We start from the raw sequence: 115,343 nt of genomic DNA on the forward strand, positions 1-115,343 counted from the left end.
GGACAGATGTTAAACTTACGTAACAGCCATCTAGTTCCAAAGATTTCATGATAGGATTGGATGAATCGATAAGCCTCTAATCGATCTCCTTCGCAAAAAATGCCATAATCAGCTTGCTGATTTTCGTTTTTTAAAAACTCATTTTCCTTGCGTGCTTCAGCAAGTTCCTTTCGGAGTTTTAATATTTCCTGCATGGAATCGTATTCTTCTTTGGCTTGGCTATTATTTTGGCATTCTTTGCGAAACTGATTGACCCAGTTAGATACACTGGCAGTTGATACTCCGTATTCTTCTGAAAGGCTTTTGATGGTTCTTCCCTGCTCTAGATGAAGGCGGACAATTTGCTTTTTTGTTTCTGGTTCATAATTTTTTCTCATAATTGTATCCTCTCTTCCTTTATAAGATTATATCTTATTAGGTAGAGGTGTTACAACTTTAGTTTACCACAACATATTATCCTTCTTTCGTTTTAAGATTGTGTAGAGTTTAACTAGTACTGTAACCTTTTTTGCAGCTTATCATTTATTATTGTACTAGAATTTGAAATAGATGAAAAAAATTTATTTTATTGTAATATAAAGCTATATTTTCATTACAAGCTGTTTCAATACGGTAAGTTGCTTTACATTATCTGCCATTCTACCATATCTTTGGTTCCTGTTCAAGTAAAATGATTCATGCACAGCATTGAAAGGTGGCATTCCACACATATGAAATTTTTATCACGAATAATAAAAAACAGATAAATTACAACAGAAGGCATTTATGATAAAATCACACTTAAATCATATCATGCGATATCATATAGGAAAAATATGATATACTGGTGTTTCTTTTTTTCTAGCAGAAACGTCAGAAAAAAATTAATGATTTACAAGAAAGAACGATTGGATGAAGGAGCGTGATTGATAAATGTCAATTAATCTGGGTATGAGTTCTGTGGAGAACCGGGAAATGCGTCTGGGGACTATCATAGGATGGGATGGCAAAGCTTCAAGCCTTGTTGAAGAATCAAATTATGTAGAACGAAGTCAGACTAAACAAGGAAAAAAAACGGATGGCAGCTGTGGAACAAAAAGTTATTGTAAGCTGTGTGAGCTTAATTCACCTTTAAACCAGCAGACTATGTGTGCCAATGCGATTGTGGAATGCCAGATTGGGAATATAACGGACTGTATCCTTATACAGCATGCACCAATTGGATGTTCAGCAGATAATCCATGGTTTAACCTTGCATTTAACATGGGGCTGGAAAGAAGAAATAAACCAGCACAGAATCTTAAAATTTATAGTACCAATTTATTGGAAAGTGATATGGTCTTTGGGGCAAGCAATAAGCTTCGCCAGACATGTAAGGATGCTTTTGAACGTGAGCATCCAAGGGCTATTTTTATCTCTATGGCTTGTGCTACTGCAATTATTGGTGAGGACATTGATGATATTGCAGAACAGATGGAAGGGGAACTTGGTATTCCAGTAATTCCATTGCATTGTGAAGGCTTCCGATCGAAACACTGGAGCACTGGATTTGATATCTCGCAACATGGTGTACTTCGCCAGATTGTCAAGAAAAAGCCACAAAAGCAGAAAGATTTAATTAATATCATTGCCTTGTGGGGGACAGACTATTTTACACCACTTTTGAAGCCAATGGGACTGCGTGTAAACTATATGATTGATATGGCCAGCTATGATGAATTAGCACAGGCTAGTGAAGCTGTGGCAACCGCTACATTTTGTAATACATTGGGTTCTTATATGGCAACAGGACTTGAGGAACATTTTGGCGTGCCACAAGTAGATGCACCACAGCCATACGGATTTCGTGGAACGGATGAGTGGCTTCGTGCAATTGCCAGAATCGTTGGAAAAGAAGAAGAAACGGAACAATACATACAGGCGGAACATGCCCGTATACTTCCAAAAGTACAGGAACTTAGAGAAAAAATGAAAGGCATCCGTGGTTTTGTTATGACTGGATCTGCTTATGCACATGGACTGATTACTGTACTTAAGGAACTGGGGATTGAAGTGGAGGGTTCTATTATTTTCCATCACGATCCTGTGTATGATGGTGCAGGAGAGAATCAGAATACATTGAAGGAACTGGTTGATCATTATGGAGATGTAAAATATTATACCGTTAGCAAGACGGAAGCTTATCAGCTTACGAATCTTTTTAACCGTATCCAAAAGCCTGATTTTGTTATTATCCGTCATCAGGGATTAGCACCAGAAGCAGCCAAACTTGGTATTCCAGCATTAGCAATGGGAGATGAGCATATTCCAGTTGGTTATGATGGAATGGTTCGTACAGGAGAGATCCTTTTAAATATCATAGCAAGAAAGAAATTCAATAAGGTTCTGCAAAAACATGTGTCAGTACCTTATTCAGACTGGTGGGTTCGTCAGGAAGATCCATTTCTGCTTGCACATGATAAAGAAATACTGGATAAGATTGTTCCAGTCAAAACGGAATCATTTTTAGAAGAGGAGGACGAATATTAATGGCAAAATCAAAAGGAGGAACCATCGTTCATGCTCATTATGCTTGTGCAGTCGGTGCAGCATATACGGTTGCAGCAATTAAAGGAGGAGTGCCGATTGCAAATTGTGGACCAGGATGTATGTACAAGCAATTTTTCTTTATGAGCTTTGATAATGGATTTCAGGGAGTATCAGGTGCAGGAGGCGGTAATGTTCCAAGTGCAAATGTAGGGGAAAATGATATTGTCTTTGGAGGTACGAAAAAACTGGATGCGCTAGTGCAGTCTTCCCTTGCTGTATTAAAAGGAGATTTATACGTTGTCTTGACAGGCTGTTCAGGAGAACTGATTGGTGATGATGTTGGATCGGTTGTGCGAAAATACCAGAAAAGTGGCTATCCAGTTGTTTTTGCCGATACAGGCGCATACAATGGACCAAAAGAGAAAGGCCTTATTAACTTGTGGTTTGAAACTCCATACTTTAATATGAACTGGCGTGGTGATTATCTGGAGATTGTTAGAATTCTGAGAGGGGCGGGCTTTAAAGTAAATGTGCTTTTTGGACCAGAAAGCGGTGGGGCTAAGGAATGGAAAGAGATTCCCAAAGCACAGTTTAATCTGGTATTATCTACATGGAATGGATTAAAAATCGCAAAACATCTCGAGAAAAAATATGGCCAGCCTTATATTCATGTTCCAGTGATTCCGATTGGGGAAGAAGATACCACCGCATTTATCCGAAAACTTGTGGAATATGCAGGGATTGACAAGACACAGTCAGAGGAATTCATTAGCCAGGAATCCGGAATTTATTATTATTTCCTAGAACACTTTTCGGATTTTTTCTCAGAGTACTGGTATGGACTTCCAGCAAAGTTTGCCACAATTGGGAATAGTTCTGATAATATTGCGTTGACGAAGTTTCTTGCAGATCAGATAGGACTGATACCAGTAAAACAAATTATTACAGATAATCCACCGGAAAAGTACCGTGACCAGATACGAGAATTGTATCGTAATCTTTCGGAAGAGGTATCTGTGGAGGTAGAATTCCTTGAAGATGGATATCTTGTGGAACAATCTCTTAGCAAGGCGGATTTTGGCAGTGGAAAACCACTTGTGCTGGGAAGTACATGGGAAAGTGATGCTGCACGTGAACGGGATGCATTGCTGATAGAAGTCAGCGTCCCTGCCACAGAAACGTTAGTGGTGAATCGCAGTTACATTGGGTATCGAGGTGCTTTAACACTATTAGAACGAATTTATTCAGCGGCAGTTGGTGGAAAATAAGGTGGTGGATTGATGGAACATAATCAAGTGTACCGTTTTCGAGTTGCACTTGCAAGCAGTGATGGACAAACTATTGACTGCCATTTTGGCAATACAGAAAACTTTTATATTTATGAGATTGATCAGAATGAAACTTGGAAACAGATTGCAATTAGAGAAAACAGTAATCTAAAGAACGATACTTCTTCAACAGCAAATCAGGGGAAAACCTGTGGCGGGGGAGGCTGTAGTGGCCCTGGAGGAAAGTGTCATGGTTCTTTGGAAAATGTAAGCTTTCTTTCGGACTGCAGCTATCTGCTTGCTTCCAAGGTTGGAATGAAAAGTTCAAAACTTTTGTATCGAGAGGATATCGCTGTTCTAGAGGTAACCTTGCCGATTGAAGAAGCATTTCCAAAGTTAATTGCTTATGAAAAAAGAAGAAGTAAAAACTGGACGATAAAGAATAAGAAAATTGGATAATTAGCAAAAGGATTAAAAAGGAACAAAGACTTAAGCAGAGAATGGTCTTTGTTCCTTTTTGGCCTTTTTCTAGTACTGTCAGGAAGAACATTAAACGAAAAAATGAGAAAAACGGGTTTGGTGTTTTGTAATTATGTGTTGAAAAGCAGCAGGAATTTTGGTAGAATGTAAAAAGAAATTGTTGGAAGATACAATGGTTTACAAAACTGAATTATGAAGAATATTCCATTTTTGCTCCGCATAAGATTCTATATGGGTTTGAGGAGATTTTAGGGGGATAAAATGGTTTAGGAAACTGAAAAAAGGTTTTGCTCCGCAAACTGTGTTTTTAGCCCAGTAATAACAAGGGTTTCAGAAGACGGGGTTAAGTAATGCAAAGCCCCGTAAGGGGACGGAAACAAAAACAGAACGACATAAAAAGTCCTCACTTTGTTCGTTAAGTAATGCAAAGCCCCGTAAGGGGACGGAAACTAGAGACAACCTCCTTTCCTAATAATGTTTTTTTTAAGTTAAGTAATGCAAAGCCCCGTAAGGGGACGGAAACCATTGTATTCCTCTGCAGGTATTTCAGCTAAATAAGTTAAGTAATGCAAAGCCCCGTAAGGGGACGGAAACAATATTTTCTCCTATTGATTCAATACAACGTATTCTGTTAAGTAATGCAAAGCCCCGTAAGGGGACGGAAACTGAGGTAGCCACCCTCGAAAATAAAGCTATAAGTTTGTTAAGTAATGCAAAGCCCCGTAAGGGGACGGAAACCCATCCCTCTATTGAGGTAATACTAATTAACTATTTTAAGTTAAGTAATGCAAAGCCCCGTAAGGGGACGGAAACTCTTCCATGCCTTCATAGTAAGGCTTAACAGTATCGTTAAGTAATGCAAAGCCCCGTAAGGGGACGGAAACCATATCTGGACATGCTGGACAATGTTTGATTTCCAAGTTAAGTAATGCAAAGCCCCGTAAGGGGACGGAAACTTCTATATCCGTATGCCATATATACTACCTCTTTTCTTTAGTTAAGTAATGCAAAGCCCCGTAAGGGGACGGAAACCTTGTCTTCAATATATTCAATCCATGCGTCTCTCAGTTAAGTAATGCAAAGCCCCGTAAGGGGACGGAAACTCTTCTAAAATAAATACATTAATTTCTTCTCCTTTAAGTTAAGTAATGCAAAGCCCCGTAAGGGGACGGAAACTTAAAAGTACATCTTGGACTGGTGCAAGAATACTAGGTTAAGTAATGCAAAGCCCCGTAAGGGGACGGAAACAAGATTCGGATGGGGGTACGAAACAGCAGGATGAGTTAAGTAATGCAAAGCCCCGTAAGGGGACGGAAACTATGCACATCTTTTGCCAGCAGGGATAGAATATGTTAGGTTAAGTAATGCAAAGCCCCGTAAGGGGACGGAAACTCGTAATTGTTAGCATTAAAAATAGTTCGTTCTTTATGTTAAGTAATGCAAAGCCCCGTAAGGGGACGGAAATATACCAAATTGTTCAATGACATGTCCGCAATATTCAGCAGTTAATTAATACAGATCCCCGTAAGGGGATGGAAATGTGATAAAATGTTGAAGTAAAAGGCGGGGTTATGAAATGTGTCAGCCGTGGCGGCTATAATTGGAGAAAGTTGTAGAACAGTGGGATTTCACATTTATAACGATTGAGTAGAAGGTATATATGTAGGTAAGTTTAAACTGCATATTATCAAAGGATGCATCATGTTGGCTATAATCCACAATGTATTAATGGTTTCATCAGGATTATGAGTGTTACAGCAATATAGTTGTTGTTATGGTCATGATAGGCATCAATATTTGAAAAAGAGAATTGTTGTGAAACATGGTTATATATAAACTTTATTATGAAGAATATTCCGTTTTTTGCTATATGTAAAATTACATATAGGTTTAAAAATGTTTTAGAAAGCTGGAAATGGATTTTACTTCGTAAATCGTATTTTGATCTGGTAATAGCAAGGTTCTCAATAATATAGATCCCCGTAAGGGGACTGAAATGATTATTGTAGTTACTATTATTATAATAATCATTAATGCATTTTGTATGGCCTCGTAAGGGGACGGAAATGCGATAAAAAAATAAAAGTACTGTCACTGATAAAAATTTTTAGTGGCAGTACTTTTTTGCTTGACATATTCCTGAATTCAGAATATACTAACTGTATTAATATAAATAGTACACCTAGTACACATAGTACGGTGTGAAAGGAGAAGGCATGATTCATATTGATTATAAGGATTCACGTCCTTTATATGAACAGATTAGCAGCAAGCTAAGTGTTTTGATTTTGCATGGAGTGTTTGAACCAGACAGTCAGCTGCCATCCGTCCGGAATCTGGCGGTAGAACTTGCAATTAATCCCAATACCATACAGAAGGCATACGCAGACTTAGAACGGAAAGGATATATTTATTCTGTAAAAGGAAAAGGAAACTTTGTATCAGATACGTCGAAAATTCAGGAGGAAAAGAAGATGGAGTTAATCGAAAAGTTTAAAGCCCTTGTAAAAGAAGCCAGTGAGTTAGGCGTAGGCATTGAAGACATTAAGCAAGTATTGGAACAGTATTATCCAATAGCAAATAGTTAAAAGGGAAACAAAGTAATTTCAATAGGAGAGTGGAAAGATGATTAACATAAATGGAGTATCGAAAACATTTGATGATATATGTGCTATAAAGCATGTAACATTAAACATTCAAGAAGGCATGGTTTTCGGGCTGATTGGTACCAATGGAGCCGGAAAAAGTACACTTCTTAGGATGCTTAGTGGAGTATTTAAACCTGATGAAGGAACGATTTTAGTAGATGGTGAGCCAGTGTATGACAATGTGAAGGTAAAAAGTGAAATCTTTTATCTTTCAGACGAACAGTACTTTTTTCCAGAAGCAGCTCCAGCCACTATGGCAGAATATTACAATGGCATTTATCCAAAGTATGATTTAGAACGTTTTTATGCCTTATTAGAAAAGTTCAGACTAGACAGAAAACGCAAAATGAAAACATTTTCAAAGGGAATGAAAAGACAGGTTGCATTTTTGCTTGGAATCTGTGCCAATACAAAATATTTATTATGTGATGAAACCTTTGATGGACTGGATCCTTTAATGAGACAAGGAATGAAAAGCCTGTTTGCCAAAGAAGTGGCAGAACGTGATTTTACACCAGTTATTGCTTCGCATAACTTAAGGGAATTAGAAGATATCTGTGACAGCATTGGACTTTTGCATCAAGGTGGAGTGCTTCTTTCCGAAGATATCGTGGCACTGAAATTAGACCTTCATAAAGTGCAGTTTGTGTTGCCGGATGGAAAGACAGCGAAAGAAATATTAGAAGGATTCCAGATAGTTTCATGTGGAAGACAGGGAAAATTAGTGACCGCAACTGTCCGTGGAGATGAGGTAAGAATTGTAGAACGTATGAAGAAAGAAGCTTCGGTATTCTATGAAGTACTGCCTCTTAGTCTGGAAGAGATCTTTATAAGTGAAACGGAGGCTGTAGGTTATGACCTTAAAGACATCATATAAAAACCTGTATCGTTTAGAAGCTAAGAGAAATCTGTTTTTGACCTGTTTTAGCGGGTTTGCCATTTTCTTAGCATTGCCCTTTTATTTCATGCAGCAGATTGTTACATTTGGTTCTGATTATGGCGTGGCATTCCGGTATGCTAGCAAGGACCTGCTAGTTCAGCGTGTGGTAAGTTTAAGAAACCTTACTTATGGAAATCTGTTTTTTTTAGCGGTTCTCATTGGGCTGGCATTTTTAAATGGAATTGTACGGTATTCTTATCTTAGTGACAAATCAAAACAGGATTTCTATTTCGCAATGCCAGTGAAAAAGTCAGATTTCTTTTGGCTAGGATATAAGCAGGGGATTGGAAACATAGTATTGCCATTGTGCATTAATCTTGCGCTTATGTTCCTGCTGGCAGGAGCAAATGGCTGTCTTACGATAGGGTTTACTGTGGTATTGCTTTATGTATCTTTAGTAGGATATCTGACATACTGTGCTTGTTTCGCTGTGACATTGCTTGCTTGCGTCTTAACAGGAAGAATGGTTTTTCACATGTTAGGTACCTTGACTTTATTGGCATATGCACCAGTAGTCTATATCATATTAGAATATCTAGTAGATGGCAGAATGTACTATCTTAATACAATCATGAAATACATTTATCTGCTATCGCCTGTAAGTGCTGGGATATGGTTCTTTGGCCAGGCTGGAAATGCCAGCATGGGAGCAGTACCAGAAGATATTGCTTTGGTATATAAAGGGGGAAAAAGTGTCGTTGCTTTACTGGTAATTGCACTAGTGACATTGGCAGCAGCTAGAGTCCTGTATGGGAAAAGAAATGCAAGTGACACAGGAAAAACCATAGTGTTTAAACATGCGAAAAAAGTAATTAAGGGATTTCTGGCTGTGCTCTTTACATTAATAGGTGCTGTGATTGTATCCTCTATGTATGATATGAATTCTATGACGTATAAAATCACTGGTGCAGTATTCGGTTTTTTGCTGGGAAGCTATCTTGTAGATATCCTGCTGGAATTGAACTGGAAAGGAAATATACGAAACTGGAAAGAACAGATGGTTTATCTGGGAATTAGTGCAGCTGCATTTGTATCCGTAATCGGATTTCAAAATCATTATCGTTATAATGGGTTTGATAAGATTGGAGAGGAGTATACAAAAGAACAGGCCCAGAACGATAAGTGTGTAGTGATGAATGAGGATAAATGCTATGAAGCCAGCGAAACTTTTGAGGATTGTATCAGAGATATCAGGGTGTATAAAGAAGTAGCAGGAGTAGAAAGTTTAGATCGCTTTATAGAGGATATTGCGTTAGGAAAAGAGTCAAAAGTGCGTTTGGCGGATTATTGGGCAGCAGACTACAGTACTCTATCGGATTATCTGTATGAAGATGGAGAGATAAAGCGGTATGACAATTATAATCTATATGGAGTAGCTTGCAATTATAAATATATGGTACGTCTTACAGGAAAATTTGATCCAAAGGATACCAAGAGGGTGTACTATGTCCTGACTAGCAAAAAGGACTATTCTTTTGAAGATTTCAGGAAGTATGTAATAGACTGGAATGTGGATTATAATGAAGCAGATTGTGTGCTGGCTTATGATATAGAAGAAGGAAAGGGGGAAGACGAATGAATCTTAGGATGTCTTTAAAAAACTTATATCGAAGAGATTCCAGGCGAAATATCTGGTTAGCAGTAATAGGACTCCTTGAATATTTATTCGCATTGCCATTTTGTTTTTCTGGCAAGATTGTGAATTTTAAAGAGTGGTCTAAGATTCCCTTTAAAGAGGCAAGGGGAGACCTTCTGATTAGCCGTGATGGCGAGCTGATTTCGCTGTTTTATGATAATAAAATGTTATGTATTGTTCTTTGTGGCTTAGCTGTTTTAAATGGAATTATTCTGTTTTCCTATCTTTCTTCAAGAAAGAAACTGGATTTCTATTTTAGCCAGCCATTTCAGAAGAGAGAATTATTCTGGGTAAGTTATATACAAGGTGCAGTAAATGGAATAGTTCCTTATTTAATTAGCTTGCTGGCTGTATTAGTTATGGCTGGTGTAAATAACTGTTTTTCAGGAACACTGGTGCTGGTAGTGTTACAGACATTTTTGGTGAATGTGTTATTTTATCTTGCTGTTTATGCCTTCACGATTCTGGCGTGCTGTCTGACTGGAAAGTTTGTTTTCTCCATATTAGGTGCAGGAACTTTATTGATGTATTTTCCATGTTTATTAGAGTGTGTCAGAAATATTTTCAATGGGGAAGCAGTCTCGGCAGTTGATTTATGGGATAAGTATGTTATGATATCCCCAGTGGAAATTTACGGAAGGATATATAATTCACAAAAATATATCGTGTATAGCCATGAACGACTTAGTACTGCTCTATGCGATATGAGTGATATCCTTTACCTGATTGTATTGCTTGTAATAAGTACATTTGCCGCAAGGCTGCTTTATGCAAGGAGAAATAGCGAAGCAGCAGGAAAGACCATTGCATTTCCAATTGCCAAAGTTATCATAAAAGCATTACTGGTTATTTTTATTACATTGTTTGTAGCGACATCATTTGAATCTGTATTTAATGAAGATACGGTTTTCTTTAAGGGAATTGGTTTGGTTATCGGAGCTATGTCTGGTCTTTATATTGTGGATTCTTTAATTGAATTGAACTGGACAGCATGTTTCAAAAAAGGCTGGAATCAGTTTGCTTATGCAGCGGCTGCACTGGCAGTGGCAGGCTCTGTTTATGTTTACAGCTATTCTGTACGTTACAATGGTTTGGATTCTGTGCCAAAATACTACTCGGTGGAACAGGCAAAGAAGGATGGATGTGTCATATTAGATTCTGGAAAACTGGTGTATGGAGAAGACAAGTGGAAACAGTTTATGGAGGATGTGCACAGCAAGAAGGATTCCATGGTTCGGGTAATGGATGGCGGTTATGGGGAAAATGCTTTTGCTGATTATGTTTATAAAGATGGTTTCGTTCATGAATATACGAAATATAATTTATTTAGTTCAGGAAGAAGGCTGCCATATCTTTTAGCAGTGGATGGCTTAAATAGCATGGAGGAAGAAAAAACAGAGTATACGGCTTATGTACTTACGGATAAAGAAGATCTTACATTGGAAGATTATCGGAATTGGGAAATGGAAGGAAGCAAGTCGAATTTTGTAATCAGAGAATTATTTATAAAAGAAATGAAATAAAGCTATATTGTATGGCAAAAACCAAGAGGGCATGGCAGGCTCTCTTGGCTTTTTGCATTATTCAATGACTTGACATACAGATTCGTTGATAATATAATCCATTTATGAAGAATTATTTACGTATAATAAAATAAGGAACGAAAAGAAAAAAGACACCCAAGAAAAACTTGTTTTACAAAATATTCAAAAAGAGGGGGGATTATCAGAGTATTTGATAAACTATATTTTGTAAAAATTAAAGGAGAATGAAAATGTTTCATACTGAGCAAGATGTATTTAGAAGAAAGAACTGGCTCTTTTTACTGAGCTGGGGGATTGTCATTGCTACTTTAGAGCTGGCATTTATCGTAGAATATTTCACAGGCAAACAGGATCTGGCATATGTATCTGTTTTATCTCTAATCGCCATTATTCCGTACATACTAGCACATGTTTACTATAAAAAAACCGATGGACTTGGAAGGAAAATTGCAGATTTTGGAATTATTGCTTACTGTGTATTTGTGTGTGTGACTTTTATTCATGCATTTTCCATATCGAATGTACTGTTTTTTGTTCCATTTGTAATATGTTTACAGATTTATTCTAATCAGAAACTGAACTTAAGATTTACATCCATTGCATTTTTCGAAGTTATTGCTGTAATTGTTTACTGGTATACAATAAAAGGCTGGAATTCCAGTGTCTATGTGGCCGTTTATGAAACAGTCATAGCTGTATATGCACTGCTTATTCTGTTTTCAAACATTTCCAGTAAGATCATGAGCCAGACCAATGCGTGGAGACTGGGAAAGATAGAAGATCAGGCTGCCAACGCAGAACAGAAGACCAGTACCATTGTTGAGGCTTCTAATGAAGTAGCGCTGCAGATTCAGCAGATAAAAGAAAGCATTGATACCAATGCAGATTTAATTGATAAGATGAATTCCTCCATGGGAGAGGTAAAGCATGGAATGGAAGAAGTGTCTAATGCATTATCGGATCAGACACAGGCAGCCATTACCATTCAGAAAACAGTGGATCAGGTTGCTGGATTGGCAAGCGAGCTTGCGGTTAATTCTGAACAGTCTAAGGAAAATGTAGAATTAAGCAGCCAGAATATCGAACAGGTAAAAGCAATCACCCAGCAGGTTACGGGAGATTCCATTCTGGTAAATGAGCAGATGAAGGCTTTAGTTGACAAAGCCAATAAAGTACGTTCGGTAACAGACGTAATTCATGAAATTGCTTCCCAGACGAATCTTCTTGCCTTAAATGCTTCTATCGAAGCAGCACGTGCAGGAGAAGCAGGCAAGGGGTTTGCCGTAGTAGCAGACGAAATCCGTTCACTTGCAGATTCCACTAAGGATTCCATCGCCCAAATCGAACAGATCCTGACTGAGCTTGAGGAAAGCTCCAGGCAGGCAGATAACCGTCTGGCTTCTATGTTAAATGGAATGGAAGAGCAGAACACAAGAATCAATGATACCTATAACAGCTTAAATCAGGTCACATCCAGTCTGCTGGAGCTTATGAAAGATATGGCAAACATATCAGCTCAGATGAACGTGGTGCAGAAAGAAACGGCTTCCGTAGTAGAGTCTGTAAATGATATGTCCGGCATATCCAAAAATGTCTCCGCAACTGCAACGGAAGTATATGAGTTAAGCAATTCTGCAAAAGCAGAGTCGGAAAAGGTAAGTGAATCTGCTGGAATTATCACAGAAAGCATGGAAAACTTAACGAAATAGCCCGCAAATCTGTTAATTTTATGCTACATACGGTCTTCTGGTGCATTATTTTGTATAAAGGCTTGTAACTTGATAAATTTGGTGTTAAAATGTAACAGGTTGTTTATATCATATTTAAAGGAGGAGAATGATTGTGTCAGGACATTCTAAGTTCGCCAATATCAAACATAAAAAAGAGAAAAATGATAAAGCGAAAGGTAAAATCTTTACAATTATCGGTCGTGAAATTGCGGTTGCTGTAAAAGAAGGTGGACCAGACCCGCTTAATAATAGCCGTCTTCGTGATGTAATCGCCAAGGCAAAAGCGAATAATATGCCCAACGATACAATTGACCGTGGCATCAAAAAAGCTGCCGGTGACTTGGCTGGCGTTAATTACGAAACGGTTACTTATGAGGGATATGGACCTAATGGTATCGCTGTAATTGTAGTAGCATTAACAGATAATAAGAATAGAACAGCTTCCAATGTACGTAACGCATTTACCAAGGGAAATGGCAACGTTGGTACTCCAGGCTGTGTATCATATATGTTCGACAAAAAAGGCCAGATTATCATCGACAAAGAAGAATGCAGCATGGACGCAGATGACTTAATGATGATAGCACTGGATGCCGGAGCAGAAGATTTCAACGAAGAAGAAGACAGCTTCGAAGTTTTAACAGATCCAGATGCATTTAGTGCAGTTCGTGAAGGTCTTGAAAAAGAAGGGATCAAAATGGTTCAGGCTGAGGTTACAATGATCCCTCAGACATATGCTCAGTTGACAGATGAGAAAGATATTAAATTCTTCCAGAGAACATTGGATCTTCTTGATGAGGATGATGATGTACAGGAAGTATATCATAACTGGGACGAGCCGGATGAGGATGAAGAATAAGAATAAGGCTGATTTTCTGTGTGGCTTAATGGGATAAAGCAAGGTAACTCATATTTTAGAGGAAAACTGGCAAGAATATGAATAAGAACCTTTTTTCTTTCATAGAAAAGAGGTTCTTATTATTTTTAGGATAGTATTCTGTTTATCAATATAGTATAATGAAAAAATTTATGTTTTCAGAACATATGTTTAGGAAAAGCATGATAAGGATAGGAAAAGGAGTAGAAAAACGTATGAAGCTAGATATTATGGAGTCTATGAAAGTTAGGCATTCAGTACGGACATATCAGAAAAAAGATATTCCAGAAGAATTGTTACAGGAGATAAGAGCATTTTTAGATTCGTTACAGAATAAGGAACAGAGCAAAGTAAAGATTAAGCTTGTAAAGCAGGAATTAGGAGATAAAAGCGTAAAACTTGGCACTTACGGCGTAATTAAAGGTGCGTCTTATTTCTTTGCAGGCGTTTGTGAAAATATAAAAGAAGGATACCGGAATTTAGGATATGTTATGGAAAAGGCAGTTTTATTCTGTACTTCTCTTGGTCTTGGTACCTGCTGGATCGGAGGAACTTTTAATAAAGGTAACTTTGCCAAGGTAATAGAGCTGGCAGGAAACGAAGTTATTGGAAGTGTTAGTCCTCTTGGATGGGAAGCCGAGAAGAATTCCTGGTTAGGAAACATTATGTCCCAAAAGGGAAAACGAAAAGAATTTGAAGTGAATTCCATTTCTATATGGATGCTAAGCGTATGATGAATCAGATTGATATGGGAATTGCCATGTGCCATTTTGAAGAAGCAGCAAAAGCCAATGGAATCACAGGTCAGTTTGTACACAGGAATCCAGGTATCGAAACCCGTTGGGAATATATTATTTCCTGGAAAGAGAACCAGTAAGACAGGTAAATGCCGAATTAAATGAAATTCTAGGATTCTTTCAGGTGCAGGATAAACAAACGAAATGTCAACCTTGAATTGATTTATGGTTGACATTTCGTTTTTTATACGATACTATGTTTCTGGCAGGAAAAAGCATAGAAAGGAAGAGGAGTCTGGCCTTTGTTTTTGTATTGCTTTTTCTCAGCAGTACCAGGCTGCATTGCGCTTTGTATTTTAGCGGCAGTAGTGGCGAGAAGACTGCTTCCCGTTTTTCTGCAATGGGAAGAAGGAAAGCTTTATAGGGAAAGGAAAGAAAGATATGACAAAAGCAGAAAGTTTAAAACACGCCGTTTTAGAGGGAAAACTCCTGACAGAAGAAGAGGCATTACAGCTTGTGGAGGCTGATTTGGAAGAGTTATGCAAAGGGGCTGATGAAATTCGGAAGCATTTTTGTGGAGATGCCTTTGACATTTGTACCATTATAAATGGAAAAAGCGGAAAATGTTCGGAAAACTGTAAGTATTGTGCCCAGTCTGCTTACTACAAAACGGAAGTAGAAACCTATCCTCTTTTGCCAGCAGAGAAAGTGTTAGAACAGGCAAAATACAATGATGAGAAAGGAGTTCTTCGTTATTCCATCGTAACTTCAGGCCGATGCTTAAATGACCAGGAAGTGGAACGTGTGTGTGAAATGGTGAAGGAACTTAAAAAGGAAACGAATATTGCAATCTGTGGTTCTTTTGGACTTCTAAGCAAGGAACAGTTTTCCAAGCTAAAGGAAGCAGGGGTTACAAGAGTACATAATAATTTAGAATCATCCAGAGCATTTTTCAAAGAAATATGTACGACCCATACTTATGATGACAAGCTAAAAGCAATACAGGCAGCAAAGAGAGCAGGGCTAAATGTATGCAGTGGTGGCATTATGGGGCTTGGGGAAACGATGGAAGACCGAATCAGCATGGTGACTGATATCCGGGAAATGGGGATCCGTTCCATTCCAGTAAATATGCTGAATCCTGTTCCAGGAACTCCATATGAAAACAATCCTCGCCTGACCAATGAAGAAATGAGAAGAATCGTCGCAATTTTCCGTTATCTTGTTCCAGATGCCTCCATCCGTTTGGCGGGAGGAAGAGGCCTGCTGCCAGATAAGGGAAGAGCCTGTTTCTGTTCAGGAGCAAATGCCGCAATTTCAGGAGATATGCTTACGACGCAAGGAATCACCATAGAGAAAGATATGGCAATGTTAAAGGAATTAGGATATACGGCGGTGCTTTGGAATGAGTAAGGATGTAACTGGAACGGGAAGTAATGTTGGGAAAACCTGCGTGACAGGGCTTCTGGTAAAATGGAAAGAATTAAGCTTTTCGTTTGATAAAACCAGTGATATTTACCAGAGCAACAGCATTTCCAAGATTATCGGAAACAGCAATTTCATAAAAACAGGTATTACGGCCTTCTTTTATACATCTGGAACGGGCGATGATCTTGTCACCTTTGGCAACTCCCAAGAAACTGATATGGCTGTCAACCGATACGGTAATGTCTTTATGAAAATTGGATGCCACAGCAAATGTAAAGTCAGCTAAAGTAAAGATTGCTCCGCCCATTAAAGTGCCTACTGCATTGAGATGGTCTTCGGTAATTGCCATGGAACAGACAGTTTGTTCCTCTGTAATGGAATCAATGGCAGCACCGCAGGTTTTGACAGCAAAGCGGTCATTGGCAAAAATAGCGTTTGCTTCATGAATTAAGTTAGTCATAGTTCCTCCTTCTTTGTATATGCAATTTTTCTTTTATTATAAACAATATGACGTAGAATGCAAGTATTCGTACATGTTCGTTAGAAAATCTTGTAATTCGTCCTTTAACGTGCTAAAATATCTGTAATATACTTCATTGATTTAAAGGAATAACGTTTTGTTATCTTTGATAAAATGAAACAAATAGGAGGAACCCGTTTATGAACAAGAATGAGATACCTTACAAAATCTATTTAAAAGAAGAAGAAATGCCAAAGCAGTGGTACAATGTCAGGGCAGATATGAAAAACAAACCTGCAAAATTATTAAATCCTGCAACTTTACAGCCAGTTACAGAAGAAGAGTTAAGTAACATATTCTGTAAAGAACTTGTAAAACAAGAATTAGATGAAACAAATCCATACATAGATATTCCAGAACAGATTCGTGAATTTTATAAAATGTACCGTCCATCTCCATTGGTCCGTGCGTATTGCCTGGAGAAAAAGCTAGGTACACCAGCGAAGATTTATTATAAATTTGAAGGAAATAATACAAGTGGAAGCCACAAATTAAATTCTGCCATTGCACAGGCCTATTATGCAAAAGAGCAGGGCTTAAAAGGGGTAACTACTGAGACAGGTGCGGGCCAGTGGGGAACTGCTTTATCTATGGCCTGTTCTTATTTTGATCTGGACTGCCAGGTATATATGGTAAAATGTTCTTATGAACAGAAACCATTCCGCCGTGAAGTCATGAGAACATATGGTGCTAACGTAACACCATCTCCTTCTGAATCAACAGAAGTCGGCAAGAAGATTTTAGCAGAGCATCCAGGGACTACTGGAAGTCTTGGATGTGCTATTTCCGAGGCAGTTGAAGCTGCAACAACACAGGAAGGTTACCGTTATGTACTAGGAAGCGTATTAAGCCAGGTTCTTCTTCACCAGTCTGTAATTGGTTTGGAAGCATTGGCAGCACTTGATAAATATGGTCAAAAAGCAGATATCATCATTGGCTGTGCAGGTGGCGGTTCCAACTTAGGCGGATTGATTTCTCCATTTATGGGGCAGCAGTTAAGAGGAGAAGCAGAGTATAAATTTATTGCCGTAGAGCCAGCCTCCTGCCCAAGTTTAACAAGAGGGGTTTATGCATATGACTTCTGTGATACTGGCAAAGTCTGCCCGCTTCAGAAAATGTATACACTAGGAAGTGGATTTATTCCTTCTCCTAACCATGCTGGCGGGTTAAGATACCACGGCATGAGTGCAACTTTGTCACAGCTTTACGCTGATGGCTTAATGGAAGCACGTAGTGTAGAACAGACAGCTGTATTTGAAGCGGCGGAACAGTTTGCAAGAGTGGAAGGAATTTTGCCAGCTCCTGAAAGCAGCCATGCAATTCGAGTTGCGATTGATGAAGCGTTAAAATGCAAAGAAACTGGAGAAGAAAAAACAATTGTGTTTGGCTTAACAGGAACAGGATACTTTGATATGTTTGCTTATGAAAAATTTCACGATGGCAAAATGTCTGATTATATTCCAACAGATGAGGAATTACAGGCAAGCTTTGCGAAATTACCTAAGGTGGATTTATAAGCAATAAATGTGACGGCATAAGATAATGAATCATAAGATATTGTGCAGTTAATCAGATTAGCGTTCAATTGCATGCTGGTGCAAATCAGTTGGAATTGAACGCTAAACATTTAAAATAAGAAATTAATCAGGCGACAGTGGATTTTTTTGGTACGTCATTACTGGCTCAGGAATTTTGATTGGTTATGAAAGAAATGGAGGGAATATGAAAAATTTTAAGAAAAAGCAATAGGTTTATTATGTGTTTTTTTTTGTTTTCTTTTCAGAAGCTGCTGTTAATTTTTCCGCATGTCAAAGCAAGGGTTCTGAGGTGCCAGCAGTTACGAAAGATATAAAAGAATCCTTAACAGAGAACGATAAGCCTTTTGAAAGACTATCAAGTGACGATGTGGCAAGCATAAGTATTTATGAAGCCAGTCTAAAGTCTGATATTATCCTTTTGGAAGATGAGGCTTTGCAAATGATTTCTTTGCTCAATAAGCTGGAGGTATGTGGCAAAGCAGAAGAGGAAGAAAGAATAGGGCAGATGGTACAGATTAAGATAGAAAAATCAGAAGGCTCATCTGTTATAGTCAAATGCTTTTATCCATATGTTATGATTGATAATATCTGCTATGAAGCTGAATATGAACCATTGGAAAATATTAATAAGTTTGTAAATAATATTATAAAACGGTAACTTATTAGATAGATTTTGAAATTTTCATCTAGACATTATTCTGGTAAAAAAAGTATTTTGCCAAATAAGCTTATCTCATAGATCGCATTTTCAAAGGAGCCTCATATGATATATTGAGGTGAGTGAAATTGATGAAATATGTAATAGGCGTGCTCATACCGTTTTTCGGAACATCATTGGGAGCCGCTTGTGTATTCTTTATGAAAAAACAAATTAAGCCGAGAGTCCAGCAGACTGTACTTGGCATTGCTTCAGGTGTAATGATTGCTGCCTCTATCTGGTCGCTTTTAATGCCATGTATTGATATGTCAGGACATTTAGGAAAGCTAGCGTTTTTGCCAGCTGCAATTGGATTTACACTGGGTATGGCTTTTTTAATTCTAATAGACAAAATAGTTCCATACTTCTGTTTGATGCCCGAATGCGAAGACTGCGAACAGCGTCAGGATTTCCTAAAGCCAAAGAAGACTAAGCAGACAGTATTTAGTAAGACGAAAATGCTTCTGTTAGCGGTTACCATTCACAACGTGCCAGAAGGTATGGCAGTTGGAGTTGTATTTGCAGGTGTGTTAAACAATAGTTCACAAGTAACTTTTGCAGGTGCTATGGCACTTGCCATTGGTATAGCCATTCAGAACTTTCCAGAAGGAGCTATTATCTCCATGCCATTGAAAGCAGATGGAAGCAGTAAAAAACAGGCATTTATTTATGGCATGCTTTCTGGCATTGTAGAGCCTATTGCAGCATTTATTACCATTTTACTAGCTGAGATCGTGACACCAGTGCTGCCTTATTTTTTGTCTTTTGCAGCTGGAGCAATGCTGTATGTGGTGATTGAAGAATTAGTACCAGAGGCAAAACAGGATGATAAAACAAAACTGGGTACTATTGGATTTACTATCGGATTCTTGGTCATGATGATTCTGGATGTTACATTAGGATAATGGGATTGTCAGAAATATGTGGCATACCGTTCCTTGAGGATGTTTACGGTTAGGGAGCGAAGATATGCATATGAAAAAAGAAATCCTGATAAAAAAGAAAATCCTGTTTATATGTAATCCTCCTTATAGAATTTCGTATAATGCCATAATTTCATCTTTCTAGAAAATATGGTATAATACAAGAGTAAAATTTTAATAAGGAGGTTTTTTTCATGAAAACAATGAAAAACAGACTGAGATACCTGCTTATGGTTCTTCCAATCTTTCTCCTGGTCGGATTTGTCACAGTATTTGCAGACAATGTACAAGCTGCAAGCAATTCGATGAAATTTGACTTTGGTAACGGTGGAACAGTCAGCGGCTATACTCAGGTTAAAGCAGAAACCGCTTACAATTCACGTGTCGGATATGGTTTTAACACCCCATCCCAGATGAAAAATGTAAGTGCTTCCGGAAGTGGCATGTTAAGTGATGCAGTTCAGTTTATGGCATCTGGCATGACAAGTAACAACACCTTTAATGTAGACTTAGCCAATGGCCTATATCAAGTAAGAGTTTACTTGGGAAACACTATGAGAACTAGTGTGGCAGCAGAAGGTGTCTATCAGATTATGAACATGACAGGCAATAATGCAACTGCAGCTTTTATACTTCCTGTCACAGACGGACAGTTAAACATTCTTGCAACAGCTGGAAAAGATGGATATGCATTTACCATGAGTGCATTAGAGATTACCAGATTATCGGATAATCCAGCAATGCCTCCAACAATCTGGCTTTGTGGAGATTCTACGGTATGTGATTACTATCCGTTAGCAACCAGTTCACAATGTGGATGGGGACAGCTTCTTGGCAGCTATGTAGATTCTTCCTTTTATGTAAAGAACTTAGCTACAAGCGGCCAGTATGCCAAAGGTTTCGTAAACAGCGGCCAGTTTGCTTCTGTACTTAAGTATTTAAAGAAGGGTGATTACTATGTGATTTCCATTGGTATCAACGATGGTAATTATTCCAACGAAACGGAGTACTATGAGACCGTAACAAGCATGGTAAAACAGGCAAAAGCGAAAGGTGCTACCGTCGTATTAGTAAAACAGCAGGGACGTGCTACGGATGTATCACAGCATCCAAACTTGACAGGACGCTGGTTTGGTGGATCTCTTGACAGAATCGGCAATGAGCAGAATGTAAAAGTAGTTGATTTATTTAACTTAGCATTTACATACTACAAATCAATCGGACAGGCTGCAACAACCAATCTGTTCTTAACAGACGGTTTACATCCAAATCGTGAAGGTGCTAAGATTCTTGCCAGACTGGTTGCAGATGATGTGAAATTCTCCACTTCACAGGGTGCTACACAGCCTTCTATAGCACCATCCCAAGGAACTGGTGCCACAGGCATAATTACAGATGGTTCCTTAAATGGCAAAGAATTTATGCTTCGCAATGTAAATAGTGGACTTTATATGGACATTAATGGTGCAAAAGCTGCCAATGGAACGAATGTACAGCAATGGGGTGCCAATGGAGTAGAGGCTCATAAAACCTGGAGAGCAGTTCATCAGGGAAATGGATATTATCAGCTATATTCCAAGATAGCAGACGGAAACACGTATCTTCTTGATGTGGACTGTGCCCGTACAGCCAATGGAACAAATATCCAGATTTATCAGAATACCTATCATGATGCACAGCTTTTCCGTTTCAAGAAAAATGCAGACGGAAGTTATGTGATCCTTACAAAAGTATCCAACGACAGCAGCTGTGTGGAAGTAAAATCAGCATTGACATCCTCTGGTGCTAATGTACAGGAATGGGAAGTCAACGGACATAACTGCCAGAGCTGGTACATGGAAGAAATCGGGGGAAATCCTTCTCCATCTCCAAGCCCAGTAATGGTACCTTCCGCTGTTCCAGTTCCTTCACAGGCACCAGCACAGACCCAAGTTCCAAGTGCAGCACCAAGCAAAGCTCCAGCTGCTGGAAACAGTTCTGTGTCTGTGAAAGCAGATGTCAACAGCTGGAATGGAGGCTATACAGCTAACATAAATATTGAAAATAAAGGAAGCCAGAATGTTACAGGCTGGACTTTGAAACTGAAAAAAGCAGATTTCCAGATTGGTGGAAGCTGGAACGTAACCATTAAGGAATCTGGAGATTATTACGTACTAACAAGTGTTGACTGGAACGGTACAATCAATGCCAATGGAACTATTTCCTTTGGATTTAGCTGTAATGGAACATTTAATCCAGACTTCTACTATGAGTTTGCTTATAACGGAGGAAGTACATCCAGTGATGGACAGGCACAAGAACCTGTTTCTACACCAGTTCCTTCACAGACACCAGTACAGACACCAGTTCCAAGTGAAGCACCAAAGCACAATCCAACCATTTACATTGCAGGTGACTCTACGGTACAGACATACCGTGAAAGCTACTATCCACAACAAGGCTGGGGAGCTTATCTTGGTGATTTCCTTCGCTCAGGCGTTACCATAGCAAATCATGCTATTGCAGGCCGAAGTTCCAAAAACTTTGTAACACAAGGCCGCTTGGATGCTATTTTAAATACGATTCAAAAAGGGGATTATCTTCTTATCCAGTTTGCTATCAACGATGCAAACTATAATAATGAAGACCGTTATGCACCAGTAAGCGACGGAACTTATCAGAGATATATTAAGATGTATGTAGAAGGAGCTTTAAATAAAGGGGCAACTCCTATTTTAGTAACGACTACATTAAGCTTAGGCAGTTACTCTAATGGAAGATTTGTAAATAGTTACAATGACTATTGTAACGCTATGAAGCAGATAGCAGCACAGTATAAGATCCCATGTATTGATTTAAATACTTTAATGGTAAATCATTTGAATCAGATCGGATACAACAGCGCTTACAATTATTACATGATTTCTTCATCAGATGCTTCTACTGACAAAACACACTTTACAGAAACAGGTGCAAAAGCAGTAGCTTCCTTAGTGGCAAATGGAATTAAGGGACTGAATATTGAGTTGTCTGGTTATGTGAAATAATAGGTAATAAAGAGTTAGGGGATGTCTCACTAGCATATGAACTAGTGTGGCATCTCTTTTTCTCTGGCTTGAATTCACAGTAAAGGTATGTTTGCTGATTATAGGGATAAATATAGCAGCTGTTACAATTAAGTCCTTTGCACTAAAAAAGTGACATAATGAAAAGGGGATAAGCAGAAACACTTTGTTTTGCATCTTATCATGTCCTTTTTATGCTATCATATGTCCGAATCCACAAGGAAACTCTTCATTTTCCAAAGCTATAATTTACCTATGAATAAATTTTAAAAGAGGTGCTTATTATGAAGAAAATGAAGAAAGGACTTTCTGTACTGCTAAGCTTTGTGATGATTATCACATCCTTATGTTTTACGACTGTCAAAGCAGCAGAAACAAACAGTTCCTTAACAGAAATAAGTCTGTTAAGCCAAAGCGTAACCGCTTCGGATGAGGAAGCAAGAGGAACAGGAGATGGATATGATGGCCTTATTACAACTGTTCGTGACGTAGATGTGGATTATCTGAAAATTGCATATACCATTGATAATCCATCCAGATTACAGAGCTGGACGTGGCTGTTTAATTTTATGCCATTTACAAGCTCATGGGCAGGCTGGGAATGTAACGCAGTCACATTATCGGATTCTGCATTAGAAAATGGTGAGTACATAGCCTACATCCCTATGAAGGCCATTAAAGATTCCTGTGCAGAGGGGGATGTGGCAGGTGTAAATTTAAATTATTGTGAAGTAGAAGGGGTTAAACTTCAATTGACAGGTTTCTGGGCATGCACAGGAAAACTTGCGACAGAACCAGAAGCAACAGGAAAGAAAGACATTGCTTCTGGTCAGGAAACGGTTCAGAAAGATATTCCGGATACTGCCTCTAATCAATTTATGTTAGCTTTCAATAATGGATGGAATTTAGGAAACACATTTGACAGTTTTGATACGAACCTGAATGTGGAAGACTTAAAAGAAAATACATGGGGCAACCCAAATGTAACAAAAGAACTTCTCCATGCCATCAGACAAGAAGGTTTTGACAGCATCCGAATCCCAATGACTACTTACCGTCGTGCTTCTAAAGTCAATGGAAGATACGTTATTGACGAATCCTGGTTAGCACGTTATAAAGAAGTGGTTGACTGGGCGGTAGAGGAAGGTTTCTATGTTATGATCAACATGCATCACGATTCCTCATGGCTGCGCAGCTGGAATGGAAATAAGAGTGCAGAGGAATTTATCCGTTTCACACAAAGCTGGGAACAGATTGCAGATTATTTTAAAGAGGAACCAGCACAAGTATGTTTTGAAACAATCAACGAACCGCAATTTGATTACCCAACAGCTCATAATACCATTTACGATATGCTAGATGCTGTGAATTTGGCATCTTATAACATCATCCGTAAATCAGGTGGAAAAAATGCAACAAGAATGATTGTGTTGCCAACTTATAATACCAACCAGAATCCAGAATCCTTAGATGATTTATATAACCTGATCAAAGGATTACAAGATGAAAATGTAATTGCAACCATTCACTATTACAGCGAATGGTGCTTCAGTGGAAACCTTGGTACAACAGGTTTTGACGATCCAGTCAATGGTGGAGAAACTACTTCCAGAGATGCTATTTATTCTACATTTAAAACGGTTTACGATAAATTCATTGCCAATGGCATTGGGATTATCGTAGGGGAATATGGACTGCTTGGAACAAATGAAGTAGGAGAATATGTAAAATATTTAGAATGCGTCAATGCAGTTGGACATACTTATGGCATGAGTATGGTATTCTGGGATGCAGGAAACTATATTAATAGAAGAGATAAGAACTATGCATGGAATGAGCCACGTTTAGGAGAAATGGTCGACGCAAGCATGACAGGACGTTCCTCCACAGCAGCATGTTTAGATGAACTTTATTTCCAAGGAGAACTATCGGAAGATGTTACGATTCCTCTCATTATAAATGGACCAGAATTCAAAGGAATCAAAGGATTAACAGAAGGCAGTGATTATACTTATAACAAAGAAAAAGCTGTGATTACCGTAAAAGCTTCTTATGTAAATCGTAAGTTAAAAGCATTTGGTTCTAATGAATTTGGTACGTTTGATGAATTACTGATTCAGTTTACAAGTGGAGCTGTATGGCATGAATATTTATGCAAAAATGCGGAAGCATCAGCGGGAAAAGCAACAGGAAATACAAATGGAGTAACCATTCCATTTACTTATAATGGAGCAAAAGTCAGAAGAATTTCTGCATATCAGAGAAATGGCTGTGTAGGACCTACACATTCATGGTGCAAATACCTTACATTCAATGGAGATTTCACACCGGATTATGCAGGAAACAAACTGGTTTTATCTTCTTCATTCTTAAAAGATTCTTCTGTCTTAGATGGGCCTATCCTAGTAAATGTGGAAATGTGGAATGGCCAGACAGTAAAGGTATGGATGAATAAGAAAGGTACTAGTATTGAGGTAGATAGCCAGTATGCTGAGAATACATCCGCTGAAATTAAGAAACCAGAAAAAATGGTTGTTTATGTAGGAGAAAAACAGATTCCTTCTCAGTATTTAGGACTTCCAGAAGGTGGTTCCATCTATGGAACATGGATTACAGATTCTAGTGTTATCAAAATGGACGGATGGCCAGCCGCTATGACATTCAGCTCTACACCAACTGATTTTACAGCAGGCGGAATTCTTGTATACTTCTATGATATTCAAGAATATGTAAATGGCATGTTTGCTGTGAAAGCTATGCCAAAAGTAGAAGGGGTAACGTTAAAAGCTGGCGAGAAAAAAGCAGTTACAGTAAAAGATGTTGCAAAGGATGCTGTTATCACGTATGCAGTAGAAGATCCTTTTGTTGCGACTGTAGAAAATGGTGTCATTAAAGCGAAAAATGCTGGAAAGACGTCTGTTATTGTAACCGTAAGCCAGTATGGCAGAACGGATGATTTTACAGCTTCGGTTCATGTGGAAGATTCTCTGATACCAAGTGCAGAACCAGCAGAAAGTGAAGCACCAGCTTCAAGTATGGAACCAGCAGAAAGTGAAGCACCGACTTCAAGTGTGGAACCAGTAGTAAGTGAAGTGCCAGTTTCAAGTACGGAACCAGCAGTAAGTGAAACACCAGTTTCAAGTGCGGAACCAGTAGTAAGTGAAACGCCATTCCCAAGCCAAGTTCCTGTTGCAAAAGAAAAACCAGATGTGATTGTGCAGACAGAGATTTCTAGTCAGGTAAGACAGAATTACACAATCAGTAGTGGCACTATAAAAGAGTTCGACTTGTCAAAACTTGTACTTCGTTACTATTTTATTAAAGACAGCCAGAAAGAACAAAATATATGGATTGATAATGCAGCAGTTTCCTGTAATTGTTCACCATACTATATTGGATATACTTCAAATGTAAAATGCAATGTGACCGAGGAGTATGTAGAGTTTGCATTTACAAAGGCACAATTGCTGTATGGTGGAACATTTAACATCCAGACCAGGATGAATTATTCTGACTGGTCTCCATATATCAATTTCCAGTCAGCAGGTTTGGAAGTGTATTATGATGGAACTTTAGTGGAACAAAAAAATTAGAATTAATATAGAAAAAACATAAGGAATTGTATCAAAATGTTAGGGGATGTCTCACTAGAATATGAACTAGTGTGGCATCTCTTTTTTGGGGATTGCAAAATGTCTAAGCACTAATGATGCAATTCATTCTAGATAATGTATTATCAATGTAGATGAAAAAACTTGATATCAGGATATAAATACTATATAATAAAACATTGAGTAAACACAAAATGTAAAATAAATAAGCAAAAGAGAAGATTATGTTTAAAAAACGAATAAAAGAAAAAATGGCAGCTGTGTTTGGACATTTATATTATTTTTAGATACATAGTGAACCGACTTTTAAGGCTCCGTATGGTCATAACGGAAGTTTTTCAACATTTTAATCTAGATATTTTGACATGCATTTATTATTAAAAAAATTACCTGTATTTAACAAGGCATGTAGTATAGTTAATACATTTTATTTCAATTTTGGAGGCTGGTATGAAAGTTTTATTGAATCGAATAGGAAATATTCTTTTTTTTATAAGTACAATATTTACAATAATAACAGTGCTTACAGCTAAAGATATAATTTTAAATCATAATTACACGGTAAATATATGCTTATTGACTATAGGAATAAATTTAATTGCTGTTATAATAAAGTCTTTAGCTTTAAAAAAGTAATGCAGTGAAAAGTATATAAGTATAGAAACAGAATTAAGGGTAAACAGGATATTCCAGTTAAAGCTAATATAAGAGGGCATATTAGAGAAGCTCTCTTTTTGTTTTGTAGAAATTTAGTCATATATCAATTTCCAGTCAGCAGGTTTAGAAGTGTATTATGATGGAACTTTAGTGGAACAAAAAAATTAGAATTAATATAGAAAAAACATAAGAAATTATATCAAAATTACCGTTAATATGAACAATTTGAATCGTCATATTAACGGTAATTTTTTACTATCTTTAAGAATAATGTAAGATGTATTATAATATATATACAAGGAATAGAACTGCAAGATAAGTTTTTAAGACCTAAAAGTCTTTTTCAGAAAGGATGATGACCTATGACACAGGAGGCACTATTAAGATTAAGACAAGGAAATGCTGAATTGAGATTATTGCAGAAGAAATTCCGAGAGGCAGTGTACGAAAGTAAGAAAAGTAGAAATAGTGAAGTACTAAAGAAGCTAGCAGGCTGACAATCGGCATTGACTCAATAGGAATAAAAAAAAGAAGTACCGCTTTAGTGATTTAATAAAATGCTAAAGTGGTACTTCTTCTTTTCTCTTTCCTTTAAACAGATATTCTTCTCTTTCCAAAAGGATTTCATAAATGCTTTTAACCGTTTTTGGTACAAAAAAGGAGCTGGGCACTAAGTAAAATTAGTGCGACAGCCGCTTTTTCATATTTTTTGCCAGACTTTAAGAGTAAAAATTATACATGCAATTCTTTTTTGCAAGGTGGAATGGATCTTGGGTGCAGCATTCGGCCATAGAAAAAAGAAAGGTAATAGCACAAGAGAGACAGCAAATTCAGATTGTGCTTTCTTATGGTTTGTATCATACTTATTATACAAAGAAATATACTGGGAAACCTTAAGATTAAGGACGAGGTATAGCACAAAAGAGACATAGGAGGTGCCAACATGAGTGAAACCATGTATCAGATGAAATTGGAGTTTTTTACAAAAGATGAGACATTTCCCTTTTACATACAGTATGGATACCATAAAGACAATATGTATCTTCATGTACATGAAAGCTATTCGGAATTAGTGATTGTATTGGGAGGGAGTGCGAAGCATATGGTCAATCAGGAAGAATTTTATATTTCAGAAGGAGATGTATTTATCATTGGTGCAGATACCTATCACGGATACAAAGAAGCAAATGATTTCCGCATCTGCAATATTATGTTCCGCCACGAGTATTTCTTTGCAAATGATTTTGATATGAAGGAATTATCAGGATTTCAAGGGCTTTTTGTTATTGAACCAATTTTAAGCCAGTGCAGATCTTTTCATAATATGCTCAAACTTAACAGGGATGAATTTGATAAAGTGAAAAAGATAATAGATGCAATGGTAAAGGAATATAAAGAAAAGAAAGCTGGCTATAAGATGTATTTAACAGGGATGTTTTACCAGATTTCGGTGTTATTATCTCGACTGTATTCCGTATCAGGCGAGTATAAGGGAAGTGAAGTTTTTGGAATGGCAAAATCCATAGCCTATATAGAAAGCCATTTTACAGAACCTTTGACCGTAGCTTTGCTGTCTGAAATAGCAGGGTTTTCTCCTAGACATTATACGAGAAGATTTTTAGAGATTACCAATAGCACTCCAATTCAATATATTAATGAAATACGGCTTAAAAAGGCGGTAGTTTATCTGGAATCTTCAAAAACACCTGTAGCAGTAATTGCAGCAAAATGCGGTTTCGCTGACAGTAATTATTTTTCCAGACAGTTTAAGAAATATTATGGGGCAAGTCCGACAGAATACCGAAAGGAATTACCACATTTTATATAAATTTTTTATTTTACCGCAAACTAAGGTAGTGCTATAATGGCTGGCTGTTAAAAACATTAGCTGGTGCGGTGTTATGATACGTAAGTGTTGTAATGCCTTGTTTTCAATATAAAAAATGCATTTATTGCGAATGATCTTGACTTATATTTATGCAAGGTGTTTAATATTGTTGCGTGAATGTAAAAATGCTGTAATATTTTCTAAATTAAAAAGGAATAATAATGGAATTACATTTAGAGTGAAAAATTCGAACGCATAAATTTATCATGAAGGGAGGAGTAATGTGAATGAACATTTAAATTTTGTTGGAGACGAGTCGACAGATGCAAAATGTGGTGCATGCATTATATGTATTGGGTGTTTTGGATGTTTAAGCTGTATGGCATGTATTGTCCCTGTTGCTGGACAAGTAGCAACAGCAGCAAGTGCAACAGGAGTAGCTGCATCAGCTACTGGTTTAGCAGCAACAGTAGCATCAAGTTGATATTGATTTTGTATTAAGGAGTGTCTATGAAAGAAATGAATTACATAGGACAGGAAGAAGAACAAGCAGCATGTGCAGGATGTTTATCATGTCTAACATGTGTTGGCTGTGTTAAGTGTTGTATTTGTGTTATTCCTGTTTTGGGGCAAAGTGCAATAGCTGCATCCGCAGCTGAGACAATTGCAGTAGCAACAACTGTTGGTTTGGGTGTTATATCAAAGAAATAAAAGTATGAGAATGTTTGCAGGCAAATGTGGAGAATTGAAATTAGTTCCACATTTGCTTACAAGTCTGCAAGAGAAGAAAAGGAGAACGGATGAGAGGTTTTCGTTTTGAAACAGAGAACGGATGTAAATATCTGTATGATGATGAAACAGGTTATATTTTGCCACTAATTAATGATGATATTACGGAAGAATATGAAGAAAAATATAAGGAGCTAAAAAGAGTTTGTTCATTCCAACCCAAAGAAGATGTAACTATTGAAAATGTAAAAAGACATTTGCATGACGAAGCAAATGGGTTTAGACAATTAATTCTTGAAGTGGCTTCTGGTTGTAATTTAAGATGTAAATATTGTATATATAGTGAGCACTATCCTGCATATAAAACATATACAAATCAATTCATGAAAGAAGAGACAGCGTTAAAAGCAATTGATTATTATCTTAGCAATTTTCAAAAGAGTCATAAAATTAATCCTACAAGGATACCGAATATCGGATTTTATGGTGGAGAGCCTTTATTAAATTTTGATGTAATGAAAGCAGTGGTAAATTACACCGAAAAAAAATGTAAAAATATTCTGTTTCATGTAACAACAAACGGGTTATTGCTTAATGAGCAAGTGCAAGACTTTCTTGTTGAGAATGATTTTAGTGTTACAGTAAGTTTAGATGGAAATAAAGAAAATCATGATAGGAATAGAGTTACTCCAGATGGGCAAGGTAGTTTTGAACAAGTGTTTGGCAATATTCAAAAATTTAGAAAAAGATATCCAGATTATAGCAAACTAGGAATTAGCCTTTGTTATGATATAAAGAGTAATTTTAAAGATATTGAAGAATTTATGAATAAAGAAAAAATATTTGTTACTAAAATGTCTTTAATAGATACACACAATACCACATATTATAAACAATTTACGAATAAGGATTATGAACAATTTATGAAACAAAAAGCCTTATATGAGGATAATTTTAAAAAGGCTAGTATGGAACATAGTATTGATAAGTCATCGTTTTTGTTTACTTATTTGGGAATTGATTATTCCGAATTTGCATTTCATTCTGTCTATAATGAAAAGAGACCAAGTATCATTCCAAATTCAGGAAGCTGTGTCCCAGGTGAAAAATTATATGTAAGTATAGATGGGCGAATACATATGTGTGAAAAAATTAATTCTGATTTTTTTATTGGAGATGTGGATAACGGTTTAAATTATGAAAAAATAGTTGAAATTATAAAAGAGTATAATGAGGTATTTAAGACTAGGTGCGATTATTGTAATGTTAGTAGATTCTGTAACATATGTTTTGCACAATGCTGTGAAGAGAATGCGTTTAATAAACCAGTTGGTGAGTGTAAGGAGTTTGAGAGAAGCATTATAGAAAAGATGACAAAATATGTTTCATTGTTAGAAGAGAATCCTGGTTTGTTTGATGACGTAACGTTAGATTATTATAATAATTTATATGAGAAAGTAGGTGGATGTTTTGAACTATAAATATTTTCAGCTGAATAATGAATGTTATCTTGTTATTGGAAAAAAGAGGGCAACTATTCATAATTTACTTAAAAGGGAAATTATCTGGTTAGATGAGGAACAGACAAAGCTTGCCTTAATGTTTGAAAATGGTGAAAAAGTTGATTGTAATAATAGCTTTATCGAAAGCCTATGTCAAGCAGGATGGGGATTTTCATCAGAAAAAAAGTATTATATTGACAAGATAAGAACTAAAAATTTATTTACACAGAATATGTTTTATAAAGAACGTCCAATTATCTATTCCTGTACACTGCATTTGACAAACGAATGCAATTTGAATTGTAATAAATGTGGAAATATATACTGTCCATCGTGTATTAAATATGAGGATAACTCTTTACCACAAATCGATCAGTTAAAGGTTTTAATTACAGAATTAAAGGATTATGGTTTACATGAGGTTGTTTTGGCTGGTGGTGAAGTTGCATTATACCAGCAGTTAGAGGAACTTATAGAGTATTGTGTTGGAAATAAACTAAGGGTTACTGTTAATACCAATGGCTTAATTAAAGTAAAAGCAGATGGGAAAATCCAAATTATACTAAATATATTTTCTCATGAACAACTAGAACTAGTTCAAAAAAATTATAAGGAAACGGATAATGTATTTGTGATACTTCATGATATGAAAAAAGAAACGGAATTTCTTAATCCTACATGGAGAGCAGTAGAAAAAGACACTTCTCTTCCAGAAATGAAAACTGCTACTATGAGAAAACTAGGAGTTTTAGAATTTAACACGACTAAATTTTGGAATACATGTTTATGTAATAGAATTCATATTATGAATAACTTGGATGTAGTAACTTGTCTAGGGAAAACAGAATTAATAGGAAATTTAAAGTCTGATAGTTTGTCGAGTATTGTTTTAAAACTTTATGAAAATCAATGGAAAGATACAAAAGCAGCAGATGACAATAATGGATGCAGTTTATGTGAATTTAGATATTCCTGTACACCATGTATCCTGACAAAGAAAAAAGAACCTTGCAATCTGGTATAGAAAAGGGGAGGCAATCTATGAACATAGAAATGAAATCTGTAAAAAAGAGTTTTCAAAGCAATTGTGTACTGAATGGTATTAATCTTAAAATCAGTCCAAGTGACATTATGCTCATTGTGGGCAAGAATGGTGCTGGTAAAACAACTATTTTACGCTTGCTTTTGGGCTTATATACACCAGATGAAGGAAGCATAACAATTGATGGAATTGATTCAAAAACTAGACAGTATCAGAAGTTAAAAAAGAATATGGGATTTCTTAATGATAACATAGGATTGTTTCGTGATTTGACCGTATGGGAGAATGTTGAGTTTTTTCATCGAATTTATTTTCCGGAGGCAAAGAAAAATATAAGAAACCAAATGATTTCTGATGTATTGAAAAGAGTGGAATTATATAATCATAGAGATGAAAAAATTGATTTTTTTTCAAGGGGGATGCGTCAACGTCTGGCGATTGCAAGGGCAATTGTAAATCAGCCCAACTTACTTATATTAGATGAACCAAATCGAGGTTTAGATGTAGAGGGTAAAGAAATGCTTAAAGAAATTGTTCAGGAGTATCATAAAAAAGGAGCAACAGTTTTAGTTAATTCTCATGATTTAAACGATATTCAGGAGTACGTCACACATCTTTCTTTTTTAAGCAAAGGGAAAATTGTTTATGCAGGTTCCTACTGTGATTTAATCAAAAATCAACAAAACAAGCAATATAGAATTCGTGTGGAAAATCCAGAGTTAGTTTTAAAACAAATTGCTTCATTAGATTATGTATTAAATGCTGAATTAACAGAAGGTTCGTTAATAGTAAGTTTAAATACTGATATTTCAAATCTAAGTAAGTGGTTTGCGCTAAACAGCATTGAAGTGTATGAACTGATTCAAATGAATCAAGATCTTGTAGCATTATACAAGCAGTATATTCAATAAACGGAGGAATATATGAAAGTATTAAAGACAATTTATTGGAGGGAAATGCGAACAGGAAGAAAATCATTGGGACGCATAGCAGGGTATATCGTTGTACTTGTTGCGGCTTTATATAATTTTAAAATGCACCAAACGTTGTTTCAAGAACTAATGTATGTTGCATATGGAATTTATTTAGTTATTTTTTTTAAGTCTTCTAATGTGTACAGCAACATACATTCCTTGCTTTCGTTGCCTATTACTGTGAGAGAGCTTTGTATCAGCAGGATAATATGCAATGCTATTAGGCTTTTTATTTGGGAAACTGTAAATTTTATTTTACTTTCTATCACTTATGGAACATTATGGAATGAAACAGTATCATATAAACTTTTATGTGATTTTATGGTATATCATATTGCGATTATTCAGATAATATTTGTCAGTGAATGTCTGCTTGTGATGTTTGGTAAAAAGAGTAAGTATCCTGTTTTTATCATGGTAAGTGTTTTGCTTTTGTTCGTACAGATGTTTTTATATAGTGGAAACGGGATTCTAAATTTAGGTATGCAATTAGCTATATTTAGTATAGCTTTCTGTTTGTATAGGCGATTGTTGGGATTAGAAAACGAAAAAATATTTGTGAGGTGGAATTAGATGGATGCATTGTTGTGGAAAAAGTTTAAGGAGATTAAGAATCAGAGAATAAGAACAGCCGTCATTCTTGCGTTTCCGTTTTTGATTAGTATTATTCTTATCATAAATCCAGTACATGGAGTGGGACTTTCTGCTTCTTTGCCATTATTTAATTTGATGATATGCTGGCTTCTTATGTTTAACATTGAAGATTTTGTATTTGCTGAAGTTGTGTTTGGAACAGGAATAAATATTTGGAAAATGTGGTGTTTTGATATGTTGTATAGTATCATTACCGCTGCGTTTTATACAGGAATAGAAATCTTATTGCTTTCAGTTTTGGGGGCAGGGAATTACAGAATAGATATTGTAAAATTATTTGTTTCTTTTTGCTGTGGCTGTGGTCTTATCTGTTTTGCCACATGTTATATTTGTGATTATAGCAAGTTGAAGAATTATATAAGCTCTATTGGCGGTATTTTTAATTTCTTATTACTGGGGTATATCTGTGTGACTTATGGGCAGGCAGTTTGGCTAATTAAATACCTTAATCCTTTATTTGCAGTATCTATTATTTTAGCTGTGTTTTCAATTGTTATTGTTTATAAGTTTAGTAGGATTGAGAAGTTTGTTAATAATATTAGAAAACTTAGTGATGGGTATGAAAATAAAAATTTTATTGATGAGTAAGTAGGATTACTGGATTTTTGGAGGTATATTTATGATTTTGCCAAAAAAAATAGTGGTAAAATTAATTGAAAAGTATGAAGAATATGATATTGAGTTATGCTTGAATGACAGCTATGTTGCTAAGAAGAAAGCTTTATTAGCGAAGTTTGTAATTACACATCATGATCTGTTCTGTTTTGTTGAGAATACTAAGAGTATAAAGTTTACATATTTTTTATACGACAGATGGTTAGTAAGTTTTGCGATTAGAAATGCCTTTGGACCTGATATAGAAAATAAAGTAATTCATGATATTAAATTTAAAGACATGTGTTATATAAAGTTCAGAAAGTTTTCATCTGAAACAGTAAACACTGTAGCTAGTATTATTAGGGAAGCCAAGCAAAAGCAGTTGATTTTGGATTTGCGAAACAATATAGGAGGGAATCTTCAATCTTGCTTAGAACTGCTTAATATGATGGTGCCAGAAGGAGAAGTTCTGAGAATACAAACTAAAAATGATTTTAAATATTTTTATGCGAATGGGAAAGCTAAGAAGTTTGAAAAAATATATGTTTTGATTAATGAAAATACGGCTAGCTGTAGTGAAATCACAAGCGTGGTTTTATATAAGAAACTAGATAACGTAGTATTAATTGGACATAAGAAGAGTCATAAATTATATACGCAGCATGTCATTACCAATAAACTATTGGGATATAGTTTTTCAATAGCAGATGGTATATGGTATGTAGATAATGAAGATGCATCATGTTTGAGTAAATACCTGTTGGCAAAGAATGAAAATTGGACAGAACTGAATGATTATTTAAAGTTTATTCTTTTATTTCGGGAAGACAAGATGCATTTTTCTGAATGATGGTAATATTTTTATTAGAAAGTAAGCTGGATTTTGCATGAAAAGAATCATGCAGAACCCTTTAGTGTTTTAAGTCAGATATTAGATTAAAATACGGAGAACAAATATAAATCAAGGAATGCTATTGGTAAGTTTTGGTACAAGCAATCAAGAAATGCATGAAAGAACCTGTTTTGTGGTTCAAAAAGAAGTTGAAAAGGAATTTTCTGATTACAAAGTGTATTATGTATTTACAAGTGGCAAGATTATCGGTAAAATAGAAAAGCGAGAAGGTATCCACGTACATAATCTTATAGAGGGTATGGAGACGATTCTTGCAGAGGGCATAACCAGTCTGACTGTTCAGCCGACGTATGTCACTTACGGACAGGAATATAAAAAATACAAAAGCTTTATTGCGAACACATTAGGAAGGTGGAGAGGCAGATGTTAGAGAAATTACAATCAAATGTAAAACCATTAGATAAGTTGGCGATGAAAGTCTCTAAGGAGCACTGGGATCATATTGGAAAACCAATTGAAGGACTTGGCAAATTAGAGGATCTTATAATACAGATTGCAGGAATTCAGGGAACCGAACAGGTAAATATCGAGAAAAAAGCAGTTGTTGTTATGTGTAGTGACAATGGCGTAGTAGAAGAAGGGGTTACCCAGACAGATCAGGAAGTGACGGCTCTTGTAACAGAGAATTTTGGAAAAGGAATCGCTTCTGTCAATGTTATGGCGAAAGCATCTGGTGCTTATGTATTTCCAGTGGACATTGGCGTTGCCCGTGATATAAATCAAGAAGGCGTTTTGAATAAAAAAATTGCTTATGGTACAAAGAATATGGCGAAAGGTCCAGCTATGACCAAAGAACAGGCTATTCGTGCAATTCAGACTGGATTTGAACTGGTACAGATGTTAAAAGAAGAAGGCTTTTCCATAATTGGAACAGGAGAAATGGGAATCGGCAATACTTCAACTTCCAGTGCTATAATAAGTGTATTACTAGATGTTCCAGTAGAAACCGTAACGGGTCCGGGAGCAGGATTGTCCAAAGATGGTGTCAGGCATAAAATTGATGTAATCAAAGAAGCCATTGCTTTGAATCAGCCAAAGAAAGAAGAACCGCTAGATGTATTATGCAAGGTAGGCGGCTTAGATATAGCTGGATTAACAGGTGTTTTCCTAGGTGGTGCAATCGCACAGATTCCAATCGTAATGGATGGTGTGATTTCACTGGCTGCTGCATTATTAGCAAGAGCAATTGATGAAAATGCAATTTCTTATATGATTCCATCCCATCTTGGAAAAGAGCCAGCCATGCAGCTTGCTATGAAAGAACTGGGACTAGATCCGATTATTCACGGTAATTTAGCACTGGGTGAAGGAACAGGAACTACATTACTATTCCCAATGCTTGATCTGGCTATGAGCGTATATAACCAGAATAAAACATTTTCGGATATTCACGTAGAAGAATATCATAGATTTGATCAGGATACCGAGGAAGAAAAGAAAGAGGAAGTATCATGTTAGTAAATCGAATGCTTGTAATAGGAACTGCATTTTTTTTGGACTTATTATTAGGAGATCCATACTGGTTTCCGCATCCTATCCGGTTTATAGGAAGTCTAATTGGAAAGCTGGATTCTTATTTGTACCATCAGTTCAGGAAAAACAACGAGTCCTTGCTGCGAGGCGGAGTAATTCTGGCAGTTCTTGTGGTTTTGGTTTCCACAGGAATTCCATTGCTTATTGTTTGGCTAGGCTATCGGCTTTCAACGGTAGCAGGTGTGCTTGCAGAAGGTTTTTTATGTTATACATTACTTGCTACAAAATCTTTAAAGGACGAAAGCATGAAAGTGTATGAAGCATTTCGAAAGCGGGATGTGGAAGGGGCGCGTTACGCTGTTTCCAGAATTGTAGGAAGAGACACAGAGCCGCTGTCAGAAAGCGGAATCATGAAAGCTGCTATTGAAACAGTGGCAGAAAATACATCCGATGGCAGTATTGCTCCAATGCTTTATCTGGCAATAGGTGGTGCCCCTCTAGGATTTTTCTACAAAGCAGTAAATACTATGGATTCCATGATTGGATATAAAAACGACAAATACCTTTATTTCGGCCGGTGTGCCGCAAAGCTAGATGATATTGTAAACTACATTCCAGCGAGAATTTCTGCATATTTTATGATTGCAGCAAGTTTTTTCTTAAAGATGAATTGGAGAAAAGCATTATTTATCTACCGAAGAGACTGTAAAAATCATGCAAGTCCTAATTCCGCACAGACAGAATCTGTATGTGCAGGAGCACTAGGCATTGAACTTGCTGGAAATGCATGGTACTTTGGCAAGCTGGTAGAAAAACCTACCATTGGTGATTCTATAAAGCCAGTGGAAGCAGAAGATATTAAGAGAGCCAATCGGCTTTTATATGGGACAGCCTGGATAAGTTTTTTACTAATTGAGTTACTGGCAGGAATCCTTTGGCTATTGGCCAGATAAGGAATAAAAAAGATAGAAGGGATACAGTACGTCATTATGAAACGATTTGAACATGGGGGAAGGATATATGATAAGAAGATTTCTCTGGATTTTTCTTCCAATGTAAATCCCTATGGGATGCCTCAAGGGGTTAAGGATGCGATTATACATGGGATAAATCAGTATCACCTTTATCCAGATGATGATGTGGCTAAGCTAAAGAAAGCTTTAGCGGCAGCAGAAGGGATACAAGAAGAAATGCTAATATTTGGAAATGGTGCATCGGATTTAATTTACCGTCTGTGCCAGAGCATCCGTCCGGAAAAATCAATTGTGTTAGCCCCCACTTTTTCAGAATATGAAAAAGCATTGAGATCGTCAGGCAGTGAAGTGGAATATCTGGAACTAAAGAAGGAGAATCAGTTCGCATTTTCTTATGATCTGATGGGGAAGCTGACAGAAGAATATGATATGTTTTTTTTGTGTAATCCCAATAATCCAGTAGGAAATATTATAGAGCCAGAAACCTTAGAGGCTATTATAGAGACTTGTTTTAAGAACCAGATTTTTCTGGTTTTAGATGAGTGCTTTTTGGATTTTCTTAAAGAGGAAGCCGTATACAGTGGAAAGCAGTTTCTGCAGAAACAGCAATACGGAGAAGGCATTTTCCTATTAAAGGCATTTACAAAGCTGTATGGAATGGCAGGAATGCGTTTAGGGTATGGGATATGTAGGAATTGGAAAGTTTTAGAACAGATGGAATGGGCAGGGCCAGCCTGGAATGTATCTGCACCAGCACAAGTAGCAGGACTGGCGGCTTTAAAAGAGACGGTATATGTAAAGAAAACAAGAGAAACCATAGAAATAGAACGAAAGTATCTGGAAGGACAGCTAAGGAAGTTAGGATTTACGGTTTATCCATCTAAGGTCAATTATCTGCTGTTTCAGGCTCCTGCGGGATTAGAAACATATTGTTTAGAAAAAGAGATTCTTATTAGGTCCTGTGAAAACTACATAGGACTTACAAGCCAGCATTATCGTATTGCAGTACGTTTACGAGAAGAAAATAATGTGTTAATCAAATGTTTTCAGGAGTTTTGTAAAGAAGGCTAGGAATTTGGATTAGTGGAAAATATTAAGGAGCGGTTACATTGTATTGTATCAGTATTAGTTTTAAAACAGCACCGTTGGAAGTACGGGAGAAATTTGCATTTTCAAGGGAAGAAGCTATTGAATTTGCTAAACTTGCGGTAAAAAAACAGGAGATCAGGGAATGTATGGTATTATCTACTTGTAATAGGAATGAAGTATATTTTGTGGGAACCAGACATGCCATAGAAGAGATGGAGGAGCTTTTATCTCAATATAAAAAGGTATCCCGTTCGCAAGTGATTAAATATTATTATATATTTGCCAAGGAAGCGGCTGTCCGGCATGCTTTTGCAGTAGCAAGCGGAATGGATTCCATGGTATTAGGAGAAGATGAAATTCTTGGACAGGTAAAAGATGCGTATCAGTTAGCCTTAGGGAACCAGACGACGGATTTTGTATTGAACACCGTGTTCCAGAATGCCATGAATTGTGCCAAGAAAATAAAGACGGACACCAATCTGTCAAAGACACCAGTTTCTATTGGAACCTTAGTTGCAAACGAGATTTTTCATTTTCCAAAAGAAGAAAAGAATGTGTTCATTGTTGGTTTAACAGGCAAAATGGGGACGATTATAATGAAAAATGTGTACGGCAGACATGGAGTAACCGTTTTTGGAAGTACCAGAACGGTTACGGACCATTATCAGAAAGAATATCCCAATGTACGAGTAGTGGGATATGGGGAACGGTATCCGTATCTAGAAGAAGCAGATATTGTAATCAGTGCTACTACAAGTCCTCATTATACGATTACAAAAGAAGAATTAGAAAAGCACTTGACTAGCCATAAGAAACGCTTATATATTGATTTGGCTGTTCCAAGTGACATAGATAAATCTATTGAAGAACTTGGTAATATTACATTATATAACATAGATTATTTTGAATATCTGTCTAAGCATAATAACCAGAAAAAAGAAAGAGAAATTGAACTTGGGAAAGAAATTATGGAACAGGAATTAGATGAGACTTTAAAGAGTATTGAATTTCATGGTTTTTTACCAGAAATGAAGCGGGTGAAGGCATTATTTAAAGAACAGCATTTCGAAAGCCTTATGTATCAGCTTCGAGATCAGGAAAACTATGAATCTTTAAGTGTTGTGCTGGATGCGTTTCGACGTTTGGGAGTATAAAGACAGAGAGAAGAAAGGCAGGAGAGCGTATGGCATACTTTCCATTTTTTATAGATATTCAAGACAAGCACTGTCTTGTAGCTGGCGGAGGGGCTGTGGCTTATCGTAAAGTACGTGTGCTGCTTTCTTTTGAGGTATATATAACGGTAGTAGCTCCTGTGATCTGCAAAGAATTAAAGGATTTAGCGAAAACAGAGGATAGGCTGATTCTATTAGAGCGGGAATTTCAGGCCACCGACATCAGCCAGTCTTTCTTTGTGATTGCGGCTACCAGTAACAGTACGGTTAATGAGACCATTAGCACTTTATGTAAGCAGGCAAATACCTTTGTAAATGTAGCAGATAGCAAAGAAAAAAGTAATTTTCTGTTTCCTTCTATTATAAAACGTGGTGATGTGGTTGTGGGAACGTCTACATCGGGAAACAGTCCAGATGTTGCAAAATGGGTTCGGACCCAGTTAGAAGAAGCCCTTCCAGACTATGTGGCAGAACTGACAGAGAATCTGGGCAAATACCGAAGCATAATTAAGGAACGTGTGGAATCTGAAACAGCACGAAAAAAAGCGTTTAAAGAGTTATTATGCTTAGGAAGGAAAGCGGAAGGCAAAGTAGAGGATGCCATGTTTGAACAAGTTCTAAAGGATTTGGAGGACTGGAATGAAAATTAGAATTGGAACAAGAAAAAGTAATCTTGCTATGGCACAGACCTATCTTGTAAGAGATGCCATATTAGCTGTAGAACCAGCTGCACAGATTGAACTTGTAGCACTTTCTACCAAAGGAGATAAGATTTTAGACAAACCGCTTCTTTCTTTTGGTGGAAAGGGTGTATTTGTAGAAGAATTCGAATCGAAGATAAAAAATGGTGAAATAGATATTGCAGTTCACAGTGCCAAAGACATGCCGATGGAACTGCTAGATGGATTAACTATTTTGGCAGTACTGAAGCGAGAAGATCCAAGAGATGTGCTTGTAACAAGAAAAGGGACATCTTGGGACAGAGACAGGCACTTTGTGATTGGAACCAGCAGCTTGCGCCGCAAAATGCAGATTGCAAGATTTGGTGATGTGGAGTGTAGAGAACTTCGTGGAAATGTCAACACAAGACTTAGAAAATTAGAGGAAGGACAGTATGACGGGATTATTCTTGCTATGGCTGGCTTAAAACGATTAGGGTTAGACAAAGACCCTGAATTTTCATTAACTCCATTTTCCTGCGAGGAATTTATCCCAGCAGGAGGCCAAGGGATTATTGCCATCGAAGGCCGTAAATCTTCAGAACTTAATGGACTTTTTCAAAAGCTAGAGGATAAATCTGCCCGATATGAGCTTTTGTTTGAACGAAAGGTACTGCAGTGTCTAAATGCTGGATGCCATGAGCCAATCGGTGTATTTTCCAAAGTGGAAGGAGACGAAATTACTGGTTATCTAATGAAAGAGAATAAAATACAAAAAGTGAAAGGGCCAAAGGATTCTTATGAGGACTTAGCACAGACTCTTTCCAAGAAAGGAACAGTATGAAAAAAGCAGGTTTGGTAACATTAGTGGGAGCAGGTCCAGGGGACGAAATGTTAATTACCAGAAAGGGGTTTCGTGCGTTAGAAGACTGTGAAGTTCTTATATATGACAGCCTGTCTTCGGATGCATTTTTGAAATATATTCCAGAAACATGTGAGAAAATCTATGTAGGCAAGCGGTGTGGACAGCACTCTATGAAACAGGAAGAAATCAATGCACTTCTTGTAGAAAAAGGATTAGAAGGGAAAAACGTCGTACGTCTGAAAGGGGGAGATCCCTTTGTATTCGGACGTGGCGGAGAAGAAGTCCTTGCATTGCAGGAACAAGGAATCCCTTATGAGGTGATACCAGGAGTAACCTCTGCCATTGCAGCACCAGCTTATGCAGGAATTCCTGTAACTCATAGAGGAGTCAGCAGAAGCTTTCATGTCATCACAGGACATACGGCATCTCTGGATAATCCTCTTGCTGATAATCTGGAAATTTTGGCAAAACTAAAGGGAACTCTGATTTTCCTGATGGGGCTTAATCATTTGCCAGAGATAGTAGATGGGCTTAGGAAAAATGGAAAGCCTGAAGAATCACCAGTGGCATTAATTGAAAATGGAACTTTGCCAAATCAAAGGACGGTAAAAGGGACTTTAAAAAATATTGTGGAATTGGCAGAGAAAGAAAACGTAGTATCCCCAGCCATCATTTTAGTAGGGGAAGTGGCGGCTTTGTCTATGAAAAGCACAAAGGAGAAGCTTCCTTTAGATGGAGCAATGATTGGGGTTACGGGAACTGCAAAAATGGCTGGCAAGCTTTCTAAGCGATTGGAAATGGAAGGAGCTTCTGTATTGCAGTATCCATATTTACGGCTTGAATCAAGAGCCGATTTGCTAGATAAACCACTGGAGCAGTTACAAACCTATCAATGGGTTGTGTTTACCAGCAGTAATGCAGTACGTCTATTCTTTGGACATTTACAGGTACGAAGAATAGACATCAGGCAGCTGTCTCATTTAAAATTTGCTGTTATAGGATCTGGAACAGGTGAAGAATTACAGCGTTTTGGCATTTTTCCCGACTTTCTGCCTTCTGAATACACTACGAAAGTACTGGGGACAGAATTAGTGAAGGTAGTAGGAACTAAAGAGCGCATGTTAATTCCGAGAGCAAAAAGAGGTTCCAAGGAACTGACGCAGATTCTTTATAGTCACAACATGCTGTTTGACGAAGTGCCGTTCTATGATGTAGTACCGGATCAGGGAGAGCTTCAAAATTTTGCTGACCATATGAAGGAGTGTGAGTTTGTAACATTTGAAAGTTCATCAGGCGTGGATGGATTCTTTGGCCTGGACAGCAAGGAGAATGCAAAGGAACGGCTTTCCAAGGTGATGCCTGTCTGTATTGGTGAAGGAACAGCGGACACCTTATCCAAATGGGGAGCTGGCAAAATGCTTGTAGGGAACGACAATACCATAGAAGGAATGGTTTCTGTCCTGAAAGCTTATTTCAGTGGCAAGGAACACGAAAGCTAGGAAAAGAGGTTTGTATATGTATAGAGGAAGAAGATTACGAGTAAATGAAGGAATCCGCAGTTTAGTACGTGAAACACATATTCAAGTAGAAAATCTGGTTTATCCTGTTTTTATAATAGAAGGAACCAATATAAAGGCTCCGGTAGATTCCATGCCAGGTATTTATCAGTATTCCATTGACCGTTTAGATGAAGAACTGGATCGGATTCATGAAAGCGGTGTGTCCAGTATTCTGGTTTTTGGCATACCAGCACATAAGGATGAAGCAGGAAGCCAGGCGTATGCAGAAGATGGAATTACCCAGAAGGCAATCCGTTATATCAAATCCCGTTATCCAGAAATGATTATTATCGCAGATGTATGTCTTTGTGAATATACATCTCACGGACATTGCGGGCTGATTCATGAGGGAGAAATCTTAAATGATGAAACCCTTCCGCTTCTATGTAAAATGTCTGTCAGCTTGTGCAACGCAGGAGCGGACATAATAGCACCATCTGACATGATGGACGGAAGAATTGAAGCTATCCGTAAAGCCCTTGATGAAAATGGAATGATAAACGTGCCTATTATGTCATACAGTGCAAAATATGCATCGGGTTTTTATTCCCCATTCCGTGACGCAGCACATTCTGCACCATGTTTTGGGGACAGGCGTTCTTATCAGATGGATTATGCCAATGGGAAAGAAGCACTTCGTGAAATAGAACATGACATTGAAGAGGGAGCCGACATCGTTATGGTAAAGCCGGCTCTTGCCTATCTGGATGTTATAAAAGAAGTTTCTGGCAGATTTGATTACCCTGTTGCAGCTTATAATGTAAGTGGAGAATATGCCATGGTGAAAGCAGCAGCACAAAATGGCTGGATTGATGAAAAACGTATTGTAATGGAAAACTTAATTGGAATGAAGCGTGCAGGTGCATCTGTTCTTATTACGTATCATGCACTTGATGTCGCAAATTGGTTAAAGGAATAGGAGAAGAGTATGGGAAAGCGTTCAGAAGATTTGTTTGAAAAAGCATCTAAGAAAATACCAGGAGGGGTAAATAGTCCCGTTCGAGCCTTTCGTGCAGTTGGGAGAACCCCTTTATTTATAGAAAAAGCCAAAGGTTCTAAAATTTATGACGTAGATGGAAAGGAATATATTGACTATGTGTTAAGCTGGGGACCAGGGATTCTTGGCCATGCCCATGAAGGTGTTATTGAAGCTGTTAAAAGAGCTTGTGATAATGGCCTTACTTATGGAGCACCAACAGAAAAAGAAGTTGTATTAGCTAATTTGATTACAGACAGTATGCCATCTATGGAAATGGTCCGTCTGGTCAGTTCTGGCACAGAAGCTGTCATGAGTGCTATCCGTACAGCCAGAGGATATACAAAACGGGACAAAATAGTAAAATTCAAAGGCTGTTACCACGGGCATGCAGATGGCCTGTTAGTAAAAGCAGGTTCTGCTGCCCTTACCTGTGCAGTGCCAGACAGTGCAGGAGTGCCAGCATCCTATACAGAACATACTTTAATTGCTTCATACAATGAGGAAGAATCTGTAAAAGAACTGTTCCAGAAATATGGGGAACAGATTGCTGCAGTTATTGTAGAACCAGTTGCAGCTAACATGGGAGTTGTACTTCCAAAAGACGGTTTTTTACGATTTCTTAGAAACATTACAAAGGACTATGGCTCTTTGCTTATCTTTGATGAAGTAATTACAGGGTATCGTCTAAGTTATGGTGGTGCACAAGAATATTATGGGATTCAGGCAGATATTACGACTCTTGGTAAAATCGTTGGTGGTGGCATGCCAATAGGTGCTTACGGTGGAAAACGAAAGATAATGGAAATGGTGTCTCCTTGTGGTCCGGTATATCAGGCGGGAACTTTATCAGGAAATCCTATTGCTACAACAGCAGGGATTATGACATTGTCGTATTTAAAAGAAGATCAGAATATTTATAACCGATTAGAAGATATGGGAGCTTTTATTGCGGATGCCATTCGAAGTGCAGGAAAAGAACAGGTTAAAGTAAACCAGATAGGTTCTTTGTTATGTACCTTCTTCACGGATAAAGAAGTAGTGGATTATGACAGTGCAGCTTCATCGGATACTAGGCGTTATGCAGATTACTTTGGATACTTGCTGGATCACGGAATCTATACAGCACCAGCACAATTTGAAGCAATGTTCGTCTCAGATGCACATACAAAACAAGATATTGAGACAACTTGTCAGATTATAAAGAATTACTTTGAAAAAACAATTGATTAGGAAACATCAGTATTGACAAGGGGGGTGCTTCATTTTAAAATATAAGTAAAAGCTTTTTACCGTCATTTTAAAAGGGAGGCACATTATTCTGACTGGGAAAACACAAATTTGCAGATTTTGTGAAAAAACACTTTCTTTTTTGGGGGAATGTGTTATAATGGATTCATTCGCTCTACATAAAGAGGAGACATGATATGCAAAGAACAGAAACATTAGTAAAAGAGATGATCACCTATTATTCCGGTGATCCGAAGAGAATACAGCATTTTATAAAAGTGCATAGTTTTGCTAAAACCATTGGATTATTAGAAAAATTAGATAAACATACATTATACACATTAGAGACAGCTGCGTTAGTACACGATATAGGAATAAAATTATGTGAGCAAAAGCACGGGGACTGCAGCGGGAAGCTGCAGGAGCTGGAAGGACCAGCAGCTGCAAGGGAATTACTAGAAGATTTGGGATATGATGAAGAGGTAATGGACCGTGTGTGTTTTTTAGTTGCACACCATCATACCTACGACAAAGTAGACAATATGGATTATCAGATTTTAATAGAAGCAGATTTTTTAGTAAATATGTATGAAGAAAAAACAGATAAAAAAGCGATCGAACATGCATTCCAGAAAATCTTTAAGACACCATCCGGAAGATTTCTGTGTAAGCAGATGTTTGAATTATAATGAAAAGGTATATTGATAAAGCAGATGCTATTAGGTTAGAAACCACATAGCATCTTTTTTTGCCTTAATGGAAAAGGAGTAAGAAAATGAGAAAAATAGGAATTGTAGAAGATGATGAGAAATTAAGCAATGAACTTGCACTTTTTCTCAATAATAATGGATTATGTGCAGTAAGCCTTCCAGAAACTGCGTTTTCAGCGGAAGACATACTGGGAAAACAGTTCGATATGGTTCTTTTGGATATTGGACTTCCTAATACAGATGGCCTTTATCTTTGCAAGGAACTGCGGAAACGGTCAGAAATACCAATTATTATGATAACAAGCAGGAACACGGATATGGCAGAACTTATGAGCATGAACTGTGGAGCGGATGATTTTGTATCTAAGCCATTTCATTTACAGATTCTTTTAGCAAGAATAGAAGCTGTACTAAAAAGAGTTTACAAGGGAGGGGAAAATGTGAGCATTTTTTCTTTGGGAAGTTTTCACTTTGATGTGGCAAAGGGAATCATTTTTACGGACACAGAAAGTGCGGAATTATCGAAAAATGAATTGAAAATTCTTCATTGTCTTGCAAAACATAAGGATACTATTGTTTCCAGAGAAGAAATCATTGCGTACCTCTGGGACAGTGAAATGTTTGTAGACGACAATACCCTGACGGTTAATATGACCAGGCTTCGTGGAAAACTGGATTCTATTGGCGTAACAGGAGTGATAGAAACCAAGAGAGGATTAGGGTATATTTTAAAATGCAGTTTTTAACTTATATTAAAGAAAAAACAGTATTGCTGATTGTTGCATTATTCTGGTTAGGAACCATCAATATGTTTCTAATGACTATTTACAAGACCTTCTGGCTGGGTGCCTATATTGACGTAACAGCGTGTGGCCTTTTGCTTTTGGCAGGTGGGATTGATTATTATAAGAGAAAAACATATTTTGCAGATTTAGAAAATCTATTGGAGCAATTAGATAAGAAATATCTGGTATCTGAAATGATGCCAAAGGGACAGAATCAGGAGCAGAAGAAATTTTATCAGATTGCCAAGGACATGGGAAAATCTATGGCAGAGCATGTTAATTCTTACAAATATGCCAATATGGAATACAAAGAGTACATAGAAATGTGGATACACGAAGTAAAAATTCCGATTGCTACAGGAAAACTGGTTTTAGCCAACCATAAAAATGAATTTGCGGCTAGTATAGAAGAAGAATTTCAAAAAATAGAGGATTTTACAGAACAGGCACTGTTTTACGCCAGAAGTAATTATGTAGAAAAAGATTATTTAATTTCAAATGTAAACTTACAGGAAGTTGTGCATCAGGTACTGGTTCATCAGAAAAGAAATCTGATCCTGAACCATGTTACGGTTAATCTTCATGATCTGGACAATACCGTTCTTAGTGATGGAAAGTGGCTTGGCTTTATTATAGGCCAGCTTGTAGCCAATTCGCTGAAATACTGCAAAAATAAGCATTTGTCGTTAGACATATATTCTGTGAATACTGGCGACTTGCTAGAACTTCATATAAAAGACAATGGCATAGGAATTCTATCTAGTGAACTTCCTATGGTATTTGAAAAAGGGTTTACAGGGACGAATGGACGAAAAAACCAGAAGTCTACAGGAATTGGTCTTTATTTGTGTAAAAAGCTATGCCAGCGGCTGAAACACAGTATTGCAGTAAAGAGTGACGGTATTCAGGGATGTGAAGTGGTGATAGGCTTTTCCAAAACAAGTTTTTACGATACGCTTTCCTGACCTTTCAAAATTGAAAGGTTCCTGTAAGGGAATTCAATGGCAGTATTTTGCGGGTTACGGTATGATAGGTGCATAAGAAAGGAGTCAGGAAACATGAGTATTGTATTAAAAGTAGAGAATGTAGAAAAGTATTATGGAAATAAGGGAAACTTGACAAAGGCAGTAGATGGTATCAGTTTTCAGGTTATGGATGGAGAATTTGTTGGGATTATGGGGGCTAGCGGAAGTGGGAAAACTACACTGTTAAATTGTATCTCTACATTGGATTCTGTTACTAGCGGAAATATTTTTATAAAGGGACAGAATATTACAAATTTTAAAGGAAAAGGGCTTGCAAAATTCCGAAGAGATGAATTAGGATTTGTTTTTCAGGATTTTAATCTTTTAGATACTATGACAGTATTTGAAAATATTGCACTGGCGCTTTCTATTCAAGGAGTTCCTGCAAAGAAAATGGAAAGCCTGGTACTGGAATCAGCAAGAAAGCTCGGAATAGAAGATATTCTTTCAAAATATCCATATCAGATTTCAGGAGGACAAAAACAGCGTGCTTCATGTGCCAGGGCAATTATTACAGATCCGAAACTGATTCTGGCAGATGAACCTACTGGTGCATTAGATTCTAAATCAGCGAAAATGCTGTTAGACAGCATGTGCAAATTAAATTTAGAGCAGGAATCTACTATTTTGATGGTTACTCACGATGCATTTACAGCCAGTTATGCCAATCGGATTATATTTATTAAAGATGGGCGCATTTTCAATGAAATTCGAAAAGGAGATAGTACTAGGAAAGAATTCTTTAATCAGATCATTGACGTGGTATCTTTACTAGGAGGTGAGATGAACGATGTTATCTAGAATTTCCTTTAAAAATATCCGCAAATCTTATAAAGATTACACTATATATTTTATAACACTGATTTTGGGTGTGGCAATTTTTTACCTGTTTAATTCCATTGATTCCCAGCAGGCGATGTTTGTAATGTCAAAACGTTCTGAAGAGATTATCAAACTGCTGGTAACTTTGTTATCTGGAGTTTCCGTTGGAGTTTCTGTAATTCTTGGTTTTTTGATTATCTATGCCAATGGGTTCCTGGTCAGGAAACGTAAGAAAGAGTTTGGCATTTATATGACACTGGGAATGAGTAAGCAGAATATCTCTAAAATCCTGTTAGGCGAAACATTGATTATCGGAAGCATTTCCTTGATTGCTGGTTTGATTGCCGGAATATTTGCATCTCAGTTTATGTCCATTCTGATTGGAAAGCTGTTTGAAGCAGATATGAAACAGTTCCAGTTTGTCTTTTCAAAAGAGGCAGCCATTAAGACGATTGTGTATTTCGGAATTATGTTTGCATGCGTTATTGCATTTAATATTTTTGCAATTGGCAGATTTAAATTAGTAGATCTGTTAAATGCAAGCAAAAAGAACCAGGTTGTTCGTGTGAAAAATCCTGTTACCTGCGTACTTGTATTTGTTATTGGAGCAGGTATATTAAGCTATTGTTATTATCATGTTACATGTGGCTTAAAGTTTTTAACGGGACCTGTGATTCTTTTGGTAATTGCATTAGGAAGCATTTCAACTTATTTGGTGTTCTGGTCCTTATCTGGATTTTTCTTAATGGTGTTGCAAAAAAGCAGAAAAATTTATTATCGTGGCTTGAATGCATTTATTTTAAGGCAGATTCATAATAAGATTAACACAATGGTATTGGCAATGACCATTATCTGTCTGCTTCTTTTTGTATCAATCTGTGCGATTTCTTCTGGAATTTCTCTAAGAGAAAGCATTAATCAGGAGATAAGGGATGCTGCACCAGCAGACATTTCCATTGATTCGCTAAATGATGCGAAAGGGTATAAAGAAATCGAAAAAAGGATTTCCAGTGCAGGTTTCCCAATAGAAGAACTGAAAGAGTGGGTGGAAATCCCATGCTATCGTACAGATGAACTCAAGCAGTATGAGGATATATTGGGAAAGGAAGTTGCTTCTAAGTTAAAAAAGGATTTTCCAGTTGTAGGTAAGCAGGATGTGAAAGAGAATATCTACCTGCTTAGTGATTATAACAAATTGGCTAAGCTTTATGGAAATGAGACATTTTCTTTAGAAGAAGATGAGTATATTGCTGTCTGTACCTTGGAAACACTGAAAAATTATCAGAATCTAGCGTTGAAAAGCGGGCAGACTATACAAATAAATGGCAAGACGTTTCATTCCAGATACTCTAATTGCCAAAAGGGAATATTAACCATGGGAAGTGCCAATGCAACAATAGATACCATTATCCTTCCAGATAGTGCATGGAAAGAAAATGGCAGACTTCAGAAAACAGCTTCCATTTTTGCAGGTAATTATAAGGCAAATAAAAAAGAACAGATGGAAAAAATAGAAAACAGCATCAGAAATTTTATTGATAATAAACAGTTTGACAAACAGTTTCCAGACCTTTCGTGGGAGACAAAGACAGCAATTCATGAATCAGCAACTGGGATTGCAGTTATTGTAACTTTTATCGGGTTGTATATTGGCATTGTTTTCCTGATTACTAGTGCTGCTCTTCTGGCATTAAAGGAATTATCAGAAGCCGCAGACAATAAAGAACGGTATATGCTGCTATGCAAACTAGGAACGGATGAAAAAATGGTTCATAAGGCATTGTTCTGGCAGATAGCAATCTTTTTCTTTTTGCCGATTTCCCTTGCCATAATTCATTCTATATTCGGAATCGGATTTGTAAATCGTGTGGTTGTTATGCTGAAAAACGTAAGCTTATTAAAACCGATATTCATTTCTTCTTCGGTATTTGGTGTAATTTATATCTTGTATTTTCTTTTTACATTTATAAGCAGTAAAAGAATTTTAGAAGATTAGAAATATATTAAAAAACTTAATTAATAAAAAATTTAGAAAATTGTTTGCTTAATCTCTTTTTTTGAGTTATAATGCGTATGGCTTTATGTAAAGACGATAAGAAAAGAGGTAAAATTATGGAGTACAATTATCTTATTTCCTTGGCAATTATTCTGCTAAGCACAAAGGTGTTAGGATTGGCAACCAAAAGAGTAAAGTTACCGCAAGTTGTTGGTGCTTTGCTGGCTGGCTTGCTGTTAGGACCTGCTTTCTTTGGGGTAATAACTTCAACAGATTTTTTAAGTGAAGTATCAGAGATTGGTGTTATTGTGCTGATGTTCGTTGCAGGTCTGGAGACAGACATTGTAGAACTGAAGAAAACGGGAAAGGCTTCTTTTGTGATAGCACTTTTAGGTGTATTGATTCCTTTAGGTGGAGGCTACTTTTTAGCAAGTATCTTTAACGAAGGAGATGCCTCTTTAGGAACAAGCATTTTCTTGCAGAACATGTTCATTGGCATAATCATGACAGCCACATCTGTTAGCATTACAGTAGAAACTTTAAAGGAATTAGGCAAATTATCTACGAAAGCGGGTAATGCAATCCTTGGTGCTGCTCTTATTGACGATATATTAGGTATTGTTGCTTTAACTATTATTACAAGTGCAGCAAGTTCATCCGTAAATATCGGGATCGTTCTTTTAAAGATTGTTGCCTTCTTTATTGTAGGCAGTGCAGCCAGTGCAGCATTCCATTTTGGATTTAAAAAGTGGGTAGCCAGTGCGGATACGGATTTGCGAAGGTTTGTAGTAATCAGTTTTGCATTCTGCCTGCTGATGTCTTACTGTGCAGAAGAGTTTTTCGGCGTAGCAGATATAACGGGTGCATTTATTGCAGGTGTAGCGATTTCAGGCAACTTGAGAATTCACTACATAACATCAAGATTTGAAACATTATCTTACATGTTATTGTCACCTGTATTCTTTGCAAGCATTGGTTTGAAAGTGGAACTGCCAAAGATGACAGAAAAAATCATCATTTTCGCTGTGCTTCTTGTAATTGTTGCGTTATTAACAAAAGTAATTGGCTGTGGGCTGGGTGCTAAGGTATGTGGCTTTACAAATGAAGAGTCCATACAGATCGGTACAGGAATGATATCCCGTGGTGAAGTTGCTCTTATCGTTGCCAATAAAGGGATTGCAACAGGCCTAATGAGTTCAGCTTTATTTGGACCTGTGGTTATCATGGTTATTGTAACCACTATTGTAACACCTATTTTATTAAAACTGGTTTTTAAGGATAAAGCAGTTGAAGTTTCTTCAGAACCTTCAGACTTGTTAAAAAGCTACAGTGAATCCAGCAAAATAGATGAAATGGAACAAAAAGGCTTATAATCCTATTGCTTTATTCCGGCTGCTATGATAGCATAAGGTGTGGCTTTAAGAGAAAACCAAGTATTATGAATAAAGAGAGGTAACTTAAATGGCAGAAGACAGGAACTTAGAAGAATCTCGTGACATTATTACACTTACTTTAGAAGATGATTCTGAGGTTGAATGTGTTGTTCTTTCTATTTTTCCAGTAGAAGAAAAAGAATATATTGCATTAATGCCAGCAGAGGAATTAGAAAAAGAGGAAGAAAACAGTGAAGTTCTTCTTTACCGTTTTAGCGAACCAGCAGAAGGAGAAGTAGAACTTGACAATATTGAAACAGACGAAGAGTATGAAATCGTTGCAGAGGCTTTTTCTCAAATCCTTGATGAAATGGAAGCGGATACGGAATTTGAAGACTTTGAAGCAGGAGAATAATCCGGTCTTAACTGAATTGATAGAAAAAACTGTTTATCCATGAGATAAGCAGTTTTTTTTCTTTCTTTAATTTTGTACTTAAGATTTTACACAAATCAGCCGATAAATCATAAAATAGGTTTTTTTTGACGAGGGAGGAATTGGATGAAAAAAAAGTGTACATATTTTAGTCATAGAATTCTAATAGGTATTCTTTTTTTTATGGTAGTGTTTATGTTTGTGCCAAATTTTGAAAGTGAGTCGCTGGCTGAATCTGGAGGAATGTTTGAGATTCAGGTAATAGATGAGGTGACACATTTAACTACTACAATTACAGGAACTACTTTTGTGATGCGCTCTAAGACACAGGTACTTCAGCTGTCTAGCAGCGATCATTCGGATTTTGAGTCAGTAACATGGAGTGTGGCTAGTGATTCAACCGATACAGCTAAAAAAACAGCTACAGTATCGCCTTTGGCTACCAAGGGTTTATGTCAGGTAAATGCATTAAAACCTGGTCTGGCAACAATTGCCGCAGAAGTAAAATATAAGGATGATTCGGGAAATCTGCGTAGCAGAACGGTAACTTGCCTGATTGACATTAAGTTTGCGATTCTGGAGGATGCCAGTCTTGGATTCCGTACGGTTATTCCTACAGATGAGAGAGATTCTCTTGTTATGAAAGGATTCGACAGTAAGGTTACATTGTCTTTAAACTATGGAGATTCCAGTGATTCTAACTGTACCTGGACTTCTGAAGATCAGGATGTGGTTACAGTAGAAAATGGTGTGGTTACAGTTGTAGGGGCTGGAAGGACAACCATCAATGCTTCCTATCTGCCGTCAGATTCTACAACAGTGCTTAAGGATTCTATTACGGTTTATGTAGTGCCTACTGTAAAAGACAGTTCGGATACAGTAAAAAACAACATATATGTACATAGCGAAACGGAAGCGGACAGACTGATTACAGATACTGCTTACCGTTTAAATGGCGGATCTATTAAGGATAAAATGGAATGGGTTATATCTACTGGTATAGGTGGTTCTACTACTATAATAGAAGATTCTTTAGGATATGTAACATCTGATCTGATAGATCTTCGTCCATCTACTCCAAACCAGTTTTTAAAGACAATAGCAAAAGCTGGAAGATACAGTATCAAGTTCTTCCCTAAGGGAGTATATGAAGATTACTGTAAGGCTGGCCTGACCATTGACGATATTGGAGAAGGATTGTATTCCGCAGTAACCTTATACGTTTATGGGGAATTTGCTGATAAGGTGCTGTATGTAAACAAAGGTGATGATTTTGATGTTGCACAGGCTTTCAATGTAACACCAGATGTATTCCATTCCATGTTTTCGTCAACGTTAGAAAGCGGAGTCAGTGTAGTCAGCTACGTTGATTCTGAAGTAAGAGGAACAGCATTAGAAATTGGAGATGCTATTATAAAGGTAAAAATAGATGAAGGCACATTAGTAGATGAACTGTTAGAGGGAACACAGCCGGCAGATGGATATTATACAGTAAAAATACATGTTTCAGACGGAATTACTTTAGACAGATCAGCAGTTACTCTTGCATTGGGGGCAAAACTGCAGCTGCGTGAAACCAGTGGTGCCTCTGACGGTGAGTTTACATGGGAATCAGATAATCCAAGTTATGTTTCCGTAGATAAAAATGGATTAATTAGAGGATTGCAGGTAACGGGAGATGATAAAGATGTTAAGATCACTTTGACGCAGGTAACTTCCTCTGGTTATATTCGGCATGCAGTGTGCCAGGTACGTGTAGTAAGTACCGTAACAAATATTAAGTTAAATTATGAAAAGGTAAATGTTGAAGTTGACAAGACGTTGACTGTATTAGCTACATTTACACCAAATGTCAGTACTGCACCTATAACATGGATTACCAATGAAGAGGAAATCGTAAGTCTTTCCGTTTCCAATGATAATAAGAGTGTTGTTGTAACTGGTTTAAAACCAGGTACAGCGGTTATATCGGCAGTCAATACGGATAACTTTGTAACAGCAAGCGTTACAGTAACAGTAGTAGCTCCAATTAAGACTATAAAGATAGAGCCGACACAGTTAAAAGTAAAAGTGAATGCGGATGTTGTAAAATTAAAAGCAACGTATACACCAGCTGATGCAACTAGCAATGATTTAGTATGGTCTTCTTCTAATACAGCTGTTGCAAAGGTAGATGAAAATGGTGTTGTAACTTTAGTTTCAGCAGGTGCTGCCATTATTTCCGTAAGGCCAGCATATAATCCATATTTGACTATGGCACAGTGCGATTTGACGGTACTTCAAGCTGCTACAGGATTTTCGCTTGATACAAAACAGCTCACATTGGAAGCAGGACAGAGCCAGAAAGTTACATATAAGATGGAACCAAAGGATGCAACCACTTCTGTTATTTGGAAAACGATGAATTCAGCAATTGCGACTGTATCCGCAGATGGTAAAATTACAGCTGTTGCTCCTGGCAAAACATACATTGTTGCATCTACGGAAAATGGTTTTTCAGAGACCTGTGAGGTTGTGGTCACAAAAGCAGCATCCAGTGTAACACTAGATGTTTACAATTTGAAAATAGCAGTAGGTGATACGTATCAGGTAATAGCAACACCTAATCCTAAAAATAGTACCGAAAAGACATTTACATGGAAATCAAAAGATAATTCTATTGCAACTGTAAATGCATCTGGAAAGGTAACTGGTGTTAAGCCGGGTGAGACGGTTATTACAGTGAAAACCAAATCTGGTGCCGTAGAATACCTATATGTTACCGTTTATAATCAGATAACCTCTATGAAACTGAACTATGCCAAGAAGACACTTGTAAAAGGAAAGAAATTTACATTAAAGGCAATATTTACACCTTCAAATGCAACGAATAAGAAGGTGAAGTGGTCCAGTTCCAATACAAAAGTTGCTTCTGTTACCAGTAAGGGTGTTGTATCTGGATTAAGAGGTGGTGCTGCTGTTATAACTGCCGTAGCAGAAGATGGTGGACATACAGCCTCCTGCCTGGTTACGGTAAAGCAGTCAGTTACCAGCATTACCCTTAATAAATCAAGCTATACTCTGGGAATTGGAAAAACCATAGCATTAAAAGCAAAAGTGAAATCCAATTATTCTTCCAACCAGAAATTAAAATGGACTTCGACAAATGTCCGTATTGCTACCGTAAGTTCCAAAGGAGTTGTAAAGGGGAAGAAAAAAGGAACGGTAACGATTAAATGTAAGGCAACAGATGGCAGTGGGGAATATGCGGCCTGCCGGATTCATGTTGTAAGACAGGTTACAAAGATTACTTTAAACAAGTCTACAATTAAAATGCTAGTAGGAAGAACAACAAAAATCAAAGCTAAGGTTTCGCCATCTAGCGCATCTTATAAGTCTGTAAAATGGAGTTCCAGTAACCCTGATATTGCACAGATTGATTCAAATGGTAACCTTACCGCTTTAAGTGCAGGCAATTGCAAAATATATGCTAAGGCAAAAGATAATAGTGGCAAAAAAGCAGTCTGTTATGTATATGTATCAAAGGCTGTTCCTTCTACTGCAGTTACAATTTCAGAAAAAGACATGGTATTGGTTAAAGGTACTTCATCCATGTTAGCTTATAGTATTACACCTAACAACACAACAGACAGAGTTTATTTTTCAAGTGATAATAAACGTGTTGCAACGGTTTCTTCTTTAGGCAGGGTATCTGCCAGAAAGCCTGGAGCGGCGACTATAACAATCCGGACCAGCAGTGGCAAAGTAGGCATGGTAAATGTAACAGTAGTTGGACTAAACCGTACAAGTATTACAATGGGACAATACGAAAGAATCGAGTTATGGGTAGAAGAAAAGAATACAGGAGTTCGATGGTATTCAGAAAATGCGTCTATTGCTTCTGTAGAAAATGGCAGTGTCGTTTCCAGAATGAAAGGGAAAACCCGAATCGTTGCCATTATTGATGGCATTCGCTTATACTGCAATGTTACAGTAAGATAGAAGTAAATATAATGCTTATTAAGCATCATTCTTAAAAAGGAGCTGTGCACTGATTATTTAGTGCGACAGCTCCTGTCTGAAAATTCTTTTAAATCTCAGTAGTTTCTACAGAATCAAATTCTGACTGTATTTCACTAGAAGGCTCTTTGTCTAAAAGACTTACGATTACAATTAACAGACTAGCAAAAATAAATGCTGGAAGTAAAGAGTATACTTCTAAAATACCGCCTAATTTGCAAATGTAAAGGGACCAGGCGACAGATAATGTACCTCCACCAAGCATGCCAGCAACCGCACCTTTTAAAGTTGTCCTCTTCCAGAACAATGCAAATAAAATAAGTGGACCAAATGCAGATCCAAATCCTGACCATGCTAAGGAAACCAGATTAAAGATAGAACTATCTGGGTTAAGGGCAATAATCATAGCAACAATTGCTACGATAAATGTAGTAGTCTTAGTTACAAGCAGAATCTGTCTGTCTGTTGCTTCTTTCTGAAATATTTTTTTATAAAGATTGTTTCCAACTGATGAAGATACTAAAAGCAGCTGTGAATCAGCAGTACTCATAGTAGCAGCTAAAATACCAGAAAGAACAATGCCTGCAATAAATTTAGGTAAGAAAGCGTTGGTTAGGCGGATAAAGATTGTTTCAGCAGCAGAACTAGTAGTTAATGTTTCAATACCACCGATACCTTTTGCTGTAATAGCAGCCCCTACATATCCGATACATACAGCTACAGCAAGAGAAATGATTACCCAAGTCATAGCAATTGTTCTGGACTTCTTAATTTCTTTTGAACTTTTAATTGCCATAAAACGAAGTAAAATGTGTGGAACTCCGAAGTAGCCAAGTCCCCAGGCAAGGCCAGAAATCATATTGATAACGCCGTAGGAAGCAGCTTTTCCAGCTGCGGGGTCATAAGTACTGAATAAACTCATGTATCCATCTACACTTTTGGCATATGAAAGTACTTCGCCGATACCGCCAGCTTTTACAATGCCAATGATCAGAACGATTATGATAGCAAATGACATTAACAAACCTTGAATCAGATCGGTAGTACTAGCGGCCATAAATCCACCAGCAGATGTATATAATACAATTATAAAACCGCAGATGATCATGGTTGGAACGTATTTGAAATCAAAGATACTGGCAAAAAGCTTACCACATGCAGAAAAACCAGATGCAGTGTAAACAGTAAAGAAAATAATGATTAAGATGGATGAAATAATCATTAAAATATTGTTTTTATCACGAAAACGGTTACTGAAAAAATCAGGCAATGTGATAGAATTGTTACTTACCTCTGTATATTTACGCAGACGTTTTGCTACGAATTTCCAGTTTAGGTATGTACCTATTGCCAAACCGATTGCGGTCCATCCGGCTTCACCAAATCCTGTTAAATAAGCAAGACCTGGAAGTCCCATTAATAGCCAGCTGCTCATATCAGACGCTTCTGCACTCATGGCAGTTACCCAGGCACCTAATTTACGGCCGCCAATAAAATAATCGTCGGATGTTTTATTACGTTTTCCATAGTAGAAACCAACTGCTAATACAATAAGCATATAAGCAGCCATTGCAAGTAAAACTAACAAAAAATCTCCTCCATTTCTATATTCTGTTTCCAAGTTACATGACGCAAAAAACAGCACATTTCATGGAAACTGCTGTGCGACTCGCTATATTCTATCATTAATCAGTAAAAAAGTAAATATTTAAAAAAAGGGTTGAATGTATGTTCGGTTTATGATAATCTGAATAAGAACATATGTTTTGTTGGGAGGTTATAATTTGCTTGTTAATCTACATGTAAAGAATTTGGCAATTATTGATGAGATTGAGATAGATTTTAGAAAACATCTGAACATACTAACTGGTGAGACAGGTGCTGGAAAGTCCATTATTATCGGTTCCATTAACATAGCGCTAGGAGGCAAAGTTCCTCAGGATATGATACGAAAAGGAGCCGATTACGGTTTGGTAGAACTTGTATTTCAAGTGTCCGGATCAGCCATAGAAGAGTTTATGAACAGGCATGATCTTGAGATGGAAGATGGACAGATTATTTTATCCCGTAAGATTATGCGTGGAAGAAGTGTCTGTAAAATCAACGGTGAAACGGTTCCTGTATCCGTTATCAGGGAATTAAGCGGTTATTTAATTGACATTCATGGACAGCAGGAACATCAGTCCCTGCTTTATAAGGCAAAACATTTATCCATATTGGATCATTATGCAAAGCAGGAACTTCTGCCATATAAAAGCAAGACTGGAAAACTTTATTCTTCTTACCAGGCATTAAAAGAAGAACTGAATTCCAGCGGTACCTCAGAAGAAGAAAGGCTTCGGGAGATGTCTTTTTTAGAATATGAAATGAATGAGATTGAAGCTGCAGCTTTGAAAGAAGGGGAAGAAGAAGAGCTGGAAGAACAGTACCGTAAGATGGTAAATATGGGAGATATCATGGAAGGCCTGTCTAGTGTATATGGACTTACTTCTTCGTCTCAGGAATCAGTTTCTTCCTTATTAGGACGTGCTGCCCGCATACTTTCAAAAATACAGGATATGGATTCCGGTGTTGAAAACTTTGCACAACAGATAGAAACGATTGATAATTTTGTAAATGATTTGAATCTGGAATTATTTCATTCAATGAATAATTTAAATTATGATGAAGAAGAATGCAAAAGAATCGAAGAACGCCTTGATACTATAAGAAGAATGAAAGCCAAGTATGGGAATTCTTATGAAAAAATTCTGGAATATTATGAAAAAGCTCAATTAAAACTGCAAAAGTACCAGAAATTTGAAGAATATCAAGCAGAACTTCTTTTAAAACTAAAGCATGTAGAAGAAGAGTTGGAAGAATGCTGCAAGTCAATTTCCAGCATTCGAAAAGCATATGCAGGAAAACTGGAAAAAGATATATATGAAGCACTGGTGGAACTGAATTTCTTAGATGTACGTTTTCAGATTAATTTTAAGAAGATGGAACATTATAGCAGTAATGGTTTTGATGACGTGGAATTCTATATATCTACTAATCCAGGTGAGGATCTGAAACCTCTTGGAAAAGCAGCTTCCGGTGGAGAGTTATCTCGGGTTATGTTAGCGGTTAAGTCCGTTTTGGCAGATAATGATATGGTTGAAACATTAATTTTTGATGAGATTGATGTGGGTGTAAGTGGCCGGACAGCACAGAAAGTTTCTGAACGGCTATCCTATATTTCCAGAAAGCATCAAGTAATATGTATTACACATTTACCTCAGATTGCAGCTATGGCTGATTCCCATTACATTATTGAAAAAATGGTGAAAGGGACTGTGACCGTAACCAATATCAGATGTTTGGATGAAGAAGATTCTGTTAAGGAATTAGCTAGAATTTTAGGTGGAGCTGCTATTACAGATAAAGTAATGGAAAGTGCCAGGGAGATGAAAGATCTGGCGTCAAAGTCCAAAAACTACTAGTTTGAAATAAAAAGATAGACACATACTAAAAGCGGATATACAAAAGGTATATTCGCTTTTTGCTTTATAATTTAAGTGATATATCCAGTTACTGCGTTACACATTTTATAACCGAATTTGATAGCATCTAAGAATGACGTGAAAATGGGGTGTGCCGTATGAAAAGACGAATGATTTATAGAAGAACATTGGTTGTAATCCTGCTATTTGTCATAGGTGGAATCGGATTTTTATCATATAGAACCATTGATAAGCAAATACCAGATAGTATAAGAATGATTGTAAACGAAGAACAAAAATTAGATTTTTCTTTGCCAGTAAAGGGACAGATAGTAGCAAAGACCGTGGGAGCTTTATCTGTAAATGATAAAAAACTTGAAAAGTCAGAAATTAGGATTGATTTTGCAAAGCCATTTACGTTATATTCCAAGGAACCAGGGAGTTACAAAGTAAAATTAAAGCTCTTTGGCCTAATGGCTTACAAGAATATACAAATTGATGTAATGGAAGAAAAATACCTTTATCCATGCGGTTCTTCTGTGGGGATAAAAATAAACACGGACGGAATTCTGGTTTTGGGAACGGGTATTATTAGAGGAAAAGATGGCCTGAACTATGAACCTGCATTAAATATACTGAAATCTGGCGATTATATTGTATCATTTAATGGAGAAAATGTAGAAAATAAAAAAAAATTAATGGAAATGATTGAAAAATGCAATGGAAATGATATACAATTAGAAGTGTTGAGAAACAATGAACGGATGAAAGTTATTATCAAGCCCGTGCTAGGGTCTGATGGTAGGTATAAGATAGGTGCCTGGATTAGAGATGACACACAAGGAATTGGAACTTTAACGTATGTAGATGAAGATGGTTCTTTTGGAGCATTAGGACATGGAATTACAGATGTAGATACAGGACTTCTTATGAACGTAAAGAAGGGAGGATTATATCGAGCCGATATTGTTCAAATCAACAAGGGGGAAAAAGGCACACCAGGAGAAGTAGTTGGAATCATACGAAAAGGAAATGGCGACCACTACGGATCTATAGATAAAAATACAAGACAAGGTATATTTGGCCATATTGATGAATCCGCCTTTAGTACAAAGCTTATGAAAAAATATCCAATAGGTTTAAAGCAAGACATAAAGACAGGGAAAGCAACAATATTGTGCCAGGTATCAGATCGGATTGAAGAGTACGATATTGAAATTGAAAAAGTTGAATTAAATACAGAAAATAACAGCAAGGGTATGGTTTTGCATATAACGGACAAAAAACTGCTGTCATTAACCAACGGCATAGTACAAGGAATGAGTGGAAGTCCGATTATCCAGAATGGCAAAATTATTGGTGCTGTAACACATGTTTTTGTACAGGATTCGACAAGAGGGTACGGAATATTTGTTGAAAATATGATGAGGTTTTCAGATAATAAACATAAATGACGAAAATTGCGAAAGAAACTAGTTGATTATATGGAAATAAATGTATATAATACTCATATGGTAAAAATTAACAATATTATTAAGACGTTATATCGGGACTGAACAAAGCAAATATAGTAAAAAGAAGTATAGATTGACTAAACACAGACAAAAATGTATAATTTTACTATACGAGTTTTGGCAAAAGGGGCCGATGAGTTAAATAATTAAGGAGGATTTGAAAGAATGGCTAAAATTAAAGTTGCTGTTGTAGACGACAACGAATCAACAGTAGGTACACTTGTTGAATGTTTAAGGAAAGATGACGAAATCGAAGTTGTAGGAATGGCTTATGATGGTTTACAAGCACTTACGCTAATAAAGGAAAAAGAACCGGATATTATGTTACTTGATTTGATTATGCCAAAACTTGATGGACTAGGAGTATTAGAAAGAGCCCACAATTCAAGCGAATTTAAGAAAGTGCCACGTTTTGTAGTGGTTAGTGCAGTTAGTACCGATCACATTACGGAAAGTGCATTTGAACTCGGAGCAAGTTATTATATCTTGAAACCTTTTGACGAATCAACAATCTTATCTAGAATTAAACAGACAAAACAGGTTTCGACACCTCATCTGGTGGTTCAAAAACGCTCACCTATTTTAGAAAGCAAACCAGTTTCATTAGAGCATAACTTGGAATCAGATGTTACCAATATCATTCATGAAATTGGAGTTCCAGCACACATAAAGGGCTATCAGTATTTGCGAGATGCGATTATGATGTCTGTAAATGATGGGGAAATGCTGAATTCTATTACAAAATTATTATATCCATCTATTGCAAAACAGCATAAGACAACTCCAAGCAGAGTAGAACGTGCAATTCGCCATGCCATAGAAGTTGCGTGGAGCCGTGGAAAAATGGATACGATAGATGAATTATTCGGATATACAGTTTCCAATGGAAAAGGAAAACCTACCAATTCTGAATTTGTTGCTTTAATTGCTGATAAAATTCGTTTAGAATATAAAATGCGTACATAAATTTTGTTAAACTTTAGGGCATAAATGAAATATAATACTTTCATGTTTGGATAAAATCATGTATAATTATGAAAACAAGAGTTTGGGAGGTTTCTTATGAAGAAAGTATTGTTCGTAGCTTCTGAAGTAGTACCGTTTATTAAAACAGGTGGATTAGCAGATGTAGTTGGTTCATTACCGAAGTACATAAATAAAGATAAATTTGACGTAAGAGTAATGCTGCCAAAATATATGGCTATTCCAGAAGAATATAAAGAAAAAATGAAGTTTAGGACCAGTTTCTACATTGATCTTGCCTGGCGAAAGCAGTATGTCGGTGTAATGGAGACGGTGTATGATGGCGTAACATTTTACTTTATTGATAATGAATATTACTTTGCGGGACCAACGCCTTATGGTAATATTTATGAGGATATTGAGAAGTTCGCATTTTTCTGCAAAGCTTCTTTATCCAGTCTGCCATCTTTGGATTTTCGGCCGGATATTATCCATTGCCATGACTGGCAGACAGGCCTGCTGCCAATTTATATAAAAGATGTATTTATGCAGAATCCGTTTTATCATGGAATCAAAACCATTATGACCATACATAATCTGAAATTCCAGGGAATCTGGGATATGAAAAAAGTAAAAGACATAACTGGACTTAGTTCGTATTATTTTGCTCCAGATAAGCTTGAAGCATATGGGGATGCGAATTACTTAAAAGGCGGACTTGTCTATGCTGACAAAATTACTACCGTCAGTGAGACTTATGCAGAAGAAATAAAAACCCCTTTTTATGGAGAGAATCTTGACGGACTGATTAATGCAAGAAGCAATTCCCTTGTTGGAATTTTAAATGGCCTGGATTATGAGGAATACGATCCGGCTACGGATAAACTTATTATCAAAAATTACAATAAAGCAAATTTCCGTAGGGAAAAGAGTAAAAATAAGGTAGCACTGCAGGCGGAACTGGGACTAAAAAAGGACGAAAAAGTCTTTATGATAGGAATTGTATCACGGCTGACTTCCCAAAAAGGGTTTGATTTAATTGATTATATGATTGAACAGATCTGTCAGGAAGATACACAGTTAGTTGTGCTTGGAACAGGTGAAGAAAAATATGAGCATTTATTTCGCCACTACGAATGGAAGTATAGTGACAGGGTTTCTGCCAATATTTATTATTCCAATGAACGTTCCCATAGGATTTATGCAGCCTGCGATGCTTTTCTGATGCCATCTTTATTTGAGCCTTGTGGACTTAGCCAGCTGATGAGCCTTAGATACGGAACAGTGCCGATTGTCCGAGAGACAGGCGGCTTGAAGGATACCGTTATTCCGTATAATGAGTATGAAGGAACTGGTACAGGATTTTCATTCTGCAACTATAATGCACATGAAATGATGAACACGATTAATTATGCAAAAAATGTCTATTATCACCATAAAAGAGAATGGAACAGACTTGTGGATCGTGGCATGAGCTGTGATTTCTCATGGAATAGTTCAGCTAAGAAATATGAAGAATTATATAATTCTTTATAAATTTCTTATAAGAAAAGATAGAAAAAAGTAAAAAGTAAGGAGCAGAAAAACGAACAAAGTATTAAAATTTGCTGCAGCAGGACTTGCAGCTGCAGCATTTGCAACAGGAAGTACGAGCGTTAGTGCCGCAGTTTCAAATAACATTGAATTGTACTATTCTTATGGTGCACCATCTAGTGATAATCAGCTGATTTGTTATGGAGGGTATACATCTGCAGGGAAAGATTCAATGGTATTGAGGGTGCCAATATTTGACGTGAATTTTATTGGACCACAAGTAACTATTATAACAGCACCAGCATTAAATATGAGCAGTTTTAACCAAGCGATACCAACGTATCGTACTGTTCAATACCGAAATGGTGCTAGGACTAGAAGTGGTATATATTATGATGCGACTTCAAAAGTCAGCAATTATAGCGGACAGAGAAGCATTCGGATATATGGTGTTATAAGAGAAGCCAATGGCTGATAGGAAGCTTTTGGACATAGGAGTTGTTCTTTGAATGGCAGCTCCTATTTGTATTTTGGTATCATAATGGAAATAACGAGGGATAAGAAAATGCAGAAAAAAACAGCATTTATAATTGCAGTAGGTATTGCAATTTCATTAACTGGCTGCGTAAGTACGCCAGAAAATTTAAAAGAACAAAAAAATTCAAGCCAGCAGGCAGAAAAGAAAGACGGAATCCAGCTGGACAGTTTAAAAAATGTATTGGATTGTGCAAAGGATATTCAAGGGCAAACGTATGAAAATCTGTATTTTGCAGATAATTTTCAGGTAAACCAGCCAGAACAGATTGGAAAAATAGAATTTAGCCAGAGGAAAGATTTTGATAAAGATGGGATGCAAATATTAAAGGAGTTTGTGAAGGAGATAGATCCCAAGATCAAAGTAGACACCAATCTTGTCAAACCAGGACTGCAGTACATAGATGAAAAAGGGCAAGAATCTTTTTCGTTGGGGAATGATGGGTTTTTATATTATGCCTATGAGGAAGGAGATAGCTGGATATCGGTAAAAAATGGAGATACCGAAGAGTATGAATTAGTGGAGCAGGTATGTGTCGAATATGAATATGATAATAAGTCTTTTCAATGGAAGGACAAAGAAGTTTCCTTGACTGATATTGTTGAAACGGCACAGAAGAGCGCAGATGAATTTACGAAAAAATACGATAGTATGTCATGGAGGCCAAGCATTCTGTTGGTTTATGAAAACAAGCAGGGAGAATACTATTTTGAGGTCCGATTCACAAAATCTTACCAGGGTGCTGATCTGTTTTATGAAGATTACAGAAAAGCACTTGATTATGTAAAAGCACCTTATGTATCTGTAATGCAGCCATACATGGTATTTAATTCGTCAAAAGAAATGCTGGCAGTAGATAATTATCCAGGAATCCTTGATTACAATAAAACCATAGAAGAATATGATAACATCATTACATTACAGTGTGCATCAGAATTATTGTCAGATAAGCTGTCCTCTTATAAAGCATACAATGTTTATCATGTGAATCTGGAATACCGCTTAGTACAGACAGATGGTGAAAAAGTTGAAAAAGATGGTTATTATTGCAATTGGCGAGCAGGAAATATATATGAGACAAGTCCATGCTGGACATTTTATTTAAGTAACGATATGGATCGCATGACATTTGCAATGGTTGACTGTGTAACTGGGGAAGTAGAATTTGTAAGTGGAGAGTAAACTCATGAAAACAATACATTCGTTAAAAATTGATTTAAACAAAACAATATGGAATTTAGGCTTCTTCTTATCCGTCTTATTAACAATAGCATTGCAATTTACAAATCAGATTTATGTAGATGGTGAAAGCGGAAAAACATATTGTGTCTTAGAAGCATTAATGAAGCTTAGCAGGAGCCAGATAGAAAGTGATGTGAATTTATCTTCGCTGATGGTATTGCAAGCTGGAGTAGCAGGGTATTTTATTATGTTTATTCCAATTATAGCAGCATTTCCATTTATTCCAAACTTCTGTGCAGAAAGAAATAGCGGCTTAATTCGCTTTACGATACAGAGGACAGGAAAGTTCAGATATTACTGTGTAAAATTTCTATCAGCAGTATTGGGAGGAGGGTTATCTGTTTTACTTGGTTACATAGTGTTTGCTGTTCTCATGCTGATTTTGTTTCCAGACATAAGAACCTATAATCTTAGCAAAGAAGAACTGTCTGTATTGACGGATTTTTATATAACGAAAAGATTGTTTCTGATAGCATCAGGAATTTTTTTATATGGATCTGTTTCCGCAATTCCCGCTTTTTTAATGTCATCCTTTGTAAAAAACAGATATATTATTACTTGTGTACCATTTATGATTACGTATTTATATAGTACAGGTCTGACAAAATTAATATATGAAGGGATGGAAAAAGGAAAGCAGACACTGGTTGATTTAGGAAATACATTAAAACCAGAACAGATTACCACGTTGTATTACGGAGATTCCATTTCCCGAAATGCAATATATGTAAATATGGCTTTTGTGGCAGTGTCATTTTTCATTTTTGTATGGATTATGAATGGAAGGAGTGATATGGGTGAGTAATATTAAGCTAAGCAGAATCCGATTAACAGCTAAAACGGAATATATAAAATGGATCTGTAATCCAAGAATTATTCTGCTGGCAGTTGTCGTTGTTTTTTTACATAATTTTATTATTCAGCCACTTCAGGAACATGCGGGCAAAATGGGAGAACCACTAAACTCTCTTGAACCATTTATTGCAACGGTAAACTCCGAGATTCTGGTAATAATCGTTCCTGCAGTGTTTTTGGCATTGTTCTCTGATTTTCCGAAAATGGATGGCAGTACATTATTTTTTGTACATAGAATAGGAAAGATAAACTGGATTTTAGGACAGATTCTTTTTGTAGCATATGGAATTATGACTTATGTAGGAATTCTGTTTCTAGGTTCTTTTTTACCTGTTATGACATCAACATTCTGGGCTGACAAGTGGTCAAATGTAGTAACACAATATGCACAGAGATTTCCAGACGAGTCACAGAGTTTTGCCTGTCTGTTAATAAAGAATAACATATATAATCAGGTATCACCAGATATGGCAGTAATACATGGTTATCTTCTTATGATTTTATATCTTGCCGTGTTAGCTAGTATCATGCTGCTGTTCCAATGCCTGGATAAAAAAATATATGGCATGCTCTGTGCAGCAAGCGTTATTGCTTTTGGAGGAACGACATCATTGGTAGGAGCAAAAGCTATGTGGTTTTTTCCAATGGCACATGCATCTTTGTGGAATCATTTTACAAGCTATTTCCGTAAACCTGTAGTGGCTTTATGGAAGTCTTATTTGTATTTTGGAAGTCTTGTGATTCTGCTGATTATTGCCTCTTTGAAGAGTATTAAGAACCGGAATTTTGATAGCATTCAGGAAATGGATTAAGGAGTTGGAAAATGGAAAATATAATAGAAATTCGTGATGTTTCCTTGCAGATAAAAAAAGAACAGATATTGAAGCATGTAAGTATGGATTTGGAAGAAGGAAAGATACATGGGCTTGTTGGACGAAATGGTTCTGGAAAGACTATGCTTATGAAATGTATCTGTGGCTTTATCAAAATAACAGAGGGCGAAATTAAAGTTGAAAACAAAATAGTGGGCAAAGATATCGATTTTCCTCAGAATATTGGATTTATTATCGAGACTCCAGGGTTTATTCCTTATTACAGTGGATATAAAAACTTACGCCTGCTTGCTGGATTGCGTAATAAAATTGGAAAACAAGAAGTAAAGGATGCTATGACGGCGGTAGGACTCGACTATAAACTGAAACGTTCGGTAAAAAAATATAGTCTGGGTATGAGACAGCGGCTGGGAATTGCACAGGCTATTATGGAAAAACCTTCTATTTTAATTTTAGACGAACCTTTTAATGGCCTGGATAAAGAAGGTGTAGAGGAAATGCGAAAGTATCTTATTAAATTGAAGGAAGATAATACAACGGTTTTGATTTGTTCTCATTCTACAGAAGATATTCATGTACTTTGTGATACGGTGGCTGAAATGGAGAAAGGAGTACTCAAAAAAATTCGTTAAATTTACCAAGAGCATCGGAAAGGATAGAGAATGTATTGTTTAGTTATTGCATAATTCTGCTAGTTTCGTTAAAACTAATTCAATGAAAAATAGTAGTACAAGGATATGTTTTTGGGAGGTAGAAATGTCTGTCGAAGTTTTGGGAGTGATATTTCAATTTGCTGGCGGCTTAGGAATGTTTTTGTATGGCATGAACATAATGGGAGACGGTTTGCAAAAGGCAGCTGGCAACAAGATGCATAACTTTTTAGGAAAAATTACAAGCAACCGTTTTCTAGGACTTTTAGCCGGAGCTCTGATTACGGCAATTATACAAAGCAGCTCAGCAACAACTGTAATGGTAGTTGGATTTGTAAATGCTGGCCTTCTGGATCTGGGACAGGCGGCTGGCGTGATAATGGGTGCCAATATTGGAACTACCATTACAAGCTGGATTGTATCCATGAATGAATGGGAATGGGCAGCCGTTTTAAAACCTTCATTCTTTGCTCCACTATTAATTGCAATTGGAGCATTTTTTATTATGCTCAATAAGAGCCAAAAGAGAAAAGAAGCCGGGCAGATTTTAAGCGGTTTTGGTATTCTGTTTATCGGCTTGGAGTTTATGACTTCTTCTATTGAACCATATAGTGCCTCGCCTGTATTTTCTGCCGCATTTCGCATTTTAGGAAGAAATCCAGTATTTGGAATTCTGACAGGCCTTGTAGTTACCGCTTTCATTCAAAGTTCCTCTGCGTCAGTTGGAATCCTGCAGGCGCTAGCTGCCAATGGAGTAGTCGGCTGGAATAGTGCAGTTTATATTACATTAGGCCAGAATATGGGAACTTGCGTAACAGCCTTAATATCAAGTACAGGAGCTAACCGGACAGCAAAAAGAGCAGCAGTGATGCATTTTCTTTTTAATTTAATGGGAGCAATTATATTCGGAGTGCTGATGTCTTTCTTGTTTCTATGGAGGCCGGTTTTGGCAGAAGCTAAAGTATCAAGTGTTGATATTTCGGTTTTCCATACTATTTTTAACATTGCCAATACGTTAATACTGTTTCCGTTTGGTAATCTATTGGTAAAATTATCAGGCGTAATTGTGAAGGATCATGCACATAATGTTATAGATGACGAATTAGAATCAATGAAAAGGCATTTGGACGAACGAATTTTAGAAACTCCATCATTTGCACTGGACAATGCCATTAAACAAGTGGTTCATATGGGCGAAATTACGATGGAAAACGTCAAGCGTTCGGTAAAAGCACTTCTGGAAAAAGACGGACAGCTGGTCAAAGAAGTCATGGAACAAGAAAAATTAATCGACCAGATGGAAAAGATCCTGACGGAATATTTAGTCAAGATCAGCAATTTGTCATTATCTGAAAAACAGCAGCTGATTGTCAATCATATGTTTTATACTATCATTAATTTTGAACGTGTTGGGGACCATGCCGAGAATATTGGTGAGCTGGCCAGCATTACGATTGACAGGAAATTACAGTTTACAGAAGAAGCCTATATGGAAATGGAAAATATGTGCAAGGCTGCAATTGAGTCCTTTGAAAATTCTCTGCTTTCACGTTCGACAGAAGATCAGGAATATATCCGAAAAGTAGTAAAGTGTGAAGAACTGGTGGATAATCTGGAAGAAGAGTATCGAGAGCACCATATTGCAAGGCTTTCGAAGAATGTCTGCAATTCAGAAACTGGTGTAGTATTTGTTGATTTACTGGTAAATTTGGAAAGAATCTCAGATCATTCCATGAATATTGCCAACTTTCTACTAGATGAATTGGATTAATTTATCAAACAAATTTGAAAAAATATTATTTTCCTCTTGATATTTGAGGATATATTAGTTAAAATAGGTTTGGGTTTTGTGAAAAAGAAAACAAACTCTATTAGGCCAGAATTAATCACTGTACAAAAGTCAAAGGACAAGTTGCAGTAATTATAAAATTTTTTTTCATAGGAGGAATATTTATCATGGCAGTTAAAGTAGCAATTAATGGTTTTGGACGTATTGGACGTCTTGCATTCAGACAAATGTTTGGAGCTGAAGGATATGAGGTAGTAGCAATCAATGACTTAACAAGTCCTGCTATGTTAGCTCACTTATTAAAATATGATTCATCTCAAGGCAGATATGACAAAGAAGTTGAAGCAAAAGAAGATTCTATCGTTGTTGACGGAAAAGAAATCAAAATCTATGCGAAAGCTAACGCTGAAGAACTTCCTTGGGGAGAAATCGGAGTAGACGTAGTACTTGAGTGTACAGGATTCTATACATCTAAAGCAAAATCTGAAGCTCACATCAAAGCTGGTGCAAAGAAAGTTGTTATTTCAGCTCCTGCAGGAAATGATCTTCCTACAATCGTATACAGTGTTAACGAAAAAACACTTAAAAAAGAAGATACCGTTATTTCTGCAGCTTCTTGTACAACAAACTGTTTAGCACCTATGGCTGATACATTAAACAAATTAGCTAAAATCAAAAAAGGCTATATGACAACAATCCACGCTTACACAGGTGATCAGATGACTCTTGACGGACCTCAGAGAAAAGGCGATTTAAGAAGAGCCCGTGCAGCTGCTGTTAATATCGTTCCTAACTCTACAGGTGCTGCTAAAGCTATCGGATTAGTTATCCCAGAATTAAACGGTGTATTAGATGGCTGTGCACAGCGTGTTCCTACCCCAACAGGTTCCTTAACCCAGTTAATCGCAATCTGTGACGGTACAGTAACAGAAGCTGACGTAAACGCAGCAATGAAAGCTGCTGTATCTGATTCTTTCGGATACACAGAAGATGAAATCGTTTCTTCTGATATCGTAGGCATCAGATTTGGTTCTTTATTCGATGCAACACAGACAAAATGCATGGATATGGGCGATGGTACAACAATGGTTAAAGTTGTTTCCTGGTATGACAATGAAAACTCATATACAAGCCAGATGGTTAGAACAATCAAATACTTCGCTGAATTAGCATAATTAATTTCAGATAAATTATTTGATTATCATGGACTAGCATTCATGATAAATAATGACCTATCAGGGTCCGGTCGTTTGGGCCGGACCTTTTTTAATTAAACCAGTCAATGTCTGACAGCTGCACATATTTAATGAAATGTGTTAAAGGCAATGACAGGTTCCTTATCTCTTAATCCCCAGTTTCCTTAGCAGGGCAATTCATTCTGCTAAGAAGATCGTGAAAATACGGATCAGTTATGCAAATTGAAAGGAGTCTGACTCATGTTAAATAAAAAATCAGTAGATGATATTAATGTAAAAGGAAAAAGAGTTTTGGTTCGCTGCGACTTTAACGTACCAATTATTGATGGCAAAATTACAGATGAAAACCGTTTAGTAGCGGCTCTTCCAACAATTAAAAAATTAATTGCTGATGGCGGCAAAGTTGTTCTTTGCTCTCACTTAGGCAAACCAAAGGGAGAACCAAAGCCGGAATTATCTTTAGCTCCAGTAGCAGTAAGATTAGCTGAATTATTAGGACAGGAAGTAAAATTTGCAGCTGACGCTAATGTAGTTGGTGAAAATGCAAAAGCTGCAGTAGCAGCAATGAATGATGGAGACGTTGTTTTATTAGAAAATACTCGTTATAGAGCAGAAGAAACCAAGAATGGTGAAGAATTCAGCAAAGAATTAGCTTCTTTATGTGATGTTTTCGTAAATGATGCATTTGGTACAGCTCACAGGGCACACTGTTCTAATGTAGGTGTAACGCAATATGTTGATACAGCAGTTGTTGGTTATCTTATGCAAAAAGAAATCGATTTCTTAGGAAATGCGGTAAACAATCCAGAAAGACCTTTCGTAGCAATCCTTGGTGGTTCCAAAGTTTCTTCTAAAATTTCCGTTATCAACAACTTACTGGAAAAAGTTGATACTTTAATCATTGGTGGTGGAATGGCTTATACATTTATGGCTGCTGATGGTAAAAAAGTTGGTAATTCTTTATTAGAAGAAGACTATATTGACTATGCTAAAGATATGGTGAAAAAAGCTGAGGAAAAAGGCGTTAAATTATTAATTCCTCAGGATAATGTTTGTGCAGATGACTTCTCTAATGATGCGAACATCAAAATTGTGGCTAAGGACCAAGACATTGAAGATGGATGGGAAGGTCTTGATATCGGACCAAAATCCTGTGAAGTATTCTGTGAAGCATTAAAAGGTGCGAAAACAGTTGTTTGGAACGGACCTATGGGCTGTTTTGAAATGCCTAAATTCGCGGAAGGTACAATTGCAGTAGCAAAAGCTTTAGCTGATTTAGATGGTGCTACAACTATCATTGGTGGTGGTGATTCCGCTTCAGCTGTAAACAACTTAGGTTTCGGTGATAAAATGACTCATATCTCTACAGGTGGTGGAGCAAGCTTGGAATTCTTAGAAGGTAAAGAATTACCAGGTGTTGCTGCAGCTAACGATAAATAATCGTACTGTAAGAAATGAATTTTAAATCGAGTAAAAGGGAGAGTACTATTATGCGTAAAAAAATTATCGCTGGTAACTGGAAGATGAATAAAACTCCTAGTGAAACAGTTAAATTAATCGAAGAATTAAAACCATTAGTAAAAAATGAAGAAGTTGACGTAGTGTTCTGCGTGCCAGCTATTTCTTTAACAACAGCTATTGAAGCTGCTAAAGGTTCCAACATCGAAATTGGTGCTGAAAACATGTTTTATGAAGAAAGCGGTGCTTACACAGGTGAAATCGCTCCTAACATGCTAACAGATATCGGTGTAAAATACGTTATCATCGGTCACTCTGAGAGAAGAGAATACTTCGCAGAAACAGATGAAACAGTCAACAAAAAAGTATTAAAAGCTTTTGAACATGGCATTACTCCAATTATCTGCTGTGGTGAATCCTTAACCCAAAGAGAACAGGGAATTACAATTGACTGGATTCGTCAGCAGATCAAAGTGGCATTCTTAAATGTAACAAGCGAACAGGCTAAAACAGCAGTTATCGCTTACGAACCAATCTGGGCTATCGGTACAGGCAAAGTTGCTACCACAGAACAGGCTCAAGAAGTTTGTGCAGCAATTCGTGCCTGCATTGGTGAAATCTATGATGAAGCTACAGCAGCAGCAATCCGTATTCAGTACGGTGGCAGTGTATCCGCAGCAAGTGCACCAGAATTATTTGCTCAGGCAGATATCGATGGAGGATTAGTTGGCGGTGCTTCTCTGAAACCAGACTTTGGTAAGATTGTAAACTACAATAAATAGCAAGACAGCATCTCACAAGAGATAGCATTCGTAAAAAACAGGCGGGCACAAGTCCGTCTGTTTCACTAAATATTTAATTTATAAGGAGTACAACAATGAGTAAAAAACCTACTGTTTTGATGATTTTAGATGGTTATGGATTAAATGATACTGCAAAAGCTAATGCAGTAAAAGAAGCCAATACTCCAGTTATGGATAAATTAATGGCAGAATATCCATTTGTAAAAGGATATGCAAGTGGTTTAGCTGTTGGTCTTCCAGATGGCCAGATGGGTAATTCTGAAGTTGGACATTTAAATATGGGTGCCGGAAGAATTATCTATCAGGAATTAACACGTATTACAAAAGAAATTGAAGATGGAGTTTTCTTTGAAAATGAAGCTTTATTAAAAGCAGTTGAAAACTGCAGAAACAATAATTCGGATCTGCATTTATTTGGTTTATTATCCAATGGCGGTGTACACAGCCATAACACACACATGTATGGCTTATTAGAATTAGCTAAGAAAAATGGCATTAAAAATGTGTACTTGCACGCATTTTTAGATGGCCGTGATACCGATCCGAAGTCTGGTTTAGGTTTTGTAGAAGAAGCAGAAGCAAAAATGCAGGAAATTGGTGTCGGGGAAATCGCAACAGTTATGGGACGTTACTATGTAATGGACCGTGATAACCGTTGGGAACGTGTTGAAAAAGCATATAAAGCAATTGTAGAAGGGGAAGGTGTAAGTGCTTCTAATGCAGCAGAAGCTGTAAAACAGTCTTATGACAAAGGTGAAAATGACGAATTTGTTTTACCGACAGTTGTTAAAAAAGATGGTAAACCGGTTGCAACTGTAAAAGAAAAGGATTCTGTTATCTTCTATAACTTCCGTCCTGATAGAGCAAGAGAAATTACTAGGACTTTCTGTGATGATGGTTTTACTGGTTTTGAACGTAAAAATGGAAGAATCAAAACAACATTTGTTGCTTTTACAGAGTATGACGTAACGATTCCAAATAAAATAGTTGCTTTTCATAAAACAGAAATTAACAACACATTGGGAGAATACCTTTCTAAGAATGGCAAAACACAGTTAAGAACAGCTGAAACTGAAAAGTATGCACATGTTACATTCTTCTTTAACGGTGGCAAGGAAGAACCATACGAAGGTGAAGACAGACTGCTTGTTAATTCACCAAAAGTTGCAACTTATGATTTACAGCCAGAAATGAGTGCATTTCAGGTTGCAGAAGGTTTAGTAAATGCTATTAAATCTGATAAATATGATGTCATTATTGTAAATTTCGCTAACCCGGATATGGTTGGACATACTGGTGTAGAAAAGGCTGCAGTTGCTGCAATCGAAGCAGTTGATAAATGCGTTGGCATGGCAGTTGCTGCAATTAAAGAAACAGATGGACAGTTATTTATCTGTGCAGATCATGGAAATGCAGAACAGCTGATTGATTATGAAACAGGAGCTCCATTTACAGCTCATACAATTAATCCAGTTCCATTTATTCTTGTGAATTATGATGAAGCTTATACCTTAAGGGAAGGTGGCTGCTTGGCGGATATCGCTCCAACACTTCTTGAAATGATGGGAATGGAACAGCCTGCAGAAATGACTGGCAAGTCTCTTCTTATTAAGAAATAGGCTTGAAAAGACTAGCATTTTATGCTAATATGATTATATGTGTATTCGGACAATCGAATAAAATGCACGTATTGGAGGTGTAAGTATGTCTTGGCTACGAACTACAGTTATGATTCTTTATATTTTAGTTTGTATTGCACTTACAGTTGTTGTATTAATGCAGGAAGGTAAACAGGCTGGTTTATCAGGAAGCATTAGTGGTGCTGCTGAAAGCTACTGGGGAAAGAATAAAGGACGTTCTATGGAAGGTGCTTTAGAAAAAGGTACAAGAGTTTTAGCAATTGTATTTATTGTCGTATCTGCATTATTATGCATGCGCTGGTAGTAAAATAGATGCTTACAGGAAAGCTGTCACAGGATTGGGGCAGCTTTTTTTTGATCTCTTAAAAATTCTATTATACTATAAGATAGAAATATATGTAGTAATATGTTATGATAAAATAGCATTTCATTACATATGCAAACCATTGTAATAATAAGGAGGAATTTAAATGAAGAATTTTAGAACCAAGGCCATAGCTGTTATACTGATGTTTGCTATGGTATTTGCAGGGACAGGTTTTCAGCCTTCCAAAGTGAAAGCAGAGGCGAACGATTCCATTAATCTTCAGATTCTTGCAACAAGTGATTTACATGGCCGTTTCGTGCCATACGATTATGCAATTAATACAAAAGATACCTCAGGAAGTTTAGCACAGGTAGCAACAGCAGTATATAACAATAGAAATCAAAACACTATTTTACTGGATTGTGGAGATATCATTCAGGATAATTCTGCAGATCTGTTTTTTAACGAGAGCATTCATCCAATGATTGCAGGAATGAATCATTTACAGTATGATGCGATTACTTTGGGAAATCATGAATTCAATTATGGAATGGATATTTTGAAAAAAGTAATGAAACAGTCCAAAGCACCAGTATTGGGAGGAAATGTATATAATCCAGATGGCTCAGGCATAGCACAAAAATATACCATCCTTGAAAGAAGTGGCGTGAAAATAGCAGTAATTGGTATGGTTACTCCGAATATTACTAGATGGGATGCAGCCAATCTGAAAGGCTACAAAGTAACAGATCCAGTAGAAGAAACGAAAAAAGTCATTGAACAGATTAAAGATAAAGCAGATGTCATTGTGGCAGCGGTACATATGGGAGAGAAAAGCGAATACGGTGTCAAGAATTCAGGAACCATTGATTTAGCCAATGCCTGTCCTGAAATTGATGTCATTTTGGCTTCCCATGAGCATAAAGCGGTAGATGGTGTCTATTATAACAATGTTTTAACAGTAGAAAATCAATATGGCGGACAAACTCTAGCAAAGGTTAATCTGGAGCTTAAAAAAGGAGAAGACGGTAAATATAAAGTTACAAACCGTACGTCAAAATTAATTGTGACAAAAGATTATCCAGCAGATTCTCAAATGGAACTAATTCTGGACAAATATCATCAAATGGCAAAAGAGGATGCCAATATTGTAATTGGCAAATTAGTAGGAGGAGATTTGGTTCCTGCCAATGAAATCAGTGACATTTGCCAGGCACAGTTACAGGAAACTTCCATGATTAACCTGATTAATAAAGTGCAGAGATATTATACTGGTGCAGAGGTATCTGGGGCTGCTTGTTTTAATGCATCTGCCAACATGAAAGAAGGAGATATCAAAAAATGTGACACTGCACTGATATATAAATATGCCAATACCCTTTATAAATTAGAGATGACTGGTGCACAGCTTAAGAAATACATGGAATGGTGTGCTGCTTTTTATAATACATATCAAGATGGTGATTTGACCATTTCCTTTAATCCTGACATTCGTCTTTACAACAACGATATGTTCTCAGGTGTGAATTATACAATTAATGTAGCGAAAGAACCAGGAAACAGGATTGAAAACCTGACACATGAAAATGGAAAACCGGTAAAGGATGACGAGAAAATCATTGTAGCGGTAAACAATTACCGTGCCAATTCACATTTATTAACATATGGCTCTGTATTTAAAAAAGGAGAGTCTTTGCCAAAGTTACTGGAATCTGATGTACACAGTGAAATAGGTGGTGTCCGTGAATTAATTGGAGCTTATATAAAAGACGTGAAGAAGGGCGTAATTAGGCCAGAACTGTCGGGAAACTGGAAAATTACAGGGAATAACTGGAATGAAGAGTTCCATCAGAAAGCCGTAGAATTAGCAGCAGAAGGAAAACTAACCATACCCCGCTCAGAAGATGGAAGAGATTATAACATAAAAGCCGTAACAAAAGCCGATATTGCTCCTTTTGTAACGATTAAAAAACCCGCAAAGGTTACTAAAGTAAAAGCAAAAAGCAAGAAGGCAAAAACGGCAACAATATCGTATCAAGGTGTGAAATATGCTAAGAACTATGAAATCCGTTATACAGCAGATAAGAAGTTTAAAAAGGGTGTGAAATGTGTTAAAACAGAAAAGACTTCTTATACCATAAAGAAATTAAAGAGTAAAACAAAGTATTATGTAAAAGTACGGGCAGTGAAGTATGACTTAAACGATAAGGTTTTGACTGGAAGCTGCAGCAGTATGGTGTCAGTGAAAGTAAAGTAGAATAATGCGAAGGAAAGAGTCTGTAAAATCACAGGCTCTTTTATGATTCCGTACATATTTTGGGGCATTTTCACATGTAATTTTATCCATGTTTGTTTTTTTTAGTAAATGTGGTATACTATACAGTATCATATGGTACGAAATGGAGAATATAAATGTTGGAAAAAATTGTTTTAGAAGAAAAGAAGAATTTAGTGTATGAGTTTATGCTAGATAAAGAGTATAAGCCAGTTAAATTCAAAGAAATGGTGAATATCTTGCAAGTACCAAAGAAAGAAAAAGAGGATTTACGTGAAGTATTAGAATCGTTAATAGCAGACGGAAAGATTGTAATAGACGTGAAAGGCAAATTCAAAGTTGCCAATGAAAACCTGAAAACAGGTACCTTTATCGGTACACAAAGAGGGTTCGGTTTTGTACGTGCAGAAGGAGAAGACGAAGATATCTTTATACCTGAAAATGCAATGAAAGGTGCTTTGCACAATGACATTGTACAAGTAGAGGTTCTGGATATTAAGACTGGAAAGAGACGAGAAGGACGAATTGTAAACATTGTAGAGCGTGGAACTGCTACGGTTGTTGGTACATTTGCTAAAAGCAGAAATTTTGGCTTTGTCATTGCAGATAATCAAAGATTTGGAAAGGATATCTACATTCCAAAATCACAGACAAAAGGTGCAGTGAGTGGACATAAGGTTGTAGTGGAATTAACAAGCTTTGGAGGCAAAGATAAGAAACCAGAAGGAAAGATTATCGAAATCTTAGGACATATTAATGATCCTGGAGTCGATATCCGTTCTATTGTAAAAGCCTATGGCTTGGCAGAGGCATTTCCAAAGGAAGTCATGGACGAAGTGGAGAAGATTCCTTCTGAAGTGGACAGTGCAGACTGGGCAGGAAGAATGGATATTCGTGACTGGCAGATGGTAACCATCGACGGAGAAGATGCCAAGGACTTAGATGATGCCATTACCCTTCGCAAAGAAGGCGGCATTTATAAATTAGGTGTGCATATTGCGGACGTTACCAATTATGTAAAAGAAGGTTCGCCTCTTGATAAAGAAGCTTTGAGCCGTGGAACCAGTGTATATCTGGTTGACCGTGTGATACCGATGCTTCCACACGCCTTATCCAATGGCATCTGCTCGTTAAATGCAGGAGTGGACCGTCTTGCGTTAAGCTGTTTTATGGATATTGATGCCAAAGGAAATGTAGTCAGCCATAAAATTGCAGAGACAGTCGTAAAGGTTTCCCGCCGTATGTCTTACACTAGTGTGAAGAAAATCTTGGAGGATCACGATCCGGAGGAAATGAAAGAATACGAAGAACTTGTGCCAATGTTTGAATTAATGGAAGAACTGGCACAGATTTTACGGGAAAAACGTAGAAAACGTGGTTCCATTGACTTTGATTTCCCTGAAAGCAAGATTACTTTAAATGAAAAAGGGAAACCGGTTGAAGTAAAACCATATGAAAGAAACACGGCCACTAAAATTATCGAAGATTTTATGTTAATTGCCAATGAAACCATTGCCGAGGATTATTTCTGGCAGGAACTCCCTTTTGTATACCGTTCCCATGAAAATCCTGACCCGGAGAAAATTATGAAATTAGGTATTTTCATCAATAACTTTGGATATTCCATTAAAATCGGCCAGGATGAAATCCATCCAAAAGAACTGCAGAAGTTAATGGAAAAGATTGAGGGGACTCCAGAAGAACCATTGATCAGCAGATTGACCTTGCGTTCTATGAAACAGGCAAAATATACCGTAACAGGGGATGGACACTTTGGTCTGGCAGCAAAATATTACTGTCACTTTACTTCCCCAATCCGCCGCTATCCGGATTTACAGATTCACCGTATTATCAAAGAGAATCTAAGAACTGGAATCAGTGAAAAACGAATCAGGCATTATGACCGCATTTTGCCAGATGTAGCAATGCGTTCTAGCATGATGGAGCGGAAAGCAGATGAAGCGGAACGGGAAGTAGACAAAATGAAAAAGGCAGAATATATGGCACAGTTTATCGGAGAGACCTTCGAAGGTGTCATTTCTGGAATGAATACCTGGGGAATGTATGTGGAACTTCCTAATACTGTAGAAGGAATGGTTCATGTTACAGCCTTGAAGGGTGACTATTATTTCTATGACGAAGAGCGTTATGTTATGGTCGGTGAGCATACCAGTAAGACATACAAGCTAGGCGAAAAGGTAGAAGTAGTCTGCACTTCAGTTGATAAGCTGTTAAAGACCATTGATTTTGAACTGGCAGAGGAGGAAGGGGAAGACACACTGGAAAAAAGACCTGCTAAGGCAGGCAAACGGAAAAGAAAGGCAGCTGCTCCAAAAGAAGAAGCAGTTGAGGATGAAGTAACAGGAGAATAAGTATGGCAGAAAGATCAAAAAAGTTAATTGCAAATAATAAAAAAGCCCGTCACGATTATTTTGTTGAGGAGACTTATGAAGCAGGCATGGCGTTACATGGAACGGAAGTGAAGTCCCTCCGGCTAGGAAAATGCAGTATCAAGGAATCCTTTATTAAAATCGAAAAAGGCGAAGTTTTCATATATAACATGCATATCAGTCCTTATGAGAAAGGAAATATTTTTAATAAAGATCCATTGCGTGTAAAAAAGCTTCTTTTACACAAGTACGAGATTAACAAAATCTCAGGAAAGATTCAGCAGCAAGGGTACACTTTAGTGCCTTTAAATGTGTATCTTTCTGGGAGTCTCGTAAAAATTGAAGTGGGACTTTGCCGCGGTAAGAAATTGTATGACAAGCGGCAGGATATTGCAAAACGTGACCAGAGAAGAGAAGCGGAAAAGAACTTTAAGGTGAAAAATTTATATTAATCCATGAAGGAGCAGGCAGTTAAGTGAAAGACTGTCTGTTCTTGCAAAAATAGTATTGACAAATGGAGCATCTTGCGATATCATATAACACATACTTCGGCTTCGCGTTATTACCTTGCTATAACCATTCGGGGTAGTAAAGGTTTCGACAGGGGTCTTGAAGTTGGAGAAGCTATCCGCATGCAATGCGTCAAATTGCAAATTAAAAATAAACGCTGAAGAAAATTTAGCTTACGCAGCCTAATGGCTGCTGTCTGACTTAGAGCACCTACACTTTAAACTCAGGCATCGACTTTGTAGGAAACGACATTGGGAAAGCTTTGACCTGATGGGCGTATCATGAAGCTACTGAAGCTTAAAGGGTGTTAGTTCCCGTTAAGCAGAGGGAATGCCAAAGAACTGACTATGATAGTAGAAGTACAATGAATGGGCTTTTGGACACGGGTTCGACTCCCGTCTACTCCACTTCATCAAGACAAATCCGAACACGATTCGGGATGTCTTGAAAGTTTATAATTCGGTCATTGTTTGCAGAATAGTTGTAAGCAATGACCATTTTTCACATACAACAGCTTTACTCCGTTTTTCTTTAACTTTGATTTATTAATTGCTATCTTCCTTGCCCGATATATGCCTATCACAGTAATATTCAATAATTTATGCAACCAGCTCCTCTATTTTTCTTGTATTTTTGTGATAAGGATTTCTTGTAATGCTTGGGAAAAATTGATGTCTCTTGCAATAGCTTCTTCGTTTAGCCATTGTGGTATACTCAAAGTTTTTTTAACTGCCTTGCTGTTAGTACGTTTTTTATATGCAAGCATATCAAATTCGATTACAACTAAAAAGCCATCTTCAATATTTATAGTATCAACAGAACTTGGTCCTGGAATTATCTGCTGTTCTTTCATTCTTGATGTGATTGCAAGACCTAATGCGTCCACAGCCATTTCATATGCCTGCTCCATATTATCGCCCTCTGTAAGACATTCTGGAAAATCAGGAAAACTAACCCAGAAGCCACCTTCTTCCGCTTTGTGGAAAATAGCTGGATAGAATAATTTATTCATGTCATACCTCCATGTGGCAGGACTTATTTTAACCCTGCCTGTTTTAATATTGCCTGTTCCAAACCTCGTTTTAAAGATTTGGAATGATAAGGAATAATGGTTTGAACATTTGTAATGGTATTTTTCAGTTTTACATGGGAACCGTTTTGGCTTACTACTTCAAAACCATTTGATTTGAGATATTTAATCATCTCTTTTGGTGTCATTGGCATATGTATGTTACTCCTTTCCTTACCATACTGATATTATAATACGTAAAAATACGTGTGTCAATTTGAAATGCGTATTTTTTACGTGTTGCACAAGATGATCAACAAAATTATTCAAAAGAGTATTTGTATAAATAATATAATTAATATGTATAAATAGCACAAAAAAATAATAATATGTATTTAAAACCATTTGTATCAAGAATATGATAAAGAAACAGGATTTCAGAAAAAAATTTAGTGGTAAAAATGAAGCTCAAGGTAACGAAAAAAAGGATTTAGAAAAAAGGACTAAACAATAACCTGAAAAAACGCGTATGCCATTCTGGCATACGCGGTTATATTAAGTTTATTATCATTGCTTAATGCTTTTAACATTATATGTAGTAATACAAGACAGTTCATAGATTCTTTTTAAGGCTTCTCTTTGCCCTACCTGGTTTAGTGAATGATAGTATCTTAATAAATTCTCTTCTTCAGTTCCGCATTCTGGATTCTCCACAAATGGAATATTTTGAGAGGCAGCTGCTGTCTGTCTCTCCATTGGAACATCATGTCCCATTAGCCATCCCTCATTAACATTTAGCACTTGAGCGAGCAAATAAATATTAGTCTGCTTTGGCTGGTACTTTCCAGATAAATAGGAACTTAAGGAACCCTTATTAATTCCAGTTACACGAATAATGTCAACCTGGCGCATTTTGCGCAAGTCCATGGCCATCCTTATACGTTCTGCTATTTTATCCATTGTATACTCCTTTCAAAGTTTCTTTTCCTAATTCTACCATAATAGAGGATAAATGGCAATAATATATTTTTTCTCTTTCTGCATATGAAGCAAAATTCGTGCAAAATACTAAAATTTGGTATACAATTAATAAGAAGTTGGTACAATTTATTAAAATGCAATAGGATATAAAGTGCATTTTTTTGAATGAACGGTTTGCATTTGATTAGAAGAGGATAAAAATCTCAGCCTTCTCTTGTGTTAGAACCTGCAGAAAAGGAACAGGAAGAGTACCAGCAGCTTCACATTTTTAACACATTTCATTTGTAAAATAAGAAGCAATAGAAGGTAGGATCAGGAGGGATACATCATGGAAAATTTAAAAGTTTTAGTAGTAGATGATGAAAGCCGTATGAGAAAATTAGTGAAAGATTTTTTAGTCCGTGAAAAATTTGATGTAATAGAAGCCGAAGATGGGGAGCAGGCGTTAGACATTTATTTTAAGGTAAAAAATATCGCATTAGTGATTTTGGATGTGATGATGCCAAAGTTAGATGGCTGGCAGGTTTGTAAAGAGATCCGTCAGTATTCCAATGTGCCAATTATTATGCTGACGGCAAAGGGAGAAGAAAGAGATGAATTGATGGGATTCGATTTAGGAGTGGACGAGTACATTTCCAAGCCATTTAGTCCAAAAATCCTTGTTGCCAGAGTGAATGCCATTGTCCGAAGAATCAATGGAAAAGAAGAGGAAAAGTGTGAGATTGGCGGCATTGTATTGGATAAAACAGCTCATGAGGTAGTCATTGATGGAAAAACGGTAGAACTTAGTTTTAAAGAGTTTGAACTGCTTTCTTACTTTGTAGAAAACAAGGGAGTAGCATTATCCAGAGAGCGCATTTTAAATAATGTCTGGAATTATGATTATTTTGGAGATGCCAGAACCATTGACACCCATGTAAAGAAACTGCGAAGCAAAATGGGGGGAAAGGGAGAGTACATTAAGACTATATGGGGAATGGGTTATAAATTCGAGGTGGATACACCATGAAAAAACGAATAAAAGAAGTTAAGAACTCAGTCCGTCTTAAACTGACACTTATGCTGGCCGGTTTTGTTCTTCTCATTGTATTTCTGCTTTGGCTTATGAATCTGACGTTTTATCCTCTTTACTATAAAAGAGATTTGACCAATAAGTTTTATGATTCCTATAATAAAGTGAAAGAGTATTATGCTCATACGTATACAGGATTTAATGGCAATTATATTTTACAGAATGACTACGAACAGGAAGTGATGAGTGCATTAGCAGAAAATAAGCAGATGAACATTTATGTATTTGGTGTTAGTTATTATGGAGACAAGATGTATCCAGTTATGTTCTATCCAAATGACGCAACGCATGGAAGCAGGCAGCTTGTAGCGGAACGGTTTGGTGAAATCTATGGAACTGAGAAAAATAAAAATTATAAGGTTATCGTTTCCGAGGATAATTGTTTAATTTTTCAGAAACGGGATGGACACACCAATTCGGATTATCTGGAGCTAATGGCACCGCTGGATAAGCAAAATGGAATTTTTATTTTTACGAGATCTAATTTGGAGAGCATGTCTCAAAATATTCGGAATACCAATAAATTTCTGGCATTGATTGGCATTATTACAGGGATAGCGGGTGTTATTCTGATGTATTTCTTTAGCAGAAAGTTCACCACGCCGATTCTTCGGCTGGCAGATATTTCTAAGAGAATGTCAGAACTTGATTTTACTGCAAAGTACGATGTGAAAAGCCAAGATGAAATTGGTGAACTTGGGACAAGTATTAATGCACTATCCGATCAGTTAGAGCATACCATATCAGAGTTAAAGACTGCCAATAATGAACTTCGTATGGACAATGAACGGAAAACGCAGATAGATGACATGAGAAAAGAATTTTTATCCAATGTGTCTCATGAATTGAAAACACCGATTGCTTTAATTCAGGGGTATGCAGAGGGATTAAAGGAAAACATTACGGATGATCAGGAGAGCAGGGATTTTTATTGTGAAGTCATTATGGATGAAGCCCAGAAGATGAATAAAATGGTGAAGAAACTGCTTACCTTGAATCAGATTGAGTTTGGCAATAATGTATTGCAGATAGAACGGTTTGATATTAGCCAGATGATGGCTTCTGTCTTAAATTCCACTCATATTCTGTTTGAACAGAAAAAAGTGCAGCTTCAATACGACTATCAGGAGCCAGTCTATGTATGGTCGGATGAATATATGGTAGAAGAAGTATTTACAAACTTTATAAGCAATGCGCTAAATCATGTTGCTGGGGAAAAAGTGATTCGGGTCCATTTAGAAGAACGAGGAGATAACCTTCGTGTATCAGTCTTTAATACAGGAAATCCAATTCCAGAAGCAGAACTTGAAAAAATCTGGATTAAGTTTTATAAAGTGGATAAGGCACGTACAAGAGAATACGGCGGGAATGGAATCGGCCTTTCTATTGTCAGTGCCATTATGAAAGCATTGAACCAGAATTATGGTGTGTATAATACGGAAAATGGGGTATGCTTCTGGTTTGATGTGGATAAGAAAAACAGATAATTAGAAATTAATGAGTAAAGTTTACTAATTGGGATTGTTTTATAGGGAAAAGAGTGTTACTATATTTATGATTAAGTATCACATGATGGAGGTTTTAGATGAATAAAAGAAAATTTTGTATTTTTCTTGCCTTTTCATTTCTGCTTACAGGTTGTTCAAGCGTAACTATGACCCAGACAGAGAATAGTGAAGTTGCAGAATATATCGCATATAGTCTGCTGAAATATCATAAAAGTCCTGATGTGTTCGTTATGGAGGATACGGAAAAGAAAACGGAAGAAAACGAGGAGAAGGAAAATCAGCCAGTTTCATCCGCAGCACCAGTCACGCAAATTCAGAATACAGCCACCAGTCAGCCAGGCCCTGAAACAGATGCAGGCAATGCTGATTCATTAGAAGAAAAGACGGTTACAGCAGGGGAAGTGTTCGGAAGCAAGGATTTCCAAATTAGTGTAAAAAATAAAGGAATGTATGAAAGCTATCCTAAAAATGGCGTAAGTACATATTTTTCTTTGTCAGCTAGTGCAGGAAAGAAATTACTGGTACTTGAATTGAAGGCAAAAAATACAGGAAATTCTGACCAGATATTTAAGACTGGTGAAAAAAACGTAACGTATACGTTAGATGGAGATAATTCTAATGAAGCACTGGTTACTATTCTTGAACATGACATTCACTTTGTAAAAGAGACTGTAAAACCTGGAAAAAGCAAAAGATACCTGCTTTTCTTTGAAGTAGGAAAGAAATTTGATGTATCAAAAGCAGATTTGAATATAGACAATGCAGGAAAAAGTGTTACATTGCATGTAAAATAGGGATAAAAAAAGGAACATGAGCAGTTCATGTTCTTTTTTTCTAGGCGATGCAAAAAAACGGTAAGAAATTATAACTGCTTGGGAGGAAGGAATGTTAGCACATATTGTAAAAGATGGCGAGAATAAAAAATATCAGACCGTTGCACAACATACAAGATATCATAAAGGAAAAGCATCCCAAAAAATATTGGCAGAAATAATTTCTTATGCTATTGCTTCTCACCATGGAGTATTTGATATGGTGGAAGAGTTATTCCAAAAAGCATATGAGGAATTCTGTTCTTTCGTGAAGAAAATAAATACTTTCGATAAAATTCATAATAAGTTCTATTTTGGATGTCTGCAAAGATTTCTTTTATCCATTTTAATGGATTCGGATTGGAGTGATACCAGCCTATTTTTTAATGGTACGGAATTAATTAGAAAAACAGGTGTTTTGGATAGTGAACTGATTCAGGAGAATTATCAGAGGTATATGGAAAGGCTATTAGATTTCATATAAAATCATTTAAATATTTTTACTAAATTAATATTATAATTTTTCAATATAAATAGTAAGAAATAGAGAAATTTATAAAAAGTGGTTGTTGTATCAGGAGAATAAAGTTATAATTAAATATACTTAAATGTTCAATGCATATTCAATGCATATTTATCAAATTACTTCTATGGAGTTTCACTTATTAATACACTTCATAAACATACTCATGAATTATAGGCAAAACAGTTAAAAAATTTACTTTAAAGAAAAATGTGTTGGGTGAATTTACACAATGATAAAATGGTGATAAATGCATATTACATATTAATTGAAATGACATACTCTGTAAAAGCATATTTAAAGGATTTTGTATGAATAAATAAGTTTGAGAAATACTAAATATTGTTATGATATGGGAGATGTTGTTATGGTATACGAATTAAGTACAGATTTGTACCGAAAAGGTGTAAGTATTAAAGAATATAATTGTTTACAGATTCCGAGTGCGGCAGCAGTTGGCTGTTATGATTATGATAACTTTTTCAAGTTTTTATTTTTGACTACTGTTTATAATAACTGGGGAAAAGATGACTGTTTAGTAGATATTGAACCAGATGATATTAGAATTGAAGAAATTGCCGCAGTATTAAAACTGTTAGGATTTAGACTTCATAGTTATGCACCAGAAGATAAAGAGAATTTTTTGAATACTGTAAAAAATTCTATTATTAATGGCACACCTGTGTTGCTGCTTGTAAAATATAATGCAATGTTTTTTAATTTATACTATATGAGTGAATTAGGAGACAAATGGCATTTTTTGCTTATTGATAAGTGGAACTCACATACGCACACATTTACTGTTAGAGATAATAGTTTTTTAAGAGGAATTCAAGCCGAAGGGAATGACATCATGTTTCCAATTACATTAACAGAGGATATGGTATGGGAGCTTCATGAAAAGACGGATTATGGGAATATGAAGGAAGAGCCAGTAAGGTATTTATATACGGTAGAGAGAATCGAAGGAAAAGCCTTATCTGCTTCTAAGGATTTGTTTGATTACATGGATAAGGAATTTCGGGAAAAACAAAATCATTTTGCAATTTATATGAGTAATCTTAACACAATGAAGAATACAATTGCATACAATTATGAAAATGCTTGCCGAAGATACATTGGACATGTAAAGGCCTTGTGCAGATTTGCAAGTGAATGGCTTGAAATTGGAATGGAAGAAAAAGAGTTCAATTTGAATGAGTATATTAGCATGCGTAAGAAAAAATTGAATTCGATATATAAAAAGTTTGTAGCTTGTAATAATGTGAGTGAGAAAGAACTTAAGGAAATTGCTGAAACAATTATCAAGGATGATAATGAGTTAATGAAATATCTGAGACGGTTAGCACATGACAAATTCAAAGAACGGGAAGAAAAGATAGAGTGGAGGCATCTGGATATTAAGCCGTATTATAATAACAGGGCAATAGAAAGTGCTATGTGTGATGATACTTTGGCAAATATATCAAATACAGGAATTTATTTTGTAATAAATAAAGCTGCAATAGACGAAGCATTTATGAGAAAAGGAATGAAAAACATTGATATGGGTATTTTAAACGAAAGAAATATGGATAATATATCTTGCCAAAGACAAAAAATACACATTGAAAAAGGGAGCTATAAGCAGTTAAAACTTTATGCCTGTTCCGAATATGGAAATTATAAAGATAAGATAGAGTTTTATTTGGAAAATGAAAAAAAAGGAGAAACAAGTATTAATGTTTCAGATTTTTATATGGCTGCTGTATTTGGTGAAAAGATGTTTTGCAAAGGGCTGACATTTCAGAAAATTAATGGTGCTTCAATTCAATTGAACTTCACATCTAGAATTTTTGAATACACATTGAAAATGCCAAACTGCAAGATTGACACAATTGTCCTCCCTAATAAAAAAAATATACATATTTTCAATGCATTTATTAAATAGAGAAAAAGCAAGTATGTATTGAAAAAACATTCCAATTAAAGTATAATGTAAACATGCAATTTACATATAATTTTACTTAAGAATTTCGACACATATTTTTACTTAATTTTACTTGTTAATATAGTTAGCAAATTGTACTCAGCAAAGACTAGACAATAGCTAAATATAGACAGTTGATGACTAGTTTATACTAGAGATATTACTGACGATGTAGACTTTTTTAGCACTAGTATTTCACATTTGATTACCGATTTACTACTGATATTATGTTGACAAAAGAAAAAAAGTAAAATAAAAGGGAGAAATTACAATGTTCAAAAGAAGACCAATTATGGAAATTATGGAGTCAACAGAGCCAAGAGACGTGATCTTTATTCAGCCTCATTTATTAACAAGAGAACTTAAGGATGAGCAGAATCAGATCGTAGTACAGTTTTGGGAGACCATGCATAAGCATGCAGTCCTGTTAGGGGATATTCCTTCAGAACCTAATCATGGTATTTTCTTTATTGCTGCAACTTTATTAAAAGCTGGTTACAATGTAGATGCATTAGATTTTCATGCATACGACCGTTATTTACGTTATAAGGAAAACCGAAAAATTGAACTGGAGGATATTGAAGCAGCAATTAAGACAAAAAATGCACGAGTATTTGCAATTTCCTCAAAAACAGTAGCTATCAACAGAGGATTTGAAATTGCAAAACTTGTTCGTAAGCATCATCCGGAAGCAAAGATTGTATTTGGAGGTTTACATCCAACCCTATATGGTAAAGAGATGTTAGAAGAACATCCAGAATTAATTGATTTTATCAGTGTTGGTGAGGGAGAACAGACTACTTTAGAGTTAATGGAATATCTCGATGGAAAAAGAGATATTCATACAGTAAAAAATCTTGTTTATAAAGATGAGAATGGAAAAACAGTTCAAAATCAAAGAAGACATGTTACAGAAGTTGATTTAGATAATCTTCCTTTCCCGGCATACGAATTGATCTGTCAGGAATCTAGTCCTATTGTGCCTCGAGTATTGTCTGCAAGGGGATGCCCACATGGATGTGCATTCTGTACAATCACTCATTACTATGATAAAAAATTTAAATTGCGTTCTCCTGAATCTGTTGTTGACGAAGTACAATATATGGTCGACAACTTTGGTATTGAGTTTTACTGTTTAGGTGATTTGACATATCAGATAAGCAGAGATAATGCACATAAAATTTGTAACTTATTAATTGAACGAGGATTGAGCCACATTAAATGGTGGTGTCAGACAACCGTTGGCCGATTGAATGAAGAGGATTTACAGCTTATGAAAAAGGCAGGATGTATTCAAGTAGCATTTGGTGTAGAAGCTGATGACCAGAATATTTTGAATAATATGGATAAGCCTATTAATGCCACTAAAACGGAAAAACAGTGCCGCTTAGTTAAGAATGCTGGTATGACTGTTCAGACTTATTGGCTAATTGGTCTTGGTGGCGACACGAAAGATACTGTAGAACGTAGAATTGCAGCAATTAAACACTTTATTGAAACAGGATTAACAGATTCTATACACATTTCCGTACCAGTTCCATTCCCAGGAACGCCTATGTGGTACGAACCTGAAAAATTTGGCTATACAATTAATCATAAAAACTTTAGTGATTACTGGATGAATTGTGATGAGCTTGGTTATGGCAAACCAGTTGTAAATACCGAAAAGCTTACGGCAGATCACTTATATATGTATTGGCAGCTTGCTTTATCGACAGCTACAGCAAGTTTTGAGAAAGTAGAAAAAGAGGAAAACAATCAGTTTAGCCATTTCCAGCCTAAAGGATTGTTTGTTCCAGCTAGCGATAAGGAGATTCCAGCATTTTAATCCGGACATTTGAGATTATCTTACATGGTTTTTTGCTGTCGATTGGATTAATTGTTCCTGTAGGGCCACAGAATTTATTTATTCTACTCCATAGCATGACTCATGGTAAGAAGTTAGAAAATATGCTTATAGTTTGTTCGGCAACATTATCAGACTGTATGTTAATTCTGCTCGGTATTGGTGGTTTGTCTTATTTTGTAGGGGAAAATGGTATAGTAACTGCAATTTTGTATGGTATTTCTACCGTGTTTTTAGTTTGTTGTGGATGGAATTTATGGTTTCGTGATGTTAGCCATGTTATGAATGCGAAAGAAAAGACAGAGATAAGTTTGCGAAAACGTTGTATTTTTGTGTTCCTTATATCATTATTTAATCCACAGGCAATTTTTGATACTGTAATGGTAATAGGAGTTACATCATTGTCCTATAAACTATATGGTGAAAAAGTGCTATTTACATTAGTATGTATGTTGACATCTTTATTTTTCTTTTCAATGCTTGTCATTATTGGGAAAATAATTAATAAGAATTTAACCGCAGATAAATATAAAATTATTGACAGATTTTCTGCAGTCTTGATGTGGGGATTTGGAATTAATACTTTAGTCAAATGCATGAATAATATTTTAGCTTTGCTAGGGTAGTATTACATAGTTTTATAAAGGATGGGCATACAATGAAATATAGTATAATAGATGCTTTTGAACAAAATGTTAGAAATATAGGGAATAGAGAGGCAATTGTATATTGTGAAAAAAGAATTACATATGGACAGCTAGATAAGATGGTAAATGATATAGCAGCAAGGCTTTTAAGGCGTAATGCTAAAAAGGGGGATTTTATTGGTGTTTATCTTGAAAAATCACCAGATCTTATTGCTGCTGCATTGGCGATACTCAAGATAGGGGCTGTATATGTTCCAATAGCACATGAATATCCGAAAGAAAGGTTAGAGTATATTATTCATGATGCAGGATTATCGTGTATTCTTATTGACGAAAAAGATAATGATTATCAATGCGAAAAAGAATTAATTACAGTAAATAATAAGGAATACTCTGAAGACGTAAAATTGCCAAGAGTGGAGCAATGTAAGATTAGCAAGGATGATTTGGCTTATGTGATATATACTTCAGGTACAACAGGAACTCCAAAAGGAGTGATGATACATCATGAAGGCTTTGCTAATCGAATTAAATGGCAAATGGATTATTTTGATGTGCAATATGAAGACAAGGTACTGATGAAAGCACCAATTGGATTTGATATTTCGCTTTGGGAGATGTTTCTGCCTATATATTCTGGAGCAACATGTGTTATTGCAAAGGAAAATGGTTATAAAGATATTTCCTATCTAATCAGTCTTATTGAAAGTGAGAAAATCACAATTGCTCAATTTGTACCATCAATCTTAAGATTTATAATTGAAATTTCTAAAGAACCTAACTGTTCTTTAAAGAATTTTTTGAAAAAGTTAGTAAGTAGCGGAGAGGAATTAAATAAGGAATTAGTACAGGAGTGTCTACAGGTACTGCCTAAGACAAATTTGTATAATTTTTATGGACCTACTGAAACATCTATATGTGTTTCTGCATGCTTGCTAAATGAAATAAAAGATTTCACTTATATTCCATTGGGAGATGCGATCCGTAATATGAACTTGTTTCTTCTTGATGAGGACATGCAGAAAATTACAGAAGATGGGGTAAAAGGAGAAATATACATTACTGGAATAGGGGTAGGTAAGGGATATATAAATAAGCCTGAGCAGACCCGTAAAGCTTTTTTACCAAGTATAGAAGATAAGAATAAAAAAATGTACAAAACAGGAGACATCGGATTCTATTACAAGGGTAATATTATTTATGTTGGCAGAAATGATCAGACAATTAAGCTGCAAGGAAACCGTATCGATCTAGGCGAGATTGAAGCAAAAATATATGAGCAGTCTTTTGTAGAGCAGACTGTTGTAAAATGCATTCAAAAAGATAATGGTGCGAAAGTACTTGTCGCATTTCTAAAGCTGAATAGTGATGACAAAGAAAAATATGTTCAAGAAATAAAAACTTCGCTAAAGAGAACCTTGCCTAAATATATGATACCCCAGTTTTTCGTAACAGATTGTAGTTTTGAACTTACTGCAAATGGAAAGATAGATAAGACAAAACTAACGATGCAATTTGATGATGCAAGTCTCGCTGATGACAGACAGCAGTTTGAGACAAAAGAAATAATTCGACAGGCGTTCAGTAACGTAAGTCATTTGAGTATGTCAGATGAAGATGATTTCTTCGAGATGGGTGGTTCATCATTAGAAGCAATTCAGATTCTAATGATTATCAATCGTGAAATTCAGCTGAATCTACCATTTGGCGATGTTGTAGACGACTTCTCAATTAAGGGGATTGCTAGTATTATTGGTAGTCGAAAGGTTCCATAATTTTGCACGAATGCATGAATCTAATGCAAATGATAGCGATGTAAGAGTTCCTATAAATAAGGGAGGATGTACATCATTGATAAATTTAGAGTTAGAAGTTTATGAGAGAGATTCTGCTATCCAGGAAGTTGGAGAGCATTTTCAAAAAGAACTGATTTACTATCTGGCAAATAAGAGTGATCCACTCAAGTTTTTTATTACATTTGTTGTGGTAGACTTTAGAAATGACAAGATGATTTATATCAATTCTAATACGGAGAAAAACCAGAAAATAATGAATCAGCAGGAAGATTTAGAAAGGTACAGATTAACAAAATGTCCACACAGTACAGTTCTTTCGATTCCAGAGAGGAGTTTCTTAACCTTTAATGAAGACGAAAAGTTTTTTACATATGTAGATTATGTGGATAAGAAAATGACTGTGTATAAGATGGAGGATCTAGTGCAGCTGGAAAACGCCTGTTTTGAAAAAATAAGTCATACCTTTTATAAAGATTATTATGATGAGAAGTATTTTTTCCTTTCGGTAGTAGACAGTAAGAACTGCTTGCACATTTATCGTATTTCTATTGATTTAAGTGAAATTGAAGAAGTCGATTCCTTCGAGGGAAAGCCGATACCACCTCATGTTTTAAAGAATTATAAAAACTTCTTTTTTTTAAGTGATGAATTTCGTTACTCACATTTTAAATTGGCGAAAAAAGATAAAGTAGTCACGCAAGATGAGTTAAGCCGAATGTATTTTAAATTATCATTGCAGTTAGGTATGAAGTATAAGGAACTATCCTTTAGCCAGGAACGACATATGTTATACCAGAAAATGCGTGAAAAATTTGATGTAAAGTGCATTAATGGCAGGATTTTAATGATTAATAGAGATACAAAAGAGCAGAAATATTATAATACAACAGGAGGAAGTCCGGCACATTTTGAAGTTTATGACCAGGGTGACGAAGAATTTGTATATACTTCGGCACACAACTTCTTTGGGGTAAAGGATGGAGTTATATATTTTGAACCAGCAGTTATTGATAAATACAGAATAGAGAATAATGGTTTGACCCATGTTGGAGCATTTAGCCATGAAATGGGATACCGCTATACCTCGCATAAGTTGTTTTCTGTAAATGGGAAAACTTATCTTTGTACATTTGGTCAGCCAAACCGCCTGATGTTTGTAGATGCAGATAATATGGAGTTGTTCTACTACGATGATATAGGCGAGAGTTTGCTGGATGGCCAGGAGGATTTAAGTTTGTTTATTAATTCATTAACCAGTGAACATGATATTGTGTCCATCGAAGTATCACAGGATAGTAAAATCATTGTTTTCACAGATATGAACTATTTATATTTCTATGATTTTCTAAATAGAAAAATTGTCAGGAAAATAACACATGGTTTTGAACTAGATGGCAAACAGCTCTTTACAGATGATATTACTATTCGAACGACTCATATGGATTTCATGAGTTATCAAGGTGAGTGATAGGTTATGTGATGTGGAGGTAAATGATGAAAAATCAGATGTTTATCAATAAAGATATAAAAATATACATTGACCACAAAGAGGACAAAATGGTTCATATTATTATACGAAACCAGAAATCATCAAAAAGTGTTTCGGAGTTAGCGGAAATGATGTATCAAGAAGTACGGAACATCATTAGCAGGCAGGAACTTGTAATTTTTCATGAGAGAGTTTTTGCTAGTAATGCCTGTTATGAAGAAATCGAAAAAGCCCGTAGCAGTATTTTAGGCTTGAATATGGACGATGCTTGCTTTAGCTGCTTAGATGGTTCGCCGCAATGGGGACAGGGCATATCCGGAATCAATATTTGTGCTGTCAAGAAAAGTGCGGGAACTATGAAAGATGTGATTGTAAATGAAAAAGTCCGTGGTCATATCTGGGAGACATCTGCTGCAGATTACTTTATACTTCATTCTGCACATGGGAAAGCTTCAGATGGATACTTCGATCAAGCTTACCAGATGTTTGGAGAGTCTATAGAAGTCCTTGAGAAATATGGATTCTGTCTGAAACAGGTAATTCGTACATGGATTTATCTAGATAAGATATTAACGCAGTATGATGAGTTTAATAAGGCTAGAACAAAAGTTTTTTTAGAACAGCATTTATGGGATGAAGCAAGTCAAGATGAGGCAGAAGATATATATATGCCAGCAAGTACTGGAATCGGGTGTGGTAATCCATATGGATATGCAGGCGTAACAGATGTATTAGCAATTAAAGTGAAAAACGGAGAACAAGTAACAATACAGTGTGAGACTGGTGATAAGCAGCGTTCTGCTTATCGATATGGTTCTGCATTTTCACGTGCGATGCTTGTGAAAAACGAAGATGAGGAATTTGTATATCTGTCAGGTACAGCTTCAATTGATGAATCTGGTGCGACGGTTTATTTAGATGATATTAAGGCACAGATTGAGAAGACAAATCAGGTTATTATGGCAATTCTTGAAAAATATGATATGGATATGGATTCATTATGTGAAGGAACCGTATTTATTAAGAAACCAGAATTTATAGAAGAGTATAACCAGTTTATTGAAAAAATGAAATATGATCTTCCAGTCAATGTGACAGTAACCGATGTCTGCAGAGATAATCTCCTATTTGAGATGGATGCGACATTTAGAAAGAAGCGAACGAAAGCTTGATGAAAATAAGCAGAATGTAAGAGGAGAATATAATGAAATTAAAAAAGTGTGTTAAGATTTTTTGTCTATTTTTCAAGTACTCATTTATGAACGCAGTTGAGTATAAGGCAAATTTTATTTTAGGTGGGTTATTTGAATTCTTATGGGTAATTATGAATGTGCTCTTTTTTGGAATTATATATTCAAATACCTCCACCATTTCCGGATGGACGCAGAATGATGCCATGTTACTCGTTTTTGTATGTGGATTCATAGATGCGGTACATTCCTGCTTTAGTGCAAGTGGATTCATATCAATTCCAGATCTGATTCGGACAGGTGACTTGGATTTTATATTTTTAAAGCCTATAAATAAACGATTCTACATGACATTTCGTTTAACTAATGTAGGCGAACTGTTTAATATCCTATTTAACTTATCCATGATTATTTTTTATCTTGTTAGGATTGGAATTGCCAACGAACCGATTAGAGTTGTATTCTTTTTTGTAGCAGTAGGAATAGGTTTGCTTATTGTTAATTCATTTTACTTCATTTTATCCATGCTGGCATTTTGGGTAATTAATGTTAATTCAATTATTGGCTATTCACAGGAGCTGTTTACAATTGGTAATAAGCCGATTACGATATATCCAAAGGCAGTGCAAAAGATATTTACTTTTATTATACCATTAGGTATTGCGTTTAGCTATCCTGTATTGTTTTATGCGGGGAAATATACGGCAATTAGGCTCATTATTGCTCTGATTATTGCATTTTTGTTTTTTGGAGTTTCACATATTTTATACAGAAGAGGATTAAAAAGATATTCAAGTGCTAGTAGCTAAAAGATGGAAAAGGAGAAGTGAAATGGAAATTATACATGTGAAGGACTTGTCAAAAACATACGACTTTTATAAAAAAGAGGAGGGAGTTAGAGGCTCATTAAAGAATCTGATGCATAAGACAATATTACATAAAGATGCCGTAAAGCATATTAATTTTACAATAAATAAAGGTGATATGGTTGGATTTATTGGACTTAACGGTGCTGGAAAAACGACTACGTTAAAAATGCTATCAGGAATTCTTAAGCCAACCAGTGGAGAAATAAATATATTAGGATTTTATCCTTTTGAAAAACAATATGCATTCTTAAAAAAAATCGGAATTGTAATGGGAAATAAAACACAGCTCTGGTGGGATATACCTGCAATTGATTCTTTTGCTTTAAACAAAGAATTATTTGAAGTTCCAGATGCCCAATATAAGGAGACATTGCATGAACTAGTTGAGATGATGAATGTAGAGCATTTGCTGCATACACAGGTAAGACGTTTATCTTTAGGGGAAAGAATGAAGATGGAACTGATTTTGTCCTTAATTCATTCACCTGAGGTCATTTTCCTAGATGAGCCCACTATTGGTCTTGACGTAGTATCCCAATATAATATTCGAGAGGTATTAAAGAAATACAATGAACGACACAATACCACAGTAATTCTTACAAGCCATAATCTGGATGATATCGAAACAGTATGTCAAAGGCTTATGCTTATTAACCAAGGGGAGTTAGTATTTAATGGTTCATTAGATAATTTCATTGAAAAGCAGTCTTTATATAAGATTGTAAGAGTGAAATGCAAGAAAGATAAACAGGCAATAAAAGAGCGGATTAAAGAGTATTCTGCTGAAATTATTGATGAAACACATGATGAAATTAAAATTCAAGTGGAAAAGGATGTTTCACTGAAATTGTCAAGTACGTTAATGAATGATTATATAGAACAAATTCGAGACATAAGCATTGAAAGTACAGATATGCAAGAGCTTGTTCGCAAATTTTATTCCTAGATTGGAGATTGAGTATGTTTCGTAAATATAGAAAGATTATGACCGTAAGTCTGCAGAATTTTATGGAGTATAAGTTTCATTTTATTACTTCAATTATATGTTCTTTTATTCCATTTGGGGTTAATTCATTAATCTGGCTGGCAATTGGAAATTATTCAAAAGCGGGATATGGATATTCAATCCGTGAAATGATTTCTTATTATTTTATTATCATGATTGTAACAACCATTATTAAGTGTGAAATTACCTGGCAGATATGCGATGAAATTAAAAATGGCGGTCTTAGTAAATATTTAATGAAGCCATGTTCCTATTTAAGCTATCATTTCTTCTGCGACTTGCCTAAGAGACTGGCATTTATTGTGTGTGGATTTTTCCCAGTACTAGTTCTTTATTTATGTATTCAAGACTGGTTAGCAATTTCATTATCTGTGCAGACAGCAGTACTTTTTGTATTGAGCATGTTTATTGGATACGTAATTAACTTTTTTATTTATTATATTTTAGGAATTCTATCATTTTATTTCTCAGAAGTAAACGGTATTGTAGGAGCTTATACAGTTGTTGTTAGTATTTTATCAGGTAAGGTATTTTCTTTATCATTACTTCCAAGAGGTATAAGAGAGCTGCTGATGGTGACACCTTTTCAGTATGTTGGATATGTTCCAGTAACAGTTATGCAGAACAGGTATTCTAATACGGAACAGTTACAGGTGTTAGGAATAGGAATTGCTTGGATATTGGTGTTATATGGAATCAGTAAGTTAATCTGGCATAATGGCCTGAATAAGTACTCAGCTTATGGTGGTTGATCCATATGAGGAGGGCGATATGGAAGCATATATATCAGACATTGAATTTGCGGTTGGAGATCGTCGGGAACTAGAAGACTTAGCAGAACATATTCCTGAGAAAAGAATATCTCTATTTCGTAAATTTGGCTTAAAGTATTATTATGAGTATAGCGGATCAGTTTATGATATCGCATTAGAAGCAGCTAAGAAAACAGTAAAAGGAAATGAGAAAGACATTGGAACGTTAGTATTTTCAACAGGAAGTTTTCATAGTCCGCCATCACCGTATAATCGAGTAGATGGTATTAAAGATTTAAATCAGCTGCTAAAAGGATTAGGGATAGATGCTTATCCATATGGAGTCTATCTTTCCGATTGTGCTAATATTATTAGTGCAATCCGAATTGGAAAAAATTTTTTAATGGAAGAGCAGTTTGAAAACAGTCTTAGACAAAAGAACAACCATGTATGTATTATAACTTCAGATGTTACAGGAGTGGACGAAAGCAGAATAGTTCCTCCTGGTACATCAATTAAAAGTGATAGTGCATCAAGCTGCATTATCTCTTCCAAACCAAGAAAAAATAGTTTTAAGATTGGAGATATACACCAGTATCATAATAAAGAGATGCTGGGAAATACTGCACTATCCTATGAGGATTATATTATACAGGTTAGTAAATGTATTGATTTTATACGAAAGAAAAATCTAGATGAGAAAAATCAAACATTTCAACATATTCTAACAAATAATTACAGCAATAGTTACATCAAAACGTTTTCGTTATCGTTACTTGCTAATGAGGACATCTTTTATAAAGAGCAAATTCCAAATTTTGCTCATTGCTTTTCAAGTGATCTACTAATTAATCTCAATCAATTATGCATAACCAGACAACTTAATCATGGCGATTGTATTTTAGCTATTGCATCTGGACCTAGTTCAATAAGTTCAATATGCCTGGAATACATAGAGCAAATTTAGAAGCATATATGTTGTATATGGTTATTAAAGTACAGTTTTTTAGAAGGAGTAGTTAAAATGGAAAATAAAATTCAAAAAATTTATGAAGAAGATAAAAAAGTGTTACATCCCCTGCAACATGTGTCCTCACATGGTAATCCACTTATTGTAGAAAGAGGAGAAGGTGTATATCTTTATTCAGTAGAAGGTAAAAAGATTTTAGATGCATTTGCTGGTATGTGGAATGTCAATATCGGTTATGGAAATAAAGAGGTTGCACAGGCAGCATATGATCAAATGTGCAAAATTGCTTATGGCTCTAACTTCTCAGGTTCTTCTACATTGCCACAGATTGAGTTAGCACAAAAACTTGAAGGATATGCATATCCAAATTTAAGAACCACATTTTTCACTTGTGGTGGTTCCGAATCAAATGATTCTGCATTTAAGACAGCTCAATATTATTGGAAAAGAAAAGGGAAAAAAAGTAAAACAAAGATTATTTGCTTGAATAATTCTTATCATGGAATGACTATGGCAGCAGCAAGTGCTACTGGTATTCCAAAATTCTGGAACATGTTTGAGAAGATACCAGGATTTGTTCATGTTCCAAATGCAAATCCGTATCGTTTTACAGGGGATGTTAAGGAAGGGGAAACTATTGGACAGGCAGCAGCTAGAGCATTTGAGGAAGCCGTTCTTAAAGAAGGTCCAGATACAGTTGCTGCATTTATTGCTGAACCAGTTCAAGGTTCAGGCGGTGGAATTGTACCACCATGCGATTATTTCCCGCTAATTCGTGAGATTTGTAATAAGTATGAAATTTTGATGATTGCAGACGAGGTTATTACCGGATTTGGAAGAACAGGAAAAATGTTTGCACATCATCATTGGAATGTACAGCCAGATATCCTTTCCTTTGCTAAGGGAATTACAAGTGGTTATGCACCATTAGGAGGAATTCAAGTAACAGATGAAATTAATGAAGTAATCCAGAATGCAAGTTCAGAAGAAGCATGGCTTCATGGTTTTACATATTCTGGACATGCTGCTTCATGTGCAGTAGCTCTTAAGAATCTAGAGATTATTGAGAAAAATAATTTATTACAAAATGTGAATAATATGGGATCTGAGATGGCAGATGCATGTAATGAAATTGGTAAATTAGATTGTGTTGGAAATGTAAGAAATATCGGATTGCTTTCTACAATTGAATTTGTTAAAAATAGAGAGACAAAAGAGCAGGATTTTGCATTAGCAGGTCAAGTAACGCAGAAATGTTTAGATATGGGTGTTCGTGTAAGAACTCTTGCAAATGCAATTTCCATTGCACCACCATTTATCATAAATAAACAGGAAATGGATATTGTAATGAATACCATTAAGGAAGCAATTGAAAGCTGTAAATAATAGAGTGGAGATAAATCTATGTGTGGAATTTGTGGAATGTTTAACACAATTGGCTATGGAGAAGCCAACGTAGAACAAATCAAATTGATGACAAAAACATTTATTCATAGAGGACCAGATGAAGAGGGGTATCGAATTACGGATTATTATGGATTGGGATTTTGCCGATTAAGTATCATTGATCTTGGCAATGGAAATCAACCCATCGTGAATGAGGAGCATACCATATATTTAATATGCAATGGAGAAATCTTCAATTATCTAGAATTAAGAAAAGAACTAATTGCAAAAGGACATGTATTCTGCACGAATACAGATGTGGAAGTACTGCTGCATCTGTATGAAGAGATGGGCGAACAGATGCTAGATCGAATTAATGGACAATTTGCATTTGCAATTATTGATGAAAATCGTCAAAAGATATTCCTTGCAAGAGATCAGTTTGGGGTAATGCCTTTGTTCTATACCGTAATTGATGGAGTATTGTTTTTTGCGTCGGAGATAAAGGCGCTTTTAACAAATCAAAAGGTAAAGAGAAAAGTAGATTTAACCAGTATGGAGCAGTTCTTCTCTTTACCTGCTCCAGTTAGCCCTCGTACTATGTTTGAGAACATAAAGAGTCTTCAGCCAGGACATTATCTGATAGCACGTCATAATCGGGAAGAAATACAAGTGCACGAATATTGGGATGTTGTATATCCAAAAACAGCCGAGTCTTATGAGAGGCATCCGGAAAGTTACTATACTGAGAAATTGGAAGAATTATTATTACAGTCAGTTAAGTATCGATTACAAGCAGATGTTGAAGTGGGTGCATTTCTAAGTGGGGGACTAGATTCCTCCTTAATTACTTGTATGATGAAAGCTCTGTCTTCTGAACAAAGAAAACTTTTCTCTGTTATTTTTGAAAATAAAGATTTTTCAGAGCAGAAATATTCTGAGCTTGTTGCGAAAAAGCTAGGGTACGAGCATCATAAAGTGCTTTTTCAGACAGAAGATGTTGCAAAGCGATTGAGAGAAGTAATATATCATACCGAAGCACCTGTAAAGGAGGCTTATAATACAGCTACATTAGCACTATCGGGAGAGGCAAGAAAAAGCGGAATAAAAGTAATTTTGACAGGAGAAGGTTCCGATGAACTTTTCGCTGGATATCCTAGCTATCGGTTTGATAAATTGCGTTATGCGAGAAATATGAATGCAAAAGCAAGTAAAGAAGAAAAGGCATATCGTGAAAAAGTATGGGGAGATCCATTATTTAAATACGAAAGCGATTTTACAGAATTATTTAAAATTAAAAGGGAACTCTTTAGTAGTAAAGTAATGGAAAAATATAGTGAATTTGACTATACAAAATTTAATGTGGTAAATACTTCAAAGATTATAGGCAGACATCCAATCCATCAGAGATCCTATATTGACATGAAAGTAAGACTAGCGGATCATTTAATCTCGGATCATAGTGACCGAATGTTAATGGCCAATTCCGTAGAAGGCAGATTTCCATTTATGGATAAAGATTTAGTAGAATTCCTTACAAAAGTTCCACCAGATCTTAAATTAAATAATTTTGTAGAAAAATATATTTTAAAAGAAGTTGCTAAAAAATATGTTCCGAATGAAATTATCAATCGAGAGAAATTTATTTTCGTTGCTCCTGGAAGTCCATTTCTGTTAAAAGAAAATTTCGAGTGGATCAATGATTTGTTATCCTATGAAAGAATCAAAAGGCAGGGATACTTTAATCCAGATACAGTGGAACGATTAAAAAAACAATATTGTTCATCGGACTTTAGTTTAAGCACATCAATTGATGTTGATTATATGCTTATGGTGATTACCTTTTGCATATTCTTGGATGTCTTTCAGATGCAGGATCTATAGCATTTGAATATATTATAATTGATGGAAGATAGGAAAATAATGGAGGTGTTCCATGAGTCTACAAGAGATAGAAAGTGGTCTTTATGAGATCTGGAAAAATATATTAGGAAAAGATAATTTTACTATAGAGCAAGATTTCTATGATATAGGTGGAGTTTCATTACAGGCTTTTAAGATGCTGGCAGAGATTAAAAAAACCTATGGAGTGCAAATTGAGCTCATGTATATACTAGAAGATATATCAATTCAGTCACTTGCGAAGCTAATTGAAAACAAACTAAAGAACGTATAGGAGGAGTAATAAATGAAATTTAATGAGATTTTTTTGGAGGAAAAAAAGATAGATGTATTAATGATCCAACCTCCTGTGCTCAAGCATGTCGCAGTTGAACAGATTGATGTGGTTCAAACACATTACTGGGAGGAAAGCGACAAGATAGGTTCCCTTATCGGGGATCTTCCTATTGAACCAAACTGGGGATTGCTTTTCCTTTCATCAGCATTAAAAAATCATTTATTTACAACACAGTTAATTGATTTTCATTTATATGATTATGTTAAATATGAGAAAACAGGTGAATTTATCACAGAAAAAGATATGGAAGAAGTACTAAAGAAAAAGAAATTTAAAATTGTGTGTTTATCATCTCTTACACGTTCTAGTTTACGAGCAATGGAAATTGCAAAAATCTGTAAGAAATTGAATCCAGAATGTGTCGTAATTGCAGGCGGAATTCATTTTACTTTTGTAGTAGAAGATTCTTTAAAGAATTGTGATTCAATTGACATTATCGTAAAGGGTGAGGGAGAAGAAATATTGCCTGAACTAGTAAAACGAATAATAGAAGATAAAGATTGGACAGATTTAACGGGCATTGCTTATCGGAATGAAGCGGGAGAGATCATAAATGATAAAATGATTAACCACATTTATGATATTAATCAGATTCCGCTTCCGGATTATGATCAGTGGCCTGAAGATGTTCCGTTGATTCCTCGAATCTATTTATCCAGAGGTTGTATTGGTGATTGTGACTATTGCGTTGTAAACCAGTTATTCCTTTGTGATTATCGTAAGAGAGAACTTAAAGATGTAATAGCTGAAATAAAGATGGTTCATGAGAAGTATGGCTGTACCGAAATGCTGATTGGAGACTTGTGTTTCCCATGCAATAAGAAAGATACTATAGAATTTTGCAAGCTTCTCATTGAGAGCGGGGTGGATATGAAATGGTGGTGTCAGACACGTCCAAATATACTTGATGATGAAACATTAGGATATCTGAAAAAGGCAGGTTGTGTTCAAGTGGCTATCGGTATCGAAAGTGTTGAAGAAGAAGTCTTGCAAAAAACAAATTCCAAGAAATACGATGCGAATAAAGACAAAGCAATTGATGAAATTTGTGCTATGGTAAAAAAATATGATATTGCTATACAAGGATATTTTATTATTGGATTGCCGGGAGATACGCTGGATACTTGTATCTCAACTATTAAGCTGCTTGATAAATTAACGGCAGAAAATTTAGTTGATGTTACGCATATCTCCGTTATGGTTCCATATCCAGGTACTGATATTATGAGTAACCATGAACGCTACGGCATGGAGATTGTAGACAATGATTACTCTCATTATCTAATGAATTGTGATTTAATGAATGCAGGTGTGCCAGTTTACGTAACAGATTCGTTAGATAATTATCAGATTTATAGTCTATGGCAGCTAGCATTGAGTACAGTTGCTAAAAATTATAAGAAACGTAACAATATTAATCATTTGATGTTTGACAAGCTAGAGAATTTTGTTGTAAACATGAAATTGCTACCAGATTAGGAGGCGTAATGTGAAGATAGAGATGGATGCCAGAGTGGCAGAACAATACGATAATGTACAAGTGGGTGTGCTTATTATTAAGCAGGTTATAAATGAATATAAAGGAAATGAGGAACAGCTTGACCAGTTGTTAGCGGAACAAGAACAAAAGATTCTTGATGATTATCAAGGTATACAAATACAGGAGAAGGAAGAGATAAAGGTTTGGCGAAATGTATATCGCCAATTTGGTGCAAAAGCTAGTAAATTTCATTGTTCCATCGAAAATCTGATCAGAAGGATCATTTCTGATAATAATGAACATCACATCCGAAGAATTAATCCAGTTGTTGATATATACAATGCAATTTCCTTAAAATACAGACTTCCAGTAGGTGGAGACAATTTAGACGCAGTCAGCGAGTATATTAAACTTACAATTGCGGATGGAACAGAGTCTTTCTATGTACTGCATGGTTCTGAAGCAGAACTTGTGAAAGAAAACGAAGTAATATATAGGGATAGTCAAGAAGTACTTTGTAGAAGATGGAATTGGCGTGAATGTGAAAAAACAAAAATAAGTGAGGATACAAAAAATATTTGTTTATTTGTTGAACAGGTAGGACTGCTTCAGGAAGAAGAAGTCATGGATGTTTTAAAAGATATGGCATCTTTAATCTCAAAATATTGCGGAGGGGTATTTGAATTGACGGTTTTAAACAAGAACAGGTTATCCATGGTGGTTGAAGAATTTCAATAAAGGAGGTTGGAATTATGCAGATAAAAGAAGGAATTACGATTTATACAGAAGCCTATATAGATGGTAAGTATCAAAAGTCTGTAACAGGAAAAACATTCGAGAATATAAGTCCGATTGATGGAAGTGTAATTACAGACATTGCCTTTTGCCAGATAGAAGATGTTAATCTTGCTGTAAAGGCTGCAAGAAGAGCCTTTGAAGAAGGTGTCTGGTCAGGTCAAAATCCTGAAAACAGAAAAGAGATCCTCTACAAATTTGCTGATATCATAGAGGAACATATTGAAGAGTTAGCATATCTAGAAACGCTTGATATGGGAAAACCAATTAATAATTCCATGGGGGAAATGAAGCGTTGTGTGAAAGGAATTCGCTGGTTCGGAGAAGCCATCGATAAAGTATATGGTGATGTAGCAACAACCAGAAATTCTATTTTTGCAACAATTACAAAGGAACCTGTTGGAGTTGTTGCAGCTGTTATTCCATGGAACTATCCTTTAATGATGGCGGTATGGAAGTTTGCTCCAGCACTAGCTGCTGGTAATAGTGTAATTGTAAAACCAGCAGAACAATCACCACTTACAATGTTAAGGATTGCAGAATTTGCAACACAAGCAGGAATTCCAAATGGAGTCTTACAGGTACTTCCAGGATTAGGTGAAGTTACAGGGAAGGTATTAGGAGAGCATATGGATGTAGATAAAATCACCTTTACAGGTTCTGCTGAGGTGGGAAAAATGATGCTGCAGTATGCTGGAAATTCAAATATGAAGCGAGTGTCTCTGGAATGTGGTGGAAAATGTCCAAACATTGTATTTGCAGATGCCAAGAATCTGGATGATGTTGCAAAACAAACGGTTGGAGCTATGTTTTACAATAGTGGACAAGTTTGTGATGCACCTACTAGACTTTTGGTTGATAAAAAAATTAAAGACGATTTGCTTAAGAAAATTCTTATGTATTGTAAAGAGTATCAGCCTTGTAATCCGTTTGATCCAAAATGCAATATGGGAACCATTGTAAGCCGTGAGCAGATGGAAAGAGTGTTATCGTATATAGAGATTGGGAAAAAAGAAGGAGCCCAGCTTCTAATTGGTGGTAATCAGGTTCATCCAGTAGAAGGTGGATATTATATAGAGCCAACTATATTTGTTAATGTAAAAAATTCTATGAGAATTGCACAAGAGGAAATCTTCGGACCAGTTTTATGCGTTCTTGAGTTTGATTCCTGCCAGGAAGCAATTGAAATTGCAAATGATTCCAGTTATGGTTTATGTGCATTTGTGTGGACGGATGACCTTAAGAAGGCGATGCAATTACGATCTAAGATTAAATGTGGTAAAGTGTTAATCAATAGTACAAGTGATGGAGATTGGAGTGTTCCACATGGTGGATTTAAACAATCTGGTTTTGGACGAGATAAATCATTGGAAGCAATGGATCAATATCTTCAGACAAAACTAACATGGTTTGAATTTTAGTGAGGTTGGTATGATAAATAGCGATATTTATAGTTTTGAATATGAGTTTTTAGACGATTATAATAATTTTTGTATTCACAATAATATAAAACTTGTGCTGGATTATTATGGGGTAAAACATAGTTCGCTTTATATTGATACAATACCTGGCATACGTTTTTGTGTGAATGAGGATGAACCTGAGAATCTGGAATGCATCTACGATATTGATAGTACCAGTGTGTTAAGTCCATTTGATTCACTGATACATATTAATTATCCTAGAGACAAGTCTGATAGTGTTGGAAATTTTGCAGAAATCAAAAAAAACATAGATGCAGGAATTCCTGTGATAGTAATGGTAGATGTATATGATTTGCCTTATATGCCATTTTATCATACAGAGCATTCCATTCATTCCATTCTTGTATGTGGTTATGATGATAGCAAGGAAGAAATTACGTATGTAGATTGGTATAGTCCTTACTTTTCAAAAGGTACGATAGGATACCGAGATTATTTTAGGGCACGAGCATCCGAAAATCCAGCTGGAACACTTATGAATAGTGGTTTTCCAATCAAAAATCGATGGGTTCTTGTTGAGAGAGACGGATGGAATGCCAAGCCAGATGAACTCCTTAAGCACACAATTGATAAGATGGAATTTGCATATTATAGTAAAATAAATACGCAATATGCAAAAGAATGTGAAGGCATTGGAGCAATCATGAGATTACAGACATTATTGCAAGAGATGTCTCGCATGCCAGAAAAATATGCAAAAGCGGTACTTTCAAAGCTTCACAAATACTTTTTTATGATGCCTAATTACTGGAATTTGTTTTCTTCAAATATCTTAAAAAACGTTATGGTAGCTGGTGTAGCAGTTGAAGATGAAAAACTAAACATATTGCAAAACAATAATGTACTATGGACAAGGATTTTGCGTCTTTTTGTGAAGGCAAACATGGGGAATTATGAATCTGTTTATCCAAAGATACTTGCTTCAATAGAACAAATCATTGAAAATGATTTTAAGTCCGAACATATTCTGCATTGCATAAAAACTGGTTTATCAAAAAATTAGGAGATATTTGTTATGTGTAAAGAGAAAGAAAAGTTTAATTCCATTGTTACGTATATCGAAAAAATGGCAGAAGTACATAAGGATGACATTGCTGTTATATCAGGAGATGAAAGGCTTTCATATGGAGAACTAAACGAACGAGCAGCAGTTATTGCAGGCAATATAGAAAGCTTTGGCTGTGAGAGTAAGCTGGTAGGTATTTTTATGCAAAGAACGGTGAATATGCTGGCGGTTATGGTTGGTATTTTAAAAACAGGCAAGGCATATGTAGCAATTGATCCATCTTATCCAGATGAAAGAGTTCAGATAATTTTGGAAAGCAGTGGATTAGATGTTTTGATTGTTGATGAAGAAACAAAAGATATACAGGTAAAAAGCGTTCATAAAATCAATGTGAATGAGGTAGATAAACATTGTGATATAAAAGAATATCTTGTGACAACTGGCATTGATAAAGAAGATTTGGCATATTTGTTATATACGTCAGGTTCGACAGGAGTACCAAAAGGGGTAATGATACAGCATCAATCGATCTGCAATTTGAGAGAAGCAATGTTAGATTATGTTCCTATGGAACCAGGAATGCACATATTCAGCATGACAAGAATAGTATTCGATGTATTTGTAGTGGAAAGCATTATTGCATTGTCTTATGGGATGACAATTTACTTAACAACAGGAAAAGAGCTTCATAATCCTAGGCTTTTAGGCAGGAGACTAAAAGTATATCCGATTGATATGATTCAAATGACACCGTCAACAGTTCGTTATTTGGCAAGCTGCGATGAGTCTTTAAGTTGCTTAAAAAATGTAAAATACATTTTAGTGGCAGGGGAAGCATTCCCGATTAACTTACTTGTGCGTATGCGTGAGAATACAAATGCAAAGATTTATAATTTCTATGGTCCGACGGAAGCAACGGTTTATTCCCTTGCAGGAGAAGTTACAGGCTGCCATAAGATAGTTGATATTGGAGTGCCACTTCGTAATTTTGAAGCATATCTATTAGATGAGAAAATGAAAATATCGGATAAAGGAGAACTTTATCTAGGTGGAGTTGGTTTAGCGAAGGGATATTGGCAGCAGGAGGAATTAACAAAGCAGCGTTTTGTGAAGATGCCTGAAATATCAGCAAATTATTTATATCGAACTGGAGATTTAGTAGAACGTTTGCCAGATGGAAAATATCATTATCTGCGTAGAATTGATAATCAAGTGAAGATAAATGGTTTCCGAATTGAACTGGGTGAAATCGAAAGTGTAATTCAGTCTATTGAAGGCATTAAAGAAGTTGCTGTTGTTGTAAGAAAAGGAAAACACGATAATAGCTATTTATGTGCATTTTATACACAGGAGCATAATGTGGACGAAAATGAAATACGTAATGTGATTCTTAAGCGTCTGCCAGATTACATGCTTCCAGCAGTTTTTGTAAAACGAAATCATTTTGAGATTAGTCAAAATGGAAAGATTGATAGGAAAGAATTAGAGACATGTAGTATTGTAAATATAAGTTAGCAAAAGCAGATTTCCATAGTGCCAGAGGGAGATGTCTGCATATTACGAGGAGGTATATGATTTGAAACTTTTTGATGAGATTGTGGAAATGATTGCACAAGTATCAGAAACACCAGATTGCGCTAAATTATTAAAACAGAACGAACAGTTATCTGTAGCAGCAGTTAATTCAATATCATTTATTAATCTAGTACTGTTGATTGAAGATAAATATGAGATTGAATTTGATGATGAACATTTAGATTTCAAAGATTTTGATACGGTAACAAGTTTATGTGAGTATGTAAAAAAGATGCAGCAGGAAATGTAATATTGTCATATGAAAAAGGGATTGTTGGGAAATAGACAATTCTAAATATGGGAGATAGTGGTTTAATGGAAACTATTATCTCCCATAAATTTACTGCATCTTATTTGTATACTAAAATTCTTTCACGATCACATCATGCAACCAAATCGTACACTTTTTACCATTTTACTATTCATTTGAAAAAAAATATGTCATAATAGGTTTGTTACACATTTATAGTGCACAGATTGATTCATGAAAGGAGCTGAAAAGAATAAAGCAGTAGCGCACGTTCCCTTAGTCTTTTCTATTTGCATTGGAAGTAGCCAAACCAGGTAGAAAACGCTAAAAACAACACGCTTTATGCAAAAGTAACACATTTATAAAAAATGTATTTAATGGAGGATGATTACATGAGAAAACAATGGAATAAGACAATCGCAGCTGTTGCAGCAATTCCTTTACTTGTGGGAGGCGGTATTGGAGTTAATACAGCAGCAGTACAGGCACAGAATCCTATTGTGCAGACACTCTACACAGCGGATCCGGCACCTATGGTATATAAAGATACCTTATATTTATATACCAGCCATGATGAAGATGGTGCGTCTTATTACGAAATGAATGACTGGAGATGCTATAAAACTACCGATATGGTAAACTGGGTAGATTGTGGCTCTCCTATGGGATATAAAACATTTAGCTGGGCAAAGGGAGATGCATGGGCAGGCCAGTGTATCGAACGTAATGGAAAATTCTATTATTACGTTCCAGTAGCAGCCAATGGAGGAACCGCAATTGGTGTTGGGGTATCGGATTCACCAGAAGGACCATTTAAAGATGCCATCGGCAAACCATTGGTAGGTCCAGGTTACGGTAATATCGACCCAACCGTTTACATAGATAATGACGGACAAGCATATTTATACTGGGGAAATCCAGCATTAAAATATGTGAAGTTAAACTCCAACATGACATCTTATACAGGCGGAGTTCAGACAGTGAACTTAACAACCCAGTCATTTGGCCAGCGTAATGGCAACCCTGACAGAAAAACTCTATTTGAGGAAGGCCCTTGGTTCTACCGCAGAGGCAATTTGTACTACATGGTATATGCAGCATCGGGAATCCCAGAAAATATCTGCTACTCTACAAGTACAAGCCCTACTGGTCCTTGGACATTTAGAGGTGTAATTATGCCATCTGGAGGAGGAAGTTTTACGAACCATCCAGGTATTGTAGATTATCAGGGACATTCCTATTTCTTCTATCACAATGGACAGCTTCCAGGCGGTAACGGCTTCCAGCGTTCCGTTGCAGTAGAAGAGTTTACTTATAAATCAGACGGTTCCATTCCACAGATTAGCATGTCAAAAAATGGCCCAGCCCAGCTGAAATATTTAAATCCATATGTATTAAATGAAGCTGAGACAATCTGTTATGAATCTGGTGTTGAAACAGAAAAATGTGGTGAAGGTACACAGAATGTAAGTTATATCGAAAATGGCGATTATATCATGGTAAAAGGTGTAGACTTCGGAAGTGGAGCAAAATCATTTGAAGCCCGCGTTGCTTCTGCTACATCTGGAGGAAACATTGAAATCCGCTTAGACAGTGCAACCGGTAAATTAGTAGGCACATGCCCGGTTCCAAGTACAGGAGACTGGCAGAAATACGTGACAAAAACCTGCAGTATCAGTGGTGCAACAGGCACGCATGATTTATACTTCCGTTTTACAGGTGGTAGTGGAAGTTTATTCAACTTCAACTGGTGGAAGTTCACATCTGAAAGTGGAACCGTTCCATCTGCCGCACCAAGTGTAGCACCATCCACAGCACCAAGTACTGCTCCACAGCCATCTGCCACACCATCCCTTGGATTTGAAGAAGCAAAAGTAGCAGACGGCTGGTATTATATAAAGGGTGTAGATTCTCAGAAATATTTACAGGTAAAAGATAATACAGGTGAAAATGCAGTCAATGTTGAAATCGGAACTAGTTCAGGAAAAGCAGGACAGAAATGGTATGTAACCAATCAGGAAGATGGAACCATTACATTAAAAAGTGGCTTAGGCAGTTTTAATCTGGACATTGGCATGAATGAAAATAAAGATGGTGCCAATGTACATATTTACTCTGCATGGAATGGACAGTCTCAGAAATACAAACTTCAGAAAACTTCCAATGCCAATACATATGTAATCCGAACATCTACAAGTGATTATGAAAGAGCCATTGACGTTTATGAGATAGGAAAAACGGATGGCAGCAATGTATGCCAGTGGTTATATAATGGAAATAAAAATCAGCAGTGGGTATTTGAGCCAGTGGAAGCTGCACCAGCACCAAGTACGGCACCATCTAAGGCACCAGAACCATCTGCAGCACCAAGCCAGGCACCATCGGCAGAACCATCTCCACAGCCATCTAAAGAGCCAGAAGCATCCACAGGTATTTCTTTCGAATACTCTGTAGTAAGTGACTGGGGCAATGGTTATCAAGGACAGATTGTGGTTACCAATAAATCTGGCAAGACTTTAAATGGCTGGACTTTAACAATGGATTGTGCCAATGCCATTCAAAGTTTATGGGGTGCAGATCTGGCAGATCAGACAGGAAACAAAGTAACAATTAAGAGTCCATCCTGGGCATCATCCTTTGCATCTGGAACATCTGTTACCATTAATTTTGTAGCCAATGGTTCGTCTAATAATAAACCATCTGATTATGTTTTGAAATAATGTTTCAAATAGCATATAAATACGAAAACTCGAAATATATCAAAAAAAGCAAAAAGGATAGCACAGATTTTGTGTTATCCTTTTTTAAAATAACTAATTTAGTAAAAAAAACCAAAATAAATAGATTGGATATTTGCGAAAATAATAGTATAATTTGATAGTAAGTAAAAAAAGAGAGGAAGTTAGTTATGGAGACAAATGAAAAATGGTCCTCAAGAGTCACATTTATCCTAGCATCCATCGGTTCAGCGGTTGGTCTAGGAAATGCATGGAGATTCCCAGGATTAGCAGCAAAGTATGGTGGGGGAGCTTTTTTACTGGTTTACGCAGTTGCATTGATAATATTGGGAATACCAATGTTGACAATGGAAATTGCAATTGGCCGTAAAACCAAGCAGGGAGCAATAGGTGCATTTCGCAGCATGAATAAAAAATCCGGATTTGTTGGCTGGGCAGCTACAACCAATGCATTTGCAATTGCAACTTATTATGCAGTGGTTTTTGCGTGGGTACTTGCAATGGTTGTATTCAGTACTAAGTTTGCTGGAATGGTAGGAAAACCAGAGAAAGCAAGTAAGGTATTCTTCGAAATGACAAAAACAAGCGGGACAATTCAAGGATTACATATTCCAATGGTAATGGTTGTTGCGTTAGTTTTAGCATGGGCATTAATTTATGCATGTATCCGAAATGGTACGGTCAGTGTAGGAAAAGTAGTAAAATACACAGGACTTACATTGCCTTTGATTTTTCTATGTATTATGGCGATTAAGGGGATTAGTATGCCAGGTGGTCCAAAAGGTATTGCAAAACTTTTTGTACCTGACTTTAAAACTGTTATAGAAAATGGAAATGTAGCAAGGCTGATTGTGGATGCTATCGGACAGGTATTCTACAGCTTATCCATTATGATGGCAATTATGATTGCATATGGTTCTTATCTTAGCGAAGAGACTAACGTAATTAAAGATGCGACAATTATTGCTTTAGCCGATCTTGGTGTCAGTGTTTTATCCGGAGTTGTTATGTTTACAACGATGTACGGTGTAGGTATGACAACCAATGATATGTCAGCATCAGGTATCGTAACGGCTTTTGTAATTTATCCACAGGCGATGGCAAATCTTACTAACACTGGATGGATAAATGCTGCTTTTGGTATGGTATTTTATCTTTGTTTATCTACATTAGCGGTAGATTCTGCATTTTCTATTATTGAAGGTGTATCACGCTCTATCTCAGCTCATTTTGAATTAAACAGCAAGAAGGTAACAAAAATTATTTGTGCAATAGCGGCTGTAATTTCCATTGTATTTATTACGGAATCTGGACTTGCATGGCTTGATATTGTTGATAAATGGACCAATCAGTATAATATGATCCTTATCGGTGTAATGGAATGTATTGTAATCGGATGGATTTTTCAGATGGATAAAGTATTATATGAGATTAATAGGAATGCAAAGGCATACAAAATGCCAATGTGGTGGTTTAAAGGTTCAATCCGTTACATTGCTCCTGTTGTATTATTATTGTTCTGCGGTTTGAATATCAAGGATTTATTTGCATCAGGTGGTGTTTATGGTGCGGCAGATGGATATCCTCTCTGGTCAAATCTTGCAGGTGGATGGGGAGTTACTTTACTGGTATTCATAAGTGGATTTATCGCAAATGGCGTTATCAGGATAAAGAAAAAACATGGTTTTACAGAAAGAGAAGAAGAGTGGAAGTAATTTCTATAATTCAAAAAGTCCCTAAAAGGACATGGACGGGATTCACATGAAAGAGCAAAGAAGCTAGTCGCTAAAAAACAGCAACACCCATCTGGCACAGCAAAGTCTGAGTTTCTTCCATACATTATCAGCCACAAGAGTGTGAAAAACTCAGACTTTGGCCTATATTGCTATTGAAATACAGAAGTCATAAAATTATATAAACCAGTGCGAATGGAACGGTTATCATGGTCTGCATCTGGCACTTCAACCCATGTGTGGGGCTGCTGGTTTTTTGTTAAGATTTCATGGTAGCTTTTTGGAAAATTGCCAACTACAGAATCCTTTGTTCCACAGCTTATAAAAGTTATGTAAGGAGTATACTCTGGATTTTTTATCCGGAAGTCCTCTTCCTTAAACAGTCCGATATGGTCTGCATGAGAATCCTTACTTGGAACAATTCCAGGTGCAGGGGCAAATGCACCAACATAACCAAACAGTTCCGGTTTGGAAAATACGATGTAGAGTGCAGTACGTCCACCCATAGAGAAGCCGCAGACAGCAGTATGCTCTCTTCCAGTTGCAATGGAATAGCTAGCTTCCATAAAAGGCATTAAATCCTTTGTTAAATCCTTTATAAAATTGTTATATCCGTGAAAATAATCCTGATGAAACCCTTTTTCCACATCAGGCAAGTCCTGGGCGTAAATGTTGGGACACACAAGAATCATTTCTTTTGCTAAACCCTCAAGAACTAAATTGGCTGGCATGTAGACAGAACCACAGTCTGGATCCGTCATAGAGTCTTCGTCTCCAAAAATCCCATGGAGAAAATACATTACAGGATATTTTTTCGCTTCTGTATAATGAGCAGGTAATAAAATGTTGACAGGCCGTTCTGTTTTAGTTGTAGAAGAAAAATACCACTTTTTTACAAAAGAAGTATAAGCAGAACCAGTCTTTTTCTCGTTTGCTCCTGCTGGGCAGTCATTTATTGCGATCATATTTCTACTCCTTTGTCCGGTAATTATGTCACGATAAGCAAAAATGTGAGCATTTATGCTTAATAAAAGTATACAACTACTCGGTATCTTATGCAAATATAAAATGGAAAACTTCTGGTATGGGAAAATAAACCTCTATTAAATAGGAATAATGATTGATTTAAGCCTAAAATTCTGTTATATTTTATATAATTCTAAGTTGTTATAGTTTAGAAAAAAATTGTAAAGAAGTGAATTTTATACTATAATGTAAGAAGAAATAAAAAATATAGATAATGGAGGAATTCGAATGTCTTCAGAAATTTTATTAGAAAGTGGAACAAACGAACTTGAAATTCTAGAATTTACAGTCGGCGACAACCATTATGGCATCAACGTTGCGAAAGTAAAAGAAATACTTCCATATAAAACACCAACACCAGTACCGAATGCACATCCAGCAATCGAAGGAATCTTTATGCCACGGGATGAGATCATCTCCATCGTTGAGTTATCGGAATGCCTTAAGATGCCGAAATCTCAGAACATAGCATCGGATATGTATGTACTTACGAACTTTAACAAGATAAATGTTGCATTTCATGTTCATAGTGTGGTTGGTATCCATAGGGTTTCATGGGAAGCCATTGTAAAACCGGATAATACAATTAACAGCCAGGGCAATGGATTGGCTACAGGTATCATTAAGCTAAATGGAAAGCTTATTATTATTCTTGATTTTGAAAAAATTGTCGCAAATATTAGTCCTGAAACAGGATTAAAAGTCTCAGATATTGCTCATCTAACCAATCGTAAAAGAAACGAATTACCAATCTTGATAAGCGAAGACTCACAATTACTTAGTGTTCTGATTACAGAATGTCTACATAAATCCGGATATAGCAATATTATTGCAACAGACAATGGAAAAGAAGCATGGGATAAATTAAATGCTTTTAAAAATGCGGGTAATGTAAAAGATAAAGTGGCCTGTGTTATTACAGATATTGAAATGCCACAGATGGATGGCCATAGACTTACAAAACTTGTGAAAGATGATGCTGTCTTAAAAGATATTCCAGTTGTAATTTTCTCTTCCTTAATTTCAGAAGAAATGCGTAAAAAGGGAGAATTACTTGGAGCAGATGCACA

General features: G+C 36.3%; 95 protein-coding genes, 1 other RNA gene, 1 pseudogene and 1 CRISPR repeat array (1 of these 98 running past the window's edge). Of the genes and pseudogenes, 90 read left to right on the top strand and 7 right to left on the bottom strand.

Features of this window, described 5'->3' with window-relative positions; translation table 11 throughout:
- On the bottom strand, positions 1-377 hold a 377-nt coding region (locus BMY85_RS05950; protein ID WP_143066332.1), incomplete at its 3' end, for a transposase.
- Between the two features lie 535 nt (positions 378-912).
- Between BMY85_RS05950 and BMY85_RS05955 the strand changes: the two genes are divergently transcribed.
- The 13 genes and pseudogenes from BMY85_RS05955 to bioB all read left to right on the top strand — a co-directional run bounded on the left by BMY85_RS05955 (position 913) and on the right by bioB (position 15,781).
- A complete protein-coding gene (locus tag BMY85_RS05955) occupies positions 913-2,508 on the top strand; it encodes a nitrogenase component 1 (protein WP_092477358.1) in 1,596 nt (531 codons plus the stop codon).
- Positions 2,508-3,776, top strand: coding sequence for a nitrogenase component 1 (locus tag BMY85_RS05960; protein WP_092477359.1), 1,269 nt, complete (start codon positions 2,508-2,510; stop codon positions 3,774-3,776). Before BMY85_RS05955 ends, BMY85_RS05960 begins: the two co-directional genes overlap by 1 nt.
- A gap of 12 nt (positions 3,777-3,788) precedes the next feature.
- The gene (locus BMY85_RS05965) at positions 3,789-4,235 is read left to right on the top strand and encodes a NifB/NifX family molybdenum-iron cluster-binding protein (protein ID WP_092477360.1); all 447 of its coding nucleotides are present in this window, start codon (positions 3,789-3,791) and stop codon (positions 4,233-4,235) included.
- A 363-nt stretch (positions 4,236-4,598) separates the two neighbouring features.
- Positions 4,599-5,796: direct repeats of the CRISPR family, unit length 36 nt; unit sequence GTTAAGTAATGCAAAGCCCCGTAAGGGGACGGAAAC.
- A gap of 676 nt (positions 5,797-6,472) precedes the next feature.
- Positions 6,473-6,844, top strand: coding sequence for a GntR family transcriptional regulator (locus tag BMY85_RS05970; RefSeq protein WP_092477361.1), 372 nt, complete (start codon positions 6,473-6,475; stop codon positions 6,842-6,844).
- A 37-nt stretch (positions 6,845-6,881) separates the two neighbouring features.
- Complete coding sequence (locus tag BMY85_RS05975; RefSeq protein WP_092477362.1) at positions 6,882-7,781, top strand: ABC transporter ATP-binding protein; 900 nt, start codon at positions 6,882-6,884, stop codon at positions 7,779-7,781.
- Positions 7,759-9,423 carry a hypothetical protein gene (locus tag BMY85_RS05980; RefSeq protein ID WP_092477363.1) on the top strand — a complete coding sequence of 555 codons (1,665 nt, stop codon included), beginning with the start codon at positions 7,759-7,761 and terminating at the stop codon, positions 9,421-9,423. The genes BMY85_RS05975 and BMY85_RS05980 overlap by 23 nt, the downstream gene beginning before the upstream one ends.
- Positions 9,420-11,003 carry a hypothetical protein gene (locus BMY85_RS05985; RefSeq protein ID WP_092477364.1) on the top strand — a complete coding sequence of 528 codons (1,584 nt, stop codon included), beginning with the start codon at positions 9,420-9,422 and terminating at the stop codon, positions 11,001-11,003. The genes BMY85_RS05980 and BMY85_RS05985 overlap by 4 nt, the downstream gene beginning before the upstream one ends.
- A gap of 251 nt (positions 11,004-11,254) precedes the next feature.
- On the top strand, positions 11,255-12,733 hold the full coding sequence (locus BMY85_RS05990) for a methyl-accepting chemotaxis protein (RefSeq protein WP_177180661.1): 1,479 nt from the start codon (positions 11,255-11,257) through the stop codon (positions 12,731-12,733).
- A gap of 133 nt (positions 12,734-12,866) precedes the next feature.
- Positions 12,867-13,613 (top strand): YebC/PmpR family DNA-binding transcriptional regulator, encoded by a 747-nt coding sequence (locus BMY85_RS05995; protein WP_092477474.1) that lies wholly within the window; start codon positions 12,867-12,869, stop codon positions 13,611-13,613.
- Positions 13,614-13,846: 233 nt separating this feature from the next.
- A complete protein-coding gene (locus tag BMY85_RS06000; protein WP_177180662.1) occupies positions 13,847-14,365 on the top strand; it encodes a nitroreductase family protein in 519 nt (172 codons plus the stop codon).
- Positions 14,362-14,508, top strand: coding sequence for a hypothetical protein (locus tag BMY85_RS15545; protein WP_177180663.1), 147 nt, complete (start codon positions 14,362-14,364; stop codon positions 14,506-14,508). Before BMY85_RS06000 ends, BMY85_RS15545 begins: the two co-directional genes overlap by 4 nt.
- 150 nt (positions 14,509-14,658) lie before the next feature.
- Positions 14,659-14,760: pseudogene (locus BMY85_RS16250) on the top strand (biotin transporter BioY); the annotation flags it as partial.
- Between the two features lie 49 nt (positions 14,761-14,809).
- Positions 14,810-15,781: a biotin synthase BioB gene (gene bioB / locus BMY85_RS06010; RefSeq protein ID WP_092477367.1), complete on the top strand. Its 972-nt coding sequence runs from the start codon at positions 14,810-14,812 to the stop codon at positions 15,779-15,781.
- Positions 15,782-15,851: 70 nt separating this feature from the next.
- Here bioB and BMY85_RS06015 read toward each other — a convergent pair whose 3' ends face one another.
- Positions 15,852-16,256: a PaaI family thioesterase gene (locus BMY85_RS06015; RefSeq protein WP_092477368.1), complete on the bottom strand. Its 405-nt coding sequence runs from the start codon at positions 16,254-16,256 to the stop codon at positions 15,852-15,854.
- 200 nt (positions 16,257-16,456) lie between these two features.
- Here BMY85_RS06015 and BMY85_RS06020 point away from each other — a divergent pair, with 200 nt between their 5' ends.
- From BMY85_RS06020 to BMY85_RS06180, 32 genes are all read left to right on the top strand, one after another.
- On the top strand, positions 16,457-17,833 hold the full coding sequence (locus BMY85_RS06020) for a TrpB-like pyridoxal phosphate-dependent enzyme (protein WP_092477369.1): 1,377 nt from the start codon (positions 16,457-16,459) through the stop codon (positions 17,831-17,833).
- Between the two features lie 241 nt (positions 17,834-18,074).
- Complete coding sequence (locus BMY85_RS06025; protein WP_092477370.1) at positions 18,075-18,512, top strand: hypothetical protein; 438 nt, start codon at positions 18,075-18,077, stop codon at positions 18,510-18,512.
- 131 nt (positions 18,513-18,643) lie between these two features.
- A complete protein-coding gene (locus BMY85_RS06030) occupies positions 18,644-19,456 on the top strand; it encodes a ZIP family metal transporter (protein WP_092477371.1) in 813 nt (270 codons plus the stop codon).
- A 212-nt stretch (positions 19,457-19,668) separates the two neighbouring features.
- Entirely contained in the window at positions 19,669-22,500 is a 2,832-nt protein-coding gene (locus BMY85_RS06035) for a GDSL-type esterase/lipase family protein (protein WP_092477372.1), read from the top strand.
- Between the two features lie 302 nt (positions 22,501-22,802).
- On the top strand, positions 22,803-26,111 hold the full coding sequence (locus BMY85_RS06040; RefSeq protein ID WP_092477373.1) for a cellulase family glycosylhydrolase: 3,309 nt from the start codon (positions 22,803-22,805) through the stop codon (positions 26,109-26,111).
- Positions 26,112-27,729: 1,618 nt separating this feature from the next.
- On the top strand, positions 27,730-28,614 hold the full coding sequence (locus BMY85_RS06050) for an AraC family transcriptional regulator (protein WP_092477375.1): 885 nt from the start codon (positions 27,730-27,732) through the stop codon (positions 28,612-28,614).
- A gap of 283 nt (positions 28,615-28,897) precedes the next feature.
- Positions 28,898-29,098 carry a hypothetical protein gene (locus BMY85_RS06055; RefSeq protein ID WP_092477376.1) on the top strand — a complete coding sequence of 67 codons (201 nt, stop codon included), beginning with the start codon at positions 28,898-28,900 and terminating at the stop codon, positions 29,096-29,098.
- 26 nt (positions 29,099-29,124) lie between these two features.
- Positions 29,125-29,325: a hypothetical protein gene (locus BMY85_RS06060; RefSeq protein ID WP_092477377.1), complete on the top strand. Its 201-nt coding sequence runs from the start codon at positions 29,125-29,127 to the stop codon at positions 29,323-29,325.
- 89 nt (positions 29,326-29,414) lie between these two features.
- Positions 29,415-30,824 carry a radical SAM protein gene (locus BMY85_RS06065; RefSeq protein ID WP_092477378.1) on the top strand — a complete coding sequence of 470 codons (1,410 nt, stop codon included), beginning with the start codon at positions 29,415-29,417 and terminating at the stop codon, positions 30,822-30,824.
- A complete protein-coding gene (locus tag BMY85_RS06070) occupies positions 30,814-31,869 on the top strand; it encodes a radical SAM protein (protein ID WP_092477379.1) in 1,056 nt (351 codons plus the stop codon). Before BMY85_RS06065 ends, BMY85_RS06070 begins: the two co-directional genes overlap by 11 nt.
- Positions 31,870-31,886: 17 nt before the next feature.
- The gene (ccmA, locus tag BMY85_RS06075) at positions 31,887-32,798 is read left to right on the top strand and encodes a heme ABC exporter ATP-binding protein CcmA (RefSeq protein ID WP_177180664.1); all 912 of its coding nucleotides are present in this window, start codon (positions 31,887-31,889) and stop codon (positions 32,796-32,798) included.
- Positions 32,799-32,810: 12 nt separating this feature from the next.
- Positions 32,811-33,434: a hypothetical protein gene (locus tag BMY85_RS06080; protein ID WP_092477380.1), complete on the top strand. Its 624-nt coding sequence runs from the start codon at positions 32,811-32,813 to the stop codon at positions 33,432-33,434.
- Complete coding sequence (locus BMY85_RS06085; RefSeq protein ID WP_092477381.1) at positions 33,435-34,103, top strand: hypothetical protein; 669 nt, start codon at positions 33,435-33,437, stop codon at positions 34,101-34,103.
- A 31-nt stretch (positions 34,104-34,134) separates the two neighbouring features.
- Positions 34,135-34,962: a S41 family peptidase gene (locus BMY85_RS06090; RefSeq protein WP_092477382.1), complete on the top strand. Its 828-nt coding sequence runs from the start codon at positions 34,135-34,137 to the stop codon at positions 34,960-34,962.
- 124 nt (positions 34,963-35,086) lie between these two features.
- The gene (locus tag BMY85_RS06095; protein ID WP_177180665.1) at positions 35,087-35,395 is read left to right on the top strand and encodes a sirohydrochlorin cobaltochelatase; all 309 of its coding nucleotides are present in this window, start codon (positions 35,087-35,089) and stop codon (positions 35,393-35,395) included.
- Positions 35,389-36,483 carry a nicotinate-nucleotide--dimethylbenzimidazole phosphoribosyltransferase gene (cobT, locus tag BMY85_RS06100; RefSeq protein WP_092477384.1) on the top strand — a complete coding sequence of 365 codons (1,095 nt, stop codon included), beginning with the start codon at positions 35,389-35,391 and terminating at the stop codon, positions 36,481-36,483. The genes BMY85_RS06095 and cobT overlap by 7 nt, the downstream gene beginning before the upstream one ends.
- On the top strand, positions 36,477-37,451 hold the full coding sequence (gene cbiB / locus BMY85_RS06105; protein WP_177180666.1) for an adenosylcobinamide-phosphate synthase CbiB: 975 nt from the start codon (positions 36,477-36,479) through the stop codon (positions 37,449-37,451). Before cobT ends, cbiB begins: the two co-directional genes overlap by 7 nt.
- 36 nt (positions 37,452-37,487) lie before the next feature.
- Entirely contained in the window at positions 37,488-38,543 is a 1,056-nt protein-coding gene (locus tag BMY85_RS06110; RefSeq protein WP_092477385.1) for a pyridoxal phosphate-dependent aminotransferase, read from the top strand.
- Positions 38,544-38,581: 38 nt separating this feature from the next.
- Positions 38,582-39,715, top strand: a complete 1,134-nt coding sequence (hemA, locus tag BMY85_RS06115; RefSeq protein ID WP_092477386.1) for a glutamyl-tRNA reductase — start codon at positions 38,582-38,584, stop codon at positions 39,713-39,715.
- A 29-nt stretch (positions 39,716-39,744) separates the two neighbouring features.
- Positions 39,745-40,383 (top strand): precorrin-2 dehydrogenase/sirohydrochlorin ferrochelatase family protein, encoded by a 639-nt coding sequence (locus BMY85_RS06120; RefSeq protein WP_092477387.1) that lies wholly within the window; start codon positions 39,745-39,747, stop codon positions 40,381-40,383.
- Positions 40,373-41,236, top strand: coding sequence for a hydroxymethylbilane synthase (hemC, locus tag BMY85_RS06125; protein ID WP_092477388.1), 864 nt, complete (start codon positions 40,373-40,375; stop codon positions 41,234-41,236). The genes BMY85_RS06120 and hemC overlap by 11 nt, the downstream gene beginning before the upstream one ends.
- Positions 41,233-42,756: a uroporphyrinogen-III C-methyltransferase gene (gene cobA / locus BMY85_RS06130; RefSeq protein ID WP_092477389.1), complete on the top strand. Its 1,524-nt coding sequence runs from the start codon at positions 41,233-41,235 to the stop codon at positions 42,754-42,756. Before hemC ends, cobA begins: the two co-directional genes overlap by 4 nt.
- 16 nt (positions 42,757-42,772) lie before the next feature.
- Positions 42,773-43,735, top strand: a complete 963-nt coding sequence (gene hemB, locus BMY85_RS06135; protein ID WP_092477390.1) for a porphobilinogen synthase — start codon at positions 42,773-42,775, stop codon at positions 43,733-43,735.
- 9 nt (positions 43,736-43,744) lie between these two features.
- The gene (hemL, locus tag BMY85_RS06140) at positions 43,745-45,025 is read left to right on the top strand and encodes a glutamate-1-semialdehyde 2,1-aminomutase (protein ID WP_092477391.1); all 1,281 of its coding nucleotides are present in this window, start codon (positions 43,745-43,747) and stop codon (positions 45,023-45,025) included.
- 194 nt (positions 45,026-45,219) lie between these two features.
- A complete protein-coding gene (locus BMY85_RS06145; protein WP_092477392.1) occupies positions 45,220-45,711 on the top strand; it encodes an HD domain-containing protein in 492 nt (163 codons plus the stop codon).
- Between the two features lie 86 nt (positions 45,712-45,797).
- Positions 45,798-46,478, top strand: coding sequence for a response regulator transcription factor (locus BMY85_RS06150; protein ID WP_092477393.1), 681 nt, complete (start codon positions 45,798-45,800; stop codon positions 46,476-46,478).
- Positions 46,466-47,482: a sensor histidine kinase gene (locus tag BMY85_RS06155; RefSeq protein ID WP_092477394.1), complete on the top strand. Its 1,017-nt coding sequence runs from the start codon at positions 46,466-46,468 to the stop codon at positions 47,480-47,482. The genes BMY85_RS06150 and BMY85_RS06155 overlap by 13 nt, the downstream gene beginning before the upstream one ends.
- 93 nt (positions 47,483-47,575) lie before the next feature.
- Complete coding sequence (locus BMY85_RS06160) at positions 47,576-48,343, top strand: ABC transporter ATP-binding protein (protein ID WP_092477395.1); 768 nt, start codon at positions 47,576-47,578, stop codon at positions 48,341-48,343.
- Complete coding sequence (locus BMY85_RS06165; RefSeq protein WP_092477396.1) at positions 48,333-50,360, top strand: ABC transporter permease; 2,028 nt, start codon at positions 48,333-48,335, stop codon at positions 50,358-50,360. The genes BMY85_RS06160 and BMY85_RS06165 overlap by 11 nt, the downstream gene beginning before the upstream one ends.
- A gap of 116 nt (positions 50,361-50,476) precedes the next feature.
- On the top strand, positions 50,477-51,733 hold the full coding sequence (locus BMY85_RS06170; RefSeq protein ID WP_330387222.1) for a cation:proton antiporter: 1,257 nt from the start codon (positions 50,477-50,479) through the stop codon (positions 51,731-51,733).
- An 88-nt stretch (positions 51,734-51,821) separates the two neighbouring features.
- Positions 51,822-52,148 carry a DUF1292 domain-containing protein gene (locus BMY85_RS06175; protein WP_092477397.1) on the top strand — a complete coding sequence of 109 codons (327 nt, stop codon included), beginning with the start codon at positions 51,822-51,824 and terminating at the stop codon, positions 52,146-52,148.
- Positions 52,149-52,292: 144 nt separating this feature from the next.
- On the top strand, positions 52,293-56,147 hold the full coding sequence (locus BMY85_RS06180) for an Ig-like domain-containing protein (RefSeq protein ID WP_092477398.1): 3,855 nt from the start codon (positions 52,293-52,295) through the stop codon (positions 56,145-56,147).
- Positions 56,148-56,235: 88 nt separating this feature from the next.
- Here BMY85_RS06180 and putP read toward each other — a convergent pair whose 3' ends face one another.
- Positions 56,236-57,735 (bottom strand): sodium/proline symporter PutP, encoded by a 1,500-nt coding sequence (gene putP / locus BMY85_RS06185; protein ID WP_092477478.1) that lies wholly within the window; start codon positions 57,733-57,735, stop codon positions 56,236-56,238.
- Between the two features lie 214 nt (positions 57,736-57,949).
- Here putP and recN point away from each other — a divergent pair, with 214 nt between their 5' ends.
- From recN to ssrA, 19 genes are all read left to right on the top strand, one after another.
- On the top strand, positions 57,950-59,629 hold the full coding sequence (gene recN / locus BMY85_RS06190; RefSeq protein WP_092477399.1) for a DNA repair protein RecN: 1,680 nt from the start codon (positions 57,950-57,952) through the stop codon (positions 59,627-59,629).
- Positions 59,630-59,787: 158 nt separating this feature from the next.
- Positions 59,788-61,083 (top strand): SpoIVB peptidase, encoded by a 1,296-nt coding sequence (gene spoIVB / locus BMY85_RS06195; RefSeq protein ID WP_092477400.1) that lies wholly within the window; start codon positions 59,788-59,790, stop codon positions 61,081-61,083.
- Positions 61,084-61,308: 225 nt separating this feature from the next.
- Positions 61,309-62,109: a sporulation transcription factor Spo0A gene (spo0A, locus tag BMY85_RS06200; protein ID WP_092477401.1), complete on the top strand. Its 801-nt coding sequence runs from the start codon at positions 61,309-61,311 to the stop codon at positions 62,107-62,109.
- A gap of 96 nt (positions 62,110-62,205) precedes the next feature.
- On the top strand, positions 62,206-63,642 hold the full coding sequence (glgA, locus tag BMY85_RS06205) for a glycogen synthase GlgA (protein WP_092477402.1): 1,437 nt from the start codon (positions 62,206-62,208) through the stop codon (positions 63,640-63,642).
- Positions 63,643-63,790: 148 nt separating this feature from the next.
- On the top strand, positions 63,791-64,114 hold the full coding sequence (locus BMY85_RS06210) for a hypothetical protein (protein ID WP_143066333.1): 324 nt from the start codon (positions 63,791-63,793) through the stop codon (positions 64,112-64,114).
- Positions 64,115-64,204: 90 nt separating this feature from the next.
- Positions 64,205-65,356, top strand: coding sequence for a hypothetical protein (locus tag BMY85_RS06215; protein ID WP_143066334.1), 1,152 nt, complete (start codon positions 64,205-64,207; stop codon positions 65,354-65,356).
- Between the two features lie 4 nt (positions 65,357-65,360).
- Complete coding sequence (locus BMY85_RS06220) at positions 65,361-66,221, top strand: hypothetical protein (protein WP_092477405.1); 861 nt, start codon at positions 65,361-65,363, stop codon at positions 66,219-66,221.
- On the top strand, positions 66,214-67,083 hold the full coding sequence (locus BMY85_RS06225; RefSeq protein ID WP_092477406.1) for a hypothetical protein: 870 nt from the start codon (positions 66,214-66,216) through the stop codon (positions 67,081-67,083). Before BMY85_RS06220 ends, BMY85_RS06225 begins: the two co-directional genes overlap by 8 nt.
- A gap of 11 nt (positions 67,084-67,094) precedes the next feature.
- Positions 67,095-67,736, top strand: coding sequence for an ATP-binding cassette domain-containing protein (locus tag BMY85_RS06230; RefSeq protein ID WP_092477407.1), 642 nt, complete (start codon positions 67,095-67,097; stop codon positions 67,734-67,736).
- 124 nt (positions 67,737-67,860) lie between these two features.
- Positions 67,861-69,525, top strand: a complete 1,665-nt coding sequence (locus BMY85_RS06235) for a Na/Pi cotransporter family protein (RefSeq protein WP_092477408.1) — start codon at positions 67,861-67,863, stop codon at positions 69,523-69,525.
- A gap of 185 nt (positions 69,526-69,710) precedes the next feature.
- On the top strand, positions 69,711-70,718 hold the full coding sequence (gene gap / locus BMY85_RS06240) for a type I glyceraldehyde-3-phosphate dehydrogenase (protein WP_092477409.1): 1,008 nt from the start codon (positions 69,711-69,713) through the stop codon (positions 70,716-70,718).
- Positions 70,719-70,979: 261 nt separating this feature from the next.
- Positions 70,980-72,179, top strand: a complete 1,200-nt coding sequence (locus tag BMY85_RS06245) for a phosphoglycerate kinase (protein WP_092477410.1) — start codon at positions 70,980-70,982, stop codon at positions 72,177-72,179.
- Between the two features lie 47 nt (positions 72,180-72,226).
- Positions 72,227-72,979: a triose-phosphate isomerase gene (gene tpiA / locus BMY85_RS06250; RefSeq protein ID WP_092477479.1), complete on the top strand. Its 753-nt coding sequence runs from the start codon at positions 72,227-72,229 to the stop codon at positions 72,977-72,979.
- 95 nt (positions 72,980-73,074) lie between these two features.
- Positions 73,075-74,619, top strand: a complete 1,545-nt coding sequence (gene gpmI, locus BMY85_RS06255) for a 2,3-bisphosphoglycerate-independent phosphoglycerate mutase (RefSeq protein WP_177180667.1) — start codon at positions 73,075-73,077, stop codon at positions 74,617-74,619.
- 85 nt (positions 74,620-74,704) lie between these two features.
- A complete protein-coding gene (secG, locus tag BMY85_RS06260; protein WP_092477412.1) occupies positions 74,705-74,944 on the top strand; it encodes a preprotein translocase subunit SecG in 240 nt (79 codons plus the stop codon).
- A gap of 166 nt (positions 74,945-75,110) precedes the next feature.
- Entirely contained in the window at positions 75,111-77,204 is a 2,094-nt protein-coding gene (locus BMY85_RS06265; RefSeq protein WP_242939683.1) for a 5'-nucleotidase C-terminal domain-containing protein, read from the top strand.
- Positions 77,205-77,359: 155 nt separating this feature from the next.
- On the top strand, positions 77,360-79,594 hold the full coding sequence (rnr, locus tag BMY85_RS06270; RefSeq protein ID WP_330387225.1) for a ribonuclease R: 2,235 nt from the start codon (positions 77,360-77,362) through the stop codon (positions 79,592-79,594).
- A gap of 2 nt (positions 79,595-79,596) precedes the next feature.
- Positions 79,597-80,064 (top strand): SsrA-binding protein SmpB, encoded by a 468-nt coding sequence (gene smpB, locus BMY85_RS06275; RefSeq protein WP_092477413.1) that lies wholly within the window; start codon positions 79,597-79,599, stop codon positions 80,062-80,064.
- 130 nt (positions 80,065-80,194) lie between these two features.
- Positions 80,195-80,532: a transfer-messenger RNA gene (ssrA, locus tag BMY85_RS06280) on the top strand.
- Positions 80,533-80,738: 206 nt separating this feature from the next.
- Here the strand turns inward: ssrA and BMY85_RS06285 are convergent.
- The 3 genes from BMY85_RS06285 to BMY85_RS06295 form a co-directional block, all read right to left on the bottom strand.
- On the bottom strand, positions 80,739-81,134 hold the full coding sequence (locus BMY85_RS06285; protein WP_092477414.1) for a type II toxin-antitoxin system HicB family antitoxin: 396 nt from the start codon (positions 81,132-81,134) through the stop codon (positions 80,739-80,741).
- Positions 81,135-81,157: 23 nt separating this feature from the next.
- The gene (locus BMY85_RS06290; RefSeq protein ID WP_092477415.1) at positions 81,158-81,346 is read right to left on the bottom strand and encodes a type II toxin-antitoxin system HicA family toxin; all 189 of its coding nucleotides are present in this window, start codon (positions 81,344-81,346) and stop codon (positions 81,158-81,160) included.
- 352 nt (positions 81,347-81,698) lie between these two features.
- Entirely contained in the window at positions 81,699-82,091 is a 393-nt protein-coding gene (locus tag BMY85_RS06295; RefSeq protein ID WP_092477416.1) for a helix-turn-helix domain-containing protein, read from the bottom strand.
- Between the two features lie 349 nt (positions 82,092-82,440).
- On the opposite strand from BMY85_RS06295, the gene BMY85_RS06300 reads away from it, so the two are divergent.
- The 25 genes from BMY85_RS06300 (at position 82,441) to BMY85_RS06420 (ending at position 113,229) form a co-directional block, all read left to right on the top strand.
- Entirely contained in the window at positions 82,441-83,121 is a 681-nt protein-coding gene (locus tag BMY85_RS06300; RefSeq protein ID WP_092477417.1) for a response regulator transcription factor, read from the top strand.
- Entirely contained in the window at positions 83,118-84,671 is a 1,554-nt protein-coding gene (locus BMY85_RS06305; protein ID WP_092477418.1) for a sensor histidine kinase, read from the top strand. The genes BMY85_RS06300 and BMY85_RS06305 overlap by 4 nt, the downstream gene beginning before the upstream one ends.
- 98 nt (positions 84,672-84,769) lie before the next feature.
- A complete protein-coding gene (locus BMY85_RS06310) occupies positions 84,770-85,486 on the top strand; it encodes a hypothetical protein (protein WP_092477419.1) in 717 nt (238 codons plus the stop codon).
- Between the two features lie 91 nt (positions 85,487-85,577).
- Complete coding sequence (locus tag BMY85_RS06315; RefSeq protein WP_092477420.1) at positions 85,578-85,988, top strand: HD domain-containing protein; 411 nt, start codon at positions 85,578-85,580, stop codon at positions 85,986-85,988.
- A gap of 406 nt (positions 85,989-86,394) precedes the next feature.
- On the top strand, positions 86,395-87,957 hold the full coding sequence (locus BMY85_RS06320; protein WP_092477421.1) for a hypothetical protein: 1,563 nt from the start codon (positions 86,395-86,397) through the stop codon (positions 87,955-87,957).
- 310 nt (positions 87,958-88,267) lie between these two features.
- Positions 88,268-89,824 carry a B12-binding domain-containing radical SAM protein gene (locus BMY85_RS06325; protein WP_092477422.1) on the top strand — a complete coding sequence of 519 codons (1,557 nt, stop codon included), beginning with the start codon at positions 88,268-88,270 and terminating at the stop codon, positions 89,822-89,824.
- 32 nt (positions 89,825-89,856) lie between these two features.
- A complete protein-coding gene (locus tag BMY85_RS06330; protein WP_177180668.1) occupies positions 89,857-90,468 on the top strand; it encodes a LysE/ArgO family amino acid transporter in 612 nt (203 codons plus the stop codon).
- 32 nt (positions 90,469-90,500) lie between these two features.
- Positions 90,501-92,264, top strand: coding sequence for a non-ribosomal peptide synthetase (locus tag BMY85_RS06335; protein WP_092477424.1), 1,764 nt, complete (start codon positions 90,501-90,503; stop codon positions 92,262-92,264).
- Positions 92,265-92,340: 76 nt separating this feature from the next.
- On the top strand, positions 92,341-93,753 hold the full coding sequence (locus tag BMY85_RS06340) for a hypothetical protein (RefSeq protein WP_092477425.1): 1,413 nt from the start codon (positions 92,341-92,343) through the stop codon (positions 93,751-93,753).
- A gap of 26 nt (positions 93,754-93,779) precedes the next feature.
- On the top strand, positions 93,780-94,946 hold the full coding sequence (locus tag BMY85_RS06345) for a Rid family hydrolase (RefSeq protein ID WP_092477426.1): 1,167 nt from the start codon (positions 93,780-93,782) through the stop codon (positions 94,944-94,946).
- 32 nt (positions 94,947-94,978) lie between these two features.
- On the top strand, positions 94,979-95,773 hold the full coding sequence (locus BMY85_RS06350; protein WP_092477427.1) for an ABC transporter permease: 795 nt from the start codon (positions 94,979-94,981) through the stop codon (positions 95,771-95,773).
- 22 nt (positions 95,774-95,795) lie between these two features.
- Positions 95,796-96,779, top strand: coding sequence for an ABC transporter ATP-binding protein (locus BMY85_RS06355; RefSeq protein ID WP_092477428.1), 984 nt, complete (start codon positions 95,796-95,798; stop codon positions 96,777-96,779).
- A gap of 14 nt (positions 96,780-96,793) precedes the next feature.
- On the top strand, positions 96,794-97,591 hold the full coding sequence (locus tag BMY85_RS06360) for an ABC transporter permease (RefSeq protein WP_092477429.1): 798 nt from the start codon (positions 96,794-96,796) through the stop codon (positions 97,589-97,591).
- 19 nt (positions 97,592-97,610) lie between these two features.
- Positions 97,611-98,558, top strand: a complete 948-nt coding sequence (locus BMY85_RS06365) for a hypothetical protein (protein ID WP_092477430.1) — start codon at positions 97,611-97,613, stop codon at positions 98,556-98,558.
- Positions 98,559-98,615: 57 nt separating this feature from the next.
- Positions 98,616-99,947: an aminotransferase family protein gene (locus tag BMY85_RS06370; protein ID WP_092477431.1), complete on the top strand. Its 1,332-nt coding sequence runs from the start codon at positions 98,616-98,618 to the stop codon at positions 99,945-99,947.
- Positions 99,948-99,965: 18 nt separating this feature from the next.
- Entirely contained in the window at positions 99,966-101,831 is a 1,866-nt protein-coding gene (gene asnB / locus BMY85_RS06375; RefSeq protein ID WP_092477432.1) for an asparagine synthase (glutamine-hydrolyzing), read from the top strand.
- Positions 101,832-101,883: 52 nt separating this feature from the next.
- Positions 101,884-102,123 carry an acyl carrier protein gene (locus BMY85_RS06380; RefSeq protein WP_092477433.1) on the top strand — a complete coding sequence of 80 codons (240 nt, stop codon included), beginning with the start codon at positions 101,884-101,886 and terminating at the stop codon, positions 102,121-102,123.
- Between the two features lie 12 nt (positions 102,124-102,135).
- Positions 102,136-103,665, top strand: coding sequence for a B12-binding domain-containing radical SAM protein (locus tag BMY85_RS06385; protein ID WP_092477434.1), 1,530 nt, complete (start codon positions 102,136-102,138; stop codon positions 103,663-103,665).
- A 10-nt stretch (positions 103,666-103,675) separates the two neighbouring features.
- Positions 103,676-104,404, top strand: coding sequence for a B3/B4 domain-containing protein (locus tag BMY85_RS06390; protein WP_092477435.1), 729 nt, complete (start codon positions 103,676-103,678; stop codon positions 104,402-104,404).
- Positions 104,405-104,418: 14 nt separating this feature from the next.
- Positions 104,419-105,882 (top strand): aldehyde dehydrogenase, encoded by a 1,464-nt coding sequence (locus BMY85_RS06395; RefSeq protein ID WP_092477436.1) that lies wholly within the window; start codon positions 104,419-104,421, stop codon positions 105,880-105,882.
- A gap of 10 nt (positions 105,883-105,892) precedes the next feature.
- A complete protein-coding gene (locus tag BMY85_RS06400; RefSeq protein WP_092477437.1) occupies positions 105,893-106,948 on the top strand; it encodes a BtrH N-terminal domain-containing protein in 1,056 nt (351 codons plus the stop codon).
- 12 nt (positions 106,949-106,960) lie between these two features.
- Positions 106,961-108,466 (top strand): amino acid adenylation domain-containing protein, encoded by a 1,506-nt coding sequence (locus BMY85_RS06405; protein ID WP_092477438.1) that lies wholly within the window; start codon positions 106,961-106,963, stop codon positions 108,464-108,466.
- Positions 108,467-108,527: 61 nt separating this feature from the next.
- A complete protein-coding gene (locus tag BMY85_RS06410) occupies positions 108,528-108,776 on the top strand; it encodes a phosphopantetheine-binding protein (protein ID WP_177180669.1) in 249 nt (82 codons plus the stop codon).
- A 392-nt stretch (positions 108,777-109,168) separates the two neighbouring features.
- Positions 109,169-111,496 (top strand): family 43 glycosylhydrolase, encoded by a 2,328-nt coding sequence (locus BMY85_RS06415; RefSeq protein ID WP_092477440.1) that lies wholly within the window; start codon positions 109,169-109,171, stop codon positions 111,494-111,496.
- Positions 111,497-111,684: 188 nt separating this feature from the next.
- Entirely contained in the window at positions 111,685-113,229 is a 1,545-nt protein-coding gene (locus BMY85_RS06420) for a sodium-dependent transporter (RefSeq protein WP_092477441.1), read from the top strand.
- Positions 113,230-113,399: 170 nt separating this feature from the next.
- Here BMY85_RS06420 and BMY85_RS06425 read toward each other — a convergent pair whose 3' ends face one another.
- On the bottom strand, positions 113,400-114,212 hold the full coding sequence (locus BMY85_RS06425; protein WP_092477442.1) for an alpha/beta hydrolase: 813 nt from the start codon (positions 114,210-114,212) through the stop codon (positions 113,400-113,402).
- 289 nt (positions 114,213-114,501) lie between these two features.
- Between BMY85_RS06425 and BMY85_RS06430 the strand changes: the two genes are divergently transcribed.
- Positions 114,502-115,343, top strand: partial view of a chemotaxis protein gene (locus tag BMY85_RS06430; RefSeq protein WP_092477443.1) — the 5' portion only. 64 nt of this gene lie beyond the right edge of the window; the window shows 842 of its 906 coding nt (coding positions 1-842); the start codon lies at positions 114,502-114,504; its stop codon lies off the right edge, out of view.

Origin of the sequence: [Clostridium] polysaccharolyticum, assembly GCF_900111595.1 — a bacterium.
GTDB classification, from domain to species: domain Bacteria; phylum Bacillota; class Clostridia; order Lachnospirales; family Lachnospiraceae; genus Clostridium_AI; species Clostridium_AI polysaccharolyticum.

What these genes read in the sequence shown, in the direction of transcription:
- BMY85_RS05955 (WP_092477358.1), top strand. Translation starts at nt 913, where the DNA reads ATGTCAATTAATCTGGGTATGAGTTCTGTGGAGAACCGGGAAATGCGT.
- BMY85_RS05960 (WP_092477359.1), top strand. Translation starts at nt 2,508, where the DNA reads ATGGCAAAATCAAAAGGAGGAACCATCGTTCATGCTCATTATGCTTGT.
- BMY85_RS05965 (WP_092477360.1), top strand. Translation starts at nt 3,789, where the DNA reads ATGGAACATAATCAAGTGTACCGTTTTCGAGTTGCACTTGCAAGCAGT.
- BMY85_RS05970 (WP_092477361.1), top strand. Translation starts at nt 6,473, where the DNA reads ATGATTCATATTGATTATAAGGATTCACGTCCTTTATATGAACAGATT.
- BMY85_RS05975 (WP_092477362.1), top strand. Translation starts at nt 6,882, where the DNA reads ATGATTAACATAAATGGAGTATCGAAAACATTTGATGATATATGTGCT.
- BMY85_RS05980 (WP_092477363.1), top strand. Translation starts at nt 7,759, where the DNA reads ATGACCTTAAAGACATCATATAAAAACCTGTATCGTTTAGAAGCTAAG.
- BMY85_RS05985 (WP_092477364.1), top strand. Translation starts at nt 9,420, where the DNA reads ATGAATCTTAGGATGTCTTTAAAAAACTTATATCGAAGAGATTCCAGG.
- BMY85_RS05990 (WP_177180661.1), top strand. Translation starts at nt 11,255, where the DNA reads ATGTTTCATACTGAGCAAGATGTATTTAGAAGAAAGAACTGGCTCTTT.
- BMY85_RS06000 (WP_177180662.1), top strand. Translation starts at nt 13,847, where the DNA reads ATGAAGCTAGATATTATGGAGTCTATGAAAGTTAGGCATTCAGTACGG.
- BMY85_RS15545 (WP_177180663.1), top strand. Translation starts at nt 14,362, where the DNA reads ATGATGAATCAGATTGATATGGGAATTGCCATGTGCCATTTTGAAGAA.
- bioB (WP_092477367.1), top strand. Translation starts at nt 14,810, where the DNA reads ATGACAAAAGCAGAAAGTTTAAAACACGCCGTTTTAGAGGGAAAACTC.
- BMY85_RS06015 (WP_092477368.1), bottom strand. Translation starts at nt 16,256, where the DNA reads ATGACTAACTTAATTCATGAAGCAAACGCTATTTTTGCCAATGACCGC.
- BMY85_RS06020 (WP_092477369.1), top strand. Translation starts at nt 16,457, where the DNA reads ATGAACAAGAATGAGATACCTTACAAAATCTATTTAAAAGAAGAAGAA.
- BMY85_RS06030 (WP_092477371.1), top strand. Translation starts at nt 18,644, where the DNA reads ATGAAATATGTAATAGGCGTGCTCATACCGTTTTTCGGAACATCATTG.
- BMY85_RS06035 (WP_092477372.1), top strand. Translation starts at nt 19,669, where the DNA reads ATGAAAACAATGAAAAACAGACTGAGATACCTGCTTATGGTTCTTCCA.
- BMY85_RS06040 (WP_092477373.1), top strand. Translation starts at nt 22,803, where the DNA reads ATGAAGAAAATGAAGAAAGGACTTTCTGTACTGCTAAGCTTTGTGATG.
- BMY85_RS06050 (WP_092477375.1), top strand. Translation starts at nt 27,730, where the DNA reads ATGAGTGAAACCATGTATCAGATGAAATTGGAGTTTTTTACAAAAGAT.
- BMY85_RS06060 (WP_092477377.1), top strand. Translation starts at nt 29,125, where the DNA reads ATGAAAGAAATGAATTACATAGGACAGGAAGAAGAACAAGCAGCATGT.
- BMY85_RS06065 (WP_092477378.1), top strand. Translation starts at nt 29,415, where the DNA reads ATGAGAGGTTTTCGTTTTGAAACAGAGAACGGATGTAAATATCTGTAT.
- ccmA (WP_177180664.1), top strand. Translation starts at nt 31,887, where the DNA reads ATGAACATAGAAATGAAATCTGTAAAAAAGAGTTTTCAAAGCAATTGT.
- BMY85_RS06080 (WP_092477380.1), top strand. Translation starts at nt 32,811, where the DNA reads ATGAAAGTATTAAAGACAATTTATTGGAGGGAAATGCGAACAGGAAGA.
- BMY85_RS06085 (WP_092477381.1), top strand. Translation starts at nt 33,435, where the DNA reads ATGGATGCATTGTTGTGGAAAAAGTTTAAGGAGATTAAGAATCAGAGA.
- BMY85_RS06090 (WP_092477382.1), top strand. Translation starts at nt 34,135, where the DNA reads ATGATTTTGCCAAAAAAAATAGTGGTAAAATTAATTGAAAAGTATGAA.
- cobT (WP_092477384.1), top strand. Translation starts at nt 35,389, where the DNA reads ATGTTAGAGAAATTACAATCAAATGTAAAACCATTAGATAAGTTGGCG.
- cbiB (WP_177180666.1), top strand. Translation starts at nt 36,477, where the DNA reads ATGTTAGTAAATCGAATGCTTGTAATAGGAACTGCATTTTTTTTGGAC.
- BMY85_RS06110 (WP_092477385.1), top strand. Translation starts at nt 37,488, where the DNA reads ATGAAACGATTTGAACATGGGGGAAGGATATATGATAAGAAGATTTCT.
- BMY85_RS06120 (WP_092477387.1), top strand. Translation starts at nt 39,745, where the DNA reads ATGGCATACTTTCCATTTTTTATAGATATTCAAGACAAGCACTGTCTT.
- hemC (WP_092477388.1), top strand. Translation starts at nt 40,373, where the DNA reads ATGAAAATTAGAATTGGAACAAGAAAAAGTAATCTTGCTATGGCACAG.
- cobA (WP_092477389.1), top strand. Translation starts at nt 41,233, where the DNA reads ATGAAAAAAGCAGGTTTGGTAACATTAGTGGGAGCAGGTCCAGGGGAC.
- hemB (WP_092477390.1), top strand. Translation starts at nt 42,773, where the DNA reads ATGTATAGAGGAAGAAGATTACGAGTAAATGAAGGAATCCGCAGTTTA.
- hemL (WP_092477391.1), top strand. Translation starts at nt 43,745, where the DNA reads ATGGGAAAGCGTTCAGAAGATTTGTTTGAAAAAGCATCTAAGAAAATA.
- BMY85_RS06145 (WP_092477392.1), top strand. Translation starts at nt 45,220, where the DNA reads ATGCAAAGAACAGAAACATTAGTAAAAGAGATGATCACCTATTATTCC.
- BMY85_RS06150 (WP_092477393.1), top strand. Translation starts at nt 45,798, where the DNA reads ATGAGAAAAATAGGAATTGTAGAAGATGATGAGAAATTAAGCAATGAA.
- BMY85_RS06155 (WP_092477394.1), top strand. Translation starts at nt 46,466, where the DNA reads ATGCAGTTTTTAACTTATATTAAAGAAAAAACAGTATTGCTGATTGTT.
- BMY85_RS06160 (WP_092477395.1), top strand. Translation starts at nt 47,576, where the DNA reads ATGAGTATTGTATTAAAAGTAGAGAATGTAGAAAAGTATTATGGAAAT.
- BMY85_RS06165 (WP_092477396.1), top strand. Translation starts at nt 48,333, where the DNA reads ATGTTATCTAGAATTTCCTTTAAAAATATCCGCAAATCTTATAAAGAT.
- BMY85_RS06170 (WP_330387222.1), top strand. Translation starts at nt 50,477, where the DNA reads ATGGAGTACAATTATCTTATTTCCTTGGCAATTATTCTGCTAAGCACA.
- BMY85_RS06175 (WP_092477397.1), top strand. Translation starts at nt 51,822, where the DNA reads ATGGCAGAAGACAGGAACTTAGAAGAATCTCGTGACATTATTACACTT.
- BMY85_RS06180 (WP_092477398.1), top strand. Translation starts at nt 52,293, where the DNA reads ATGAAAAAAAAGTGTACATATTTTAGTCATAGAATTCTAATAGGTATT.
- putP (WP_092477478.1), bottom strand. Translation starts at nt 57,735, where the DNA reads ATGGCTGCTTATATGCTTATTGTATTAGCAGTTGGTTTCTACTATGGA.
- spoIVB (WP_092477400.1), top strand. Translation starts at nt 59,788, where the DNA reads ATGAAAAGACGAATGATTTATAGAAGAACATTGGTTGTAATCCTGCTA.
- spo0A (WP_092477401.1), top strand. Translation starts at nt 61,309, where the DNA reads ATGGCTAAAATTAAAGTTGCTGTTGTAGACGACAACGAATCAACAGTA.
- glgA (WP_092477402.1), top strand. Translation starts at nt 62,206, where the DNA reads ATGAAGAAAGTATTGTTCGTAGCTTCTGAAGTAGTACCGTTTATTAAA.
- BMY85_RS06215 (WP_143066334.1), top strand. Translation starts at nt 64,205, where the DNA reads ATGCAGAAAAAAACAGCATTTATAATTGCAGTAGGTATTGCAATTTCA.
- BMY85_RS06220 (WP_092477405.1), top strand. Translation starts at nt 65,361, where the DNA reads ATGAAAACAATACATTCGTTAAAAATTGATTTAAACAAAACAATATGG.
- BMY85_RS06230 (WP_092477407.1), top strand. Translation starts at nt 67,095, where the DNA reads ATGGAAAATATAATAGAAATTCGTGATGTTTCCTTGCAGATAAAAAAA.
- BMY85_RS06235 (WP_092477408.1), top strand. Translation starts at nt 67,861, where the DNA reads ATGTCTGTCGAAGTTTTGGGAGTGATATTTCAATTTGCTGGCGGCTTA.
- gap (WP_092477409.1), top strand. Translation starts at nt 69,711, where the DNA reads ATGGCAGTTAAAGTAGCAATTAATGGTTTTGGACGTATTGGACGTCTT.
- BMY85_RS06245 (WP_092477410.1), top strand. Translation starts at nt 70,980, where the DNA reads ATGTTAAATAAAAAATCAGTAGATGATATTAATGTAAAAGGAAAAAGA.
- gpmI (WP_177180667.1), top strand. Translation starts at nt 73,075, where the DNA reads ATGAGTAAAAAACCTACTGTTTTGATGATTTTAGATGGTTATGGATTA.
- secG (WP_092477412.1), top strand. Translation starts at nt 74,705, where the DNA reads ATGTCTTGGCTACGAACTACAGTTATGATTCTTTATATTTTAGTTTGT.
- BMY85_RS06265 (WP_242939683.1), top strand. Translation starts at nt 75,111, where the DNA reads ATGAAGAATTTTAGAACCAAGGCCATAGCTGTTATACTGATGTTTGCT.
- rnr (WP_330387225.1), top strand. Translation starts at nt 77,360, where the DNA reads ATGTTGGAAAAAATTGTTTTAGAAGAAAAGAAGAATTTAGTGTATGAG.
- smpB (WP_092477413.1), top strand. Translation starts at nt 79,597, where the DNA reads ATGGCAGAAAGATCAAAAAAGTTAATTGCAAATAATAAAAAAGCCCGT.
- BMY85_RS06285 (WP_092477414.1), bottom strand. Translation starts at nt 81,134, where the DNA reads ATGAATAAATTATTCTATCCAGCTATTTTCCACAAAGCGGAAGAAGGT.
- BMY85_RS06290 (WP_092477415.1), bottom strand. Translation starts at nt 81,346, where the DNA reads ATGCCAATGACACCAAAAGAGATGATTAAATATCTCAAATCAAATGGT.
- BMY85_RS06295 (WP_092477416.1), bottom strand. Translation starts at nt 82,091, where the DNA reads ATGGATAAAATAGCAGAACGTATAAGGATGGCCATGGACTTGCGCAAA.
- BMY85_RS06300 (WP_092477417.1), top strand. Translation starts at nt 82,441, where the DNA reads ATGGAAAATTTAAAAGTTTTAGTAGTAGATGATGAAAGCCGTATGAGA.
- BMY85_RS06305 (WP_092477418.1), top strand. Translation starts at nt 83,118, where the DNA reads ATGAAAAAACGAATAAAAGAAGTTAAGAACTCAGTCCGTCTTAAACTG.
- BMY85_RS06310 (WP_092477419.1), top strand. Translation starts at nt 84,770, where the DNA reads ATGAATAAAAGAAAATTTTGTATTTTTCTTGCCTTTTCATTTCTGCTT.
- BMY85_RS06315 (WP_092477420.1), top strand. Translation starts at nt 85,578, where the DNA reads ATGTTAGCACATATTGTAAAAGATGGCGAGAATAAAAAATATCAGACC.
- BMY85_RS06320 (WP_092477421.1), top strand. Translation starts at nt 86,395, where the DNA reads ATGGTATACGAATTAAGTACAGATTTGTACCGAAAAGGTGTAAGTATT.
- BMY85_RS06325 (WP_092477422.1), top strand. Translation starts at nt 88,268, where the DNA reads ATGTTCAAAAGAAGACCAATTATGGAAATTATGGAGTCAACAGAGCCA.
- BMY85_RS06335 (WP_092477424.1), top strand. Translation starts at nt 90,501, where the DNA reads ATGAAATATAGTATAATAGATGCTTTTGAACAAAATGTTAGAAATATA.
- BMY85_RS06345 (WP_092477426.1), top strand. Translation starts at nt 93,780, where the DNA reads ATGAAAAATCAGATGTTTATCAATAAAGATATAAAAATATACATTGAC.
- BMY85_RS06350 (WP_092477427.1), top strand. Translation starts at nt 94,979, where the DNA reads ATGAAATTAAAAAAGTGTGTTAAGATTTTTTGTCTATTTTTCAAGTAC.
- BMY85_RS06355 (WP_092477428.1), top strand. Translation starts at nt 95,796, where the DNA reads ATGGAAATTATACATGTGAAGGACTTGTCAAAAACATACGACTTTTAT.
- BMY85_RS06360 (WP_092477429.1), top strand. Translation starts at nt 96,794, where the DNA reads ATGTTTCGTAAATATAGAAAGATTATGACCGTAAGTCTGCAGAATTTT.
- BMY85_RS06365 (WP_092477430.1), top strand. Translation starts at nt 97,611, where the DNA reads ATGGAAGCATATATATCAGACATTGAATTTGCGGTTGGAGATCGTCGG.
- BMY85_RS06370 (WP_092477431.1), top strand. Translation starts at nt 98,616, where the DNA reads ATGGAAAATAAAATTCAAAAAATTTATGAAGAAGATAAAAAAGTGTTA.
- asnB (WP_092477432.1), top strand. Translation starts at nt 99,966, where the DNA reads ATGTGTGGAATTTGTGGAATGTTTAACACAATTGGCTATGGAGAAGCC.
- BMY85_RS06380 (WP_092477433.1), top strand. Translation starts at nt 101,884, where the DNA reads ATGAGTCTACAAGAGATAGAAAGTGGTCTTTATGAGATCTGGAAAAAT.
- BMY85_RS06385 (WP_092477434.1), top strand. Translation starts at nt 102,136, where the DNA reads ATGAAATTTAATGAGATTTTTTTGGAGGAAAAAAAGATAGATGTATTA.
- BMY85_RS06395 (WP_092477436.1), top strand. Translation starts at nt 104,419, where the DNA reads ATGCAGATAAAAGAAGGAATTACGATTTATACAGAAGCCTATATAGAT.
- BMY85_RS06400 (WP_092477437.1), top strand. Translation starts at nt 105,893, where the DNA reads ATGATAAATAGCGATATTTATAGTTTTGAATATGAGTTTTTAGACGAT.
- BMY85_RS06405 (WP_092477438.1), top strand. Translation starts at nt 106,961, where the DNA reads ATGTGTAAAGAGAAAGAAAAGTTTAATTCCATTGTTACGTATATCGAA.
- BMY85_RS06415 (WP_092477440.1), top strand. Translation starts at nt 109,169, where the DNA reads ATGAGAAAACAATGGAATAAGACAATCGCAGCTGTTGCAGCAATTCCT.
- BMY85_RS06420 (WP_092477441.1), top strand. Translation starts at nt 111,685, where the DNA reads ATGGAGACAAATGAAAAATGGTCCTCAAGAGTCACATTTATCCTAGCA.
- BMY85_RS06425 (WP_092477442.1), bottom strand. Translation starts at nt 114,212, where the DNA reads ATGATCGCAATAAATGACTGCCCAGCAGGAGCAAACGAGAAAAAGACT.